This is a genomic window from Paenibacillus sp. J2L1-98 (genome assembly GCF_056269405.1).
Genome location: NZ_JBWDNW010000022.1, coordinates 1 through 100,662, shown reverse-complemented (window position 1 = coordinate 100,662; position 100,662 = coordinate 1). Strand labels below are relative to the sequence as shown.

Genomic DNA, 100,662 nt, shown 5'->3' with positions numbered 1-100,662 from the left:
ATTACCATTGGGATCATCATAAATGACGGTTTCCGTCACGTCCGTGCGATTCTTGATCCGAACCTTGTTATCAGTTCCCTTGTAAAGGATTCGGGTATCGTCGAAATCCAAAATCGTTCCTTCCACGTTATCTACCGGAATTACTGAAGAAGTACTCTCTGCTACCACCGCGGAACCGGCCTCAGCGGCGGCTGCCTGGAAGGACAGTAGCAGCGTCAGCAGCAAAAATCCACAAACTAAAAGCATAAACCATCGTCTCATCCATCTTCACTCCATTATTTTTTACCTTAAATCTACCATATTACCAAAATCTACGAACGTGCTCATTGCACTATTACAAAACAAATCTACCAAAAATATCAACACAACCATCGGTATATTTCGCATTGAATGAACTCAATATTAAAAAATATGGTTTTTAAGTAAAAAATCGGTCATTTAGAGATGATTATTGATGTGAAGAAGCATGCATTTAATTAAAAGAGGTTTGAGGAATTTGGTTGATTTTGGATGAATTGACCTCTTAGAGCGCAATCCATCAGGCAACTTGCACAGAATCAATAATTTACCTGAACAGGTTTGTTGATGTTATGAAGTAATTTGGCGGCGGGGCGTAAAGGTTCTGCCGTCTTTTGTGTTCCTGAAGTAGTTGGCGGAAAGAGGTTTATGTTCTTTTAACAACAATTTTCGGGAGGACATGAGTCGTGGGTAATCAGACAATCCACATTCGTCATAGCGTTATCTGCCCGATCGTTCAGTAGGCTGCCGAACGGTTTTCGGCTGTTCGAAGAGGGGGAGGGACCTCATGAAGGAAAACTTCTGGAGGCCCGAGGATCTGCGTCCGGCCTTATCACCAAATCGCGGGTGCAAAGAAGGCCGCGGAGCGATCCCGCAGCCGATCATTAAGTTTCCGAATACATAGCAATATCTTCAGTGATTGTCGTATTTGATGCTCACATAGACGAAAACTTTCTTATCCGGACTAAAATCATTGCCCGTATGTCCCTTAACTCTCCACTCCGCTTTGTAACCACTGGGCACCTCGGTAGCACTGTACTCGGTACCACCTGTGAGTAACGTCGTATCTTCCGGCAATCGGTTGCCCTCGCCCACGGTCTCCAGACTAAGGTCATAATTTTCCCCTTCCGGGGAACCCATGGAGATCTTAACGACTCCATGGAAACCTTCCGGGGGGCTCCAAGATCCACTCAACTCTTGTCCTGAGAACGAAATGTACCCGTAATATAACGAAAACTCATAATTGGACCCGCCGGCTTGATAAGCTTTGGAATCGGAAAGCTGGAGTTGGTTCGGATGAATCTGATACAATGAACCGTCGTCAATCCGGTACCATACGCCATACCGGGATTGTTCACCTCCAGGACCGCTTATGACATGCTCCCGGTAGTGCAACTCTCCCGGACCGCTGAAGGAATACAAGAGTTTGCTCTCTTGGGCGGAATAAAGGTAAGTTGTGTCTTTAAACGTGTACACCACCGTGCCGTCCGGTGCCAACTGTTTGATGGAGAGAGGCACGTTTGTCCATGACGTCAGATGAGGAGCTGCATAAACTTGTTTTGTCACACCTTCCGGTGACCGGACATACAAGATCCAACGCTCTGTTTCCTTGTTATACTCCTTATAGGCAATCCATCCGTTGTTGATCTGGTACGACTTTCTTGGGTCGTCAAAATAATCTGCTGCTCCTTGAAATGGGTTCAAGGCTATCGTGGTAATCTGGCCATCGGCGCTGCGAACGCGGAGCGACCACTTGAAATATCTTCCGTCATACTCCATGAGTGCGTTGTAGAGTATGTTTTTTCCGTCCGTCAATGGCCCTTTGTATTTATTTGGGTAGTCGGGTGAAGGCGGCAAATACGTCGTCATCGTACCGTCGGGGGGATGGCGGGCGATGCCGTTAAGATACTCATAAACGACCGTACCGTCAGCCGACAGATCGATTTCGTTACTATTAAGAGAATAAGCATTAGGCAATCTATGGGACTTTCCCGTCTTTACATTCACAACGCTGTCCATCAATACCGCAAAATTCCCTTTTACTTCGTTCACATAGTCAGGCCGCCTTCCCCCAACCTGTCGAACCGCACCGTCCTTCCAATAGTACGGCTCGGGACCTCCGTTTGACGAAAATAAGGTATAAACAACGCCTTCAGCGGATAACTTTGCCGGTACCGCTAGCAATGCGTCAGGATCAACGTACGTCTCCTTTCCTTTCGGCCAACCGATGGTATAATCGGACCCGGTGGCATCGTGAACCTTTACTTGGCTTCCATCCGTTCGATTGTACAGCCAGAGCACCTTATCGCCGGTTTGTTTCCACAAAATACGGCTTTCGTCAAAGTCGAGAATGGTTCCGTTAAATCGGTAAAGCAGCGTTTCCTCTTTTGGTACTGGATAATATGCAGCAGTAGTGACCATCAATTCTTTCTTCGCACTTAGGTTGCCATCGGCATCGACAGCGAGCAGTGAAAAGAGATAGTTCGACTTTGGAGAGAGCCCCTTCACTTCATAACTGTTCACGTCCCCGTTCAGGGTAGCCAGCACCGTGTTTTCTTGGTATACCAAGTACTTGTCTACACCCGTTTCATCCGTTGCCGACTGCCAATTCAGCTGTACGCTGTTATAGGTCAGATCGGTAACCGTCAGCACATCGCCCTCAGGCCACTCTGGCGCTTCAGGACTGGAAACTTGCACTGGAGTATAACGGTCTGTCGTGCTTCCATCGCCGAGTTGGCCAGATCGATTATCCCCCCACGCCCAGACGGTTCCGTCGCTTTTCAACGCCAAACTATGCGAAGCATTCGCCGCGATGGCGGATACCGAATCGAGATTGGTTACTTGAACGGGGGAAGAACTGTTGGTCGTAGTTCCATCGCGAGTTGGCCAGAATGATTATGTCCCCACGCCCAGACGGTTCCATCGCTTTTGAGCGCCAAAGCATGCACCCCGCCCCCACCCGCTGCTATGGCTGCCACCGAACCGAGATCCTGCACTTGAACGGGAGTATAACGATCTGTCGTGCTTCCATCGCCCAGTTGACCAGAACCATTCCTTCCCCACGCCCAGACGGCTCCATCGCTTTTGAGTGCCAAGCTATAAGAAGAGCCCGCAGCAACGTCGATCACCGAACTGAGACCCTGTACTTCTTGAACAGGAGTATAACGGTCTGTCGTGCTTCCATCGCCCAGTTGGCCTTCTTCATTACTTCCCCACGCCCAGACGGTTCCGTCGCTCTTTATTGCCAAACTATGGACATCACCCGCAGCAACATCGATCACCGAACCAAGACCCTGTACTTGAACAGGAGTATAACGGTTTGTCGTGCTTCCATCGCCCAGTTGACCGAGATAATTCGCTCCCCACGCCCATACCGTTCCATCGCTTTTTATTGTCAAATTATAATAAGTGCCTGAAGCAATGGCGACCACAGAGCTTAGATTGGTTACCTGAGTGGGAATATAACGATAGGCCACGCTTGAATCGCCCAGTTGACCATTCCAATTCCCTCCCCACGCCCAGACGGTTCCGTCGCTTTTGAGTGCCAAACTATGCTCAATACCCGCAGAGATGGCGACAACCGAATCGAGCCCCCGCACTTGAACCGGAGTATAACGGTCAGTCGCAGTTCCATAGCCCAGTTGGCCATATTCATTGTTTCCCCACGCCCAGACTGTTCCGTCCTGTTTGAGATCGAGAGTATGACCCGATCCTCCTGCAACCATCGGACTCTCTGCTACCACCGTGGAACCGGAGTCCGCGGCAGTTGCCTGAAAGGGTACAAGCAGCGTCAGCAACAGAAAGGTACAAACTAAAAACATAAACCGTCGTCTCATCAATCTCCACCCCATCATTTTTTACCTTAAATCTACCATATTACCGAAATCTACAAATCTGCCCAATGCACTATTACAAAACAAATCTACCAAAAATATCAACACAAACATCGGTATATTTCGCATTGAATGAACTCAATATGAAAAAATATGGTTTTTAAGTAAAATTTGGGTCATTTAGAGATGATTATTGATGTGAAGAAGCATTTAATGGCATTTAATTAAAAGAGGTCTGAGAAAAGTTGGTTGATTTTGGATGAATTGACCTCTTAGAGCGCAATCTATCAGGCAACTTGCACAGAATCAATAATTTACCTGAACAGGTTTGTTAATGTTATGAAGTAACTTGGCTGCGGGGCGTAAAGGCTCTGCCGTCATCCCCGCCCCCGCCGCGCCGGCCGCGAAGGAGCCGCATATGATCGCGAGTGGTTTCGGATCGAGCCAATAGACGAGCGGGTAGACGACTCCGAGTACCGCGGACACGAGCATAACCGGCATCGCCGAATGGCGGTCGATGACGGCTCCCCATATCGGATTGAACAGCAAGGCGGCGGAAGTCATGACGATGCTTAATATCCCGATTTGTTCGAACGAAAGCCCTAGCTTTTCCAGTTGATAGATCGGATATAACGAGGAAGGAAGCAGCTGAAAAAACTCGTACACGAACACGCCGAGCAGCAGCAGCTGGAACGCCCTGTCCAGCTTGAGCGCGGTGAAGGAATCCCTTAAGCCCGAATCGGCCGCTCTCGACTCGGCTGCGGCAAGTGGTTCGCGAATGCGGCTGAATACGGCCATGCCGGCAACGCCCAATCCGAAAGCGATAAGAATCGCCAGGCGGAACCGGTCCTCAAGCCAGCTGCCTCCCGCATAGGTTCCGACAATGACGGCGATTCCGCCGGCTATTCGAACGTAGGCCATGTAGCTCGCCCTTTTGTCATCCGGGTAAATCGTGTTCATCAATCCGACGTAAGACGGCATGGCCACGCTGAGCAGCACGAAGAACATCACCGTCGACAGCACGAGGACGGACGATTCCGTCGTGAACGCCATGACCAGGATGAAGAGGCGCGCCGAACCGTGAAAAATAAACAGCAGCTTGACCCGGTCGGCCTTCTGAGTCAGTCTGCCCCAGAGCAAGGCCAGCAAATTTGCCGCCGCGGGAGCCGCCGCGATGGTTGCCGTATCCCAGGCATTACCCCCGTACTTAAGCGCCATGATGGCCAAGAAAGGCAGGATCATCCCCGACCCAAGGCCTCCTAGCACCGTCGCGGCGATCTCGATTTTCAAGTTGCGTAACGCCAATACCGCCGAAATTCGCTCCAATGTCCGCACCAGCCTTATATCTACGCTCTATAAATTGTATGCGAGCGTAGACGGAGGCTTGTATAATAGAGTGAATGAAGATTTCCTAAATATTTTGGAGGAATATCAATAGATTGGCACGATTCGGACGATCGAGTATCGGGGATAAAATGGAAAGTCCGTCACCTTCCTAAATTAGGAAAATGACGGACTTTTTCTTACTGCTTTCCTTTCATTAGGCTGATACGCGAAGATGGGCCGCTATTCCTCGAAAATGTCCTGCCGATTGATCTAGCGTATTTTGCTTCTCTTGTTTATGTTCGCTTTTATCCAACTCAGAAATTTCATAGAACATTCGTTCGATATGTGAAACCTCCAAAACTTTATTTTGATAATTTTCTGCTTCCTCTTCGCCGATAATATTGCCGATTTTGTTATAATCAGAAACTCAGCGCAACTCGAAATTTAAGGCTCTCCCTTTTCTTTTGTTCTGTTAACTATTAAGTTATTGATGAATGCTGTCCCAACCATTTCCGGTACAGGCGAGACGTTGTCAAGATTGGTAAGTGGTGTGGCAACAGGCCGTCCTGCTGCCCCTTGAAGGCTGGAAACAGTAGTCTGACCGGTTCTTGCATTTGTCACTGATAAGTAACTTTGAGGTGCGGCACCATCAAGATTTCTAAGCATTTTTTGTGCATTGCTGTTTCCGGAATTGGCTGCAGCTGTAAGCCGATCAATATTCCAATCATCCGCGCCTTCAATTAGTCCTCGTATATCTTCCTTTAGTACTCCTGCTTGATTTCTAGCGGATGGTGTACTTAAAATGCCTTTTGCCTCCACTACGACTTCCTCTCCTCGGAAAGGCTTCATGTTTCTGTAGCCTTGGTCCACGCCTTGATTTACTTTCCCTCCATTTGCCGGTACTCGTTTGAGGCTTCCAGCACTTTGGTAACCTGCTGCAACGAACTCCCGCTTCGCGTTAAGTTCTCCAAGTTTCTCAGAAAGTACTACTGCGCGTTGGCCTGTTGCTCCTTGTCGTTGCAACTGTACTATTTTTATCTCATGCTTAAGTAAAGCGACTTGTCCGGTACGAGCAACTTTCGAAGCGTTGCCTGCAGCTCCTAATGAAGCTGATGCAACTTCACCTGCGTCACTTAATATACGTGATGCCCCAATCGCAACATCCCAAGCATCGCCCTTGTCACTAAACCCGCGCTTAATATCTTCTACGCCTTGGGCAGCGCCAGTCCCTACCTGCAGGATACTTAAGAAACCTTTTGCTACGGTTGCTGTTGTCGCGGTAGCTGTATTAAGCAATGAAGTCCCGATATTCTTGTCCTCTACAAGCAGAGCATTTTCAAGTTGATTAAGTTTTGCCTCCAGGCTTTTACCTACGGCGGCTGGGTCATATTTTCCTTCAACATCATAATGAGAAATTGGATTGCCTGACACAAAAGAATACAACGCAGATTGATTGGATAAAAAAATGGGATCACAGCTTATCCACCTGCAAATCCATGGCGAATAATAACGGGCGCCATAATAGTACAGGCCGTTTTCCTCGTCCCGCTCTTTCCCTGAGTACCGATAGCGCTTGGACGTCTCGGTTTGGCTGCGTACCGCCTGATAGGACGTACTGCCGTATGGGTAATACTCCTCGTACGAAATAACATTTGCCTGATGATCCAATTCCAGGCTTGCTGACCCAAGGTGATTGCCAAATTGGTAGCGCAGCAACTGCTCGAGGGAACCATCCATTCCTTTTGTCCGTGTCTCTGCAAGCGCGATTCGCCGTTTGTCGTCCATGATGTGCAGCGTCTCGCGTTCCAACGCGATCGTAATGCCATCGCCGCCGTATTCACGGTAGATTTCGAACCCGCCCAGGTAGATCCGTTCCTTCATCCGTGTCGGCGTATCGCCGGTTAACGCTTGCCCCTCGGTTACTTTACGAATGCGTTGGCCGTTCGCATCGTAGACGTACCAAGTCGTCTCGGGCGTCATGCCTTCTCCGACAGCTTGCTTCGCGGTTGCCTGAAGCTGGTCGCGGAAGTCCCACTTCATGAAGGGAAGGTGCGGCATCGATGTTATATTGCCGTGCATACCCGCAGAACCATCATAACGATAGGTTTGAGTGACTGTACCGCTCGTTGTGCTACTCAACCGGTTATTCGCGATATTGCCGCCATCGATTTGGCTTATTTCTTCGTAAGCATAGGTCCGCGTCCATCCGGGATTCGCGGGATTACTGCCGCGATGCTGAATTTTCATGATGTTTCCTACCCAATCATAAAAATAACCTTCAACATACGTTCCCATCGCACTACCGTCTCCGGGGTGGGAGAGGCGGGAATGAAAGTCGCCGAACGCGTCCGGCGCCGTCGGCGCGTTAGGAACGCCGGCATTTTGCCCCAGATGCTCGCGTCCTTGCGCTTCTATGAGACGATAGACGGCATCGTAAGTGTAGGAGCTGCTCGGTTCGACGCGGCGGTTGCGAAAATAGACGGTCTGCTGGGCGTCATCGCGAATATGGGTGATATTTCCCGTCGGGTCGTACGTATAATGCAGGTTCTGTACCGCGCATCCCGGCCAGCCGGGGTGCGAAACCTCCGGGCAATCATCTGGAAAATCGGCGGTTTTTCGCTTTGTGAGCATTTGAATCAATCGGAATGTCGACTTATCGTATTTGTACTGCGTGCTTACGTAGTTGCCATAATCGATCCGCATGCGTTGTCCCTTGGCATCGTAGTCGATATTGGTTACAAACGGCGTCCACACCGGCAAGCCGTCCTCATCGTTCTTTACGCCGCGCAGGTTCGCATCTACGGCATTTAATAGACCCGCTTCGTTGTAGTCGAGACGGAACGTGCTTGAATCTGGAGAAGTTTGTTCCATCGGGCGGTTGAGCGCGTCGAAGCGAGTGCGGCTAGTAAAGATTTGCGTTTCCATCGGCACTGCGCCCGACCAATCAAGCGTAGACGTATACACCCGGGCAAGCTGGCGATTGCTGCTCAGCAAGTTCCCTTTGAAGTCATATGCATCGTTCGTCATTACGCCGGCCTGATCGTAGGAACGAACCGCTTTCCCCCGCAAGTTGAAGGTTACAGGACTTGTTTCTGACTCACCGTATACAGTGCGTCCAATCAAGGTTACGGGTCCTGTGCCTTCGATCAGATTTGATTCAATCGGACGTTGCAGCGCATCGTAGCGAGTTTGGAACGCACAGTCCCGGCTATTCCAGGAACGGAGCGGTTTGCCTGCGACATTGTTCAGTGCCCAGCGCTCGCCCGCCTCCATGCCGGCTTGGTGAACTCGGTTGCCCAGCATGTCATAACGATAACGCATGACGATCCGGTCCTGGGCGTCCATAACTTCAAGCTGATTGCCTTCAATATCGAAAATGATGCGGGTTCTGTAGATCTCCTCTGTCTGCGAGAGATCATCGCTGCCTTTGAATTTGTTATGGTCAACGGTAAGAAAGGCGCGTCCTAATGAGTCAAAATACGCTGTTGTCGGCGTATCGGCATGAATCGCCGCTTTCTCTGATGCAATTTGTTCCTCTGGACCGAGAGCGCCTCCTCTGCGACGGGCATGCCAGGTGGGCAAATAATCCGCGTCAGGCAGCCTCCGGAAAAAATCGCCTGCATCCGGATCGTCTTTCGGATCGGATATTAATACGGTATCATTCACATCCCAAGTTTTCTGCCGCCATGGATCGAATACGACCTTTTCCCACGTATGATTTGGATGCAAGGTAGCGACTACGCGTCCGACCGGGTCGTAAAAAAGAACGGGACTGACTCCGATCTGGACATCAAACTCGTAGGAATGCGTGTCCGAGAAGAACGGTTCATATTGCCTAACAGGCTTGCCTTTGTTGTTGAATATCGTCCAGCCGCTTCCGACCCAGCGGGGGGTGACATCATCCGGCGTCATCTCCGGATAACCATCAATGATAATAATGCGACCGGTTGCCGGGTTTCGCTTCGGAACCGGCCCCTTTTCCGCCCGGACTTTCTTCTGAATCTCGCGTCCGAATCCATCGGAATAAGAGAAGCAGATCTGAATTTCCGTCGACTCATCCTCATTCAAATCCGCGTCGTGAGTCACCCGGGCCAACGCGCAAACGACGACGGGCTGCGGATTTTCCAGTTCTTTCGTACGATGATAAGCGAATACATCGTAAACCAAGCGCGTGGTAGCTCGACCCAAAATGCCGGGCGAAGCGGAAAGAGGTTTTTGCAGACAGTCGGAAATTACCGCATCCGTCAGATTCGCGGCAAAATCGCTTCCCAACAAATCGCCTTGCCGCGGATTGCCATCCGTCTCAGGCTTGCCCATTACGGCAGTCCCGGCAACCATGCCCAGGGCATCGAAAGCAACGGAAATCCGGTTACGGTTCGGATCCATAACAAGCGCCGGCTGGAGCACGCGATAGTCTATGCCATTGATGACGAGCGGTCGGGAAGGATCGATGTCGCGTTCGCCGGCGGTTGTGCGATTGCCGAGGGCATCGCAAGTTTCCAGCACGAATAAATCATACCAATCGTATTTGACCAACGTCTCCGTGCTGACCGCTTCCGTATGAAACGGATCGCGATATCGGTGCGCGAGAAAAAAATGCGCCTTTGCATGAACGAGCTCCTGAAACGGGGAATCCGTTTTGCTCGATGAGTAGAACACCCGCCCGGATGGTATCCACCATTTGGCGTCGCCTTCGCTATGAACGTAACGTCCCTCGCTCTCGAGCATGTTGCCGTCGACCCGACCGCCATATGTGTCTGTAATCATTCCCGGCGTAAAAGCGAGTTTGTAACTTTCAAAAGGAAGCGCCAGCGGCATCAGTTGCTTCAGCGGAAGAGGAGCGGTCAATTCATCATGGCGGTATAGCGTACGTGTATGCTCGATCAACCTTTTCTGCACGATGCCCGCCGTCGGACTTATCTCATAGCCGATCGAAGTCACGTCATCTCCGGCATCCTGCAACTCCTTGAATGTGAATCGGCTTTTTTCTTTCGGCAATGCAAGTCCGGTTATCGCATAAGTACGGGATTCGCATGGCAGCGGTGCGCGATAGTCGTCGGCAGACTGTATGGCATTCGTAAATACATTTTCCGAATAAGTGACAACGATTTCGCTCTGCTTACCCTGGTCGCGCTGCTCGAGATCGGCATCGGTATTGCGCCTGACATATCCGATAGCGGCGGTTTTCATTACGTTCCCATACTTGTCCGCCTCCAAAGTCACGGTATGCGCAACGCGAGGATCCTCGGAATTCCGCTCGTAATGGTAGACGATCGACTCTCTTGGATGCGTAAAAAAAACGGCATGACGATTACCGGCCTTTTCTTGCAAACGTTCGACGGTAAAGTTTTGTTCGGATACCGTATAAGGATGTTCGGCTTTATCCGTTCTGTCCAAGGCATAAACTTCCTGACGGAGCATCGAGCCTTTCAGGGCCCGGCAAGCTTCGCGTTCTTCCTCCGCCGTCCATTTCGGGTCAAGAACGGTATCGTCGAGCAACAATTGTTTGGCTTGATCGTTCTTATCTTTCAGCGCGGGTTCACGGTAATATTCCCTGGCGAACAAATCGGAAATCCGATCGCGGTTCAAATAAACGCCCGTATGGTACCATGTGCGGGTGCAGACGGGAGGAACGCATGAAGATTGTTCGAAATTCATTCCTGCCGGGAACTGCGCGCCTTCGCTTAATGCGCCGACTTCTTCCGTATCCAACTGCTCCACCATGCCGAAACCGCGAAACTCCCGTTCATCCCCGTCGAAATAACCGTGGTGATATACGTAGCTGGCAACAAAGCGGTTGCGGCTAATATAATCGTAAGTTTCCACTCTATCTACGACATGAACCGGGAATGCCATTTTCGTAATCCACGGTTTTCCCGCCAATCGGTCAGCTAAATAATATTTTGAAGAGGACGCGTAATAAACCCGGGTTTCAGCTCCGAGATTGTTGGCCGAACGAATCATGAGATGCGGCTTCTGCCCGCTCATCATATCGATGAATCGAATTTGCCGGCCCGAATGACTAGGCAATGGTGATGACCAGACCAAGCAAGAAGTGCCGTTGCCGAATAAATCGACCGTCATCACCGAAGAGAGATTGCCCGCAAGGGGAAAGCCGCCCATTCGCCGCATCCCGCTCCATCCGTTTCCGCTCTGGTTAAAATACAGCTGAACGAATTCCCGCCCCAAATAAATAATGTCGGTAACGCCGGATCCGTCGATATCGGCCAAGCGAATGTGCTGCTGGTTGAATTGATCGGCATGATCGAACCAAGGCGCATTGTCCATCGTCACTTTCGCTCCGAAATGCCCATACCCCATGTTCGGCCAATAACAGATCTCGCCATTACGGATGCGCACAAGATCGGATAGTCCGTCGCCGCACATGTCGGCGAGATAGATGGACTGCGTGCCGTCCGCCAGTACCAGTTGGGGACCTTTCTCTTCCTCTTTCGGTTGGCGGACTTGCCTGGCAGAACCGAAGCCTTTTTCCCCCAAGGACGGGTACCAAGTGAAAACTTCATGCTCGGTGACGATAAGATCCGCGTGTCCGTCGCCGTTTAAATCTACAAACCGCATGTTTGGATCGTTCCATTGCGTATTCGGCAGCTGTTCGAACGATCTGAACGCTTCCCAATTCCCGTCTTCCGTACGTTCGAAAAAACCCGGTGCCGGTCCGCTGAAATCCACGATGTCTATCCTACCGTCTCCGGAAAGATCCAAAAGTTGCTGGTTTCCCCCGGACAAATTGGCAGTCGAGGGTACGGCCGCTACTAGCTGAAGCGGACCGAACCGTCCTTCGCCCAAGTTCGGTTTATAGTGCCAAGCGCCGGCCTGTTCCGACAGTATGCCGGATAGACCTTCTCCGTCCAAGTCCACCCACTGATAATGCGATTCGTCCAATCCAACCGGGAGGTTATCCAGACTATCTGCAGCAAGCTCCCGAATGTCTTCTTGGATGATTGCCTTGCTGTACTCGAACTCCAACGGAGGAAGCGTTTTTTGAACATAGGCCAAATATTTGGCCTGATTGCGCTGCAGCATAGGAATGGAATCGTCGCGCACGTAACCCGCCTGAGTAACCGAACAGAGGAACGAGGCATAACGGGTGCTGCCATGGTAAGCAAGCTCCTGTTCGGGCGGATATTGCTGCGAGTAATCAAAGTCCCGATACTCAAACTCGGTCGAACGAACCAGGGAAGGATCGTTTCCCAGTTCGGCAAAACGGTGAAACATCAGCAAACGGCGGCACCGGCGATAATAGCGGACCTCAAACCCGGGCCGATAGGAGGAGTAAGGATCCGGACGCTCAGCCCAAGTGCTCCTCGTCGTCTCCCTTGATATAGTGGCACGAATATACCTGTTCTTCTCGTTCTTGTTCATGGCGGGTTCCGGGTCGAACGCCAAGCAGTGTCCCTCGTCATAGTCAAATACCGCTTCGAACATCCACTCCGCATTTGTCAAATCCGATTGGAGCAGGCGCGAGATTCGGTTGCCATACTTGATGCGCTTCAAATAACGACCGGACGTACGCACCCGATTGCGCTCATGGACACGATTCAAATCGATATTGGCATCGTCTTCCTTTACGTACTCGTATACAATGGCGTTGCCTTTATCGTCGTAGCTTTCGCTTATCAACCATGTAAAAACGCGATTGCGATCGCCGGCATCAAAAATCCGGCTTTCTTCCGTTTTTCCATATATAGAGGTAATATTGTCCCGCGAAATGGAACGCCAATAGATTTCTCCGGAATGACGGTTGGTCCAACGTTCGATGCGCGCGAACAATCCCTCGATCCGGGGGCGGTAACGATGTATCGTAACATCAGGTACCGTATCCGGATCCTCCCAGCGTTCTCCGTTCCCATCGAGAACGGGAACCAGATCTTCCCCGCCGGACAAGAGATATACGTCAGACTCGTCAACATCGCGGTATTGGGGCAGCCCTTTGTCCGTTTTGCGCGAAATAGTCGGGATGGACAGACTCCATCCGAAGCCGAAAGGGCCGTTTCCGTTACCGGAATCATAGGAGAGAGACAATTGCGGCCCGAATCCGGAACGCCCTGGACTGAAGGCAAGAGGCACGGTCATGGATCCGGTACCGGTAACCGGGTTGGCGGAAAACTTCTCGCCGATGCCCCGGATCGCTCCGCCGCCCTTCGGGAGAGAAATGGACGGGGCGGAGAACGCCTTTTGTCCTTCGGCGTTCTCGTTTGATTTTTTTTCATCGAGCATAAGCTGCTTCTCTCCTTTTTCACGCGGTCCGACTTGCCGCTCACATGGCGTACTTGATCAGAACGAACGCTTTAGCGTCTTTGTCCGGAGCAAGCGTAAGATCAAATGCTCCATCGTCATTCAGCTGTTGCGAAAGATCTTCTAAATCAAGGTCCGTAATTGTGAACGTTGCAATCGCACCGTTCTTTATCTCATACAACTGTATCCCGGCGATGGCAATATCTTTGCCCTGCGTGAAGTAAGGAAGAAAGTCCCGCTTCACCTTTGCCGCAAAATCCGCGTTGCCGTTCACGAATCTGTGCCACTCGCTAGGAAACTCGTGCGGCAGACTGAGCAACAAGGTTAACCCTGAGGCAGTCGCCTCGCCGACCAGTTCAGTGATATAGGTTGAGGTGTCGTCACGCAATGGCGTACCTCCGTTCCGTGCCGTATAGCGCATATGGAGGATTACATCCGTGATCGTGTTATAGTCGAATTGCCGGAATTCCGTCGGCAGTTCGAGCCTCCAAGTACTTTCCGCTCCGGCGCCTTCGAAGGGCAGCAACCTGTCATCGCGCAGATTCGATTCGAACAGTCCGCCGTCGTTGTTGCCGCTGCTGGTCACGATCGATTGGACCGAGCCGTAATAGTCGATAAACCGTGAATCCTCGCTGCCTTGCCGCTTGTAATCTTCGCCCGGCAGCGGGGATTTTCTGATAGAGCTCTTCAACAGGGTGAGCGTGCAGTTGACGTTGGTATAAGGCCCGGTTACCGAAGGAATGGACAAGCTGACGTTTTTGATCCGCCTCATGTAATGACCGGGACAATCGAGATCGAACAACCATTCCGGCAACTTTACCTCGCATGAGCAGGAAACTTTCAAGTCCAACAGCGCCTTCGGATCGAGCTGCCGCAGGGAAATGTTCTTGTTCAGCTCGTATTCGCGCTTGTTGTTCTCGTAGTAGGCCATTTCCATCCGCTTCAAATCCAGATGAAGCATCTCGCCGGAGAGCAGCCCCTTGCGTCCTCCGTCCCAATAGTTGAACTTGATATAGCCGGCGGAATCCACTTCCGGACGCATCAGCTCATGCTTCATCGTCTGCTCCGCCCTACGGGCGGTATCGAACGCGAAACGATAGTATTCATAGTAGAGCCGCGAAATTTCGCCTTGCATCCAAGCGTATAACTCCTCGTTCGTAAACTTCTCCCGAAGGAAACGGTCTGTTTCCTGGGCATGCTCGATCTGCTTCTTGGTGTTCGTATATTCGCGGTAAGCGATTTGCTCGGCGATCAGCGCGCCAATGATTTGCTTGCCGATCTGCATCAGCTCGCGGGCTGCAAGATTATGCTGCAATATCCAATCGTCGGCGCGGCGTTCGTAGGAGGCGGTTTGACCGACCAAAGTCGCGGCGCTATCCGCTAATGATGCAAGGGTTCCTTTCGCACGTGAAACCGCTCCGCCGACGTTCGAGAAAATTTGTCCGATCGGGTATTCTATTTCCGCACCAAAACCGAATGGTTCTACATGAACCTTGGGATACGGCAAGACGGAAAGTACTGAAGTGATTAGATCGAATGCAGCGGAATCGACCCTTAAACCGGCGCTGACAAGCGGCAGCACATTTAATGCCAGTGATTCTTTCGCGGAGAGATAGAGCTGTCCCTCAGTCAACCTATCAGCCACGTTTAATATTGAATTCGAATCGGCCAGATTCAAGTTCGGATGGCTTAGCATGGTCAACGTCCGATCGTACTGACCTACAAAAGCACTGTAGGCTTCGTCGAAGTTTTCCTCGGACAGCTCCCGCCGGTCAAGAGGAAACGTATCCGGCGCGGCATTGCCGTCCGGGGTCAAGCCGAGCAAGCGTTGGTTATAGCGATAGCGTTCCAACGCGCTTCCGCGGCTTCGCAGCAAGGAATCGGTGGCTTCCTGAGCCTGCTTCCATTGCAAGAAGCGAACCTCCTGCGCCATTTGCTGAATTTTGATTTCATGGCTCTGCCGAAGCAGCGCCATGCGCTCGCCCTCTCCCTTCTCGATCGCCGACAGCAGTGCGGAGCCGAGCCCGCGCACCTCGCCGCAAAGCTCGAGCGCCTTCTGAATCATCAGCAAAGTCCGCACAGGGCCGACCGGTTGATTCAATCCGCCTGCGATCGTACCGATAGGGATTCCTGCTGCCGCCGCTTTGACCATCATGCCTGGATCGATCTTGGGGTCGAACAGCGCGAGCTGGCGCGCTACCCCTTCGATATTCATGCTGTTACGGATTTTAAAGAGCCGGTCTGCAACCGTGTCCCAATAGCCGATCATCTTCTCGTTCCGCGGAATACTGAAGTAGAGCGTACGCCCGATGCCGTACAAGGGTCCGGCAAGATCCGTATCCGCGCCTCTTAATTGTGGAAGATCGAAGTTGAAAGGGAACTTTCCTTCCAGGTCCACTAACGCGTTGCCCATGGCATCGAGGCCTTGTTTTTTGAGATCGGCGAACGTTTTCGGTCGCGTCGTTCCCCGCTCCGGAATGCGCTGCGGACGTGCGCCGAGCAAATTCGCCGCCATCACGTAGCGCTGCGTCGCTTCGTTGATGGATTCCACCGTATCTTGGCGGAATAAACTGTCGCCCCAAGCGATCAGGTTATCCAAATATTTCATGACGACCGCGTACTGGTAGGCTAGCAGCCTTGTTCGGGCGACGGCATGCGGTTGAAACGGCTTGTTTTTGATCGCCGCATAACCGTTGAGCAAGGATTTTCTTTGCTTCGTCTCGGTAACGTCCGGATCGGACTTGCTGAGCAGCGCCAGCAATTCGTCAATCTGGGTGATGTCGACTTGATCCTTGCGAAAACCGAGAAACTTCCAAAAACGCTTAGGGACCGGAAGCGACGTGTCGTTGCAGGTAGGATCGAAGATGTAATGGAACCAGCGCTGCGCTTCGGCAAAGCGCTGGTTTTTGCTAAGATGTACGGCGATGGTGAACGGAATATGAAAGAGCAGCTCCCAATTGTAGTTCGCATAAGGTCCGCCTTCGAGCAAATCTATTTCCTTATCATGATGATTAATCTTGACTGTAGCGTTCGTCAGCTTGTTATACAGTTGACCGAAAAAATCTTCCTTCTGCTTCTCGAGAAACTTCGGGTCGAGCATCCCGGGAAGCGAATCTTTGTTCAGTTTCTCGATCAGCTCTCCGACGAACGGATGAAAGAAGTTTTCGAACGTATAGGTGAATTCCGTATCGTCCGTGTATGTTCCCCACCCCTTCATTTTGGTGTACACGACATCCTTTTGCGCATGATTTTCTGCCGTAATGTACGTCACAGGGCGATCCCCTCCTTAGAATGTTTGCTTTCCTGGAAATTTCGCACCGGACCAGCCGATCTGCTTGCCTTCATAAGGAACGGTTCCCCCAGTGGCAAGACCCACGCGAATCGTGGCGCTGTTGGCGACGTTTATGAGCATAGAGCTAGAATCAGAGACGCCGAATACTTGCGGGTTAACAATCAAGTCAATCCGATCTTCGACAGGCTCGGGCAACGGTATCCGGACGATTTCGATCCATTTATCCGGAATGACCAATTCCGGGATTATGTAATCGAGCTGCTTCGGAGTTTTAATGGGCATATACCATTTCCATTCCGGAATCTTTACGAGGCGCTTCGTCGTACTGACATAGAAAACATGACGGTTGTCCTCATAGAAGAACGGCGCCGTCCACCGATTATTCAACGGATGTCGAGGCTCGACCGTGCGGTCTTCCATCGGGTTTACCAAAACAGGACGCTTTAATGGCGATGAAAATAACCCTTCTTGGTAAGTAACCGTGAATCTGTTTTCTTTGTCCGATGTATCCAACGTACGGAATAGGCTGTCGAGTGATGACAGGTCAATGTCAAGCAGCGCTTCGTTGAGCACCGGCAAACTGTGCGTATTGTAAAGGGTAAACGATGGATAATTCGGACCGGATATATCTATCCTTAGGGCTTTCCCCTTTTCGGATACCGATAAAAATATGCCGGAGCGGTCAAAGGCATTGCTTCCCGTAAGCTCGTACAGCCCTAATTCGGCCGGCTTGTTGACGTCCGAAGTTTTGACCGGCTGCCACTTTCCGTTATAGTGCTCGCTCCAGCACAGGATCGCCTTTACCGTTATTTTCGGTGCGCCGACGGTTGAGATGTCCGAAACGTTCGGCGGCAGATGGAGCGGCGCTTCTTTGATGATTTTTAGCCAAAACATGAAGAGCCTGCCCTTCCACACGACAGGGGTGACCGGATCGTCTTCGATATCCTGCTTGATCTGTTCCCAAGGCGTCCAATATCCGTATTCGCGGCGCCGGTAGTAATATTTGCGGTTCGCGCCGGAGGTGCGGGCCACGACATGAGCGATGTCGTCGGTCTCCTTCGTGTTAGGGTCGTCTTCCACATAGTGGATGCCGCAAGGCTCTAATTTGGCCACTTCTTCTAGCTTCGACAAATAGTTCAGCAGCGCGGTCGCAGCCGAATATTCCGTAATATCGCTCTGAAGCAATTCGCTCATCGTCTCCTTGAAGAACGGCGACTGATCGTCGCGGAGCTCGGGCTCAAGCCAATTTTCCGGGTACAGGAACACTTTGCGATTGGCTTCCCATACGCGATAACGGCTCATCCACTGCCAATGCTTCGCGTTGATCGACGATGAGGCGACCCGTTTCTCCAGATTCATCAGGCAGCGTTCGATAAAGAGCTGGACGGACGATAGCGCGTGCCGAATTCTTGAAGTTTCCGTATTCGGTTCCATCTGCACGTCCATTAGGAAGTACTCAAACAGCTTTTCCGGCGTATCGATATGTGCCGTGGCCGCCGTTTCGCGCATCTGGTGAAGAATATAGGCAACCAGCGCATTCCGCTGCAGTGCGCGCATTTCGTCGTTGATGGGCTTCAGCACTTTGAGCCAATCGTTATTCGCGTACCGCGAGCGCAATGCGTTCTGTAAATGGCTTACGATGAGGGAATCCGGCTCATTGGCAGCGGCTTTGATCAAGACGGACGCAGGAACGCCCAGCTTCTTCACCCAAGCGTAAGCATCGTAAATCCGGCTGAACGTATCCATATGTTGTAAATCGTTGACAGTCTTGCCGAACCGGACGAGCAGCGCATTCAGCGAGTCCGGTTCCCAGCGGGTCAGCGCAAACAGCAGGCTGTCCTGTCTCTCGACGGACAACGCCGGTTGTTGGAGCACTTGAAGCAGACGCTCATCGCCCGGCGCGAGAGCGGCTTTCATTCGGGCATAGTCGAGCAATCCCGTGAAAGCCTTGAACAATCCGGCGGAGAAGGTACCGTCCGGGCTTCCCGTTGCCGGCAAACGGTTCAGCCAACCCTCGCCATTCATCCGGTAATCGGAATGGGAAGCGAAAAAGGCGGTTTCCGCGCTCGTCAGTTTCAGCGCCGCTGCCAGCATATCGGTCTTCATGAACCGGGTATAGGTGTCGCGCAGACGGCCGATCAAAATCCCCGAATACAAAACCTTCGCAGGGATGATCTCCATTCCTCGGCCAACCGTTTCCCAGCGGACGACCATTTTGTCCGATACTTGCTGAACCTTGAGCGAAAGCGAATAGAGCTTGCCTGCCTCCAGTTTGATTGCCGATCCGTTGCTCCACGCTGCGCCGTCATTTTGAAGCACGAGATCAACCCCGCCAAGGGCAAGCGTCACCGCAGCGCCGGCATCCGCTTCGATATGAAGGTTATAAAATCCGTTTTCCGGCGCTTCCAAATATCCGCTCCATACGGCGGAGGCGAGGTCGGCATTCGGGCTTTCCGGAAGTTTGTTATCGTCGGCGGCCGAATAGGCCAGCTTGGCTTCAACGATGCTTGAAACTTTATGGATCACGCCCGTAGTTTTGTCTTTGAAAAAGAACTCTGCCGAAAGTCCCGGCGATTCCATTGCCGTTAAATCGATTAGCCCCGGGCTGCCAGGATCGGACGCTCCGTGCAAGACATCCGCATTCTCAAGCATGGCTTCAGTGAATGCCGTATCGGTTTTCGCCGCCGCGCTGATGGCTTGAAGAACATACAGGCGCTTATGCTGCCGCTTAAGCTCGGGCAAGAAATTGTCTTGGACAAGCGCTCGCCTTTGCTCCGCAGTATCTCCCGCCGCCAGGAATGCCTCATATAGGGGCTCCAACGCAGGATAACGGTCGAAAAACGCTCTTGTTTTGCGATGCAACTCTTGTACGGCCGATTTGAAATCTTCCGTTGCATCAGCCAAATCGATGAGCGCATCACGGATCGTATCGGACAAGACCCCCGCGCTATAGGAGAGCCGCTTGCTAAGGTTGTCATAGCCGATCCCCGGCGCCGTGTCCAGCATTTCCTGCTTCAGCGAAGCTTGACCGTGCGTGTACGCGACATCCGTCGTAACGCTGCGGTTTAATAAGCCGAAGAACATGTCGGCAGCTTCATTGCCGTAGATGAGCGCCATCTTCGTCCGGGCAGCCTGACTGTCCGCGTCGCCGGATATCGCGAATTCGTCCTCGATCGTGGATATTCCGGATCGGAGGAGACGGGCAAAGCTTGTAATCCCGCCATCATCCGGAGCCGACTCTCCGCTCAAATCCTGATTCCAGATGAGATATAGTGCCTGTGACGGCTTGAAAGATACCTCGCCGAGGCGTTTGCAGAAATTGATGAATCTCAAGATCGGCGAATGCTCAGGAGCTGGTAAAGCGAATGGATCTATGCCCGTGAACCGGGTCAACAGCAGCAATTCGTAAACGCTGAGTTTCAATTTCCTAGCGAGCCAGCCCCGGCGGAATACGGCGGAAACGTTGGCCAAATCGAGCGGAGTTTGGGCGTGGTAACCTAGTGCGGCGGTAATGGCAGCCAGCTCGTTTGCGTTAAGCTTAAACGCCGAGCGCAACGTTTCCGAATGGTCAAGCAAATATTCGGAGCCGTTCAAATATTGACCGTAGCCGTTGTCTGCGAACGCATTATCCTGCTTCGGCAGCGATGGGCTTAGAAACATTTGACGGTACAAGGATCCGGAACCGTACGTATCGATCGGCGCGAAACAAGCCAGCAGCGGCTGCAAATCCGTCTTCGGCTTTAAATTTAGAAGTTCCATCGCGCGTTTGACGACGCCAAGGCGCGGCAGCAAAATCCGAAAGCCCGCTTCAAGCCGCAGCAGGTTTACCGATTCGTTAGCGTCATTCGGCGTCTGACTATCCGGATAGAGCGCCATGATGGCCATATCGGTCTGTTCGATCGTCCATCCGAGCTTCTTCCAGAGCTTGATGAAACGAATCAGACGATGGTACTCGAAAGCGCGAACAGGATTGCCGTCGGCGTAACGGAACCTCAGCTCGTCAAAGCTGCACAGATTATCGGAATTGTTCGGGTCGGCAAGCGTTATCAAGCTCATGATTTTATTGAAATTGGATGGGTTCTTTACCCAAGCTTTGATATCTCCGCCGTACTGCGATACATCCAGATGGGGGGCTATGACGGCGCTGAACTGAGCGTCGCCGATCAAGTTGTTCTTGTACTTTTGCAACGTCGATATCGGTACGCCGAGCCGCTCCAGCTTGGGAATAAGCGCGGCATTCGGATTGATGAAGCGCGTTCGCGCGATTTCGATAATATCTTCATAAGAAATGTCCATCCTGCGCGTGAAATCGCGTACTTTCGAAAGCTCGGCCGGCGCGTCGGCAATAGCGGGGGAATAACCGTAAAGCTGATGCAGCGTCAACGTACTGTCGGTGAGCAGCTTATACTCCGCCCGGGAAAGACGCAGTTCCTCCATCCGAATGTCCCGCCATCCGTATTCGCTGTCGCTTGCCCTCTCCAAATCGTCATTTTTGCGCAAAGTTTCCATTACCTTGGGCAAAGAAGCTTCAAACCGCTCAAAATAACGGCGAAGGTTTTCCAGCGGCCTGTGGAACGGCAGCGATGATGCAGGCGGCAAAGGACCGCCCGCGGCCGATTTGCCTGCAAGCACATCATAGGCGACGTCGTTGACGAATTGCGGATCGGCCATCAGTTGTTCATGCGAAACGGAGTTATCGGTATTGTGGCCTTGATAGTCAGTTAATGACAATGTATGGGATACATAATACTCCAGCGTTTCGTTTACCAAATCGATATAAGGCAACGGCGTATTCGTATTCTCGCACGTGAGCGGAAGATGCTCGATATCCGGACGGCGGCCAAACAGCACTTTTTGTGGGTTTTCGCCTTCTTGGATGTCTGCCGGATCGATGAATTGCAGCAGATCCGTTAAATAAGCCGCAGGACTCAGAATGGAACGGCAGTGTTCGCAAGCGCAATAATCCATCTCGCCGAATAGCCCCTCGAGCGTCGAATAAGCGATCACGTCGGAAGCATGCGCGCCGGGACCGGCTGGCGCCGGATTCACGATTTGCGCCGGGCTGTGCACGCCGATGCCTGGCGCGTTCCTCGCGGTTAGGTACGAGACGGCAATGTTCAGCACGGCGTTATGCACTTGCTGCGACTTGACGTGGATGAGCCGGGCATTCTCCTCGCCGCCTACCTCGTTTTTGAAGCTGCGGACGAAATCGTCCCGGTTGAATCGGCTCACGGCATAAGCGGAATCGATGCCTCTTTTCAACAGTGCGTTCATCGCCCGATCATCGGGCGTAATCTGATAAACCCGCTGGAGCCGGGATATTTCTTTTTTTAAGCCGTCATCGATTTGCAAGTTGTTTTTCACTGCGTACTGCTCGACCGGCTGTATCCCGATTTCGAATTTGCCATGTTGCCCCGTCAGAAAATCGCGAACTTGGCTCTTCAGACCGCTTGTAACCGGCGTCTCGCCGTTCGCGACCATCTGCGCCACGACCGCGGTCGGATAACTGAGTCGGACTTGCGCTGCCAATAATTCGGCATAGCGGCTGCGTTTTTCTTCGTCGGACTCGCCTGTTATTTCCGGTGGAACCGGAACGCCGCCGATGATTTCCTGCCATTTGTTCGCGCTGTAGTAGCCTTTCTCAACCAGATTCAAAGAATCTTCGAGACCTCCGGTTTTATCATGAATCTGATGAATCAACGGGGCATTGTTAAGCGTCAAATAAGCAAGCTGCCCGTCGAGCTTCAGACGTTTCTCGGTCGCTTCCCCGAACGTGTCTTTTACTTCTTTCCAAAAAGGTAGAGGGTCGCCGCGATGTTTCGCGTAGATCCCGGCGAACTGCGCCTGCCGGTCCGCGTCTTCGCCCAAAGAAACAACGGCCATCTCCTTCAGCGACGATACGCCGGCAATCGCCGGGCCATCCAGAACCTGCTGCGCGGCCGCCTCTTGAAACCGTTCGACCGCTCCGCTTAAATCTATTTCCAGCCCGCTTGGAATTACGCCTTGAGTAATGGCTTGTTTCCAAATCCCCTCAACCGTCTTGGGATCTGCTTGATAGAGCGAAGATTCATGGGCAGGCAATCCCGCACGGAAAAGCGCATAGAAATAAGCCGGTTCGATCCCCGCGCTGCCGTCCGAACGATTCGTCCTGGCACTGAACTGATCGGCAAGGGCGGCAAGGGCGACCGCGCGGGCGTCCCAGCCGGTCTTATTAGCGAGATAGGTAATGTCGCTCCGGTCGTCCGTTTCTTTAAGCTCGCCCAACTTGCCTGGATAATGGCCGGATAGTGCGGTGATCAACGTCTCATGCTCCGATCGCAGTACGGAAGACGTCGCCTCATCCAACCGGACATTCAAGTCCTGAAGATTCGAGGCGTTGTATCGGACATCCGAAGCGCCGAGAAGCTTGTCCCCCTTGTACACGTACGCTTGCACGTCGGGGCGCTCCTTACCCCGATTGCGGAGTTCCGTATCCGTGAATGAAATTCGATAGCCGCCGTTGTCGTTCGTGACGGCTTCGGCGAGCAATATGTCACCCCCGACCCCCTTGTCCATAATCCGGATATTTAAACCGCCGATTCCGGCGCTGATGCGGCTGGATATTTTACCTTCGACTTGATAGGTTATTGTCTCATCGTTTTGCCCCGGGGGGGATTCCTCAATTTGACTTAATAACTCGAAACTTTTTTTTTGCGATACGACAACAAGCAGTTGCACCGTCTTCGGATCTGCCTCGCCTGTCGGCTCCAGCCCTCGGCTCTGCTGAAAGTTTTTTACTGCATTGACGGTCGAACTTCCAAAATGCTGTTTTTCCGTTTCTACCGAATCGATCATGAAATCCAACAACTGCAGCATCGCTTGCAGCGAACCGACCAGTTCCCCTTGCGTACTTCCGGATATATGAGGACCCGATGGGCCTTCCGGACCTTGTGGGCCTCTTTCGCCTTGCGTCCCCGGTAAACCTTGAATGCCTTGTATTCCCTGCTGACCCGGCGGCCCCTGCAGCCCGCGTTCTCCCTGAAGTCCTCTCTCCCCCTGAATGCCTTGTATTCCCTGTGGACCTGGTAGCCCCTGCAGCCCGCGTTCTCCCTGAAGTCCTCTCTCCCCTTGAATGCCTTGTATTCCCTGAGGACCCGGAGGGCCCGGAGGGCATTCCTCGCATTTGCTTTTTTGCTCGGTCATCGGTTTCCAGGTTACGAGGACGAGTCTCTGGATCGTCTTGGGATCGGCAATGCCGGTTGCCGGCATCGCTTGTTCTGCTTGAAACCCGAAAACCGCTTCCGTTGTCGATCCCCCGTAATAGTGCGCTTCTAATTCGCTTTGTTCAATCGCATAATCCAACACCAGCAGCATGGCATGCAAAGAAGCGACCTGCTGACCTTCCATGCCTTCTCTTAAAGTTTCTTGATTATTTTTTTGCGAGAGGAAAACAAGCAGTCGGACGGTATCCGGATCCGCTTCTCCGGTTACAGCCATCCCATGCTTTTCTTGAAACTCGTAGATTGCGGCAACGGTCGATCCGCCATAATATTGGTTCCTCGACTCCTCCCTGTCGATCTGCTTCGACAGATCCAGCGACATCAACATGGCTTGCACGGCGCTGACTTGCTCACCTTGGCTTCCTTCAGTTAATAAGACATCAAAATGGGTAAAATCCACCGTCCGACACTCCTATTCAAAAAAATATTTTCTAACTGAACCGGAAATAATCCCTGACTGTGTCCGCGACCACAATCTTTATTATTGATTCTGTTGGTTTATTTTTACAATATATCTTCATGCTCAATTATGATTCGATTTTTTCACTTCAATTCGTCAAATTGCATCATCTATCTATGCAATCATCCGAATAATTGATATTTTTTACATCATCCGACAGCACCCTAAATAGTCGTTTGGGATTATTTATTCGAACGACTGGAAGCGATGCGAAATTATCACATGGAAAAACGCGGATTCGAGAATATAGCGCAACATTTAACCAGTTCCCGGATAGCAAAATCACCTATTCGCTCGGCCGCTCGTTCGATATCGTTCCTGCCGGAACATGGGGCTGACACTCGGGGAGATGGCGTTATTTTCCATAGATCACGGCGCGGTTAACGCGTTGAATCTCGACTTTTTTCATGAGCTGTATTTGCAGTGCAAAGGTTGCAGAGGGAGTAGTTGCTTCTGGAGTCATTCATTAATGGGCAACATGTGACTTTCTTCGGCGGTCGGGTGCGGTGATGGATATTGTGCGCTTATCGCTGTCAGTTGGCTTTAATTCACATAACTGCCCGTTTGCAATAATGGCTGCCTTGCGGCAGCCTTCTCACAAATATGATTTTGTTTAAAAATAAATTGCCAGCTTATGCGTTAAACCGCCCGATACTTCCCTCGGTATTAAGGGATTTTCTCACGTTTACTCGCTCATTCGCAGGATTACACCCGCTTGGTAAATTGGATACAAAGGTATAGTAGTGGTGGTGGCATCCCCGAACGGCCATGAAGGCATACAGAAATAGAGGATAAGACTTAACTTCCTCATAATTCCATTTTCTGCACGCATTCTCCACAATGCCCTCGGAGGTTCATCCTCCCATATCTCAACGGGTCTATGCCCTTACCTTCCTTCGTTACACCTGTCCAAGGGGTGGAGGCCGATCAAGTTCAACATGCGGGTCTGTGCCCTTAAGTAACGGGTAATCGGTACTCCGTGCTTTCTTTGTAATCCTGCGAACGAACCAACCTACGTAATAATAGAGACTTTCTTTAAGCTACACAGTCATGAATAATGGCTTTGTCAGGAGAAAAAGACTCTCCTCGTTGAGCTAGACCAACCAGAATACGTGCTAGTTTACCCACTAATTTAAACAAGGAACGGTACTTTTTCATGTGTCTTACATGTACGTTATGTTCATGCCACTTCCAAAACAACGGGTTGTTTCCAATAAGACGTAAGGTCGCTAAATACAGATACTTTCGCAGCGTTGCATCTCCTCGTTTTGAGAGTACGATCTGCCCTTTCCGTTTCCCCGACATACTCTCAGCCAGATTCATACCTGCTCTTCTCAACAGTTGTCGCCCGTGAGAGTACAGACTTAGATCACCTGCACCCGAAAGGATAGCCGCAGTGAAGATGGGTCCAAGACCTTGAATGGAGCGAAGTTGACGAGCCAAAGGTATCTTATCCAGGAGCACCAGGATTTCTTGTTCAATCATCTCTAGAATATCGACAATGCGACAATACTCATCGAGTAGTCGGCGTAAATCCTGTTTGGCTTCGTGGGTAGCTGTCGTTTCTCCTATGCTTCTAGCTGCAGAAGCGATGAGCTGTGCAGCCTTCTCTAGCCCTGTAATTCCACCAGCTCGTTTCATGAGCTTTCTCCAGCTTGCTATGACTTCTGCTGTAGTCAACCCATGTAAGTCTGCTGGAACAGGGAATTCATAAAGCGACGCCATGGATCGCTTGCAAGTCCAATCCGAAAAAACGGAAGTAAATTCGGGGAAACGGATATCCAACCAGCGAATGATTCGGTTCTGAAGCCGTATGCAATTCGCCACCCAGAACTCTCGATGGCTCATGATAACGCGCAACCTTTGAAAAAAATGCGATTGCTTCGTGTATTCAGAGTAATACCCCCGACTGACAACATCCGCGATAACTAGAGCGTCCTTCGGATCACTTTTGGACGGACAATTATCTCTATTCTCCTTGTTTCTCTTGGTCGTAACAGGATTCACAAGAACAACGCTTAAACCCTGTTCAACTAACCAATTCGCTAGATTAAACCAATAATGCCCCGTCGGCTCCATACCGATAATAATGTTGTTTAAGCGGTGTTTCTGCCGCAACTCATTAATCCAACGTCCAAATTTTTCAAAACCTTCCTTAGTGTTGGTAAACGTAAGATGTCGTTTAGAAAGAACAATTCCGCGAAAGTTAGTTGCCTGTGCGACATGTATATCCTTCGCCATGTCGATTCCAATGACTAAGTGAGATGGAGTAATTCGTTCTATCCGTTGATTTTGTTCGTCTGATTGCTTAAACCTCATAATAAGAGCGCCTCCTTGATGGTGATGGGTTTCAAACCCGTGGACAAACCCATCATACCGAGGCGCTCCTTTTTTGACAAAGCCCATTTCTTAGGCCCTACAGGAAGGTTCAATGAATCAAAAAGAAGGAACTACGGCAAGGCAGCTCCTACACTAAAGTACCCGTTAGCTTAATGAACATGGAGCAGTTTGCCGCTGATATGCTTGATCTATCGATTAACTGAGAAATGAATGCTGAATATGTCTCTAAAGAAACCTTTGTAAGGGTATCGCATATGATTAATAAAATAATCATTCAATCTTGGAGGTTCCTATATGAAGGGCCGAGTTTTTTTACTTATTGGGACATGTCTTTTAATCTATATGATTGCTTTGTTCAAATTTAACCAGCCGTCTATATCGAGCCAGGAAGCAATTCAAATTGCTAAAAAAGCAACTCCTATATCTGATGGATATCACATAAGTCAGATAGGTGTTGGAATCAGTTGGTCATTTACTTTTCTCAATGATCCCGTTTACAATTTTAATGTTTTTACAGTTAAATATGAGCCAGGGTTTCAAGTGCGGGAATATAAAATAAAAGTTAATGCGGAAACCAAAGACGTTATTGAAATCAAGGAAATTGTTCCAAGGAGCTGAACAAAGGGCCGCCTGCGGCAGCTCTTTTTGTGTTTATCGTACCCGTCAGCGTAATAGTAAAGTCAATACAAGCACACTTTATGAAACTTTGATTTCGAAAGGTGTTGATTCGATTTCAAAGTCAAATTCTTTACCATCATGTTTAATTCTGAATTTTGCCTTTGAAACGATTTCATAGCTTCCTGCTTGTAACGTGAGCTCATTATATTTTGGGAAAACATGCTCCTCTCCATCGTAGCTATAAGAGTCATTCGGCTTTAATGTGATCCTAAATCCGATGGCATTAACAGATCGCTCCTTTACATCTTGCAGGACAAGTTTATCCTTCATATCATAAACATCATAAGTGAACATATCTGCACCATGCTCTACTTTCCAAGAACTATTGGAATTATTCACCAAAGAACCATTAACAACAAAAAGCTTATCGGCTTGTAAATCTTTAGGCATATTTACTTTAATACTGAACATCTTAGCTTTTGGTATCGTTTCAGTGTCACTTTGACATCCAACAAGTGTAATAATTATGACTAATAAACTAACTAAAACAGAATGTTTCATAAATGTAACCTCCTCGTATGTGTATAAATTTCGAAGCAAGCTCTTTCATTATCGTTCCCGTTAGCCATCCATGCATCTCTTATACTGCACCACAGAGCATGAAGGTTAATCCGTTCTTTCATGGTAGTTGAATTACTTGCTCATATTAAATGGAATTTCATTTTTATAAGCTGTGGTGTATTTCTCAATTAGTTCTTTTTTTGCTTCTTCATTGGTAATTAGAATGTCGCCGTAAACAGGCACTAGGGTATTCCAATTCTCTTTCTTCAAATGTCTGGTTACAAATAAATATGATTGTCCTTCTTGGAGTAATTGGTCATTTTCAATTAATATCAATTCATTTCCTTTGAATCCACCTTGTTGGTTTACAATTACTGTTCCGTTAAATTCACCTTTGATATTATCAGAAACCTCCACTTTAAACTGAGTTTCAGGAAAACCATCTATTGATTTAGTTCCATCCTGTCCTATCACTTTTCCGATAAATACATTATCTGCCCAACCTACGAGGCGGCGAGTATCTGATACATCAAAGGCAGTACTAATTTTACTAAGCTCTATTATTCTAATACCAGGATTTTCTGGCGGATTGTTTGTAAAGTAGTTAGGTCCGAAAATCGCTAAAGCTAATGACGCTGCCATAACAGATGCTATAACAAAAGTCCATCTACGTTTTGAGTTCCCTATCTCTAATTTTGCTTTTGAAACTCCGATTTCACTTCTTTCACTTAATTCTTTTGGAATTTCAATTTTATTCATTTCTTGTTTAATCTTATTGCTCATATACACCTTCTCCTTTCCATTCTTTACGGAGCTTTTTTAAAGCTCGGTATAAAACTGTTTTAGCTGTACCCAATGGAATCTCAAGCGTTTCTGCAATTTCTTTAATGGTACGGTCGTGATAAAATTTTAAAAGAATAATGTTCTTTTCATCTTCATTCAATAATTCAATTAAATCTTGCAAAGACATTGCAAGCGGAATATCCTCTTCAACGTCATTGGAAATTGCCGTCTCGAATTCAGGTTTCATATGAACAACCTTATTTTGTTTTCGCATAATATCGATAGCACAACTAATCGCAATCCTTATTAACCAAGTTTTCAAGTATTTGGGTTCTTTAAGATTTTTGATCGATTTAAACGAACGATATGCAGTTTCTTGAACAATATCAAGTGCATCTTCTTGATTTTTAACATAGACAAATGCCGTTCTATATATATCCTTTTCGTATTCTTGAAACAGTTTTAAAAATGCTTCATCATTTCCTTTTTGAGCTTTTTTCACTAATCGTATGATTATAACCACCTCCTCAACCTTTCACTTATTAGACGAATAGGATTCTTATTTGGCTTTATTTTTTTTATTTTTTCAAAATAAATAACCGCCCAAATTACAGGCGATTTTCTAGACATATTAAATATATTGTTAAACTAATCTGACCGTTCGTAACGAAGGGCTACCACGTGGTAGCCCTTTCGGTGTTCAACTATCGTACCCGTTAGCTTAACGATCCTTCATTTTAGTATTAGATTCATTTCCAATTATTTTTCACAATGACAAGGACAAGGACTAGCAAGAATAAGCCGGCAATATACCATAAAACTTTTCCCCAATCAAATGTGGAACCGGCATATTCACCCTCATAATTCGCTTTAATGAATGACCCATCTTTTATCTTTATCGCAATTGCCTCATTTTTGTCAACGCCTTTGATATTGTAATATTCAGTGCCCTTCGGATAGTGATTCGAAAAATTACCTGAGTATGTGCCTTCCTTGTCTGAAAATGATGTGACTTTGCCGATTATTGAACCGATTTGTTCCTTTTCCACTCGATTGTCAGAAATGATATAGGATTTACCGTCGTTTACAACAAAATTGTATGCCCAATCCGCATGAATTGGCCATATTGCAAAAAAAGTGCTTGCCAGCCAGAGCGGAATCATCAAAAACAGAGATTTTCTCAAACTATCCCCCCTTGTTTCTTCATTTAATCAGACGAAAATAAAGATTTATTGTTGCACAATCCTGCCCATTACTTCAACGGGAAAAGGAGCAGCTGCCCTTAGCAAACCTGCCCCTGGATCGTTCAGCAATTGTTTTCCTTGAGCTTACGCATCCTGCTTAAGCTCAATTATCTCTGAATCCCCTTTCCACTTAACAAGTAGCTTTATTGTTGAATCTTCAGACGGTGCAGCAGTTACTACAAAGGGTCCAAAAGCATAAATTCCATTCTCGGGCACTTCCTTGACGATTATGCTACTACCTCCAGCAGCCTCGTCCGCAGTATATTCAGTGAAAATTTCACCTGTTGGTTCCGGATCTTTCCCGTTATAAATTAGAAATTTTTTCGTAGTTACCTTATCCGAATTTTTCAGCTTATAAACGAACAACACAGCACCCCAATTATCGCTATGTCCCTTAAACTCATAGGCATATTCGAGGTTCGGATCAATCATTTCGGGAAAATCTGCTTTTTTAATGCCCCCGTAATAATTTGCTCCCTCAGTACAGCCGGTTAGAACGATTACGCATAATACTATCATGCTAATGATCCACTTCAACAACCTGCATTCCCCCTCTCCATGACTTCTTATAGCTTAATACGATGTAATATTATGGGGAGTTACAGGGTTGAGAATTTAATTGAGCTGTCTAATCTATATTGGCACTAAGCTGCCCTTTAGCTTAACGCCGCATCCAGGGTGGCCACGCAGTTGCATCTTTGCTGCCGGCCCACGTCTCTGTCTCGATTTCGTCCTTACTCCCATGGCCGCAGGCAAAGGAATCCGATTCAAGCGTTTTTGTTCTTGAGAACTTGATATAGCTTCGCTTTAGATACTCCGGTCTGCTCAGTTATTTCTTTTATGGTATATTTCCGACTGTCATACAGAAGCAACGCCATTTCAACTTTGCTCTTATCCAATGGCGGTCTTCCTCCTTTTCTACCTCGAGCCCGAGCGGCTTGTAAGCCGGCCTGGGTTCTCTCTCGAATCGTCTCTGCCTCCATTTCAGCCAAGCCAGCCATAATAGCAAAAAAAAGCTTGCCTGCTGGCGTGCTGGTATCTACTCCCAGTGTGATGATCTGCAGACTGATTCCTCTTTCCTTAAGATCATGCGAAAGCTCGATTAACTGCTTAGTCGTCCGACCAAGGCGATCCAATTTCCAGATGACTAATATATCCCCGGAACGCAAGTACTCCAAGCAGCGAACTAACTCCGGTCGATCACTTTTCTTCCCAGAGACCTTTTCCTCGAAAATTCGCTCACATCCGGATGCCTTCAAAGAATCGATTTGTAAATCCATGGACTGCTCGGCCGTCGAAACACGTGCATACCCAATTTTAGTCATTTTCCAATCTCCTTTTGTCTATTAAACCTTCGATTACTATATTTAATATACTTTGAATTTTAGACGATTTAATAGACTGGAACAATGATCATTTTGGGACATTTTAAGCTGATGTTCTCAAAGTCTAAAAAACGATCGTTTTTTAGACTGATACGACAGCTGGAAATGTTATAGAAATAATAAATTGAAAGAGCTTAGTAAATAAACATCTATTTTTTAATGTCCAAATCCGTCTACAATTTTAGGACACAGAAAAACCCAGCCCTCATTGGACTGGGTTGGTGGAGGCGAGGGGATTTGAACCCTTGTCCGAAAATCACGCCACACAGGCTTCTACGGGTGTAGTCACAGTTTTGATGTCACCCGAGCAGCGCCCCGTACTTTATTAACACATGCTTTCTGCAGTTTTTGGTGATCCAGCACTAACCACTGCATACTCGATCGACTTACCCACAACTCTCATATCCTTTTGTTTGACTGCGGATCCTACAGTCTCCAACAAACGATGGAAGGCCAAGGAAAAAGAGACATTTATATTATTCAATGATATTATCTCAATAGCAAATTCATAATTCTAGATCCAGTACAGCTTTAACTTCATCAGGTGCCAAAGAATTAATGCACGCTATTGCACAGGCTGAAAATGGGGATTCACGAGAAATTGCGTCTTTAAGTTGAAGTATGCAATAATCTCTAGTTATTTGTTCATCATCATACGCCTTAATTATCCTTTCAACATTATCCCAAGTCGTTGATATTTGTTTCTTTATGTACGGATCTATTAAATTGTATATTTCTATTGACACATCTACTCGTAGCTTTTCGTAGCTATCTTCGGTAGCATAATGTACTTGTCCACCAAAAAATGTTATGAGTTCAACGTCCTCTTTTTTAAGAGGATCCAAAAGCATTGATAATTCATTTTCATTTCCACCTTCTGTTAAGAACTGACTTTCATTCTTCAGTGGAAAAGCAGTACCTTTCCCACCTTCGCCTGTCTTACGATTCGCATAAATACAACAAGCTCTGTAATTAGATATATCATTCTTTAACCAAAAATAACCTATGCCTTTTAAAGGTTCATTGTGATTATAATCTCTAAACGGTTCCACTTTTGCTTTCGGTCTGAAATGATCAATATGAACATCTTGACCCCACAAAGGGACTTCAGTATACCAGCACTTATTGTAAAACGCATCCCTAAAGTCTTTCTTTAAAGTTTCATTTTTCCAAAGCTCCGCACTGTGCCCCCAGCTTTCTCGTTTCTTATATAACTCTACTGTATCTACATAACGCATTTTAATGCCCCTCAAAAAGCTTATTAATGATTCCTTTAATCTTATTACGTCGTGCAACAACTTCATCAAAAGTGAGGTACTCTTTCGTGTAATATTCTGTATCTCTATATTCTTTTATAAAATCGTCATACAAAAAATCAATTGTATTATTTGAAAAAGGTAGCGATCCTAAATCTTTAGTAAGTAATCGTAATACTTCTTTTTCTTCATTAGTTATATTGTCATTTATAAGTTTAATATATAGTTCTTGTCTTCTAATATATTTATCTGAAGTATCTTTATCATAGGAAGTTTGTAGTCCATAGTACTCACTTTGCAAAAGTCCGTCTATTCCCATTCCTTTTGTATCTTCTGTAGGAATATTTACTTTCGTTCGATAATAGCCATTAACCATATCAATATTAAATATTCTAACAAACTCCTTTTCTACTCCGTTAATCACAAGAGGATCGTGGGTTGCAATCAATGCTTGAGTATTTGTTACACCTTTCAGACATTCATCAATAATATTTTTAAGGTCATACTTCCATTTTGGGTTCATGTGAGCATCAGGCTCGTCCATAATGACAAAGGTATCCTCATGTTTGAATAGACCAAGCATGCCAAAAATTCTAAATAACTGTTGTTGTCCCTCACTCATTTCACTTACCTGTACATCGGACTCACCATATTTGACAGTTACATCAAATTGCGCATCAAAAAGAGATGATAATTTTTCGAAGGTGTTAAAAATGGAAATTCTGTCCATGTTTAAAGCATCTAATTCACTTAAAGCAAAGTGAATTCTATTGTTATCTCTAAATAAAAAGCTACTTCTAAAAAGTTCAACAAAAGAGCCTTCAATGAATTCTAATATTTTCCAAAACAACTCAGGGACGCCTTGTTTGTCATTATCATTTTTAAATATGTGATACAACTTTTTCAGGTTGATCACAATATCAATTCTCTCAATTTTTTCAATATGACAATCTTTCATCAAAATATCTTTTTCATAAGTGTTCTCAGAATTGTCTAGTAAAATTGAAGTAAGGTATATTGGAGTCATGCTTTCATAACAGTAGTTGTATTTTCTATCTGGGAAATAAGGTACTAATATTTCATCAGCTCTCTTAGACGAAATTAAATTAATGTAATTGATTATAGTTTTTCTGCAGTTTTGGACATAGAATTTATCAACATTTCTATATATGGGCAGCAGATTATTTTGTGTTCCAGAATAAAAGATTACCACTCTTTTTGGAAATATATCCTTTTTGTCTTTTTGAAGTGTCTTTTTCAACTTAGCTAATGAACCTGTTATATAATATTTTTCACTTTCAATTGAAAGACTATATTCACTACCTTGTTTGATAATGAAAATGCTTTCTCCTGCATAAAGATATTTTAAATGATAATTAAAGTTTCGTTCCTTAGCAACTGCTGACGAATCAAAAGAAGCTAATATTCTTAATATTACTTCAATCATTGTTGATTTACCTGTTCCATTTTCACCTATTAAAATTGTCGAACTTCCATTTTCACTGACATCAAATTTAATCTCGAAATCCATTAGAAATTTATAACCATCGATTTTACATTCTAATATTTGCATGTTTATCCTCTTTTGCAGGAGTATACTCCATTCCTATTTTCAATTAAATTAATTTTTTCCATTCTATATAATGCTCGAGTGATTTCAAAATGATTATTACTTAAAAATATTAAATCATTTATTTTGGCTTGCTTTTCTCTAAGTAATTGTATATATATTTCCCGCTCTAAATTTGTTTTAAGCTCACTTTCTATTGCTTGATCAATTTTCATACTTGTGCCACGTTTAATACTCTTGGACACTTCTTTTGTATCTTCTTTTGAATTAATAAGTACTTCTATAAGTAAATCCTTTGCATTTTCTTCAAGCGGATCATTTGTGCCTAGTTCACCACGGAAAGCACGAGCGAGGATTGCCTTTTTCATCAGATCAATATTATCAATGACACTACAAAAATCTTTAGCCTTCTGTTCCTTTTCGAACAAGCTATCCAATGTCCGAACAATTTCTTGCTGTTCAGAGAGCGACGGCATTTCAAATTTTATTTGTCGAAGTCCTTTTATCGGAACAGTTAACTGTGCAGTTCCAGTTGCTATCTCTGTAGCTTTTTCAAACATCATATTAGTTTGCAATAGATACCAGAGAAATCTTGTGTCAATTGTATTTGGTTTAAGTAAGGCCATATGTCTTTGAAAGCAAAACTCTCTTTTACTATCAACAACGACTGGTATCCCGTAAGATCCAACAGTTGTATATAACACATCGCCAACCTTAGGTTTTCTTGAATCACCCAACTTATCATAATATTCATGCGGCACAAATCTTGTATTTTCAAAGTTCAAATACCCTTTATTGATATTGGATATCACTAAGAACGGAATTCCAGTCTCACTTTTAGGCGGTGGCATATGATCCCCGTCAAAAATGCTATTACAAACAGATCCCAATGTCTCTTCATGCCAAATATCCATCCCCAGCCCATGTTGCTCCCGCCAATTGGCGGTAAGTTCGCCTGTGAAGGCTTTGTGGAGGATCGCGGCTTTGCGGGTTTCAAAGGTATCAAGGGCATTTTTTGCCAACTCCTTTGCCTGATCAAGCTTTGCAAAGAGACTTTCAATACTGTCCACTATGCGCTGTTGTTCGGCTAATGGGGGAAGGGGTATAGACTGATTAATAACTGTTGAAGTATTAAGTTCGATTTGATTTGTCGTGCCATTTGCTTTGTCTTCAAGCCCATCTTGAATTCTAGGGCTACAAAGATAATAGTAAACATATTTATTATGAATTTTGTTAACACGCACTACAGTAATATGCGAATCCGCTACGACCTTGTCATAATCACATAATTCATTATTATATATATTCAATCTACCGATAGTACCTGTTCCCGTCGAATTCCAGAGAATATCCCCGATTTGAATAAATCTATCATTGCCATAGGAATAAATGCTTTCAGGACTAATAAATTTAATTACACTCGGATCAAATCCACTCCATTGAATACATTTTTGAGAAATAACAGGATACAGTTTAACTTCTGAATATTTAGGACTCTTTCCTCGCTGAATATATTCCGAAACTTTTCCCAACTTAGTCCAAACCCAATTAGCAGGCACTTCATACGGTTGCTCATCCTTAGGTACCCATGCCTGTTCCAACAATTCCTCTACCGACAAGTTCTGCTTCTTCGCCTTAGCCATTAGTTCTTGCCTCCAATGACTTCAGTTCCTTCACGACACTCATGATCAAGTCAACCGCCTCTTCGAGCTGTGCAACGACTTCTTCCCCACTTTCAATCGGGTCTTGCAGATCGTCATAATCCAATACACTGTCATCACGAATAAGGCCCAGGTCAAGGCTATTATTTTTCTCGCGGATTTGCTCGCGTGTGAACAAATTCCAGCGCTCATCCTGTACTTTACTTCGGTCCTCGGCTGTATAGGCATTGATAAACTCGTTAAAATTCTCCACCTTCAAAGGATTGGTCTTGCCGAAGTTTTGCATATTGGTACGAAGGTCATATATCCATACTTCTTTTGTGTTGTCCTTTTCGATTGTACCGCGGGTAAAGAAGAGTACATTTGTCTTTACTCCCTGTGCATAGAAAATTCCAGTGGGCAGACGCAAAATGGTATGCAGATTGCACTTATCCATTAAATCATTACGTATAGATGCGCCATCGCCATCAGCAAACAAAACATTATCGGGAAGCACCACCGCTGCACGAGCTTTCCCATTCGATTTTAAGCTTCGATATATATGTTGTAGAAAGTTTAACTGCTTATTCGATGTAGGATAAGTGAAATCATCACGAGTGACACGCTCCCCGCCTTTTTTCGTACCGAATGGTGGATTGGTTAGCACCACATCGAAGTTTTTCAATGTCTTTCCTTGATTGGAAAGGGTATCAGCAAGCATGATTTGCCCTTCGATGTCATGAAGCATCGCATTCATTAACGCTAGACGATGGGTTTCATGCACCAGTTCACTACCTGAAAAGGCCTTTTTCCTCTGGAATTCCTGTTGTTCGGCAGATAGGTCAAATAAATCGTCGGTTTGTTCTTTCACATAACGGTCAGCAGCTATCATGAAGCCAAATGTACCACAGGCTGGGTCATTACATAGCTCACCAGCTTGAGGAGCTATCAACTTCGTCATGACATCAATCAGCACACGAGGTGTGAAATATTGTCCTGCACCCGATTTCTTCTCGTTCGCATTCTTCTCGAGCAAACCTTCATATAAGTTCCCGAGTCCTTCTTCCTTTGCGGAATACCAGTCAAGAGCGTCGATGGAAGTGATGATTTTTTCGAGGTTTTTCGGCTCTTCAATGTTCGAGGATGCTCCTGCATAAATCTCACGCACCCTGCCTGTGCAGTTTTCGCCTAGGTGGTTAAGCAGTTCCTTATAAAAGCGTTTTAGCTCCACACCTTTGGGCTTCATCAGCTTGTCCCAACGATAATCCTCTGGGATTTGTCCTTCTGTGTCTGTTTCTTTGGCCATCTTCAGAAAAAGAATATAGGTTAGCTCGGTCACATACTGATGGTAGGTTATACCGTCATCCCGAAGCACGTTGCATAAGTTCCAAAGCTTGGATACGATTTCTTGATTGTTCATGCTGTTTTGCCTCCGTCATCATACAGATACTCGTTTAGTTCGGATATGATGTTTTCTAGTTGGTTTTTGAATATCTTATCGATGCGTGTATAACCACCAAAATTCTTAAATGCCCCGCTGTCAAAGGCTTCCTTATCCAGAACGGTTTCGTGAAGCAAATAGGTCTCAATGCGGTTTAACCAATCCAGCTCCATTTTACTAAAGGAATGATTTTGTCTCAGTTTCTGCACCGCGTTTATGATACGCTGTTCGTGGCTAATAAGAACAGAACCAATGGCTTCTTTGCGGATAAAGCTGATAATGTCAGCTGCAATATCCTGATCTTTGAGTTCTTTCCATGCCGTATTAAGCTGTTTCTCAGTAAAGCCTTCACGGTCAAGCTCCAGTCTGAGGCTCTTGAGGCTCTCTCTCGTCAATTCCTTCGGTCGGGTACAAACGACATTGAGTGCAGCAATATTATTCATATTATTTGTAACAAAGGATTTAAACCCATCTAAGTAGTCTTCAGGTTTCATCCCCTTGCCGTATCCTCGGGTATGACTTATCAATTCATCTTCTTTGTCTGAGATGACGACAGCACGTCCAGGATTCATCCCGCCTTCATTCAGCATTTCAAACAGCTTACGGTTTCTAAGAAGCAGTTCTTTGGCTTCTTCTACAGACATGGACTTAACTTTCTCAATAAACTGCGTTGGATTCTGACCGCCTGATAGGTCCACAAAATGAGTCAATGATTTTTCACTCATATTACGTTTCTTCCGCTGAAGCTTAGCCATAATTAAATCGATCTGATTTTCTGTTTGACCCTCTGTAGGAAGAGTCTCCAGTCCATTCAAGAGGTCATCAAATGTCGCAGACGGGTTAGCAACGACTGGCTTCATCGTATTTAAATCCTCTAAAGTCTCATAAACACCAACAGGGTCATAAATCTCAAAATGCGCTTTGCCGATTTCAGGACAAAGACGGGTTGCCCGCCCCAGCATCTGCTCAAACAAAATACGCGATTTTACACGGCGCATAAACACTAGTGTTGTGATTTCGGGAACATCAATACCTGTAGTCAACAAATCAACTGTAACGGCAATATTAGGATGCTTCTCGTTCTTAAACCGCTTAATGGCTGCCAGCACCTTCTTCTTATTCCCACCGCCGACGCTTCCCGTGATTTTCATGATAGCATCATTATCCACACCATAAGGCTCGTAAATCTCTTTTAAGATTTTGACGATTAGGTCTGCGTGACTATCATCCACTGCATAAATCAACGTTTTACCCTCAGCTTCAGGGTTAAGGTCTTTAGCGATTTCTTCTAGAACAGTGCGATTGAAATTTTCGGTGATGACCTTCCGATTGAATTTCTCAACATCAAATTTCAGTTCGTCTTCCAATTCGCTGCTATTGGTGATTTCGCCAGTGATCGGGTCATAGATGGCTACTGTCTCACCCTTTTCGTAATTAATGCCCTCTTTACTTAGCTTAGTAACAATGCTATGGGGAGCGTCATGGTCAACTAGAAACCCTTCAATGACTGCTTTCCGATACGTATAGTTGAACACGGGTTTCCCAAAAATTTCAGAAGTGTGCAAAGCGGGTGTCGCTGTTAAAGCAATCTTTACCGCATTGAAGTATTCAATGACTGTGCGATATTTGCTGACATAATCATCCTGATTACGGTAAAGAAGCTCGTCGTCCCCCATTTCTTTATCAAGGATATATCCTCGATGCGCTTCGTCAACTACAATGAGGTCATAATCGGAAACCGATGGCATAGTTCCAGCTTCATTATATAGAATCCGTTTAACAAGACTCTGGACCGTTGCTACATGGATTTTTGTTTCTTTGTCAATCTCTTTATCATCAAGGTTTTTGATGTTATAGATTTCATTTAAGGTCATTAGGTCTTCGATTTTGACTTCTTTAAACACATCCTGCGCTTGTTCGCCCAGTGCCGTACGGTCAACAAGGAATAAGACACGCAGAAAACGTCCTGAATTCACAAAGCGATAGATCATGCCTAGTATGGTTCTTGTTTTACCTGTACCTGTTGCCATTGAAAGAAGGGCTGTTTGTTTGCCTTCGATGATTGCGTTTTCGGCAGCTTCAATCGCCTCTATTTGATATTCGCGAAGATTTAACCCATCCTTATCCCGCAAAAGATCATAAGGCGCTTTTTCCAAAGACTTGTTGGCAGACGCAATATCCTTTTCCAATAGTTCCATCATGCCGTCAGGACTCATCCAGCCCTGCAGTGCTTTAGGTATATTAGAACTTTGTCGGGCATCTAAAAACCAGATGCCTGACTTAGTTTCAAGCTGCTTTAAGTATTTTCTTCCGTTTGTCGCGAATAGGAATGGGGCCTTATATTCGTTCCAGGTTCCTATCTGGTACTTTGCGTGTTCCATCTTAACCTTTTTCGCATAATCCTTGCACTGGTAATCAATAACAGACGGAATATCTTTAAAGGCTCGTTTTGCTTCAACAATGCCAACAAGTTGCAATCCGACAAAAAGGGCATAATCTGCATAACCCCTGTTACCGACTATAGAATCAGTAGGCCATTCAGCAATAGCTATATTTCTACCTTTCTGCGGTCTCGTACCTTTGGAATAACGTAAATTTATAGTACCTGCTTCCCAGCCCACTTTGCGAAGCTGTTCGTCTATGAGATAACGCGTCTCTTGTTCTGAAAGATTGATTTGATCAGCCGCTGTATTGGCTTGTTTTGCTCTTTCTTCCACAGGTATCGCTTTGCTAATCGTCACTTTTTCTGCCTGTTCGGTCAGTTTCTTAATAAGCTCTTCTTTCTCTTTTATGATGGCTTCATAATCCACTTGCTTGCTATTATCTTCTGGTAATACAAAGCCTGTAGGCTGGTATTCCCAATCACCATACGTCTGCATAAACCAAACTGCTAGATTATATGTCATTTCAATTAGAATTTTGCAATCTTCAAAGGAATCGTAATTTGCATGAACCGCCTTATTACGTGTCATTCTTAACGAGTAAAGGATATCGTCAATATCTTTTGGAAGCAAGCCATTTTTCTTTAACAGCTTTATTCGGTTTGCATGGGTATTGTCGTACGATGGTGGATCGATCTTGTCCAACTGTAGCATAAAATTGACTACCGTTTCCCCCAATAACCCCAGCTTAATCAAACAGGAATTTGTGTCGGAATATAGATACTCTTCAGCAGTGCTGCCTATTTGCGCCAAGATAGGGAAGAAATTTTCTAAAAATATAAAATTTGATTTCATCGTTACCCCCTGCAGCAATATAAGACATTAGCAAAGTTTTACGGGTTTATCATTAGCAAACAATATACCTTGGTTCCTTAAATGATATAACACCACATTATCTCCCTGACTTTTGAACCACATGACTATACATAATTCAGCAGAAATCTTGCTTTTCCTTCTTCTTACGTATCAAATTATTAGAGAAATAAAAGTACTCATCTGAGTCTGAATCCGTAGTATGTTTCGTAACAAAAGAGGCAAGTCGGAAGGGGTTTTATATGAGGTTAAAGGGTCGGTAGTGATTTTCTCACGATACACCATCTACGAAGTATTCCCCCTTATTGAAATAACGATCGAGGAATATCCACTCATTTATCATTTCAATATATTTCTCTTCACCTATGTATTTGTTATATTCTTTCTCAGTAAATTCATAGCACCAGCAGGATACGAGAAAATCACCCCTACTTATGTGCTCAATATGTTTAATAAAAAGTGTTAAATACTCCTCACTAAAGGTAATAGAATTTCCTCTCGCAAATCGTTTATTTAATAGCTCTTCCGCTGAATTATGCACTACCCAATTCCTTGAATTTCTTGCTCTATCTACGATGTTCATTTCTTCATCCGTAATTCCAAAGAGTTCTTTCTTTCCATCCATACTTTTTAAGGCCTTACCAACGAGCATTCTGTTTAATCTATCTACATAAGACATATATTCTGGGCTTAGAAAGCCATACTCATTCTTATCAAGAGAATAGACAATGTTAAACATCTTTATGATATCTCTACAAGTTGCCTCGTACTTTTGGCATAAAATTAATGACTTCCCGTAAATTGTTCCGTATTCATTAAACTTATTTAAATCTTGAGATCTCAGCCACATTTTTATCTCCTTTTGATTAAGGCTTTTTCGCATAACCGTGTGATCTGCGACTCCGCAATATGCTATATTCAGCTGTTAGACGAAACTAAAGCATTCAAAATAGTTATGTATTGAAAATACCCGCCACTTAAACGGACTGGATTAAGCTATGTTCACTAATATTTTTATCATCCATTAAACCAGCATCCGATTTCCTTGCACGGCTTTGCTACTTATGGATTCCCTTTCGTTCAGCAAGACCTAAATAGAAATAAAATACGCAAGTAAGCACGAAGCAAGAGGCTCTGTTACAACTATATTCCCATAAGAAGAGAAATTTGTCACACTAAAATGGAATAAAATATATTTAATTTTTAGCTTATTCAAACTAATTCATATAATCGTTCCTCCTGAAGAGCTTGATATGTGAGCAAAAGCCCATGGTTGTCTCTACAATCTACCGACGAGGGCCCTCTCAAACTTTCGAACGTGTGTCAGAAATTATGCTTTTGGGAACGTTGAAAATCTCCCTGTTATTCCGTTTCAAAATGCCCTAATATTGTTTTAGGAACGTTTCACTATAATAAACGGTATTTTGATACGGATTTAGGGGAGGTTGAAGGATTTTGAAGATAGGGTACGGCCGGGTTTCGACTAAAGATCAAAATCCGAAACGGCAACTCGTTAAATTTAGGGAGTTGGGTATTGAGGATCGATTTATTTTTGTCGATTGGCAAAGATTTTGATTGACCACGCTATCAGGCGATGCGTCTAATGATCCGGGAAGGCGAATTGGTTTATATCGATGCGCTGGATCGACTTGGTCGAGACTATGACGGAATCATAACAGAGTGGAAGTATATTACGCGGGAGATCGGTGCAGACATCGTATGTCTATGTCTTGATAATGAAACGTTGTTCGATTCTCAGAAGTTTAAACCAATGGTCGATTTCGGCAAAGTCATGGAAGATCAATTCCTAAGCCTGCTGGCATATGTGGCTGAGCAAGAGAGGAAAAAGAATCGGCAGCGTCAGGCAGAAGGGATAGAGGCTGCCAAGGTGGATGGAGTAACGTTCGGCCGACCCAAGCAGGAGATTGATGACAAGGTTATCCGGATCTATGGGGAATGGAAATCAGGCCAAATAACAGCGACGGAGGCTATGCGTCAGATCAATATGAAAAAGCCCACCTTTTACCGGCGCGTAAAAGAGTATGAAGGTATGAAGCTTCACAATTGTAACGTTCTAAACAGGAGGATGGAAGTCATGGATGTATGCCTTTGTGGAAGTGAAAAATCGCCAGATCAATGCTGTATACCATCTGTACCGCCGATTCATTCTGAAATTCCGCGGTTTGTCAGCTCTTCAAAATTCTACACGCCTGATGTTCCGTTTTTTATCAATCGAATTCAGGTGAGTTATGGAGTACAAAAAGGTCCAGCTATTCTTTCGCAAATTGATCCATTGATTGCAGAGGCCCTTGGTTTTGATTTAACCCAAGTACATTTGTATAATCCCACGGCACGCAATAAGCTTATTTTTCCACTTCATGCTGTTCGTTATCATTTACAACAATTTCTGTATCGCTTGCGATTTTTACAAAAAGAGGTCGTTCAATCAGTACGGCAGGCGGCGAGTGATCCACGTTTGGAAATTATACAATGTGAAGATGTTCCGCTACGTAGTGAGCTGGAAGCGTTTATTTCTCGACTCGCGGCTTACCAGGACGCATTAGCGCACTATGTAGCCGATTCCCTCAAATATTCTGTGAAAAACGCTTCTTATAATAAAGTGAAAAATCGACTTTCAGAAGAAACCGGGTTGAAGCGAAAAGAACACACGGCTATACGAGAAGCATACGAAACTCACGAAGGATGGATTCGAAAATTACTTAATATTCGGCATGAAGTGATGCACGAAGGCATCAGCATGGACATGTCGATTCCTAATGATTTTTTTGAAACAAGAACATTTATTCCTCGTCTGAATGGCGAATCCGTAGAGGAATTGATTATCACTTTTTGGTCCGAAACGCTGGTGTTTACCAAGAGTCTTATCAGCTTAACGTCGTGTCTAACCAAAAACTAATGAGCATCTTCATGTTGTAAATATGCTTGAATTTATAATCCGTCCCTAAAGGGTTTCTACCTTGGCCTACTATATTAGGGGTAGTACCACATGCCAATCAAGTTAAGAATATATCGCACCTCAAAAGAAGGACTGTCAATTTGTTGAAAATGTTAAGTTATTGTGCTAACCTGCCAATCGTATTATGAGATCACCAGAACTTACTGGTCGACCTCATCTTTGTTTGGTCGTAAGATAGCGGTAGTCGGGGATCGAACGTTTCTGCCCGTTGGAGCTGGATCCCGAGAGCTATTCCGTTTATTGTTAAACAATGATTAGGCTAGTTGGGACCATGATCCCGGATCACATGCGATAATGTGGACGACAAGAAGTTTTTGGGGGTTCAGCGAATACCAGATCAAGGAGTGGTTGAATGAACCATGTCATTGGTTTGGATGCATCTAAAGGGGAAAGTCATGCACAGGCATTTTCAGATCGAAGAACGCCCTATGTTCTGATCATCGACGAATGACAAAAACTCATCTCATAAAATCAAAGAGGCCGCGATTTACGCGACCTTTAATGGGACAATTTTTTTGCCTCCCGTACCCTGTACCCTGCCCGATAATTCCATCACACGAGCCGGCGGATTGACCAGCCGACTCGTGTGATGGTTATGCATATGTTGCCCGTTTATTTTCTGTATACATTTAATGATCAGTGTTTCAATTTGTATTCTCCCAACTACCTTGTTTCGCAACAACTTGCACATCTTTGGCGTCTACCTTCCCATCGTTATTCACATCGTACATCGGATCAAATCCGGGCTGTCCGGGCAGCATGCCGCTGTGCTTGGAGATCAGTACGATCATGGATTATCATCGATTCACTGAATGAAGTGGATTTTAAAGTCAGACCAGCCCAAAGCCACACGGGTTGAGAACATTTTCCCGAATGATACAAAACTGACTTATGTATCATTCATAAATTAATCAGACGTGAATATTATTATCCTGATAGAGTAGAAGGAAAACCCTCGAAAAGATGCATTGTTATAGAAACAAGCTATCTTCAAATAAAAAAAGAAGAGGCAAATGGATTACTCCTCTGCCCCTCCTGTTTCTCAATCCCCCGTAGTAGCCTTAACTGTCGCCGCTCGCTCCGCATGCACCGTATTAGGAAACATAACTCACAAAAATTTCGCCCTACTTATGATACGGTTCACCGCGCGGATCTTAACGGCAAGTTTTCTATTTTATGATGGCCGAACCTAGTGAATATGCCGTTACTCTTTTTTGAAATCTTCATATGTTGATAGTGGTAGTTTTCAAAGCAGGTCTCCTCTAAGGAGTTCCGTTCAAGGGGGTCGGTACAATTGGCGCAACAATGGAAGGGCATTTCTATCATTACCTGTACTAAACGTCAAGACTTTATCATGAATTTATTAACCAATTACCATAGACAACGATATCCGAGGAAGGAACTTGTTATTATACTTAACAACGACAAAATGAATATAGGTCTTTATAAAGAAATGGCCAAAAAATATAAAAATGTGCAGTTCCACCAACTTCCGGGGAAACTGTCTCTTGGAACATGTTTGAATTACGCGGTAAAGAAAACTAAATACAGCTATATTGCAAAATTTGACGATGATGACTATTATGCTCCCTATTATCTGACCGACAGCATGCGGGCGTTTAATAGAACAAATGCGGATATTGTAGGGAAACGCGCCCATTTTATGTATTTGCGGGACTCAAAGATGCTTATCCTTCGTTTTCATAAAGATGAGAATCGTTATGTTTCCGATCTTCCTGGTGCTACTCTAGTTTTTAAACGAACAGTATTTCGCAAGGTCCGATTTCCTAACCGAAGTATTGGGGAAGATACTCATTTTTGTTTGAACGGTAAAGCTAAGGGTTACAAAATCTATTCTGCCGGAAAATATAATTTTGCCGCTGTACGCAGGGAAAACTCAAAAGATCATACATGGATTATCAGCGATAAAGAATTATTGGAGTACAATCTCAATATCAAATATCCTCATGTTCGAGACTATAAAAAATTCGTTCAAAAACATCCAACTGTTCGAGACTATAAAAAATTCGTTCAAAAACATCCGAGGGATTTCAACTTATTAAAAAACTTGCCGTTACTTATGATACGGTTCCCCGTAACATCTGTAAAGCGAATTCAAAAGGCATCCCATAGGGATGCCTTAAAATAATTTATTAATATTGAACAAAGTCATTAGTATTCCCAAATAATTTGGTCCAAATCCTCTATTAACTTTAAGCCTAACTCTTTATTTATCATTTTAATATAATATGCTTTTCCATACAAATGTTCTTTATAGTTTGAGTTTCTAATGCCCCTTTTTCGCAGATGTCCATTTACTCCATGCTTTTTACAATAGTATATTTCCTGACGTAGTGATTTAACTTCTTTTTTAGGTACATTAACTTTTTCGTTTACAACGAGCCCTGTCACCAATTGCTGTTGGTTTTGCAACTGAATACGCGTTTTTTTGGAATTAACTTGAAAACCTTCATCTTTTAGTATTTTTATTGCGGTTCTTATGAGGCCTTGAATGTGTGTTGGTCCGGATAAAGTTATATCATCTGCGTACCGACTATATTTGGCACCAATAGCACTCGCAAGTTTACTCATTCGTTTATCTAGCTTCTTACATACGATGTTTGATAAGTAAGGACTTGTAGGGGCACCTTGAGGTAAACAATCATCTTTGGTGCATAGTGTAGTTAATATGGAAGAAACCTGTTTTGTATAACCTAAGTATCGATACGCTTTATATATTCTGATGCCTTTAATAGCAGTGAAAAAATTAATAATATCAATATTTATTACGCATGCTTGTTCTTCATGAATCTTTGCATTATCCAAAATAGATTTTTTCTTCCTAAAACCATAAGCGTGATCGGAAATCGGCACATTATATAAAATATTATCTAACAACCACCTTTGAACAATTTTTAAAGATGGTGTTGGTGCTTCTAATCGTCTCATATCTCCACTCTTTTTAGGAATTTCAAAAGAGCGGTAGTGATCATCATTATACAGATACGATCTTAGCTCCTCGGAGGAGCACTCAAGCAAATAACACAAATGATTAAAATCAAAAATTACTGCTACAGAATTTGAAATTAGTCTCTCAGCATATGTCTTTACTAACTTTATATACTCAACAGAATATTGCTCTTGTACCATCCGCTCTTCAAGCAAAGTTAGATATTTATCATTATAATAATCCATAATTATATACCTTTCAAAATAAGAGACCATCTACCCATTTTCAGACCTAGGACATAGACATACTTTAATTAATAAGAACAATAAGTGCACTTCTTATTGTTCAGTGGGGGAAGTCGGAGTGCACTTTACGAAGAGTTTCCCCACTGAACAATAGTACCCTTAGCATCATTGGGAAACGACTGCGTTACCCTGTTCTAGATGGTCTCTAATATTAATAATAACATTATTCAAATCTCTTTTGGAAGTTTCTCGGTATAATTATATGTAATTTTCTTTTTGAATCTGGTACTCGTATAGATACCTTTAAATCATCAATCATGATATTATTCAGGCATTGGCTATGTAAAAAATCTTTGCCCTTTATAGCAAATCTATATACTTTAAGTTTTTTGTCAATATCTATATAACCGTCCCTAACTAATTCAGTTATAAATTCTCTGACAATACTGTAGTTCATTCCAGTTAAATCTAATAAATCATTGATATCATCAACAATATCGTATGTTTGAAAATAAATTAAAATCAGTACTTTACGGAAATCCATTTCGCGATTCTGCATCTAATCTCTATTCCTTTTTTCTTCTTCCATTTTTATTGCAAGTTGATATTTCATATTGCGCCTCTGCTCTTTTCGTCTCCTAATTTCATACAACGTGCTTGAATCTTTGACTATCAATTCATCGCCATTCTTCTTTCTAGGAAATACCGGATTCCAAGGCAAACTATCATTCTTTTCGTGAAAAGTGGCAAGAGTATTATTCGGGGTATTGAAATAAAATGCTGCTAATGTTTCTGATCGTTTATATCCCCAAGTGTACACAGGTTTTGAAGCAACATTTTCTTCATACTGCTTAATAGCTTTTTTCGCTTCTTTTCCATGTTCCGGATTTGGATATATGATAGCGTTTGAGAAGATTTTGTTAATTCTTTCTGATTCGAGAAATTTGATGTTTAGCCCAACTTCTTTGGAATATTCCAAAACATTCTCTTTGCCTTTATCTAGGCAAATAATGGGTAATATATAGATGCTTTTATCTGAAAAGAAATCGGGGCAAGTAATCTGCGTTCTTTCAATAAAATCTATCAGTGTATCTCCACTGCCTACTATGTCATCTATAAGCACTATATTTCGAAAACTACTTAAAATATTCTCATCGTAAAAATCCCTTGGCTGAGCTGCCATTCTATTTTTTGATAAATTCACTTCTGCTTCATTCATGCAGTCAAATAGACTTATTGCTCCATTCATGACACCACCAAAAGAGCAAACTGGAACAAACAAAGTATCATTGCTTTGTGATACTGTATTAATATACTTATTATATGCTTCTTCGAACCATTCAATAATTTTCCCTCTATCAAAATACTGGAAATATCTAAATAGATGCAAAAAATAGAGTCGGTCTTTTGAGGGGATAGGCTCTAACCAGTTCGCAAGCTTCTCTTCAAGGTTTTTAAGTTTTCTATCAGTAACAAGTAGCTCTGGTATTAATTGATTGTATGAGATGAATTGCTCTATTGTTTTTTGAATCTCTTTTTGCTCATCTTCTGAAAGCAACCAAATCACCCTTGTTGAAAGATTCATCAATAAACTTCTATTATAATCTATATCACTTAGTAGTGTGAAATTTCGACATTCTAAGTAAAATTCCTTCAGAATAATCAGAAACTAGATCTTCTATATGTCTATACTTAACATTTATGTTACCACTCAAATACTAATATAAATTGATCCTTTATTCAAAAGTGGCAATTTGTTATAAATACTTTTCGCCCTACTTATGATAAGGCTCTAAATATGTACCACATGTATATCGCCCTTATTTTATATTCTTTTAAATCTTATTTTTACAAAGAGAAGCTTTGCATAGCTTGGTCAATCATAATGTCGTCTGTAATTCCAATGTAACGCATGGTCACGGATTGGGATGAATGTCCAAAGATTTGTTGGAGTATCGCCAGATCCTTGTATTTTTGATAAAAGTGATAACCAAATGTCTTTCTCATGCTATGTGTCCCAATCGAGTCCTGAATGCCGGCATCCCGCGCAGCAGCATTGATAATATTCCACGCTTGCACGCGGCTAAGCGGCTTATCCCCATTCCGGGAAGGAAACAAATAATCCGAATCCCCCAGTGTACGGCAATACTTTTGGATTTCGTTTTTGAGTGCATCCGTCATCAAAATTCGCCGGGTGTTACCGGTCTTTTTCTCCCTTACCTTAAGATGTGTGGCCGACTTCACATCCCACACACGCAGCGGCAAAATATCGCTGATCCTAAGGCCTGAATTAATCCCCATAAAAAACAAAAAATAATCCCGGTAAGATCGATGTATGAGCAGTTCTTTTATCTGACGGATCTTCTCCAGGTCACGGATTGGTTGAACGATATTTGCACCTTGAGATGGTCTCAGGGGTAACACTCCTCCCACCCGAAATGTTTAGCTAAATGATACAATAGAATCAAAATGTTAAGTACAAGTTTTTAATGGAACCGAAAATAACTAAAAAAAAGCTTACTGGAAGCCGCCTTTCCGGCTACTCGTAAGCATTTCTCTAATTTAACAGATTGGTCATTTTGTTAAGGTAGGGTTACTTCCGTTCCCCCTGTTTCTACCGTTTTCTCTAAAATGGATTTGCCGTTTTTGAGAATTTGAGTGCAGATGAGAAGTACGTTGTTTTATATTCCGGCTTGTGAACATGCGCTTCAAAACGCTGAAATACTTTGAATGGCAGTTAAACGCCCTGGGTAGGGCGTTTTTTTATTTTCTCGTTTCTTAAAGGGCGTACGGATACATTGGAATCGGCCTGCGGCACTCCCCCGTTGTACAGTTCGAAAACTATTCATGAGCATTAGAAACCCAAAATACACTAATAATATCTAGGTAATATGGGAACTGCTGGATGAGCAGTGCGAAGGAGTGCAGATTCATTGAAAATATGGGTGGCGCGCAGCAACGACACGCTTCGAACGATCGCGGATGAGCATCACATGCCACTCGGGGAGCTTCAATCGGTCAATCTGCACATCGGACATCCCGACCAGAATATAGCCGGCAAACCGGTCTATTTTCCTCCCGTCAATGCATCAATCGAGAGTCGGGCTCCCGATCTCCCGACTTGCTCCATACCATCAGATGTTATTGAACATTGGATGCCCCTCACGCCGTTGGAACAAATGGCCGATACCGAATATGACGTCCTCATTGTGGGCACAGGTGCGGGGGGAGGAACCGCGCTTTGGAGATTATGCGAACAGTGGCAGAATAGTGATAAACGGATTGGCATCATCGAAAAAGGGAATCTGGTCATACCCACACATGGCCGTAACCTTCCGATGATGAACCGTTCTCGTCTCGATCAGTATTACCGATATATATCAGAAACCTTACCAGGCTCCTATCCAGAATTTATAGGGGCAAGAGAAGTGATTGGTTTCGGGGGAAGAACGATCTTCTGGGATTTGGTCAGTTCTCGTTTTAATTTATCACTGATGCCGGATTGGCCGATCCCGGCCATTGAGATGGATACCTACTATGACATTGCAGAGCGGATCATGAATGTTTCTTCCCAATATGCCAAAGGATCTGCGTTGTCGGAGATCTTGCTGAATCGTTTGCAGCTAGGCGGTTTTCCCGAATCCAGATACATGCCGCTCGCCGCTGATCTGAAACCCACCGATTTTGGCATGGTTCATGCGGATGTTTTTTTCAGTTCAATTTCGCTTCTTTCAAAAGCTTCGTTTATCAGACCCTTCGATTTGGCTGTAAACGCCTGTGCCGTCCAAATTCTGGTCGACCAGGGGAAAGTCACCGGCGTTAAGGTCATGTCACCGGATCAGCGCTCCTATTTGCTGAAAGCAAAAACGGTTGTTTCGTCGGCGAGTACGTATGAAACGCCACGCCTGCTGCTTCATTCGGGCATCCAAGGAAAAGCGATTGGTCGTTATATGACAAATCAAGTGTTTATGATGGCTCCCGGAAAAGTAAATCGCGGAGATTTTCCGGAAGTTCTGGGAACGCTCGCCATTTTGATCCCACCAACGAAGGAAAGGCCATTTCAGGTCCGCTTAAGCGGGCCCGCCGGTTATGATTGGTACTCGCCTCACCAAATCAGACCGCTCGTGGAAGATACGACTTCGGACATATCGATCCTTTGTTTTGGCCACGTTAACCCACGGTTTGAAAACGGGATCACCCTCAATCCGCACAAAAAAGATAAATACGGCGTTCCGGAAAACCAAATTCTCTTTTCATTTACGGAAACAGAACGAGCTAACATTCGACAGATGGAGGAAGCGGTTAAGCAGATTGCTTCTGCCATTGGTGTGCAGTTGGTGCAAGATAAAATCTGCCTTATGCCTACCGGAGATTTGCATCACACTTCAGGAACGTGCCGGATGGGTAACGATCCTTCTACCTCGGTCACGAACAGGTACGGTCAAGTTCACGGCGTTTCTGGACTGTATATAGCCGACAACAGTATTTTCCCTTCCCTTGGATCCGAAAACCCGACACTCACTACCGTCGCTCTTTCCCTTCGAACAGCGGATCACATTAGTCGGATGCATTAGAAATCGAAGTGGCACGTTAAGCGGCTCCACCGGCGAAGACACTGGAGTTGTTCGGCGATTCAGCATTCAGCCGGGTCTGGAAAAATCTCTTCGGCAGCTCTAAGGAAGCTAATAAGGACGGAAAGCCGATCAGCCGCATCTCAGCTACCCACTTGCGTTTATACAAACTTAACAATTTGTGCAATTTGTTAATCGAGGCTGATCCTTACGTTTACGTTTGTCCGGGAGAGGCTGCCGATTTGTATCGGTGGCCTTTCGCCGTTTCATGCGCAAATTTCGCCCTCGAACGTGAGTCGAGTAATTAAAATTAGGCATACTATAATAAATCCCGATAACGCGAGCGGTGGTTTTAGGGATATAGTCGTATTGGCCGCTCTTTTGTCGTATATATATAGATATAGGAGCCTCCAGATCTAACGGTCTGGAGGTGTTTTTTTTTATCCGGGAGGGGTTGCCGAATCGGTGAACTTTCGCCGTTTCATGGGTGGGATCGCCTCGTTGGTGTCACAACTTAAAATAATTGACACCGATCAAACAGTGTCATAACTTAGTGTCAAATTTGAGAGGGAAAATACATATGATTTACGGCTATGCTCGCGTCTCAACCGTTAGCCAAGATTTAGAAGCACAGCTGCAGCAGCTAAAAGCGAACGGAGCCCAGAACCGTCCGAAAAGTTTTGGGAACACGCCATCAAAAACGAATTTACAGACGTACCGACCGAGATCCTAGAGCAGGCTCGCCGTTCCTTTGATTCCGGACTAGCTAAGATCGAGACGGTTCCGCAGTATCTTTGTCCGTTCACTGGTAGGCGTTACAACCACGTCAATAAACTGGTCCAGAACGCAATTTCGCATCTTATCCAATCGACCATAAATTCAGACAAGCAGCGGCAGGAGCTGGCTCGTATTCGTGAACGTGAAGGAATTCCGCGCTATCTTGATCAAATATGATTTAAGTTACTTTTTTCTATTACAAAACAAAAAAGCCGCCCGGCGTTGGACGACTCTAGCGACCAGCTTTAACGAACTACAAATGCCCTACCGTCCTTATTCATCCAAATTCGGTTCTCATCACGAATTAATAGCCTTGTTCCGCACCCCTCTGTCTTACAGCAGTACATAGTCACATCGTCCGGATCTTCCAATACAATTTCCATAGATGGTTCCTTGCAACTCTCACATTTTATCACTTCGTACTCCCCCTAATTAAAATCAAAAAGCACTAAATAGTCCTCAAGCTCGGGATTAGCTCCTATTTGAAACAAATTATTGCGTATTCCCCCAAACTTGGATATAGCGAATATGTGCCCGCTAATGCTTAGCGTATAGAACCGTCAAATGGTTGGCGCTACCCTTTATTCCAGTGAGCCAAACAACTCACGAAGATAATCCCGACGTCCATGCAAAATACGGTGAATGATTACCGTTTTATTATCCATTATCCTGTAAAAAACCAGATATGGATGCACAATAATAAATCGATATGCACGCTGTATAAGCGTATATTCCTCATCTGACAATACCGAGCCCTTATTTGGAAAATCAGCTAGCCCTGCGATTTGATTATCTAACTTTACCAACATGTTCTCCGCACTTAGAACATTATCCTCCGATATAAATGAGAAAATCTCATCCATATCATCAACTGCTGCAGGAGAATATTTGATCCTATTCTTTTGCGGCATTGATCTTCCTCCGCATACGCGCTATGACTTGATCATGTTCTATTAATTCCGCGCCTTCGGCAACTTGCTTTTCTGCAATCAGCAACTTGGATTGTAATTTGATACGGGCTTCCATACGTCGAAATGCTTCATGACTCATGACAACCAGATCGGCTTCCCCATTACGTGTAATCACAACCGGTTCGTCAAGCTCATGGCAGTATTTTGAAAACCCATTATAATCCTGTCGAATTGTAGTAGACGGCTTTATATTCATTATTCGTATCTCCTTTTACATGACATTATTCTGACTATATTATATCATCAAGTGAACAGTTGTTGCCACTCTCCGCTTTACCGCTAATTATAATACGGTTCAGCGTATCGCTATTCAACAAAACTCCCGTTAGCATAGAAGACTGCTGCTTTTATCAACACACTAATGAGTCACATAATTGGGGTCAAGGTTACAAGAAACATTGTCTTTTACATGACGCAAGACTGATCGTCAAACCAGCAAACTAACACTTATAAAAGAAAGTAATAACTGAATTTTGGGCTATGGTTCCAATTTAACAGTTCGGTCATTTTGTTTATTTCATTCTTCACTCGGTATTTTCGATCTGCAAAAGCTGTCTGGGGCTCCTTCTGAACACAAAAAAAAGTCCCGAGGATGTCCCTTAGCGTACGAACGCGGAAAATATACGCAAAGCCTTCGGATGTGACCTGCTTAGCTTTTTTTCTTACTTTAAGCCCAATAGTCCGGATTGTATGGAGGAACCTTACTATGTTTCAATCATTCTAAACGCAACCTTTTCACCCACCCTTTCGTCTTTATTTATGTAAATCATCCAATATTTTCTATTCGAGGTGAATACATTGCGGAAAACGATCTCTCTTATCGCCCTCTTTGTATCGATAACATCTCTGGCCTTAATCCCCTTGGGAGGATCGGTGGTTTCAGCCGGAGCTAAGACGACCATTGTCACTGCCTTATCTCTCACCGGGATCATCGATATCTATGACCGAAGCCATTCCGATAACTTCTACGCTCTTCACAGCGACGGTACCATTTGGATTGGGAATGGCAGCAAACCAGCGATAAGAGGTCCCCAAGTGGCCGGCGCCATCACAATCTCCGGCAACCTTGTGCTCACCTCCACAGGCGAGGTATGGACATGGGACAACGCAGGCGATACGCCTATGCGAATCATCGAATTGTCAGGCATTCAACGCATAAGCTCCAGTGGCGCTATTAATTTGGCAATGGACGACAAAGGAGAGGTGTACGCGTGGGGCGATACTTGCTTAACTTCTCTCATAAGACCCGACTTCCAAGGAAGTGGAGGACTATGTCAATCCGCCTTCCATAACAGTCCGACGCCGGCAGATGATGAACAGGCAAGCATGCCTAAGCTAGCCCTTGAAGGAGCGAAAGATATTAGAACATCCCTACAATATATATTGATTCTAATGGCTGATGGCAAAACGATTAAAGCATACGGAAACACCTCGAGTATGAATTACGGCATGTTTGAACATGTTTTCGACGAACCGATCATTGATTTCGCAGGTTACGATAAAGATTACACGGGCTACTCGACCTATTTCACTTCGATTGTAGATGAAAACAAGATTCGGCCGAGCCCGTATATTCAAGTGAGCCAAGGCTTTGGGGGGAGCTACAAGTTGCTCTTGCATAAAGACGGTTCGGTATGGGGAAACACGATTTGGCAAGACGATCCTATACGACGCATTACCCCGCTCAAAGATATCGTCGAAGTCATAGCAGTGGCATTGAATAGCGGTACGGCCTTAGATAAATACGGCAAAGTATGGACGTGGGGCGACCGGAGTAACATTCCGTATCAAGAAACGACGGAGAAGGTGCTGGCCAAAATAAATGTGAAGCCAGTGCAGAAGCAAATCTCCCTCCGGATTAACGGAAAATTCATCGCATCCGTCCCCGCATCGATTCAAATGAACGGAACTACCTTCGTGCCTGTACGCTCTTTATTCGAATCCATCGGAGCGAAGATCGGCTACAACAATGATTATGTTACCGTCGCTTACGGCAAGCAACTGCTCGCCTTTAAGGTTTACAACACGAATGTGACGCTTGATGGCAAGACCATTCAAATGCCGGCCACGCCACTCTCTTACCAAGGCAGGACGTATGTGCCCCTCCGCTTCCTGGCGCAAGCGTTCGGTGCGAAGGTAGCCTGGGACAATGCAATTGACGGTGTCACTGTCCAATTCCCGGCAGCGAACTAGCATATAAACAAAGGCGCGGCTGCTCAGCCGCGCCTTATTCGTTATGGCTCCACCTTCAGGGCGACGATAACCTTGAACAAATCCCCATCCGTCTCGATAGACATGCGACCGTCATGTAGATCCACAATATCGATTTCGCGATGGCGAGACCAAGGCCGGAGCCCTCCGTATGCCTTGACGTATTGCCGCGCTTGAACCGTTCAAGCAGCTCCTCACCATTCTCGCTATATTCGTATTTCTATATGTTCGACAAGCAGAAGCACCGAAAGATCGTTGTCTGAGACCCCTTACGGGAAAAGTCCGGTCCTATCACCAAATCGCGGGTGCAAAGAAGGCCGCGGGGAGACCCCGCGGCCGATCATTAAGTTTTCGTAAACATAGCAATATATCTTCAGTGATTGTCATATTTGATGCTCACATAGACGTAAACCTTTTTATCCGGACTATAATCATTGCTCGTATGTCCCTTAACCCTCCACTCTGCTCTGTAACCTCCGGGCACCTCGGCAGTACTGTACTCGGTACCACCTGTAAGTAACGTCGTATCTTCCGGCAATCGGTTACCCTCGCCCACGGTCTCCAGACTAAGGTCATAATCTTCTCCTTCCGGGGAAATCATGGAGACCTTAACGACTCCATGGAAACCTTCAGGGGGGCTCCAAGATCCACTCAATACTTGGCCTGGAGACGAAATGTACCCGTAATATAACGAAAACCTATAATTGTACCAGCCGTCTGAATAAGTTTTGGAATCGGAAAGCTGAAAAGGGCCGGGAGCCGTATATGCTGCAGTAGTGACCGTCACGTTCACGTTTCTATTCCAGCTCCGGTTGCCAGCGGCATCGATGGCGACCAGCGAATAGTTGTAGGTCGATTTCGGACTCAGTCCCTTCACTTCGTAGCTGTTCACGTCCCCGTTCAGTGTATCTATCAGTCTATCGCCTCGGTACACCCAGTATTTGTCTACGCCCGTATCATCCGTAGCCGGCTGCCAATTAAGCTTTGCGCTGTTATAGGTCACATCGGTAACCGTCAGTACGTCGCCGCCAGGCCACTCTGGCGCTTTGGTATCAAATGGCCCTTCTTTCACTGCAAAGATCGAGTCACCCAATAGATACTGGAGCTGTCCATCAATCCATTTCACAACGCCTGCTTTACCGCCGATCAGTGACGGTTCGTCCATCCCTTGACGGTACTGGTACAACCTCTCAAACCCGAGAATCAAGGTGCCAGATCCATCCAAAGAATGAATCGGCGCATTAAAGGAAGCTGCACGCGTCACCGTACCTGTAGGGGATTGCATGTAGAGTTCTCCTGTATTATTCGTGTTCCGCTTTTGGTAGGCTAACCAGCCATCATTTACTTCATAGTCGACATGCGGCACCAGACGTTGCGCACCCGTCGTTCCTTGAACCACTTCGCTCACCTTTCCATCCAGGTACTTCATCAGACGGCCGTCATTCAAGGTGAACAGAATCGCCTGACCGTCGGTCACCGGACCGCGAGGTGCCCCAGCATATTCAAATGCGGTTACCGTGCTACCTGTTACCGGATCATAGCGGAGAATGCGGTCGCTCTGCGCGTCATCTGGTTCCAGCAGCAGGCTGCCGTTTGGTTCCAGTTCAAAATTGCGCTCCTGTGGTGCGTAAGGAATGATGCGCGTTGCCCCGGTTACCGTATCAATCCAGTGAAGATTCTCGCCATCCGAAAATACGATATAGTTCCCCCGCACCTGCCAAGAAGCGAGCGATACATTCGGCATGCCACCGCCGTTCTCACCGTTCCAATAAGAAAGTTCGGTCTCATAATAACTATAGCCGTAGACTTGCGTGTTGAGGAGGGATACGACCCCAGCCGGCGTAAGCTTATACTGATTAAAAAAGCGACCTGAGAAATCAATTTTTGCTAACTCAGTCTCGGATCCGTCACTTCGATTCTTCAAGATCAAAGCATCCCCCCGTGTGAGTAGCAATCGAGACTCGTCCGCATCCACGATCTGCACGCCAGGTTCACGCTGTGTCTCCACCAGCGCAGGGCTGGACTCGACATGAACCGTACGGTATCTATACACCCGGTTTTTGGCGTCCGAGATGGTATAACGTATTACCCGTGTTTTACCGTTATACTGTTCGACATCGTATATACGGTCGAACCGGCCTTCACCCTGGTCACTATCGAAGGTATCCGGATATCGCATACTTGAATCGGAGTCCATTTCTACAAAAAATTCCGGCTGCGTGAGATCGTCTTCGGCCTCAGCGATGATGTGCAGGCTGCTATTACGGATCACAGAGTGATCCTCGGCAGGTTCAATTCGCGTCACGACGGGAGGCATATCAGCCGTCCCCGTACTATTGATGCCTTCCTGCGCATGTGCATAAGCTGGTAGAAACAGTACCAATAATGAACTGAACAGCAGACCCATCCACCATGATTTGCGTCTTTGCATTGTCTCTCATCCACCCATCTTTGAATGATAATGCAGCTGCCCTCTCTGTCAATACTATCAAATCTACCGCATTTCATCTGTTATTTCGGTGTCTCTTGTCATATTTCCTTCTGAATTAGAAAAAAATTCCACAACCACGCGACATTTTTTGCAAATGAATATATAAAGCTATTCTGTTTTCATGAAGAAATTTGAGAGTAATGGTATGTGGGAAAGCAACCGTATGATGTTTCTAGAGCATATTAACGTTTAGGCCAACCTTATGCAGCTCTTCAAGAGCCATTCAGTCTTGATTTGAGAGTGAATGGAACGGAGTTACTCTAAAAACGAAATAGACTCCGGATTCCAAATCTCCAGAGCCCATCGAGCTGGCTAAGGTTCAGGTGGCGTAGATATAGAACATTACCTGTATGCCTGTACATATGTACAGGTGTCTTTCCGCACTTGTGTTGAAATCTTTTTGAATCCATGGCAAAAGAGACGTTTATAGTTTCGAAGTCTTGTCTATACTTAGGCTATACAGTGATTCGTGATTCGCGGAAGGATGAGAACAATGTTTGGAAAGGAACGCAGTCGATTTGGTGAATTCATAGACCGGCATGGGATAAAACAAGAGAAAATACGGGAAATATCAAAAGTTAGCCGGGAGACCGTTTCGAGGGTTTGCAAAAATAGAGATTATATTCCTGCCGGTAAAACGATGAAGGCATTAGTGACTGCGGTACGTATGCTTACCGGAAAACAGGTCAAATCAGATGACTTTTGGATGTAGATCGTCCTATATGTAAGATTTGTGAGTGTAACCGAGAAACGTCGGCGAATCGCTGTACGCTACCGGGGTCCCTTCACCGGCAGCGAGCGTAGGGTTAAATCTGAACTAAGACCTGTACATACAGCTGTACATATGTACAGCTGTATGTACAGCTGTATGTACAGGTCTTTCAACTGACTTCTCCCCTATCGTTACTTCCTTAAAGATTTTGATGCCCTGCATCTCCCTGAGTCTTAGAGGTGGTAATCCCATGAAAGAGTTACTAATCTTACTCACTGCATCAGATGTATACACAGCTGTCAGGGCTCAACGGCTTACGAAATCATCAAGGAGTCGCAAGACTGGTATGGAGGACGAATGCAAAATCAGAACCGGGTCTATCCTTCGAGCTGCTGGCAGTCTTGCTTTGAGAGTGAATGGAACGGAGTTACTCTAAAAACGAAATAGACTCCTTATTTCAAATCTCCTGAGCCCATCGAGCTGGCTAAGGTTCAGGTAGCGTAGATACAGAACTACACCTGTATACCTGTACATATGTACAGGTAGCTTTCCGCACTTGTGTTGAAATCTTTTTGAATCCATGACAAAAGAGACGTTTATAGTTTCGAAGTCTTGTCTATACTGGGTCTATACAGTGATTCGTGATTCGTGGAAGGATGAGAACAATGTTTGGAAAGGAACGCAGTCGATTTGGTGAATTCATAGACCGGTATGGGATAAAACAAGAGAAAATACGGGAAATATCAAAAGTTAGCCGGGAGACCGTTTCGAGAGTTTGTAAAAATAGAGATTATATTCCTGCCGGTAAAACGATGAAGGCATTAGTTGCTGCGGTACGTATGCTTACCGGAAAACAGGTCAAATCAGATGACTTTTGGATGTAGATCATCCTATATTTCAGGTGTAAGGTTTGGTGTTACCGAGCAATGTCGCAGACGCGCCGTCAGCAGCAGGATAAGCGGTTCCAACTGCGGCCGAAGGGTTAAACCGAACTATGACCTGTACATACAGCTGTACATATGTACAGGTATTCTACTCGCCTTCTCCCCTACCGTTACTTCCTTGTAGACTTTGCTGCCCTGCATCACTCAGGGTCTTGGAGGTAGAAATCTCATGAAAGAAAACTTATCTTACTTTCTGCATTAGACGTATCCCAGATACGCAACTGGCAGAAGAATCACTCCCGCAAAAATGGAGTAATGAATTAAAATTAACCTAAACAATAACTAATGTTCGCAAATAATGGAGTCACTAAAGAGATAGGTGGTGCTTACATGACGATCAAACAACCTAAGAAACTTGAGGGTAATGGCATATGGGAAAGCAGCCGGATGATGCTTCCAGCGCATGCCAACGTTCAACCTTATGCCCCTCTTCAAGAGCCATTCAGTCATGCTCTGATAATGAATGAAACGGAGTTACCCTAGCAACGAAAAAGACTCCGGATTCCAAATCACCAGAGCCCATCGAGCTGACAGTTGCGAAAATATAAAACTTCAACTGTATACCTGTACATATGTACATACATATGTACAGGTATCTTTCCACACTTATGATGAAATATTTTTGAATAGATGACAAAAGAGACGTTTATCGTTTCGTAGGCTTGGCCATACTAAGACTATACAGTGATTCGTGATTCGCGGAAGAATGAGTAAAATGTTTGGAAATGAACATTGACCGGCATGAGATAAAACAAGAGAAAATACGGGAATTATCCAAAGTTAGTCGAGAGACCCTTTCAAAGGTTTGCAAATATAGAGATTATACTTCTGCCGGTAAGACGATGAAGGCATTAGTGGCTGCGGTTCGTAAGCTTACCGGAAATCAGGTCAAATCAGATGACTTTTGGATGTAGAACAACCTATATGTAAGATTTGTGGGTATAACCGAGAAACGTCGGCGAATCGCTGTACGCTACCGGGGTCCCTTCACCGGCAGCGAGTGTAGGGTTAAATCTGACCTGTACATATGTACAGCTGTATGTACAGGTATTTCAACCGACTTCTCCCCCTACCGTTACTTTCTTAAAGATTTTGATGCCCTGCATCTCCCTGAGTCTTAGAGGTGGTAATTCCATGATAGAGTATCTAATTAATCTTACTAACTGCATCAGATCTATACGCAGTCGCCAGGGCTCAACGGCTTATAAAATCATGAAGGAGTCGCAAGACCGGTATTGGAGGAGCGAATGCAAAATCAGAACCGGGTCTGTTCTTCGAGCTGTTGGCAGTCTTGCTCTGATAATTAATGGAACGAAGTTACCCTAAAAACGAAAAAGACTCCTGATTTCAAATCTCCTGACCCCACCGACCTGGCTATGGCTCAGGTTAAGTAGATACAGTTCTTCACCTGTATACCTGTACATTTGTACATATGTACAGGTATCTTTCCGCACTTGTGTTGAAATATTTTTGAATCCATGACAAAAGATACGTTTATTGTTTCGTTGGCTTGTCCATAATGAAATTATACAGTGATCCGTGATTCGCGGAAGGAAAAAAAATTATGGGGAACCGGGAGATCGTTTCGAGTGTTTGAGATTATATTCCTGCCGGTAAGACGATGAAGGCATTAGTGGGTTCGGTACGTAAGCTTACTGGAGATCAGGTTAAATCAGATGACTTTTGGATGTAGAACATCCTATTTGTGTAAGGTTTGTTTTCACCAAGTAACATCAGCTTAACACGGCCCGTAGCCGGGAAAGCAGCCCGAACTGCGGACGTAGGACTAAATCCGACTCAACCTGTACATATGTACAGCTGTATGTACAGGTATCTTAATATCAGCTTCTCCCCTACCGTTACTTCTTTAAAGATTTTGGCCTAGCATCTCCCTGAGTCTTAGAGGTGGTAATTCCATGATAGAGTATCTAATTAATCTTACTAACTGCATCAGATCTATACGCAGTCGCCAGGGCTCAACGGCTTATAAAATCATGAAGGAGTCGCAAGACCGGTATTGGAGGAGCGAATGCAAAATCAGAACCGGGTCTGTTCTTCGAGCTGCTGGCAGTCTTGCTCTGATAATTAATGGAACGAAGTTACCCTAAAAACGAAAAATTCTCCTGATTTCAAATCTCCTGACCCCACCGACCTGGCTATGGCTCAGGTTAAGTAGATACAGTTCTTCACCTGTATACCTGTACATTTGTACATATGTACAGGTATCTTTCCGCACTTGTGTTGAAATATTTTTGAATCCATGACAAAAGATACGTTTATTGTTTCGTTGGCTTGTCCATAATGAAATTATACAGTGATCCGTGATTCGCGGAAGGAAAAAAAATTATGGGGAACCGGGAGATCGTTTCGAGTGTTTGAGATTATATTCCTGCCGGTAAGACGATGAAGGCATTAGTGGGTTCGGTACGTAAGCTTACTGGAGATCAGGTTAAATCAGATGACTTTTGGATGTAGAACATCCTATTTGTGTAAGGTTTGTTTTCACCAAGTAACATCAGCTTAGCACGGCCCGTAGCCGGGAAAGCAGCCCGAACTGCGGACGTAGGACTAAATCTGACTCAACCTGTACATATGTACAGCTGTATGTACAGGTATTTCAACCGACTTCTCCCCCTACCGTTACTTCTTTAAAGATTTTGGCCTAGCATCTCCCTGAGTCTTAGAGGTGGTAATTCCATGATAGAGTATCTAATTAATCTTACTAACTGCATCAGATCTATACGCAGTCGCCAGGGCTCAACGGCTTATAAAATCATGAAGGAGTCGCAAGACCGGTATTGGAGGAGCGAATGCAAAATCAGAACCGGGTCTGTTCTTCGAGCTGCTGGCAGTCTTGCTCTGATAATTAATGGAACGAAGTTACCCTAAAAACGAAAAAGACTCCTGATTTCAAATCTCCTGACCCCACCGACCTGGCTATGGCTCAGGTTAAGTAGATACAGTTCTTCACCTGTATACCTGTACATTTGCACATATGTACAGGTATCTTTCCGCACTTGTGTTGAAATATTTTTGAATCCATGACAAAAGATACGTTTATTGTTTCGTTGGCTTGTCCATAATGAAATTATACAGTGATCCGTGATTCACGGAAGGAAAAAAAATTATGGGGAACCGGGAGACCGTTTCGAGTGTTTGAGATTATATTCCTGCCGGTAAGACGATGAAGGCATTAGTGGGTTCGGTACGTAAGCTTACTGGAGAGCAGGTTAAATCAGATGACTTTTGGATGTAGAACATCCTATATGTGTAAGGTTTGGTTTCACCAAGTAACATCAGCTTAGCACGGCCCGTAGCCGGGAAAGCAGCCCGAACTGCTGACGTAGGACTAAATCTGACTCAACCTGTACATATGTACAGCTGTATGTACAGGTATTTCAACCGACTTCTCCCCCTACCGTTACTTTCTTAAAGATTTTGATGCCCTGCATCTCCCTGAGTCTTAGAGGTGGTAATTCCATGATAGAGTAACTAATTAATCTTACTAACTGCATCAGATCTATACGCAGTCGCCAGGGCTCAACGGCTTATAAAATCATGAAGGAGTCGCAAGACCGGTATTGGAGGAGCGGATGCAAAATCAGAACCGGGATCTGTTCTTCGAGCTGCTGGCAATAGAAAGTAATGGCTTAAAATTCATGATCGAAACAAAAACTAATATTGCATATAATGGAGGCGACGGTGCTTACATGATAATCAAACAACGTAAGAAATTTGAGAGTAATGGTATGTGGGGAAGCAACCGTATGATGTTTCTAAAGCATATTAACGTTTAGGCCAACCTCATGCACCTCTTCAAGAGCGATTCAGTCTTGCTTTGAGAGTGAATGGTACGGAGTTACTCTAAAAACGAAATAGACTCCGGATTTTAAATCTCCTGAGCCCATCGAGCTGGCTAAGGTTCAGGTGACGCAGATATAGAACATCACCTGTACATATGTACATACATTTGTACAGGTGTATTTCCGCACTTGTGTTGAAATTTTTTTGAATCCATGACAAAAGAGTCGTTTATTGTTTCGAAGTCTTGTCTATACTGAGGCTATACAGTGATTCGTGATTCGCGGAAGGATGAGGACAATGTTTGGAAAGGAACGCAGTCGATTTGGTGAATTCATAGACCGGCATGGGATAAAACAAGAGAAAATACGGGAAATATCAAAAGTTAGCCGGGAGACCGTTTCGAGGGTTTGCAAAAATAGAGATTATATTCCTGCCGGTAAAACGATGAAGGCATTAGTGGCTGCGGTACGTATGCTTACCGGAAAACATGTCAAATCAGAAGACTTTTGGATGTAGAACATCCTATATTTCGGTGTAAGGTTTGGTGTTACCGAGCAATGTCGCAGAAGCGCCGTCAGCAGCAGGATAAGCCGTTCCAACTGCGGACGAAGGGTCAAACTGAACTATGACCTGTTCCTCGAGCAGCTGGCAGAAGAATCACTCCCGCAAAAATGGAGTAATGAATTAAAATTAACCTAAACAATAACTAATGTTCGCAAATAATACTAAAGAGATAGGTGGTGATTACATGACGATCAAACAACCTAAGAAACTTGAGGGTAATGACATGTGGGAAAGCAGCCGGATGATGCTTCTAGCGCATGCCAACGTTTAGGCCAACCTTATGCCCCTCTTCAATAGCCATTCAGTCATGCTCTGATAATGAATGGAACGGAGTTACCCTAACAACGAAAAAGACTCCGGATTCCAAATCTCCTGATCCCACCGAGCTGGCTAAGACTCAGGTGCCGCAGATATAGAAATAAACCTGTACACCTGTACATATGTACATACATATGTACAGGTTATCATTCCACACTTGTGATGAAATATTTTTAAATAGATGACAAAAGAGACGTTTATCGTTTCATAGTCTTGTCTATACTGCGCTATATAGTGAGTTCGTGATTCGCGGAAGGATGAGAAAAATGTTTGGAAAGGAACGTAGTCGATTTGATGAATTCATTGACCAGCATGGGATAAAACTACGGGAGACCATTTCGAGGGTCTACAAAATAGAGATTATATGCCTGCCGGTAAGACAATGAAATCATTAGTGATTGCGGCACGCTAGCTTACCGGATAAAAGTCAACTCAGATGACTTTTGGATGTAGAACAACCTATATTTTAGGAGTAAGATTTGTGGGTTCTACCGACGGCGAAGTACTACCGCAACCGGGGCCCCTTCGCCGGCTGTAAGCGTAGGGATAAATCTAAACTATCACCTGTACATATGTACAGCTGTATGTACAGGTGTATTCAACCGGCATCCCCTTACCGTTACATCCTTAAAGATTTTGGCCCAGCATCTCCAGAGTCTTGGAGTAGAAATCTCATGAAAGAGTACTAATCTTACTCTCTGCATCAGACGTATCCCAGGAAAAGCAGCGATGCTTCTAGAGCGCCAACGTATAGGTTAACCTTATGCCTCTCTTCAAGAGCAATTCAGTCTTTCTCTGATAATGAATGGAACGGAGTTCCCCTATCAACGAAAAAGACTCCGGATTCCAAATCTTCTGATCCCACAGAGCTGGCTAAGGTTCAGGTTCCGCAGAAATAGAAGTTCACCTGTGTAACTGTACATATGTACAGGGCATCTATATCCACACTTGTGATGAAATATATTCGAATAGATGACAAAAGAGACGTTTATCGTTTCATAATCTTGACCATACTGAGACTATACAGTGATTCATGATTCACGGAAGGATGAGAAAGATGTTTGGAAAGGAACGCAGTCGATTTGGTGAATTCATTGATTGGCATGGGATCAAACAAGAGAAAATAAGAGAAATATCGAAAGTTAGCCGGGAGACCATTTCGAGGGTCTGCAAAAATAGAGATTATATGCCTGCCGGTAAGACGATGAAGGCGTTAGTTGATGCGGTACGTAAGCTTACCGGAAAACAAGTCAAATCGGATGATTTTTGGATGTAGAGCATCCAATATTTTAGGTGTAATGTTGGGTGTTACCGAGTAATGTTGGCGAAGCGCGGACGCAACCGTGTAAGCGGCCGAACTGAGGGATTCGAACTGTACCTGTACATACAGCTGTACATATGTACAGCTGTATGTACAGGTATTTCAACCGACTTCTTCCCTACCGTTAATTCCTTGAAGATTTTGACCCTACACCACCCAGAATCTTCGAGGTAGAATAACCTCATGAGAGTACGCACTTGTTCTCTCTGCATCAGACGTAGCCGAGATACGCAGCTGCCATCGCGCAATGATGGCATAGGAAATTATGAAGTAGCAACATCAACCGTTAGAAGCAAATGTCACTTCTTAACTCTTGAATATAGAACAATTGTTCGCATATAATAAGAACATCAAATTTATGAGGACGGTGTTCTAATGGCGACAAAACCACGCAAGAAACTCGAAGGCAACGGAATGTGGGAAAGCAGCCGAATGATGCTGCCTGAGCATAAAGTGGCTTTGAATGAGTGGGATCGTGAAAGACAAAAGCGGCAGAGGATCGAGCTCGATGAGCAAGAATGGGAAGACGTTTCACGTGCCGTGGGGCATTCACTGCAGCAGCGGCAGCAGATTAAGCTACGAATGTTTCATGAATTCGAGGATCTGGAGATCGTTGGCATCATCGAACGGGTCGATCAACATAGCGGCCGTTTTATGGTAGATGGCGAATGGTTTGCTATCCGGGATATAGAGGGTGCCCAGCTTGAGCATTGATCGTCAGAAATTAATCCAGCATCTTGAAGAGACTGCCGAGCAGCTGCGCTTGAAAATTGAAGGTTATGACGAAACCAAGGGCATTGATAGCGGAATGATTTTGATGTGGGTTGCAAAGAAGATCATGCTCACTCATCTGTTGGATGATTTGTATCAAGGGAAGTTTGATGAAATAAAAAAGCCGCTTAGCGAACCTTGAATTCGCAAGCGGACTTCATGTAATGCATGTTGTTTATAGACACGGTATGCTCATCTTGCTTTTCAATCACACCACCATTGTCGATCATCTCACCGTCTTGCCATGCCCTAACCGGTGTTTTGTTAAACATAGCAGCTGATAAATGCGCATCGGTAGCTAAGATAAATCCGGATTTAAACATCATGATTCCCCCTTTTTCTGTCAATTTCGACAACGAGTGAGAAATTTCCTGCTTATATCAAAGTATATTTTTGTAAATAAAGAGTAACCTATCTGAAAACAAAGGATGGGACCATGGCGCCGATCACCTCTCCAGATAATCCTTCAGGGAAGGCTCTGCCATTTAATCTTTTAATTCAATTCTATTTCCTTCGGGATCAATAACTACTCCTATCGTTCCCCATTCAAAGCTCTTCACTTCAACATTTACTCCACGTGCTGCAATCTCCGATACAGCTGAATCAAAATTATTAACGTTGAGTCGAATCACCGTTGGATTTTGCGATCTTGTTTTTTCTTTATCTGAAGCTACACCATTTTCCTCAAGCATGAGGTAACTGCCGCCGAAATCCAAAATTGATAAGTCCTTACCACGTTGACGGATTTTCATGCCAAGTTGTTCGGAATAAAACTTTAATACTAATTCGTAATCCTCGCAGAAAAGAATAATGCCTGTTTCTCTAATATCCATTCGTTATCACCTCAAATCGTTTATTTGTTTATCATAAAGGATTCTCTTCAAAAGATCATCAGTAAAAGGCAGTAGTCAACTTTTACATCATTAGTCTCAAGATCACATGGATTCAGTTAGGTTTACTCAATTAATTGCCTGTTTGTGTAATGACGCATCGTCAGTCTATAACTTTATTTCTTACTCCAATGAAGGAGAATACCGGAGAATGCCCCTGAATCACTCCTTCTGCACCTGGTGGGAGAAACATGCCGTTTTGTTGTAGGAGAAGATGTAAGACAATGCAAATTATTTCAAGTAGGGCTCGCATTTCTTAAAGATGCGGCTATCGTGGAAATTTAACTCTCTCCTGATTTGCCAATTCGCGATTGGAACCCCGCAGGCGGAGACCCTCCCCCGAATTCGAATTAGATATCTAAAATCGGAAACAAAGCCTGTACATACAGCTGTACATATGTACAGCTGTATGTACAATCGAAGTGTGTGAAGGATATATCTCAGTGTGTTTGAAAATCGATGATCATAATCTTTAAATAAAAGAGAAAAAAATATGGATATTGCCTTCGTTAATATATCTAACAGAAAGACAAAGCTATTACGACTCTGATTGAATATCACCAGGAAGGCCAAATATTTGCTTTTATTTTTCGATAAGGTGAAAGATACATCTTCTTGAATCTGGCTACGCACAACCGGGAAAGGGGGGGGGGGGGAGCATAACTGCTATTTATCTTACGCATCAGCATACAGCTGTATGTACAGTTCTGTAAAAGTTTTTGTTGCTGTTCAGATTTCTTCTCGTATGATAGCTCTAGCATGTGCCGATACCGGGATGCTTAACCGTTCTAAATGAATTGGATATGTAGTTGGATAATGATGTGCGCAGCAATGAGATACTCGTTTCAAGCCCAAACTGTCGAGCACTTGAGCAAATCAATATCGAGAATGTATTAAATCAACACGCCATGAAATGCGACAAGGCTGATTTAAAGATCAAGCTGACTGAAGGCGAAACATTGGTCAGCGAAATTGATACAGCTTCTGATCGGTTGTGTTATAGGTAGGTTTATGTATGGCAACATGGATCCGGAAGAAGCATCGAATGGCTCGAGCATGAGGCTGGTGAAATTGTAATTACGTTAAATAAAGTCCGGGAATATATCGAAGGAAGACGCGAAGGACTGATAGGGATTCTTCCCTTATGAATGTGGTCACATCCCGTTTTATTGAAGACGAACAAGCTAACACAAATCATTTTAGGAACGCTCAAGGAATTGAGGATTCGTAAAGCACGACTGCCGCGGAAAAATCATTTTGTTGCTTTTTTCCAGTTCCCGGAAAGATGCTGTATCCCGGGCTCTACCCTGGATACGAGCATCATATCTCAAGTCGAATACACAACCTGTACATACAGCTGTACATATGTACAGGTGACAAGGTATAAACGGTGTGTTTGAAAATCGAGGATCCTGTAAATCCAAACTAAAGAGAAAAAAATATAGATTTTTCCTCTTAGAATTAAACCACTATGGAAACGAAGGCTTTACCACTCTAATTGAAGATCGTTAAGAAGGACAATTATAGAAACTCAACTGAAAGGAACGCTTTGCGTGTTTTTACGGCAAGGGGGGATGATTCAACTTTTTCGAATCTTGTTAACCACAACCGGAAAGGGTATTCGGCCTTGGGGTTGATTTAGTGCTTGCTCTTCACATGAATAGTCGCCAAGTATACTACTAAGCTCCATTATATAGGAACCTCAGATGCCGAACATTCTGCCGTCAGGAAGTCGTAGTTTAGCTTCGTACGTTTCAATTGTATAGGGTTCAAATACATCCGAGTCGTATAATGTGGCTGTACCGGACAGACCGCATTGGTGCGCCGATCGTGCTGTACGATTACCGTCCGACACGAGGGGCCGAGAACCCGCGTAATTTCTTGACGGGCTTCAGCGGCTATCTGCATGTAGATGGATACAACGGCTAACATAAGGTGAAGTGTGTCACACTTGTGGTCTGCTGGGTATTTTCACGCCGGAAGTTCGATGAGGCATTAAAAGTGCTGCCTGCATCAGAGAGCTCAAGCGAAACGGCCGCTCATCAAGGACTCGCGTTTTGTAACCAGCTATTTGCCATTGAGCGTGATCTGAGAGAGCCAGAAGAAGGCCATACCACAAGCCAGGTGCGAAGTCGCGCTGTATTGGAGGCTTTTTCAGTATGGCTGCGTCAGCAGCGAGGTCGTGTGTTACCCAACGGCATTTGCTCGGAGTTCGAAGGGACCTTCAGGAGGAGGAGGAGCGACAGAATATAGATATAGCGGAGAATATGTTAAGTATCAACAATAACATACAATGTGTTGTATTAAAGAGTATATTGTGATTGTATTTTTTATTTACAGTAAGTTTAGTCTAAAAAAAAATCCGTAAGCGTCAACGAGCCACCACCATGCTTTCATAATTAGGACAGTTTGACGCATACCAATGTGCAATTAAACATATCCCCTTTATAAAGCTTAAGCATTTTTTTCTGGTGGACCATCAAACATTTCTTCTGGAAATTATATCCCAGTGGTGTTAAAGATGATTTTTGTTCATTAAATAACTTTCCTTACGGTTCCGCGCAGCTCGCCTCGGAGTGGGGACAACAAAGAACACGTTGCCCCCAAACCTCGACTCACTTCACGGCTATACTCACCACCGATTAAATCATCTTTATAATCCTCTCATAAAGATACTAAGGTTACGATCCTTTCTCCAATCTTGACCATCTGTCCATTTCCTTGCAGATTTAATAAAAAGAATTTTCAATTCAAAAGGTAACAAGCATTCGCTTGTACTTGATTAAATCAGCCTCCCCACGCCCGCCCCTGCATTATCGGTGAACTGTTTACATTTAATGATTTTTAGCTTCATAATGCTTGACGCATGGCGAAGCCGAAATCAGAATGGATCGTGCGGGGTGGACACAGTTCACCTTATCCCGATAGGCTGAATAAAAAAAATAAAACAGCCTAAATGGGATAAGATGTACAGAATGGCTCGGCCGTCACGCATTGGGGAACGGCTCCCAGGAGTTGTTTCTGCCACGCCGTATTTCTACGGCCCGCTTACTTATGGGTACTTGCCCCGGATTGGTTACGGTTCCTATTGACCAATCTGCCACCACAGCTTTTTCAGCGACTTCTCAAACCGTGGTCTACTCTCCCTTGAACAGTTTCCAGCAAGGTTCATTCGAGTCTGTACCACGTACTTTTCGGAACGGTCGCAGCCCACGATAGAGTCATATCGCATACGGGCTGCACTTCGTTTTTTGCCGGATTGTCTGCCCCCGGTTAGGTAGGCAGACTACGAGAGTAAAGCTTCACTGCACGCCCGGTTTTCCGGCGCAAGTGGTCACGGCCAATACGTGACAACCCCCGACAATCACCAATCCACTAGCCTCCGGCTCGCCACATAAATTGGGCAGGTCTTTTACCGTGGTCTCCTGATCCCACCGAGCTGGCGAAGGCTCATCCAGGCTCAGAATCCTAAAAAAGACAATAGGAAACTAAGCCTTCGAAGTCCAATTTTTAAAAATTGGAAACGAACGCCGGTTATTTAGTTTTTTCATCGCTTTTTATGTAACAATCTCTCTAGTTAGTTGATATTTAACCGAACGAAGATACCCTAACAACGAAAAAGACTCCCGATTCCAATAGGGAATCAGGAGCCTTCGACATGTCTATAGAAACCTATACTAAGCCCTTGATTTTTTAGAAATAATCAGGGTATAATAAGGTATCAAAAGTCATTGTGATGCGCCTGTTTCACCGATCTCGTAATCGGATGAAGCAGCTTCGGTGTTTCCAGCACCGAGCCGCCGAAACAATGGCTTATTTTGTTGTATTTTGGTTGTGCCCTCATTCTATCATACCAATTAATAGAATGGAATGGCATTTGAAAACTGTATAGCTGTACTCACATACACATGTACACATGTACATATGGCTGTACATACACATGTACATGTGTATGTACTCCTGTACAGCTGTACATATGTACAGTGGACTGTATTGACTTTTTAGTTCTGCTTCTGAGCAAGTCCCGTTAAGAATGCCAATGGAACCCGGATGATTTTTCCGGTGTCGCTTGGCATTTAGGGACGATACGCTGGGGGAATAGACCAATTCTTGTTGGTGGTCTTGAGACAACTTCATCAAGTAACTAAAGCTCAAGCATCGATCTTCTTCCGAAAGCTTTTCATGCTCATTGCATAAAGCAAAGAAGAGATATTTTTGATGACATGACAAGCTCATCACAGATTCAGAAAATTCGATATGAAATAACAAGCGGTAGGATTATCATACAGGGGGCAGGCCTATGAGGGGAGGGTTAAAAATTTAACCCTTCACAATCAAAGATAAACAAGATAAAATAATCGATTAGTCTAATCTAGTCGTATGATCGATATGATGCTTTATCCTGCATATACCTGTACATATGTACAGGTATACAGGTGAAACAAAGAGGGCTATTACCTCTCTGTTTCAGAACGATACTTTCGTAATACCTCTTCTAGAACCTGGACCATGTCTTTATTGATCGTAAGTGCGTGAACCTTAAGCCATCTATGCAATTCAGCATCAAGTTCAAAGGTAGCTTTCTTTTTCCCGCTGATTTGCACCAATTCATGAGCAGGACTTTTCGTAATTTCACTCGGGAAAATAATTTCTTCTTTAGTCTCTTGGTTCCCAGAAGGGGAACGCATAAGTGATTTAAATTTATCAGCCTTATTGGTTGACACGCTGCTTCAACTCCTCAACAAACCCTATATATGACTCCAATACGTTTTGATCAAACTTTGTACTATCCTGAATGCCTTCCAGAACATACTCTTTAATACGGCTGCGCCGTTTGATTATACTGTTAAACACCATCGGACCATATTCATCTTTTGCCTTTTCAACAATGGAATTGTCTATACCGGCTCGTCCATCACTCATAGCAATTAGTATACCAGCCAAAGCAAGTCGTTCATTCGTTCGTTGCTGTACGACAGTAAGGGTTTCAAGATAACGTTCTAGAGCTGAATAGCAAAATGGCTCAGACTGTAAGATCACGACTGCAAAATCACTCGCAGTCAAACCATTAATCGTCTGATCCCCAAGGTTTGGCGGTAAATCAATCAGTATGTAATCATACCGGTCTTTGACCATATCGATGGTTTTTCTCAGCGCCTGAGTAGCATCACCTTTGTAGTCTCGATATAACCACCGGCTGAACGTCGATAGAATATCTTCTGCAGGTATTAAATCAAGATTATCTGTGATACGTACAATATATGGCGTTGGATTCTTCTCCTGAATCGCTTCAAGAATCGTTTGTTTGGTAAAGTCGTAAATATCCCTTCGTGTGAGAAACTCAGTTAAGTTACCTTGGCTATCAAAGTCAATGGCTAGCACGCGAGCTTCTTTAGACAAAAGATGCGCAGAAATCGCACAAGCCGTCGTTTTACCGACTCCACCTTTTTGAATACCAAAACTAATAACAATCCCCATTGTTACCTCCTTAAAACTGTATACCTGTATTCACAACATAAACTGTATAACTGTATTCTACCACAATGAATACGAACAGCAACTACTTTTTTTCAGACCTGTATATACAGCTGTGCATATGAACAGCTGTATGGTAAAGTTTAGGCTGCTAGATTAGATAAAAAGCATCTAAAGGGGCGATTGTTTGATCGTCATGTAAGCACCGCCGCCTCCATTAGTATGCAATATTAGTTCTTGTTTCGATCATGAATTTTAAGCCATTACTTTCTTTTGCCAGCAGCTCGAAACAGATCCCGGTTCTGATTTTGCATTCGTTCCTCCATACCGGTTTGGCGACTCCTTCATGATTTCGTAAGCCAATTAGCCCTGGTAGCTACGTATACATCTGATGCAGTTAGAAAAATTAGTTACTCTTTCATGGGATTACCACCTATATGATTCAGGGAGATGCAAGGCATCAAGATCTTTAAGGAAATAACGATAGGGGAGTTAATACCTGTACAGCTGTATGTACAGGTCATGGTTCAAGTTTAATCTCTACGCTCGCAGCCGGCGAAGGGGTCAGGGATAGGGGACGCGCTTTACCGACATTACTCGGTAACGCCTAGTATTACACCTAAAATTTAGAATGCTCTACATCCAAAAATCATCCGATTTGACTTGTTTACCGGTAAGCTTACGTACCGCGTCCACTAATGCTTTCATCGTCTTACCGGCAGGCATATCATCTCTATTTTTGCAGACCCTCGAAACGGTCTCTCGACTAACTTTTGATATTTCTCTTATTTTCTCTTGTTTTATCCCATGGCGATCAATGAATATACCAAATCGATTGCGTTCCTTTCCAAGCATTTTACTCATCCTTCCGCGAATCACGAACTCACTGTATAGCATCAGTTTAGACAAGATTCTGAAACGATAAACGTCTCTTTTGTCATGTAATCAAAAATATTTCATCACAAGTGTGGAAAGATGGACAAGCGGTGCTGCATAACATCAAACATACGTAAAACGTAAGGGGCACTGAGGTCATCTACGTTTTACCTACGTTTGAAGGAGGGTTTATATGGAACACCATTACATTGGACTTGATATCGGAAGAAATGGGGTTAAGGCGTACACAGGAGGGAATACCTTGTATATTCCGTCAATCGTGGGGGAGTGGCGAGAACGCAGGCTTCTCTCCCGGCGTGATGACGACATAGAAGCGGTATTTCAGGGCGAGCGCTATTTTATCGGAAACTTGGCAGCTAATGAATCCGAATTTGGACGTTACATGATGACCGATGATAAAACTCATAACGATACATTGCTTCTTGCCTTGGTATCGATCCACCTTGCCGGTTGTTCAAATGTATCCATCATAACAGGTTTACCTGTAGAACATCATCGTCCAGACTCGAAAGAGGCTATGCGTAATCTTTTGAAGGGACAATGGGATATCGAAGTAAATGGTAATCGTCGTATGATCCGGGTTACTGACGTTAAAGTGGCAGTGGAAGGAGGAGGAGCGTTCTGGTCGGATCCTCAAGATGGCCTAGTACGTGTCATTGATGCGGGAAGTAAGACCGTTAATTACGTGACCATGCGGGATAAGCGATACGTAGACCGGGATTCTGGCACATTGCCTTTTGGGTTTAATACGAATAAGACCGATAATCCCAGGCAAATGGCGGCTCGAATCGCGGGTGAACTCGGTAAGAAATGGTCTTCCACTGATCACGTTTTGATAAGCGGGGGCCGCGCAGAAGAGCTCGCAGAACTGCTTAGGCCATATTTTTCGAAAGCGCAGCCTTTGCCAAATCCTTTGTTTGCGAACGCCATCGGTTTCTATCGTGCAGGAGGTGGTGTATGAGCTTCGCACGAAAAGCCATCAGCTTCAACATTGAAAATAATCACCAACGGGATCTGTTTGAGTGGGTTATTGCACAAAGCGGCAAAAACTTTAGCGGTTTTGTAAAGTCCGTACTATACGCTCATATGGTGGCTGGAAAAGGCGGAGTAAGCACTACATACAGTCAGGAGGTTTCCGATTTCAGGGCTTCTGAGAAAGAAGAAAACGATGCAGAGGTAATGAATGATATTTTCTAGGCCAGAGAAGGAAGGAGGCTGGGATATTTCCTCAATCAGCCTCCCTCCAACCTATAAATCCGCTGTCATGACGTCATGACAGCGAAGATAATCAACTTAAGTGGAGGATGATCGGCAATGGAGAAGAGGGCAGATCGGATTGATAAAAAGCACCGGGTGACACTCAGGATAGATGAAGTGACCCATAGTGAAATCGATGCGCTTAGTTTCCGTCATAACATCTCGTTGAATTTATTTTATACCGAAGCCATTGAGTATGCCCTGGACAGCGAAGAATTCATGAAACGGATAAACAATAAATACAAACGAGATATGCGCCGGGGGCACTTTACGTACCAACAGGATATGCATACCTTAAGACGCGGGAGGTTGGTTTAGTATGTCATGGCTTGGGGATGCCTTATTTGGTAAACGTGAAAAGCAGCCAATACTTGTCCATCTCTCACCGAAAGTGGTCGCCGGCATGGAAACGCTGGTGTACCTTCATAACGCTCGGACAGCTGAGATCGATCACATCACCCTCGACGATGTAATGGAATACGCAGCCGGGGCCGTGGTAAGAAAAACGCTAAAGATTGCCCACCGCGAAGAGACAAAAAAGCCTGCCGATCCACCAGATGTCGTAGACTACGTAACGCATCGGATCGGCAGTGGAAGAAGACAGGTAAAATAGCAGATAAGCCCCTAGGCTAGTCAGTCAGTCTAGGGGCTTATCCTTCTATACGGAATAATATTGGAAAGAACCAAATAAAAAAAGCTCCAAAAGGAGCCTTATCATTACTCATCTAGTTCACCAAGTTTTAATACCATGTTATAAAGATCGCCATTTCCTCGTTGCCTCGAACTAACTTTAAAGCCATATTTCTCATAAAATGAAAGAGCGCTTGGCAATGCTTCGATCGTGATGAAGTTACATCCGCTATTTTTTGCTATATCCTCTACAAGATCCACAACTTCACCAAGTAAATACTCTCCATACCGATGAAGTTCACGATCCCGATGACGGATGTCGACGCCAATATAGTGCAATTTCACAGCTGGGAACATGTCTAGCTCAGGAAGTTTCCATCCGTGTCTTGCCTTTTGACTAGGAAATAGATGAACATGATCGTTATACAAAGTAAAAAACCCGACTAGGTTTTGACTTTCATCAAAATACAGACGGGTAACCGCTGATCGAAGTAAATGTAATTTTAAAGCTTGTTCTTTTAAAAAGAGTTCAACACTGATTTCATCAGAACAATTAAATCCGTCAATAGCCTCTTTGTGTTCGAATGATATATGTTTGTACGTTAGCATTGTTCCAGAAGTTATTTCCTTTCCGGTGCACGTTTATGAGTTTTCTTCAATTGACGCAAGCGATCTAAACCAGGATCAGATGTCTTTTTCGTACTGGTCGCATAATTGATGAACTTATTCATTTCTTCTTCCGATTCGAACTCCAAGTGTGTTGGACGAATAGGTTTTATTTCAGTCTTCATTTTATGCCGACCTCCTTCCGAGTTACCCTGCTTTGGCATACACACTCCTCCTGGTACAAGCTTGTCCGTTAAAGGATACAGCTAAACCAAAAAAGTATGTCTCCTTAGCTAAGGTTACAGCATCGGTTAAAAATCAGAATACTGTATATATAGCATAACATCAATGACTAGGACTGTAAACGATTGAGCCCTTGGTTAAGTTACTCTCCAAAAACCATCCCGAACGTTATATCAGCGAAATTCCAAAATTGATGGAGAATGTTTACAAGCTTTACCACTCGTCCTCCGCATCACAAAGCATAAAGGATAAGTCTGGATTTGCTTTATAATACAATTCCAAGAATTCAAGCATGTTGAAATCTGGATGATCAGAGTTCATGGATATTAATTCATAGATGCGATGCTGTTCCTCTAAAGTCAGCTTCATAATTGGAGCATGTTGGGATTCTAATTTTTTCATACCACATAATAGGCTCATTATTGGGCTCCTCTTTAGTTAATTTAAATGCTTTCACTGTTCCACCTTATCCATGCTATTCCTTAATTGGTCAATGAGCTCCTTTCTTTTATGTTCTCGTCAGACCTCTTATCGATATATGGTCCAATATCGGCTTCACCAAATGATTGCTGCAGAGTATCCTTTATATATTCAGTTTTAGCGTTTATAATTCCAATGCTTGATCCTTATAGAGTACAGAATTACTTTGAATTTCGATTAAGTAATTGTCATCTATCTCAAATGAGGACTTCTATTTGGTAAAAAGGAGTCCTCACGCCCTATTTGTATAATCATTAATACTAACGATCACGATCACGATAATGTTAATTGTCATTAACAAAGGTTGCGCTTTTTTGAAGGACTCTTGCTGCTTGTTCACGCACCTTAAAAGCTGTACATACAGCTGTACATATGTACAGCTGTATGTACAGTTTAGTGTTACGCTAACGCGAAAAGCGCTGTTTTTCACAGAAAATAAAGCCTTAAACTGACAAAACGTCATTAAGCTACCATGGAAGAACGCAATTACTTCTATAAACTGTGGTGTCGCGTGAGCGGCATGGATGGACGGGTACGATAGTTTAATCAGATCAGGGAGCAGATTGCCGTAGCAGCTACTCCCTGTTTTGGTGAAATTACGGGTAGAATAATGGAAGTCGTAGCTCCCTTGGTTCATTTCCTAATAAATTTTCTTTTGATTTCCTCGAATCTTTGTCTTACTTTTTTAGATTTTTCTTCAAGCAATAATGAATATCCTGAAGTAGAATCAGTTGGTAGTGCGTTTTCGAGCATGTACAATTTATAACGTCTTCTATTAGGTGGAAAGGTAATAAGTGCTGAATGTTCAGAAATGGGGGTGAGCCCCATTTTTTTCAACGTTGCTTTTGTGAAACATATCTGCAGGGACATTATCAGACGTATACTGTTTCATAAAACCTACCTTTCTTGTACTTATTACACAGATTATTTTATGAAATAGCTGTTGATCTAGCTGAATGATGACGCAAAGGCAGCCGTACGTTCTGATATTTAGGTGGTGGCAGAATAAAAAAATTCGTTTTGATTCTTTTTCTAATTATAACCGTTATTGGGATGCGGGTCGAATATGCAATCAGCATCTGGCGAACTGGAGTCTCAGTTTAAAGACTAACAAAATATAACGAAAAATGGTATTCTTTATTAAGAACTTTTGTGTTCTTAATAAATAATTACTGATGAAAGCGGGGAGGCAACGAAATGAAAGAGACGGCACGATCGAGTAAAAAAGTCTTAGCAATTCTTATGTTTTTTCTGATTTTTAGTGTGACGACAAATGTAGGAGTCACGAGTGCAGAAGATAGCAATGAAGTGATTAGATCCTTACATGGAACAATAACAGATGAGAACGGTAACCCCGTTAATGGCGCATCCATTCAAGTTGGAGCATATACGCCAGGATACGGCTTCCGAATTGTCGCATCTGCTACAACGAACGCTGACGGCGTATACTCCATTCCTAGTTATACACGGATTTTAGGCGATGACGTATCCACGATATTATCTGCGAATGGCTTCATCGTGGTAAACACATTGATGTCTGAAACGTTTGATTATCAGTTCCCAGTGCAAAGAGCAACCGTCACAGGAAAGGTTACCTATGGAGATACGTATGAAACACCTGCAGCTAATTATCCAGTAGCTATAGGTGTGCATTTAGGGGCAGGCGGTCGGATGATTAATGTAGCAGTACCTACATTAACGGATGAAGAAGGTATTTATTCTTTCACCATCATCCCTGGCATTTTTAATTCCGCAATAGGCGAGAATCAGTTTAGAATAATTTTCGACCAAAGTTACGAGAAACATGTTGAACTGCATCTTGGGGATTACAAAAACGTGGAAGCAATCTATGTTCCTAATACTCAAGGTGTTAAATTAAATGGGCGTGTATCAGGTCAAGTAACGGACGAGAATGATTTACCAATTGATAATGTTACAGTTAAACTGGTTGGCTCCAATACGTCATTTTACCTATCTTCAGGCGTTTATTTTAGCGAAGTTATTAAAGGTGGAACTTATACGCTTAGATTCGCTGCTTCAGGATACTATCCACTGGAACAGGCGATTGAAATGAATGGAGGAGACGCCTACTTACCGATTCAGCTTACCAAGAATAATCCACCTGTTGTCACGGCTAGTGCGGACCGAATGCCAGACCATAACGGTTGGTACAATGATGATGTATCGGTTTCCTTTCAAGCTGCCGACGACGATGGCATTTTATCAGTCGATCCTCCAGTGGTTGTTTCTACCGAAGGAATAGATCAAGTCATTAAGGGGAAGGCAACGGATTCCACAGGAGCAACAGGAATTGGCTCGATCAAAATTAACGTAGACAAAACCTCGCCAATTACCAATGCGAATGTATCGGAAAATCCAAATGAAAACGGTTGGTATAACAACGATGCCCTTGTTACGCTGTCGGCAAGCGATAACCTTCCTGGTGTGGTAAATACGGAATACAGTATCGATAATGGAAATACATGGACAGTGTATAACGGAGCGATCACCCTTTCTAAGGAAGGGAAGAATACCCTTCATTATCGAAGCGTAGACAGTGCAGGAAATACGGAACAGCCGAAGTCAATAGTAGTGAATATCGACAAGACACCACCAATTTTAAAGATTACACTTAATAAAAGCGTGCTGTTTCCAGCTAACAATAAGATGGTCAGCATAAAAGTAACAATTGAAACAATCGAATCGCTTTCTGGATTAGACTCCATCGTATTAACATCGATTACAAGCAATGAGAAAGGTTCCGACAAGGATATTAAAAATGCTGCATTTAGCACATACGATACTACCTTTGACCTTCGCGCGGAAAGATCGGGTAAAGGTGATCGTGTGTATACGATAACTTATACCGCAATAGATAAGGCAGGCAATATTGCGATAGGCACTGCAACTGTCACTGTCCCTAAGAAACACAAACATTAAAGCAGCTCACAACAGAACCGACAGTACCATGTAAATAGCCGATAATGCAGCAGGGTAAGGGTCAAAAGCCGCTCTAAATATGGAGACCGCTGCAAAAGTCCATTTTTTTCAGAACACCAAATGAGTTTAAAAAAAACGAGCCTCTAGAATCGCTTCTAAGGCTCGTTTCGCGTTTAGGGAGACATATTTGACCCTCTAAATTCTTTCGTTTTTCCAAAAACACTACTTTTGCAGCGGCCTCAAATATGGGGCGGCTTTTTAAATATCTGTGTTATTAATGGTGCTGCAACCAAGTGTTTGGATCCTTAACTGGTGATAGCCCCATTATTGTTAAGTCTTTTTTCACTGCTGCTACATCTGCTCATTTTTGAATAAAGCTAACGTGCTTTTTCTAAGGAATTATGTGGTAAAATTAGTTGATGAATATCTAATTATAGGGGGTTTTTGATTGAGAGACAATAAACACTTGGTCATTTTACCTCTCTCTTATTTGCCTTACATTATTTCTTTTGGTTACTTTTTCAAGAATATTCGACCTTTTAGCCCTGCTAGGGACACATCCTATGAATATCGTATTGGGTTTTACATTATTTACTTTGATAATTGGCTTATTTGGTATCTCTGGTATCGAAAATTGGAAAGCGATGTTAAGGAGTGCAGTCACAATAGTAATAACACTCGGGCTATCAGGTATTATGTCCTTCGTTTTTTTTTTGGTAAGGCATTAAGCTAACCGGGCAGTTATACGCAATGAGAATTATGCTAATATGGAGATACTGGGAACCGGAATAATAAGGTAAGGAACTCGTTAGGAGATATAATAATGTTAAAATTTGTGCTTAAAAAACCCTCGGATATAGCTCCTTGGGGGAATGAAAATAATCTTATACTACACTGGTTTGGATTAACTGACTCTTATTATTGATTAGACCTTGGAGAAGGAGAGTTATTGCGTTACAGTGTTCAGCGATTTTGATGAACTTGAAATCAATAAAAAGTAAAAGTTAAAATAGCCCTCCTTGTCTCTTTATGAGATTGAGGAGGGCATTTTATAATTTTAATTTAGAATCTTCTTGCTCCAGAGCCAAGGGATTGTTCTGCAATTTGAATTAAAGCTCTTGTGATGTTTCCACCAATAGTACCTGCATCACGAGTAGTCATATTCCCATTGTAACCATCTGCAGACCATTGAATTCCAAACTGTTGTGCTACCTCATATTTCATTTGGTCAAGTGCTGCTTGTGCTTGTGGAACGACTAAACTTTTTCTGCTCATGTATGTTCACTCCTTAACTGGATGTGGAGTTATTTTGTGGATTGTTTTGCTTTTTATACATCAATTTTTGGAAGTAATACATACGTTCATTTGGCATCAACGTCATCCGAGCTCTCCCAAAGAGCCGGTGACGCGAAATCTTATTTAAGCTCCATTGAACGAGGGCTTCAACAAAATCCTTCGATTCAGTTTTTTGAAAAGGTAAGCGCTGGTTTTCAAAGAACAAAAATCACTCGTTATACCGTAGCCGTCGCAGATTTAGGATCGTATCGGTTCTCGTAGATCAAGGTTGCCCGAAAGGACGATAAAAAGTTTTTTAAGCGATTTTCTCATAAAATTTTTTTCACCTTGAACGGAGAGGTTCTATATGATCACATGCGACCAGATGGCTACGGTATGACGAGTGTCTTCTTTAAAAAACGGAATACGATAAGTCTATACACAGGAAGGCCTGCGAAATAAACCTTCCGCTACTTCGATTCGGGCGTGCAAAGGTTTTGCTCCCCTGAAATAGCCAGATTCTTTTAGGAACGATGATGGAACGAAGCGATAGCGAAAGTGGAGTCATGGTTTGGTTCCTCTTCCTTCGCAGAACATAATGGTTTGCGGAGATGGAGTGATAACGAAAGCGGAGAAAGCCATTATGTTTAAGCAATATCCGGGTGATCCTTTGCTTTCTTGTAGGCGCGTAAAGAAACCAAATGGAACCTGGAAGCTCTTTCCGGGGTCACTTGGGATTTAGCGTCGTTTAACTGCGGATTAAAACACCTGTTTGTGTTTACATTTTCCGCCCTGGCGCGCAGCTACTGCCTTCAAACGTATTCACAAAGTGTGTAGCCTGTGGATCCGATATCCGGTCTAAAACTATCTAGATGAAGGCATAAGCTTTTGATCATAGGACGAATTTTTACTTTTATATTTTTTTCGAAAAAAATCAATCAAGTGTGAAACAATTTCGCCTTAAGTTACGTTTTATAAAATGTGTGCAATGGCTAGATGGCAGGTAAACTTTATTTAAAAATTTCGGCTAAGCCTATTCATTTTTATGAGAATAAAACCGATATAATTCATGGACCCAATTTAGCAGGAAAAATAAAGCTTAGGCCAGTGTGTTTATGGTGCCTCTCACACCGCGGAGTAAAAAAGGTTATGAAATGAATCGATGTTCTTCAGGAATTCGTTCATGATTGAAAATAACGCTAGGCTAAGCCTTCATTTTTGTTAATACCCAGAAAAAGAGAACCCCAGCTCGTAAAGCTGGGGCCAAGGTTCCTCTGGTGACTCTCAAACACCGGAGGAGTAACAAAGGTTATGAAATGAACTTGATGTTTCAGCATCTCGTTCACAGTTCATAATATAAAGGATGTCAGCTTATTTGTCATTGATAAGAATCTGGATATAAATACAGGGACCGTCAGCATTATTACTTCTATTCAGTTTATACAGTATATATAAAGATTTGAGAAATAGATTCTAAACGTTTTAATATATTCCTAATCATTATGTAATAAAACCCTCTATACCCAAATATATAATTTTTAAATTAATATTAATGTTAAATTGGCTTTAAAACAGGAAAACTAAAAAATTGAAAATGTGCATAATAAAATAATTAAATGGCTGATTCTTCAATTGTTGTTTATCCGAAGGTGTAGGCCACGTTGATACATTAAAATTTTCTCACCTGCATTACGCTAACGGAGAACGATAGTGCAATGACAACAGGCAGATTTATTGGTGATAATATCCAATTGTGGTAGGGGTATAATGAGTGATTACATGAACAGTGTATAAAAGCTGCCATGGAGTATGGAGTTGCGGCATTCGAAGTAATATCAATTTCAAAAAGGACGAATAAGTTATACGATTTAAAAAGAAAGCTCTTCGTTGTACTAAAAAGACAGCCTGATGGAATTCAGTGATTATATGGAATGCTTAATTATGAGCATCCCTATGTTAAGTATGTTGCAGCTATTTACTTGCTTTCAGTTGATGAACAACTCGGAGAAAACTGTCATGGTATCGAGTGTGAATCGCGGGAAGCATGATAAAGCATCTTACAAGAAACATTCGAAATAATAGTCCCTAAATTAAACAATGACTCGTAAGAACGGACACTTCGCGAATAAAGCGGCCATCTTACGGGTCTGTTTGCGTTTAAGATGATGGATTTTGTGCGAGTTGTCATGAGTAAATAAAGTATTAGACCGTGAAAATAAAGTTGTAGACTGGCATTAGTCGTTAAGCTAACGGGCAGTTTAATGGAATTAAAAAGGAAAAAACAGGTAATGCAGCGAAGTTTATTTTAAAAGGAGTGATTAATATGGAGAGTGGAAAAATTATGGGGATTGCATATAATGTAGTTCCTGTATCGAATGTCAAAAAATCAGGGGAATGGTTTGTAAAACATTTTGGTTTTAATATAAGAAATGATAGAGGTACTGATTTAAGTATATTCAAGGGAAACCGCCCAATACTTGTTTTAATTGAATCCGATAATGACACAAGAGCGGTTTTTGAAGTAAACGGGCGAACTAGATGGGTTATTACTTTCTTTACTGATGACATTGAATCATTACATAAGAGATTATCTTCCGAAGGAGTCACTGTTAGAAATATCAGTGATGAAGGTATCTATGGAAAATTTTTTGTCTTTGTGGACATAGATGGAAACTTATATGATGTATGGGAAAATAGAGATAGTGAGTTAATTTTTTAAAGAGGTTGTATTAAACTATCGGGTACGATAGTCCAATGATGACAGCGGCGAACCAGTCCTTTGAGGGGCTGGTTTTTTCAATACATAAGATAAGTTATGTATTGAAAGTGTCGTTAAGCTAACGGGCAGGTTAATGGGGAAAAGTTCTTTATGAATCTAAGCAGTCTAACTCTGGCATATTAGGGGATATACTCATTAAAGTAAAACGATACTTGCCTACGGAGGTTACTTTAATATGCGGAAAAAATTAGTGGTATATATGTGTGTATTATTAATTTTAATAACCGGTTGTGTTAACACCCATTCAACACAGGTTGAAGTGACATCATTTAATGAAGCAAAAGCGGTGGACATGGTTTTAAAGGATCATCCTGATTTCCCGAAACCGGGAAAAGTCAAAAAAATTAAAACACAAACTGGTGGTCCTTATCCGGGTACAATCGTGAATGGTGAACTTCGCACAATAGTTGAGCAATCATCGGGAAAAGATACGTATATTATCACACTAACAAAAGCATGGAGGGCTTTTGTTAATGACATCGAAGCGAAAAGTGTTTGGAAATATAAAGTAACTCCGGATCGTGTGGAACTCATCTCAAGCGAAGAAAATGATGAATTAATCCATATGATCGGTTGAACTAACGGGCAGGTTAGTACAATAAGGGTCATGATATAATAATGATAAACTCTTGTTTTTGGAGATGAATTTGTGGAAATAAAATATCCGTTTAAACCTACGACTAATAAGTATTTAACTCCTGGTCAGTTCTGGGCAATTCCTCTTCAAAACGAGAAATTTGCTTGTGGTAGAGTTATACAAGTAACTAAATCATACATGGCAAGCCCAACAAAAACATTCCTTGCTGGATTAATGGATTGGGTAGGAGATGCACCTCCAAAGGCTGAAGATATTGCAGAAAAAAAGACCTTAATACAAGGCGTGGCACATGTTAAATCCATCCACGAGACAGGTTTGCAAGAAATGATAATCGGTTATCGTCCATTAGAAATAGACTTCATTGAACCTAATTTCTTTCGCTCTCAAACTGGTTATCAGCCAGAATATTGTAAGTTGATGAAAGGGTTAGTTGAATTAAGACCAATTACTAAAAGTGAATGGGAGTTATATCCTACATTGGGTGCTTGGGGGACAGATTTCATTAGACAATATGCGGAAAATAAGTTATTACGCTAACGGATACGATAGTTGAACACCAAAAGGGCTGCCGCGTGGTAGCCCTTCGTTACGCTAACAGACAGTTATACTTAATGTGATTTGTAGGTGTGGTATAATTTTTACAATAAAATACAAATCGGAACGGAGATAATCATGAGAATTGAGTTTAATGTATTCTTTGTTTTTCTTATCATGGTTTGGTGTATGTACAAGACTGTTCTTTTATGGAATCAGAAAAAAATAGGGAAACAAATTGAATTCTCAAATGAAGTAACAGGTACATTATTCTTCTTATACATATTAGTTTTAATTGATATAACTATTTTTCCAATTGAGATAGGATATACAGGTAAACGATATATAAGCTATAATTTTGTTCCATTTAAAAGTATCTATGGGCTAACATCACTCTTGGTATGTGGTGCCGTTGAGGAATTTGGTAGGTAATATTCTATTATTTGCTCCTTTGGGTTTGTTTGTTCCAATAAAATGGAGGAAAATAAATAAGCTAAGAAAAATGATATTAATAGGCTTTTTTATTTCTCTGTTTATTGAAACTTTACAGCTATCTGCATTACATCGAAGTGCTGATATTGATGATATTATTTTGAATACGATAGGCACGGTAATAGGCTATTTTGCATTTCACTTTGTAAAAAAACTACTGATGAGAAACAAAAGAAATGAAAAAGCTTTGTTAAGCTAACGGGTAACGATAGTTGAAACGCCCCAGGGAGCAATTTGCCGCTGCTCCTTGTTTTATTATGCGATTAGGCAGGATACTTCCAATAAAACACCGAATATTTTTTTCTAAATAGCTTACTAGGTGGAGATAACATTGTTGACATTGTTCGGTTGCTTCTGCTTGAGCAACTAATATCAGAGAACTATTAGGAGGAGCAAGTTGAATACAAATAATAAAGCTATCGAACATCTCGAAAATAATGATTATGACGTTGCCTTGGCATTGTTCAAGCAAGCTGTTACTGAATCCAGAAATATTCAGTCTTTAACAAACCTTGCTTGGATATATAGTCATGAGGAATGCGACCAAGAAACGGCTCTTGTATTAATTCAAGAAGCTGTTGCATTAAATCCTTCTTCTTACTTCCCCTATAACCTTTTAGGTGAAATATACATTCAAATGGAAAAGTGGCAGGACGCCTCTCATGTTTTATCGCAATCCATAGCAATTGAGCCATCCATTGCAGCATTTAATAATTTAGGCATAGCCAAATATCATCTTGGAGAATTGAAAGAAGCTTCAGTTTATTTTCTAAAAAGTGCCGAACCTTCTAATTACTCAATGTACAGTCACATTAAATGTTTGATTGAACTCGGTAAAAAAACAGAAGCAAAATGTAAATTGGATGTTTTTTCGCAAAATGACGATGAATTCGTTGGGGAAGTTCAGGTTGCTGAATTGTATGTTGAATTGCAGTGTTTTAATGAGGCTGTCCATTGGTTCGAAAAAGAGTGGGAATTTTATTACAAGACTCCAGATTGGGTTAGTAGATATATTTACTCACTTAAAAGAACAAATTCTCTGAATCGCGCTTTCGAAATAGTAAACGAATGTATACAAGAGAAAATAAACGATATACATAATGCTCGCGCCGAAGAATGCAATGAAGATTGGACAGTAAGTGATAAAGAGGAGTATATTAAACAATTAGAATCAGATAAATACGAATATGAAAACATAATAAATCAAATTTCTTTAGGTTATGTTCCTCCATTTAAATTCACAACTTCATTGAGTACACGTTGCTATCTGTTTGGATGTAGAAGGCATAACCATCCAGAATACCAATGCTAAACCGAACAGAATTCATAATTTGTTACAAATTAACAGTGCACTTTCAAACATGAATGATCAAGTCGAAAAAGTATTAAAAAGAGACGGTGTGAGAAGAGAACGAGGAAAAAGTATATGAATTACAAATACATTTGATCAACGAAATCGGAGACATTAGACTGACAACGTAGAGTATTCAAGCTTTGGAATTCGGCATGATTCATTACGCTAACGGGTACAATAGCTGAACGAACAAGGAGCAGTTTGCCAGCGGCAGCTGCTCCTTGTTTTATTAAAGTAACGGGCACAGGATAGTTTAATCATTTTCGCGAATAACTTCAATTAGTGGGTTCATAAATATGTCCGTATCTCGGATCAAATTTGAAGGAGGAACAAATAAGCCGTATGGCTTATTCTTTATAAATAACTTGTTGGCTCCAACAAAGGAATCAATACATTTTTATTGTAAAACGATAAATTAAGTGATAAAATCAAAAATGAGGTGAAATAGATGAAAAAAGAGACGCTCTTTTTAAAAGTTGTTCTGGTTGTTATGGCAATTCCTGCATTAGTGATGTGTTTTTATGGACTCCCAGCGATGGCGCATAGTATGATGCCGGATTTCCCGGATATTAAAGTTTATCTTTCCGCTTTGGCTGCGTATGTGGCGTCTATTGCGTATTCATTTACGCTACTTCAGGCATTTAAGCTTCTCAGGTACATCGATATAAATACCGCTTTTTCGCATACCTCTGTTTTAGCGCTTAAGAAAATAAAGCGAGCGGCGGTTGTCGTATCACTCATGTTTGCATGTAATCTCCCGCTTTTCTACTTTGTAGCTGACGGCGCAGACGCACCAGGCGTCATGGTCATCGGGCTATTTATAACCTGTGCGCCAGTCGTAATCGCAGTATTTGCCGCAGTTCTTGAGAAACTGCTCAAAAACGCGATCGAGATCAAAGAAGAACAGGAGTTAACCGTATGATAGTGGTTAACATTGACGTCATGCTTGCAAAGCGGAAAATGAGCGTTACTGAGCTATCGGAGAAAGTCGGCATTACAATGGCGAACCTGTCGATACTTAAAAACGGAAAAGCGAAAGCCATTCGAATCTCAACACTCGAAGCGATCTGCAAAGCACTCGATTGCCAGCCTGGAGATATTCTCGAGTATCGGCAGGATTGAATAAAATAAAAAAACCCGCCGTACGTCGCAGATGTAAGTAATGATGAAGAGTTCGAAAGCTATATCAATCCTAACGACTACATAGCCTTCGCCTTTGAGGCTAACGGCAATATGACACTATACCATAAGAATAACTCATCAATAATAATGCTTGCTCATGACCATTGTTTTGAGCACATTACACCCCTCGATGGTTATCCAGAATATACAATATACAGAATTAATGATTGTCCAAACTTGTTGCTTGGGTTGAAGAAGTTGCTAAGCAAGAACTAAGTAGATTGATAACACAATGAATGATTAAGCTCCCTTGGTACGATATGATTTTCTCACGAATGCTCGCTTATTCGCAGGATTTCGCCCGGTTGGTAAGGGCTGAAAGACAAGAAGGGGAACGCCGTGTTAGACTTCGGCAACATGAAGGCGCACGGGAATAAAGGGGGATTATTGTCTCCCCATATACTTCCATTTACTGCACGCATTCTCCACGCCGCCCTTGGAGGTTTTCACTCCCATGTCTTAACGGGTCAGTGCCCTCTCATTCCTTCGTTACGCTTATCCAAGGGGTGGAGGCCGGTCTTGCTAACGGTACGGGTCGGTGCCCTTTGGTTTAATGAATCCGGTACTCCGTGCTTTCTTTGAAATCCTGCGAATAAGCCAAAACTCGTACAACGAAACGGGTGGTATAGTTAAGCTGCTTGCAAGAGTGGTAACGTTTTATGTGGCATGTAGGCTTTACCGCTGCGCGCTATCCCGACTAGTATTCTAGCCAATTTACCGCATAGTTTCATAATGGATCTCATTTTCTTCATCTTCTTGAATTGCACATTGTATGCATGCATCGCTTGAAACTCCGAATTGTTCATGACCAAACTCATAGTAGCCATGAAGAGGAAGCGGCGAAGGCGTGATCGTCCGCGTTTGCTAATCTTCATTTGCCCTGTCCATTTGCCTGAGCTCGCTTCTGCAAGGTTAAGTCCTGCATGGCGCAGCAAAGCATTTCCGTGAACAAATCCGCTTAAGTCCCCAGCCTCACCAAGAATACCAGCTAGTGAAATGACACTAATTCCCTTAATCGCGAGGATAGATTTTGCAAAGGTAATGCGTTCTAATACGGATGAAATCTCCTTCTCCACAACCTCCAGCTGTCCGCAAGCAAGGTCATACTCGGCGAGCAATTGTTTCAAGTGGAGCTTGTAGTAATGCGAAGCTGACTGAGATCCTACAGAATGGTTGGCCAGCTCGATCAGTGCTTTTGCTTTTCTAGCACCGCTGTGCCGTTTCATAATCGTTTTCCATCCCTGAATTAGGTTCTGGGGCTGCAGCTTACTGAGCTCTGCTGGAGTAGGGAAGAGGCGAAGCGTTGCCAAGGATCCGATACAGGTGATGTCCTTGAATACGTGACGTAGTTCAGGGAAAACAACGTCAACCCATCGGTGGATCTGGTTTTTGGCACTGACAAGCCGTTTGACGACGAAGTCGCGGTTAGAGAGAAGTACACGTAGATCCTCGAAGGCTTCGGGGGTCGTGCGTGTTACCGAGTAGTAGCCGTTCTTGACCATGTCGGCGATAACGAGTGCATCCTTCCTATCACTCTTTGAGGGCGTATTGTCGCGATTCTCTTTGTTCTTTTTCACGAGATGCGGATTCACTAAAACGACTTCAAAATGGCGTTCTGTGAGCCATCGAGATACGTTGAGCCAGTAGTGCCCGGTTGGTTCCATCCCGACGATAGCTGTACTTAAACGATGGGTGGTTTGAATCTTTTGAATCCATAGCAAGAGACTGTGAAACCCCTCCTCATCATTAGAAAAGGATAAGTAGTCTCCGATGATGATGCCACGAAAATTAACAGCGCGGGCAACATGCATCTGCTGGGCAATGTCGATCCCGACAACTAAATGCTGAGCAGTAATTTTTTCAATGAGTTGATTTTGTCTGTCCTGCGATTTAAACTTCATAGTAGAGCGTCCTCCTGGATGATGGAATTTTTAGGGCTATGACCCGTTGCGTACTTCCATCGTACCGAGGCGCTCGTTTTTATGCAAAGCGGAAATTTAACGCTCTACAGGAATGCTAACGGGTAAAGATAGCTCAATAAAGTCGCAGCGGCAGAGCCGGTTAGCACGATCGGCTGTCTTTGTTGAATGGGCAGGATAGTTGAAATAGAAATGGCAACAATGGAAGTGAGGTGAGGTTAAGGATGACTTCAACGAGGTTGATTAGCAAAGATTTGGGGATTGAATTTGCTAGAAAATGGTTTGATATACCGCAGTCGAATAAAATCAAAAAAGCTGTTTATCGCAGAAATCATGACGATACCACGCCTTTTTACACATTAGATTTGCATTGGGGCAAGGGTATAGAGGTTATTTTGGATGCTTTAACTGGTCAGGTTGTAGAGTTTAGGCGCAAGGAACCTATCATTGATACAGTCAGACCATCAGAAATGGATCAGGAGGTATTTGAGCGACTCCATTCAACAGTATTAGACTGGCTTGTTAAGTTGGAACTGCCAATAGATGTTTCGGAACTGCTAATTTTGAAGAAGCTCGTGGAGGGGAACAACGAGCGCTTTGAACTGGAGTATATCCGCCAGAGGGACGGGGTTAAGGTTCGGGCCTATCAGGTGTTATATTTCGCCTTCAATAAAAAGTACGATATCGTTGGTCTCCGCGTACGTTGGGACAAAGTTGAATTTGTGCCCATAGACAAATACTTATCCGTCGATGAAATTAAACAGAAGTTATCACCTGAGCAATTGACGTTGGTGTATTTCCCTTTTCGTAGCAACCCTGTTTACGCTTGTAAAGATGAATGGTTTGACGCAGCAACAGGGGAAAGAACCATGTCAGAAGAGCTAAGTGTGGTTCAGGTTATATATTGGGACCAACAAATAAACATAAAAAAGAAAAAAATAAAAGCACCGAGCAAACCCCTTATCTCCAACAAGCTATTTGACTCTTTGATATTGGATAACGGAATAACGGAAGTAGACTTATCCGATCCGCACCCTTTTAAAGGTGAGAGTACCGAGGAAGAAAAGAAAAGAGCAATTGAGGTCGCTATTACCAGCTTAAAGGAGCAATATCCTGATAAAAGCGGACTTTTTGCATTGGTAAAACGGTCAGATAAACCAATGGTGGAATTAGAGTTCGGTAACATCGTTGTACGTTTTCATCGTGTAATTAACGGCATCCCCTCCCTCGGAAACGTGGTGCAGATTTGGGTTGACCGCAATAAAGAGAAAGTGTTAATGGTGCAAGATCCCCAGGAGATGTGGGATGAAAAGGTCGTTAACGAAATCGATACGAGTCGAGATGTAATATCCGTTGAACCCGCATGGTTGCAATTAAAAGATAAAATTGCCCTTCCACTCGGGTATCGACTTCATCCGTATGACCTGCGTTCCGAATCACCTTTAAAACGTTTAGCGACTTTAGAGTATGAGCTGCAGTGTGATTGGGTATACGATGCCATCACTAAACAGCTGCTCAAGTAATAGCTTTAAGGTGTTATTAAGCTAACAGGTACAAGATCTTAATAAAACAGGCTTAAAGAGGCTGCCGACACGATCGGAATCCTCTTTAAGCTAATTCGAAGAAAAGCAAAATGATCGAACCTGAATGTATAACGCCTGGCTGTCTATCCTTGTGTCGCAACTCACCCCGAGGTCCTAATCAGATGATCCGCTGTCCGAACGGCAAGGGCAACGGTCGTGAGCGTCGGATTATCGGCCCCGATATAAGGCAGGACGCTATTATCGGCCACATACAGGCCGGCAATCCCGTGTACTTGCCCATACGGGTCGGTGACGGAAGAAGAAGGATCGGCCCCCATACGGCAGGTTCCTGAATCATGATGCAGCTCACCGGGTGGCCTAAGGCTGACTGCCTGCCCGTCCTTATGATTTATCAGATGCATTCCGCAGGCGGCGGCAATCCGCTTTGCGCCTTGCTCCATCTGTCGGATGACGACTTGGTCGTCTTCGTGAAACGAAAAATGAACCTTCAATTCAGGCATCCCGTATTCATCCTTTTTGTCCGGCAGCAAGGCAATCCTGTTTTCATAACGAGGTTCCGTCTTTCCGAATAAATGGAGATTGAAGTGCAGTTCATCCCTGAGGGGCTGGACTGCATGATCCGGATGCGAAAAATCTCCAGGACCCGTTAGACGAACTTGGTAAGGTCTGTCATTCGTGGGAGGGATGAAAAGGGCAAGCATCCCCATCCGTTCCGGAAATTCTCGCCGCTTCAATCTCCCTGTAGCCAGCATAAAAGGTTGATTCGAGAGATATCGGCCGAGCGCGAGGTTTTGGATCCCTGAATGAAGCAGCAGGCGAGGCGTCTCAAAGGTGCTCGCGGCTAGCACGACATTTTTCGCTCTCAGAATAAATGGACGCTTATCCGGAGACATCACCTTTACGCCGCGGACTTTCCCGCTGTCGGTCAACACTTGCACGGCACAAGTCCGAGTGGTCAAATCAAACGGACAGGCATGAAGTGCTTTCGCCAGCAAGGAGATTGAACTGAAACATACGTCGGCGCGAATAGCTCCAAGCTCGCTCTGAAAAACCCCGATGGCAAGCGGCAATCTCGCCGCTTCGGGAAACCCGCCTTGATGCAGCCGATCCAGAACTGTATCCTGCAACGTAGCTCCATCCGGATATTGTCTCGTCACCTTCATGATCCGTTCGGCGATCTCGTAATACCTTTCCATCTCTTTCCTCGGAACGGGCCATTCCGGAAGCAGGGATAAATCCATCCGGGAGCCGACTAAATCCCAAAATAGCGTTCTTCCTCCCAAGGCGAAAATTTGTCTGGCTCCAGAGAAATGTGGAGCAGAACCCGATACGGATTTCGAAACGTAATGAAAATAATCCAGCAGCCGTGTATGATGCATCGTTGGTAGATTGTGGACTTGTGTGGGCAGGAGAAGTCCTCCTTTTTCCACGACGGCGATGCGTTTACCCTCGTCACGCCAACGCTCGCATAACCGCCAGACGACAGCCGCTCCCCCGGCTCCGGTGCCGACGATCACGACATCGTATTCGTTCTCCGCCATCTGTTCGAGTGGTGCAATGGGAATCCAATCCGGCACGTATTTTATTTTATTCGAACGCGCAGCAAGGGCTATCGTGTTGTCGTTCCCAGCGGTCTGATGCGGCGAGGACAGCCTCACCTGCGTTCCGCCAATGTTTGTGTCCGGATCGGAAATATGCGGATTCAAGGCAAACAGCGCGGACACATCCACGTTGTGGGTCCGAGTAATCGAGCGGAGGGTATCTCCGATGTCGGCGATGCGGATTCTCAAGGATTCTCACAACCTCACTCCAAATATTGGTACTAATTATATGCGATTCCTTTTCAATTAATTTGATCCAGAAGAACTAACACGTGACAATAAATTGGATCCGGCAGAAAAAGGGGTCTTCATTCCGATTCTTGGTGCGAGAACATTCGAGCAGATTCAGGACAATTTGGCGTCAACCGAATTTGATCTGATCGAAGAGCAGTTGCAGTGCCTCGATGATGTGAGCCGGATCGGCCTTGGGTTTCCACATGATTTTATAGGCTCAGATGTGTGAAAGAACTTATCAGCAGGGATTCTACCTCTCGAATTAACAATCATAGACAATGTTAACGGGCAGTTTTGCTCAATGTGATTTTGATAAAATGAAAAAGTAGTGATTCCATTAATCCTTTAAGGAGAAGTTATGCGTATAGGGATTTTAATTGTATTAATACTGTTGACTGGTTGTTCAGGTAATTACAACAGTATGCAAAAGACGAGTGAGGACAAGGTATCACTCGAACAATATTTTTACTCACAAAGCGAAGAACAGCTCAAAAAGCTACATGAAAAGCTTGCAACAGAAGGTTTTCAAGTTAGGGAGCAGATTTCTTATGAGCATAATGGCAAAACAGAGTGGTCATTTTATTCAACAATAGAAGTAAATAGAAACGAGATATCACAGGAAGATGTGAAAGCTGAAAATCACGCAAAGCAATTTGAAGTTAATTACGACGGCCATGGTTTTTCATTGGAGGATTAATAAGCCTTGTTGAACTAATGGGTACGTTAGTTAAATGAAGGACTCTATACAAACGAAGAAGGAGCTGCTGCGGCAGCTCCTTCTTACATCTTCACAAAATGTAGGTTTTTGTACAGGTGTCTAGCCCATTACTCTCTTTTCAGTGGCTTAAATTTGCGGGGTCCGAATCGCTGTGGCGGTTCGGAAGGCTGCGGATAAGAAATCGATATCCATTAACCAAAGTACCTTCTCGCTCGACTTTACAGTATTATGAAGATAATGCATGGCATTCTTGGACCAGTTCAGCAGATTTTTATGTAACCGATCCATATGCATCAGGATTTACTGGATCGTTCTCAAATTCAGACCACACTGCAGCAAGTTTCTCAGATAACTTTAAATAAGGAGGGTTACATATGAAAAAATCATGGGTGATCACTGCATCAGCTGTAGTCGCTATCGTTGGTGGCATCACACTTTTTAACAATGTATCTAGCGCGGACAAGGAATTAATTACACCGCTACAATCAACAAGTAAGGATATCCCAGCGCCTCCTTCAAAGCCAGCTAATGAAAAAGTGAAGTATCTCAAAAATAGTGACAAACACTTTAAGTCTGCAGATGAATTTTTAGCTGATAAAAAAGATAACATTCATAATAAGAAAGAGGCCCAGAAGGTATTACGGGAAAAAGTATTATATAAAGATATACGTAAAGTCGTACCAGAATCACAAGATGTAATGCATTGGGTCGATCCAGATAGGCAGATATACGTCATTTCGGATAAATTTGACAGTCTAGAAACTTTACAAGGAACATGGACAAACGCCACAATACTCACTTATTATGATGCAGAAACCGGTGATGAGTTAGGTTATAACTTAACAGGCTATCCGCCAAAAAATGCAACAATGCATGGTGGGGAATTAAATAAAGAATAAAAAAAGTGAGCTTCGAAATCCCCTCGAAGCTCACTTTTTTATTCCACTAGAGATCAAGGTGAAGAACATGCATCGCTCCGGCCCCGTCCGGCTTTCTATTTAAGAAGCATCGGTAAACTCCCGGCGGAAGTGCGTACCGCTCGCTCGCGGCTGAGCTCTCCACCGCTGATCGCCCCCCAAATGGCTTCTCTCTGTTCTCAATTTTTCACTTGACCCTTCCCCCTCCCGTTCCCAACGTTGGATTGGTTGGGTTCAGGCTTAAGAGCATAGAAGAAGCGGATGGCAGTACTGGTTATGGGTTGATAAACGAATTGAGAATAAAGTGCCTGCAGATACTTTAATCGAAATAGCCAATTCAATTGTATTAGAAACTAAGTACAAAGAGAAGGTGTTAAAATAAGTTTACTTTCTCGTTCAACTAACGGGTACAATAGTGTAAACCTGGAGAGGAATGAAATTGCCTGAAGAACATAGAGGAATTATTACGACAAATAGCTATCTTACCAAATTGCAGAGTCAGTCCGCCAACTGGTTTGCCGCGCACAGATGAAGGATATAGCCTTCCTCCAGATCTTAAACGTTTTTATGAGCTTTGTGGAGGCGTGATGCTTTTTGAAAACAAAGATTATAATTGCCAAATCGTTCCGCCTAACGAGTTCGCCTTATCCAATCCAGTCATCGTAGGAGAACATGTTGATGGGGACATATCTTCCCATTGGTTTATAGTTGTCCATGACGGAAATGGCGACTACATTTCTATTGATTTACATCAGAAGCGACTAGGGAAGTGTTACGATAGTTTTTGGGATAGACACGGAGTTGTGGGAGAATGTCCCGTAATAGCTAGATCGTTTACTGAGTTACTGAATCAATTGGTTCAAAATAACGGTGAACGATGGTACTGGCTGAAAGAGGATTTTGAATCACTTGGAGATGCTTATGATGATATTGATGATGGATCGTTGCGCTAACGGGTACGTTAGTTCCATATACACCAGAACGAGGCTGCCAGCATAGTGAACTGCACCCCGTCAAGTAGACAGTACAAATAATAAAAATGAGTTAAGCGGCCTTAGCCCTGAATTCTATCGGACTAAGGCCGTTTAATTTCGCCTGTAATCGTTCGTTATTGTAAAAGTGGATGTAGGCCTTAATGTCCCTTTCGAGCTCCTCAAAGGTACGGTAAGTATGCAAATAATACTTCTCGCATTTTAGGGTTCCCCAGAATGATTCCATGGGGCTGTTATCGATACATCTACCCACTCGAGACATGCTCTGCACGATCTTACCTTTCTTCAAGATCTTTTTGAATTTAAATGAAGTATATTGAAAGCCTCGGTCACTATGCAGCATCGGTCTGCTGCCCCGTGCGGCTTTTATCGCCTTTTTGACGGTTTTAAACACGAGGCTGTTGTTGTTGGAGTGCCCGACCACATAGGACACAATGGTATTATCATAGAGGTCTAAAACGGCGCTTAAATATGCCTTTTGACTAGGGCCATATTTGAATTCCGATACATCCGTTACCCATTTCTCGTTCGGCTTTTCCGCAGAGAACTCGCGATTTAACAGGTTCTCAGCCACGTGCTGAGGAGTTGACGGTGCATATTTCTTTCGCTTTCTGCGGCGTATCACAGATTGAATACCTTGCTGCTGCATGAGGCGCTGGATACGTTTGTGGTTAATCTGCTGCTGCTTTTCTCTGCATAAGTGAAGGGTTAATCGACGATACCCATAGATACCGCCTACCTTCTCATAGAGCGAGATCATGGCTTCTGTGAGTGTATGGTTCTCCAGTTCGCGTACACTGGGCTTGCGGTTCAGCCATTTGTAATAGCTTGATCGCGGAATCTCTGCAATTTCACACAGCGCCTTTATGCTGAATTGCCCGTCTTGCACAACTGCTTGGATGGCGAGGTAGATATTTTCCTGACGTACTTGACTTAGCGTCGCCTTCTTTCGAGTTCCTCTAACTTTTTTAAGAACGCATTTTCTGCCCGTAGACGCTCAATTTCAGCCTCCAGCTTCTTCATCGCAAGCTTTTGGCGGTCTGCGTCGGTTAATTCCTCTTCTGCCTTTTTACGTCCTCGGCCATCCTGCAGCGCTTCTTGCCCGCCGTCCTGGTATTTCTTCACCCACTGATACACCTGTTGGTAGGAGACCTGATGCTGCTCCGCTGTCTTCCTGTAATCCTGGTTATGTGTCAGACAATATTGAACAATCTCCAGCCGTTCCTGCCAGGTTGTTGAACGTCTCTTCGTCATAGCCTTTGCTCCCCCTTTATAGGCCTTTAAGCTGCTATGACTATTATACTTCTTCACCCAGTTGGAAAGCTGCGTTCTGCTCGCAATCTTGTATTTATCAATGATCTGGTATTGGGATAATTCCCCCTCAAGATAGTCCAACACCGCCTGATGCTTAAGTTCTGCGGAATAGCTGCGGTTTTCCGTTTGGACCTCTAATCCTTCGAAGCCATAGACTTCAAACCGACGTCGCCATTTAACCAAGGTTGTTTTCGAAATCCCATATTTATACGCAGTGGCCATGATGCCAAGTTCACCACATTCGATCTCTTCAATAATGGCGAGCTTCTCCGTCGCATGATATTTAACTTTAGGCATGAAAATGCTCCCCTCATAGTAACAGGTTTTTATTATTTAACCTGTCTACTATTTGGGGAGCATATCATAGAACGGTAGCCTCGTTGAGCTAACGGGCAGGTTTGCTTAAAAATCCTTACTGGTCACATGGTATTTAGGTTAAATTTGATTGACCGCTATTATTAACAAAGTTATTAGGTGTTGATGGTAGAAATTGTTTGTTTAAATTTTTTTCTTATCTTGGTACGGTTATTCTGTTACTTGTATAATTTGTGCATGGCGAATTATAAAAATAGTGCGGGAATGTCCCGATACAAGTACGGACACATAAGGAAGGAGGCTATCATGAACTGGCCAGAGATAGATGAAATTTATACTGAACCAACACTTCCTATGTCTAAAGGGATTATTATTAACCTCTCAGCGGATGTTGAGGGTGACTTTGATGAATTTGAGTCGTGTCCTCTTGGAATTAAGGCGATTATCATGGGTTGGAGTTATGAAAACCACAAGGAACGTGTCAAGCCCTTTCAATTGCTGGAGTATTCAAGAACGGATAAGTCCTATTTGGCTGTTATAAAAGTACTCAGAAAGTCCAAACACGTTGATGAACTGAAGTTGTTATGTGTAGATATAAACGATGTGTGTGGCCTAGAGGGCATAGTAATTAAAAAGTGGACGGCGAGCTTAAAGGAATAAAGACGCATATACAAAGCATTTGATGGTTATATTAACGCCTCTTTGCGGGAAAGAATCCCTCGGCTTGTTCAACTAACGGGTACAAGAGTTCAATAAACGGAGGTTGATGTAAATAAATAAGAATATCAAAAAGATTATGTCTAAAGAGTACAAAAGGGATTTCCTAGAGCTTAGGATAATTGTTAATGAATTTGACCCGCTTGGTTTAATCCGTATGGGGGCTCCCGATAATGAACATGACAATGTGACACAAAAGCTAATTCGATGTTTGTATGGCCATAATTTAGAGAGTGTGAAAGATCTATTGATTGATTGTTACGAAGAGTACGGTTCCAATGGAAGAGGCATTAAAGAAGAATTTAGGGACAGTTTCGACAGAAAGATTGAAGCTGCATACAAACAAATTGAAGCTTGGTACCTCAATAAAAATCAGACCAGTTGATTTCGGAGAACTAGAGTGCAGGAGTTGTGCGTGAGCAGCTCCTCTTTTTCATTGAAGTAACGGGCAGATTTGTTCAAGACACCTTCAAGGAGGAACCGATGATAATTTACTACTTTCTGTTTGAAGTAATGCCATATGCAGATAATCCTGAACGTAAAGAATTGGCAGGTGCATTTGTTAAATGTTGGGTTAACTCAACTGACATTAATCTTGCTTTGGAAAGTGCAACTTCTTACGTTAATGATCAAGGTTGGGAAATCATAGATGTAAATGAACAGAAAATTGTGAACCGTGAGCTATATGAGGAAGACGATGAACAGGATGAATCTCTCGACTGTTTTGATCAAGCCGTAAATTTAGGTATTTCAGCTATATTTTATACTTGGACTTTTGATGATTGACTCAACTAACGGGAAACGATAGCTTAATAAAGACACTGAGGCAGCCGGCCCGAATGACGAATGAACGGCTGCCTTTTGCACGCTAACGGGCAGGTTACGCTAATGCCACTTAATCAAAACGAAGGAGACAGTATAAAAACGTTTACAAAAAGGACGCTTCTTTTGAAGTGTTCTTTTTTGTGGGAAAGGCCCGCAGTCCTTACAGGCGGCAGGTTCTACAAAACTTAGAACTGCTCAGCAGATGAACTTTCGGTTACACTTGAAGCAAGAAGAATTTGAGGAGGGAGACATCATGGTGATGCCAAGATGGTCTCAGGTTGGCACCTATGCGGCTTCAAAACTAGCGGCTGCAGGGCTTGTATTTTTCGGTTTCCTGGTTATAGTCGGAGGATTTGAACTTTATGAGATGTCGGAGCTAACCCGGCAACTCCCGCTGTGCGTGTATATTTACGGCTATGCCGTTCTGTTTTCTGTCGTGATAGATGCTGTGCTCTACAAGTGCAAGGCCGGCCCCTCCAAAATGGTACTTACCGTCCTGCTTTATATGCTCGGAGGGTATGTCCCTTTTCTGGTCTGGTTTCCTTCGGGCCAATGGAGCTTGAGTCTGTTTGCCGGCGGCTATGGCGTGGCCTGCGCACTGACGTTTCTCGCCGCGACCCATCTGTTTCGTGGGTGGTGGCCCTACAGCGCAGTCGCAGCAATGCTACTGCTTGCCGGGGCAGTCTACGTCACCATGGCCGATTTCACTGTGACTAAGCAGTGGACGGAGACAAGAACTGCCGATGGCTATCGCGCGGAATTTGCTTATTTTAACGGTCAGAAACAGATTCCGGTCGAGCTGGGAATGGGTCAGACGTTGTCATATCACATCGACTGGCAGGTCACCAACGGCGGCTACGGCACATACTTGAAGGCCGAAGGAGGGACGTACACGAACGTTATGCGGGGTGGCGAAGCGTGGATCGCATATCGGGTGAAGGCACCGTCCACTATACGAATCGTCGTCACCGGCGATCGGGCACAGGGAGCGTTAACGATAGAGTGGGAGATAACCGGATGAGAAAGGATGGTTTCAGCTCATGCAAACGAGCTAACTGGGAACGACGGATTGGGCTGGCAAAGTTGCAGCCCTTCGTTCAGCTAACGGGGGGAGTTTAATGAAAAACATTATTGGTTTACCTAAATATGTTTTTGTTTTTGTATCCTTAGTTATCCTATTTATGGGCTTTATCTTTCTAATAGTTACAATAAATAAAAATCCACTTCATATATATTTATTACCCGAAAATTTCATAGGAGAGGTTGAAATTACTTTTGCACAGGCGGATTACCCACCTCTTGAAAAAGAAAAAAATACTTATATCTATAATGTACCTATGTCGGGTAAGTTAAAAACTTCAACTAATCTGAAAGGTGGACCTGTTGAGGTATACTATGTTGACAATCAAGGTCACCGTAAGAAAGTAAGTCATGAGGAATTTCATGGAGTTTCCACTGGTAGCGGTGGCAAAGATAACTTAACAGTTGCACATTTTTATATAGGTACTAAAGACCAATACGATAACTATGTGAAACAGCAATAGTGTGGCTAGGAATAGGAGATGTTCTATGGACTTTTAGCATTATTTCCATTTATTGCAGTAAATGTTGTTAGGACTGACATCATTACGCTAACGGGTACGATAGTGGAATGAAGCAGATTGCAGCGACAGTCTGCTTTTTTCATGAAGTAACGGGAGAGTTAAATAAATGGTAAGGAGTGGAGGTATGATTGACAGGAGGGTATTAAAGATCTATGACCATGAAATTG

Annotated in this window: 76 protein-coding genes and 4 pseudogenes; 40 read left to right on the top strand and 40 right to left on the bottom strand. The window is 43.9% G+C overall.

The window, feature by feature from the left end; genetic code table 11:
• The 8 genes from AC0YNZ_RS25935 to AC0YNZ_RS25900 all read right to left on the bottom strand — a co-directional run.
• Positions 1-261: hypothetical protein (locus tag AC0YNZ_RS25935; RefSeq protein WP_475829355.1), on the bottom strand; the 261-nt coding region annotated here is incomplete at its 3' end.
• Between the two features lie 669 nt (positions 262-930).
• Positions 931-2,808, bottom strand: a complete 1,878-nt coding sequence (locus AC0YNZ_RS25930; RefSeq protein WP_475829354.1) for a fibronectin type III domain-containing protein — start codon at positions 2,806-2,808, stop codon at positions 931-933.
• A 47-nt stretch (positions 2,809-2,855) separates the two neighbouring features.
• Positions 2,856-3,854, bottom strand: coding sequence for an RCC1 domain-containing protein (locus AC0YNZ_RS25925; RefSeq protein ID WP_475829353.1), 999 nt, complete (start codon positions 3,852-3,854; stop codon positions 2,856-2,858).
• A gap of 303 nt (positions 3,855-4,157) precedes the next feature.
• Positions 4,158-5,177 carry an MFS transporter gene (locus AC0YNZ_RS25920; RefSeq protein WP_475829352.1) on the bottom strand — a complete coding sequence of 340 codons (1,020 nt, stop codon included), beginning with the start codon at positions 5,175-5,177 and terminating at the stop codon, positions 4,158-4,160.
• 444 nt (positions 5,178-5,621) lie between these two features.
• A complete protein-coding gene (locus tag AC0YNZ_RS25915) occupies positions 5,622-13,415 on the bottom strand; it encodes a SpvB/TcaC N-terminal domain-containing protein (protein WP_475829351.1) in 7,794 nt (2,597 codons plus the stop codon).
• 40 nt (positions 13,416-13,455) lie between these two features.
• Positions 13,456-16,704, bottom strand: coding sequence for a Tc toxin subunit A-related protein (locus AC0YNZ_RS25910; RefSeq protein WP_475829350.1), 3,249 nt, complete (start codon positions 16,702-16,704; stop codon positions 13,456-13,458).
• A gap of 15 nt (positions 16,705-16,719) precedes the next feature.
• Positions 16,720-24,384 (bottom strand): neuraminidase-like domain-containing protein, encoded by a 7,665-nt coding sequence (locus AC0YNZ_RS25905; protein WP_475829349.1) that lies wholly within the window; start codon positions 24,382-24,384, stop codon positions 16,720-16,722.
• 1,095 nt (positions 24,385-25,479) lie between these two features.
• Positions 25,480-26,763, bottom strand: coding sequence for an IS110 family RNA-guided transposase (locus AC0YNZ_RS25900; RefSeq protein WP_475829348.1), 1,284 nt, complete (start codon positions 26,761-26,763; stop codon positions 25,480-25,482).
• Between the two features lie 315 nt (positions 26,764-27,078).
• Between AC0YNZ_RS25900 and AC0YNZ_RS25895 the strand changes: the two genes are divergently transcribed.
• A complete protein-coding gene (locus tag AC0YNZ_RS25895) occupies positions 27,079-27,402 on the top strand; it encodes a PepSY domain-containing protein (RefSeq protein ID WP_475829347.1) in 324 nt (107 codons plus the stop codon).
• A gap of 78 nt (positions 27,403-27,480) precedes the next feature.
• Here AC0YNZ_RS25895 and AC0YNZ_RS25890 read toward each other — a convergent pair whose 3' ends face one another.
• The 12 genes from AC0YNZ_RS25890 to AC0YNZ_RS25835 all read right to left on the bottom strand — a co-directional run bounded on the left by AC0YNZ_RS25890 (position 27,481) and on the right by AC0YNZ_RS25835 (position 41,386).
• Positions 27,481-27,963 (bottom strand): hypothetical protein, encoded by a 483-nt coding sequence (locus tag AC0YNZ_RS25890; protein ID WP_475829346.1) that lies wholly within the window; start codon positions 27,961-27,963, stop codon positions 27,481-27,483.
• Positions 27,964-28,095: 132 nt separating this feature from the next.
• Entirely contained in the window at positions 28,096-28,746 is a 651-nt protein-coding gene (locus AC0YNZ_RS25885; protein ID WP_475829345.1) for a hypothetical protein, read from the bottom strand.
• Positions 28,736-29,269 carry a sigma-70 family RNA polymerase sigma factor gene (locus tag AC0YNZ_RS25880; RefSeq protein ID WP_475829344.1) on the bottom strand — a complete coding sequence of 178 codons (534 nt, stop codon included), beginning with the start codon at positions 29,267-29,269 and terminating at the stop codon, positions 28,736-28,738. The genes AC0YNZ_RS25885 and AC0YNZ_RS25880 overlap by 11 nt, the downstream gene beginning before the upstream one ends.
• A 226-nt stretch (positions 29,270-29,495) precedes the next feature.
• Positions 29,496-29,930, bottom strand: coding sequence for a hypothetical protein (locus tag AC0YNZ_RS25875; protein WP_475829343.1), 435 nt, complete (start codon positions 29,928-29,930; stop codon positions 29,496-29,498).
• A 144-nt stretch (positions 29,931-30,074) separates the two neighbouring features.
• Positions 30,075-30,530 carry a hypothetical protein gene (locus AC0YNZ_RS25870; protein WP_475829342.1) on the bottom strand — a complete coding sequence of 152 codons (456 nt, stop codon included), beginning with the start codon at positions 30,528-30,530 and terminating at the stop codon, positions 30,075-30,077.
• Between the two features lie 227 nt (positions 30,531-30,757).
• Complete coding sequence (locus AC0YNZ_RS25865; RefSeq protein ID WP_475829341.1) at positions 30,758-31,315, bottom strand: recombinase family protein; 558 nt, start codon at positions 31,313-31,315, stop codon at positions 30,758-30,760.
• 566 nt (positions 31,316-31,881) lie between these two features.
• Positions 31,882-32,613 carry an HNH endonuclease family protein gene (locus tag AC0YNZ_RS25860; RefSeq protein ID WP_475829340.1) on the bottom strand — a complete coding sequence of 244 codons (732 nt, stop codon included), beginning with the start codon at positions 32,611-32,613 and terminating at the stop codon, positions 31,882-31,884.
• Between the two features lies 1 nt (position 32,614).
• Positions 32,615-34,204: an AAA family ATPase gene (locus AC0YNZ_RS25855; RefSeq protein WP_475829339.1), complete on the bottom strand. Its 1,590-nt coding sequence runs from the start codon at positions 34,202-34,204 to the stop codon at positions 32,615-32,617.
• A 2-nt stretch (positions 34,205-34,206) separates the two neighbouring features.
• Positions 34,207-35,844 carry a restriction endonuclease subunit S gene (locus AC0YNZ_RS25850; protein WP_475829338.1) on the bottom strand — a complete coding sequence of 546 codons (1,638 nt, stop codon included), beginning with the start codon at positions 35,842-35,844 and terminating at the stop codon, positions 34,207-34,209.
• On the bottom strand, positions 35,837-37,261 hold the full coding sequence (locus AC0YNZ_RS25845; protein ID WP_475829337.1) for a class I SAM-dependent DNA methyltransferase: 1,425 nt from the start codon (positions 37,259-37,261) through the stop codon (positions 35,837-35,839). Before AC0YNZ_RS25845 ends, AC0YNZ_RS25850 begins: the two co-directional genes overlap by 8 nt.
• On the bottom strand, positions 37,258-40,518 hold the full coding sequence (hsdR, locus tag AC0YNZ_RS25840; RefSeq protein ID WP_475829336.1) for a type I restriction-modification system endonuclease: 3,261 nt from the start codon (positions 40,516-40,518) through the stop codon (positions 37,258-37,260). Before hsdR ends, AC0YNZ_RS25845 begins: the two co-directional genes overlap by 4 nt.
• Before the next feature lie 289 nt (positions 40,519-40,807).
• On the bottom strand, positions 40,808-41,386 hold the full coding sequence (locus AC0YNZ_RS25835) for a hypothetical protein (RefSeq protein ID WP_475829335.1): 579 nt from the start codon (positions 41,384-41,386) through the stop codon (positions 40,808-40,810).
• A 605-nt stretch (positions 41,387-41,991) separates the two neighbouring features.
• Here AC0YNZ_RS25835 and AC0YNZ_RS25830 point away from each other — a divergent pair.
• Positions 41,992-42,583, top strand: a pseudogene (locus AC0YNZ_RS25830) (recombinase family protein); the annotation flags it as partial.
• 1,574 nt (positions 42,584-44,157) lie between these two features.
• On the opposite strand, the gene AC0YNZ_RS25825 reads toward AC0YNZ_RS25830, so the two are convergent.
• Positions 44,158-44,304, bottom strand: coding sequence for a dockerin type I domain-containing protein (locus tag AC0YNZ_RS25825; protein ID WP_475829334.1), 147 nt, complete (start codon positions 44,302-44,304; stop codon positions 44,158-44,160).
• Positions 44,305-44,807: 503 nt separating this feature from the next.
• Here AC0YNZ_RS25825 and AC0YNZ_RS25820 point away from each other — a divergent pair.
• The gene (locus AC0YNZ_RS25820) at positions 44,808-45,662 is read left to right on the top strand and encodes a glycosyltransferase family 2 protein (protein WP_475829333.1); all 855 of its coding nucleotides are present in this window, start codon (positions 44,808-44,810) and stop codon (positions 45,660-45,662) included.
• Between the two features lie 23 nt (positions 45,663-45,685).
• On the opposite strand, the gene AC0YNZ_RS25815 is transcribed toward AC0YNZ_RS25820, so the two are convergent.
• From AC0YNZ_RS25815 to AC0YNZ_RS25800, 4 genes are all read right to left on the bottom strand, one after another.
• Positions 45,686-46,708, bottom strand: a complete 1,023-nt coding sequence (locus AC0YNZ_RS25815; protein WP_475829332.1) for a reverse transcriptase family protein — start codon at positions 46,706-46,708, stop codon at positions 45,686-45,688.
• A gap of 223 nt (positions 46,709-46,931) precedes the next feature.
• Entirely contained in the window at positions 46,932-47,267 is a 336-nt protein-coding gene (locus AC0YNZ_RS25810) for a hypothetical protein (protein WP_475829331.1), read from the bottom strand.
• The gene (locus tag AC0YNZ_RS25805; protein ID WP_475829330.1) at positions 47,268-48,293 is read right to left on the bottom strand and encodes a phosphoribosyltransferase-like protein; all 1,026 of its coding nucleotides are present in this window, start codon (positions 48,291-48,293) and stop codon (positions 47,268-47,270) included. It abuts the gene before it with no gap.
• 263 nt (positions 48,294-48,556) lie between these two features.
• The gene (locus AC0YNZ_RS25800; RefSeq protein WP_475829357.1) at positions 48,557-49,123 is read right to left on the bottom strand and encodes a site-specific integrase; all 567 of its coding nucleotides are present in this window, start codon (positions 49,121-49,123) and stop codon (positions 48,557-48,559) included.
• A 518-nt stretch (positions 49,124-49,641) separates the two neighbouring features.
• Between AC0YNZ_RS25800 and AC0YNZ_RS25795 the strand changes: the two genes are divergently transcribed.
• Both AC0YNZ_RS25795 and AC0YNZ_RS25790 read left to right on the top strand, forming a co-directional pair.
• Entirely contained in the window at positions 49,642-51,282 is a 1,641-nt protein-coding gene (locus tag AC0YNZ_RS25795; protein ID WP_475829329.1) for a GMC oxidoreductase, read from the top strand.
• 577 nt (positions 51,283-51,859) lie between these two features.
• Positions 51,860-52,012 carry a recombinase family protein gene (locus tag AC0YNZ_RS25790; protein WP_475829328.1) on the top strand — a complete coding sequence of 51 codons (153 nt, stop codon included), beginning with the start codon at positions 51,860-51,862 and terminating at the stop codon, positions 52,010-52,012.
• Between the two features lie 625 nt (positions 52,013-52,637).
• Here AC0YNZ_RS25790 and AC0YNZ_RS25785 read toward each other — a convergent pair.
• Both AC0YNZ_RS25785 and AC0YNZ_RS25780 read right to left on the bottom strand, forming a co-directional pair.
• Complete coding sequence (locus AC0YNZ_RS25785) at positions 52,638-52,967, bottom strand: type II toxin-antitoxin system RelE/ParE family toxin (protein ID WP_475829327.1); 330 nt, start codon at positions 52,965-52,967, stop codon at positions 52,638-52,640.
• Complete coding sequence (locus AC0YNZ_RS25780) at positions 52,951-53,223, bottom strand: type II toxin-antitoxin system prevent-host-death family antitoxin (protein ID WP_475829326.1); 273 nt, start codon at positions 53,221-53,223, stop codon at positions 52,951-52,953. Before AC0YNZ_RS25780 ends, AC0YNZ_RS25785 begins: the two co-directional genes overlap by 17 nt.
• Positions 53,224-53,900: 677 nt before the next feature.
• Here AC0YNZ_RS25780 and AC0YNZ_RS25775 point away from each other — a divergent pair.
• Positions 53,901-55,220, top strand: a complete 1,320-nt coding sequence (locus tag AC0YNZ_RS25775; protein WP_475829325.1) for a stalk domain-containing protein — start codon at positions 53,901-53,903, stop codon at positions 55,218-55,220.
• A gap of 41 nt (positions 55,221-55,261) precedes the next feature.
• Here the strand turns inward: AC0YNZ_RS25775 and AC0YNZ_RS25770 are convergent.
• Positions 55,262-55,458, bottom strand: a pseudogene (locus AC0YNZ_RS25770) (ATP-binding protein); the annotation flags it as partial.
• 153 nt (positions 55,459-55,611) lie between these two features.
• On the bottom strand, positions 55,612-57,669 hold the full coding sequence (locus AC0YNZ_RS25765; RefSeq protein WP_475829324.1) for a fibronectin type III domain-containing protein: 2,058 nt from the start codon (positions 57,667-57,669) through the stop codon (positions 55,612-55,614).
• A 553-nt stretch (positions 57,670-58,222) separates the two neighbouring features.
• Between AC0YNZ_RS25765 and AC0YNZ_RS25760 the strand changes: the two genes are divergently transcribed.
• From AC0YNZ_RS25760 to AC0YNZ_RS25725, 8 genes are all read left to right on the top strand, one after another.
• Complete coding sequence (locus AC0YNZ_RS25760; RefSeq protein WP_475829323.1) at positions 58,223-58,441, top strand: transcriptional regulator; 219 nt, start codon at positions 58,223-58,225, stop codon at positions 58,439-58,441.
• 665 nt (positions 58,442-59,106) lie between these two features.
• Positions 59,107-59,325 (top strand): transcriptional regulator, encoded by a 219-nt coding sequence (locus AC0YNZ_RS25755; RefSeq protein ID WP_475829322.1) that lies wholly within the window; start codon positions 59,107-59,109, stop codon positions 59,323-59,325.
• A 390-nt stretch (positions 59,326-59,715) separates the two neighbouring features.
• Positions 59,716-59,868: a hypothetical protein gene (locus tag AC0YNZ_RS25750; RefSeq protein WP_475829321.1), complete on the top strand. Its 153-nt coding sequence runs from the start codon at positions 59,716-59,718 to the stop codon at positions 59,866-59,868.
• 3,110 nt (positions 59,869-62,978) lie between these two features.
• On the top strand, positions 62,979-63,182 hold the full coding sequence (locus AC0YNZ_RS25745; protein ID WP_475829320.1) for a hypothetical protein: 204 nt from the start codon (positions 62,979-62,981) through the stop codon (positions 63,180-63,182).
• Positions 63,183-63,486: 304 nt separating this feature from the next.
• On the top strand, positions 63,487-63,705 hold the full coding sequence (locus tag AC0YNZ_RS25740; RefSeq protein WP_475829319.1) for a transcriptional regulator: 219 nt from the start codon (positions 63,487-63,489) through the stop codon (positions 63,703-63,705).
• A gap of 1,423 nt (positions 63,706-65,128) precedes the next feature.
• Entirely contained in the window at positions 65,129-65,347 is a 219-nt protein-coding gene (locus AC0YNZ_RS25735; protein ID WP_056628898.1) for a hypothetical protein, read from the top strand.
• Positions 65,348-65,767: 420 nt separating this feature from the next.
• Positions 65,768-66,106, top strand: a complete 339-nt coding sequence (locus tag AC0YNZ_RS25730) for a YolD-like family protein (protein WP_475829318.1) — start codon at positions 65,768-65,770, stop codon at positions 66,104-66,106.
• Positions 66,096-66,305: a hypothetical protein gene (locus tag AC0YNZ_RS25725; RefSeq protein ID WP_475829317.1), complete on the top strand. Its 210-nt coding sequence runs from the start codon at positions 66,096-66,098 to the stop codon at positions 66,303-66,305. Before AC0YNZ_RS25730 ends, AC0YNZ_RS25725 begins: the two co-directional genes overlap by 11 nt.
• Here the strand turns inward: AC0YNZ_RS25725 and AC0YNZ_RS25720 are convergent.
• Positions 66,292-66,489 carry a hypothetical protein gene (locus tag AC0YNZ_RS25720; protein WP_475829316.1) on the bottom strand — a complete coding sequence of 66 codons (198 nt, stop codon included), beginning with the start codon at positions 66,487-66,489 and terminating at the stop codon, positions 66,292-66,294. The genes AC0YNZ_RS25725 and AC0YNZ_RS25720 overlap by 14 nt on opposite strands.
• 159 nt (positions 66,490-66,648) lie before the next feature.
• Positions 66,649-66,996, bottom strand: a complete 348-nt coding sequence (locus AC0YNZ_RS25715) for a VOC family protein (protein WP_475829315.1) — start codon at positions 66,994-66,996, stop codon at positions 66,649-66,651.
• 1,848 nt (positions 66,997-68,844) lie between these two features.
• Between AC0YNZ_RS25715 and AC0YNZ_RS25710 the strand changes: the two are divergent.
• Positions 68,845-69,264 (top strand): annotated as a pseudogene (locus AC0YNZ_RS25710) (IS66 family transposase); the annotation flags it as partial.
• A 2,243-nt stretch (positions 69,265-71,507) separates the two neighbouring features.
• Here the strand turns inward: AC0YNZ_RS25710 and AC0YNZ_RS25705 are convergent.
• From AC0YNZ_RS25705 to AC0YNZ_RS25695, 3 genes are all read right to left on the bottom strand, one after another.
• The gene (locus AC0YNZ_RS25705) at positions 71,508-71,777 is read right to left on the bottom strand and encodes a hypothetical protein (protein ID WP_475829314.1); all 270 of its coding nucleotides are present in this window, start codon (positions 71,775-71,777) and stop codon (positions 71,508-71,510) included.
• The gene (locus AC0YNZ_RS25700) at positions 71,764-72,531 is read right to left on the bottom strand and encodes a ParA family protein (protein WP_475829313.1); all 768 of its coding nucleotides are present in this window, start codon (positions 72,529-72,531) and stop codon (positions 71,764-71,766) included. The genes AC0YNZ_RS25705 and AC0YNZ_RS25700 overlap by 14 nt, the downstream gene beginning before the upstream one ends.
• A 633-nt stretch (positions 72,532-73,164) precedes the next feature.
• On the bottom strand, positions 73,165-73,383 hold the full coding sequence (locus AC0YNZ_RS25695; RefSeq protein ID WP_475829312.1) for a transcriptional regulator: 219 nt from the start codon (positions 73,381-73,383) through the stop codon (positions 73,165-73,167).
• Between the two features lie 214 nt (positions 73,384-73,597).
• On the opposite strand from AC0YNZ_RS25695, the gene AC0YNZ_RS25690 reads away from it, so the two are divergent.
• From AC0YNZ_RS25690 to AC0YNZ_RS25675, 4 genes are all read left to right on the top strand, one after another.
• Positions 73,598-74,386 carry a ParM/StbA family protein gene (locus AC0YNZ_RS25690; protein WP_475829311.1) on the top strand — a complete coding sequence of 263 codons (789 nt, stop codon included), beginning with the start codon at positions 73,598-73,600 and terminating at the stop codon, positions 74,384-74,386.
• Positions 74,383-74,622 (top strand): hypothetical protein, encoded by a 240-nt coding sequence (locus AC0YNZ_RS25685; protein ID WP_475829310.1) that lies wholly within the window; start codon positions 74,383-74,385, stop codon positions 74,620-74,622. Before AC0YNZ_RS25690 ends, AC0YNZ_RS25685 begins: the two co-directional genes overlap by 4 nt.
• 117 nt (positions 74,623-74,739) lie before the next feature.
• Positions 74,740-75,000: a hypothetical protein gene (locus AC0YNZ_RS25680; RefSeq protein ID WP_475829309.1), complete on the top strand. Its 261-nt coding sequence runs from the start codon at positions 74,740-74,742 to the stop codon at positions 74,998-75,000.
• A gap of 1 nt (position 75,001) precedes the next feature.
• On the top strand, positions 75,002-75,295 hold the full coding sequence (locus AC0YNZ_RS25675; RefSeq protein ID WP_475829308.1) for a hypothetical protein: 294 nt from the start codon (positions 75,002-75,004) through the stop codon (positions 75,293-75,295).
• A gap of 104 nt (positions 75,296-75,399) precedes the next feature.
• Here the strand turns inward: AC0YNZ_RS25675 and AC0YNZ_RS25670 are convergent, their stop codons facing one another.
• Positions 75,400-75,921, bottom strand: a complete 522-nt coding sequence (locus AC0YNZ_RS25670; protein ID WP_475829307.1) for an N-acetyltransferase — start codon at positions 75,919-75,921, stop codon at positions 75,400-75,402.
• Positions 75,922-75,932: 11 nt separating this feature from the next.
• Positions 75,933-76,142, bottom strand: a complete 210-nt coding sequence (locus tag AC0YNZ_RS25665; RefSeq protein ID WP_475829306.1) for a hypothetical protein — start codon at positions 76,140-76,142, stop codon at positions 75,933-75,935.
• Positions 76,143-77,838: 1,696 nt separating this feature from the next.
• On the opposite strand from AC0YNZ_RS25665, the gene AC0YNZ_RS25660 reads away from it, so the two are divergent.
• Both AC0YNZ_RS25660 and AC0YNZ_RS25655 read left to right on the top strand, forming a co-directional pair.
• Positions 77,839-79,581: an OmpL47-type beta-barrel domain-containing protein gene (locus AC0YNZ_RS25660; protein ID WP_475829305.1), complete on the top strand. Its 1,743-nt coding sequence runs from the start codon at positions 77,839-77,841 to the stop codon at positions 79,579-79,581.
• Between the two features lie 823 nt (positions 79,582-80,404).
• Positions 80,405-80,506 carry a DUF5984 family protein gene (locus AC0YNZ_RS25655; RefSeq protein WP_475829304.1) on the top strand — a complete coding sequence of 34 codons (102 nt, stop codon included), beginning with the start codon at positions 80,405-80,407 and terminating at the stop codon, positions 80,504-80,506.
• Positions 80,507-80,643: 137 nt separating this feature from the next.
• On the opposite strand, the gene AC0YNZ_RS25650 is transcribed toward AC0YNZ_RS25655, so the two are convergent.
• On the bottom strand, positions 80,644-80,856 hold the full coding sequence (locus tag AC0YNZ_RS25650) for a small, acid-soluble spore protein, alpha/beta type (protein ID WP_475829221.1): 213 nt from the start codon (positions 80,854-80,856) through the stop codon (positions 80,644-80,646).
• A gap of 63 nt (positions 80,857-80,919) precedes the next feature.
• Between AC0YNZ_RS25650 and AC0YNZ_RS25645 the strand changes: the two are divergent.
• The 9 genes and pseudogenes from AC0YNZ_RS25645 to AC0YNZ_RS25605 form a co-directional block, all read left to right on the top strand.
• Positions 80,920-81,066: pseudogene (locus AC0YNZ_RS25645) on the top strand (hypothetical protein); the annotation flags it as partial.
• A gap of 2,113 nt (positions 81,067-83,179) precedes the next feature.
• Complete coding sequence (locus AC0YNZ_RS25640; protein ID WP_475829303.1) at positions 83,180-83,575, top strand: VOC family protein; 396 nt, start codon at positions 83,180-83,182, stop codon at positions 83,573-83,575.
• Positions 83,576-83,810: 235 nt separating this feature from the next.
• Entirely contained in the window at positions 83,811-84,212 is a 402-nt protein-coding gene (locus AC0YNZ_RS25635; RefSeq protein ID WP_475829302.1) for a hypothetical protein, read from the top strand.
• 72 nt (positions 84,213-84,284) lie between these two features.
• Positions 84,285-84,770: an Imm26 family immunity protein gene (locus tag AC0YNZ_RS25630; protein WP_475829301.1), complete on the top strand. Its 486-nt coding sequence runs from the start codon at positions 84,285-84,287 to the stop codon at positions 84,768-84,770.
• 135 nt (positions 84,771-84,905) lie between these two features.
• Positions 84,906-85,199: a hypothetical protein gene (locus tag AC0YNZ_RS25625; RefSeq protein WP_475829358.1), complete on the top strand. Its 294-nt coding sequence runs from the start codon at positions 84,906-84,908 to the stop codon at positions 85,197-85,199.
• Positions 85,171-85,458 carry a VanZ family protein gene (locus AC0YNZ_RS25620; RefSeq protein WP_475829300.1) on the top strand — a complete coding sequence of 96 codons (288 nt, stop codon included), beginning with the start codon at positions 85,171-85,173 and terminating at the stop codon, positions 85,456-85,458. The genes AC0YNZ_RS25625 and AC0YNZ_RS25620 overlap by 29 nt, the downstream gene beginning before the upstream one ends.
• A 198-nt stretch (positions 85,459-85,656) precedes the next feature.
• Positions 85,657-86,571 carry a tetratricopeptide repeat protein gene (locus tag AC0YNZ_RS25615; protein WP_475829299.1) on the top strand — a complete coding sequence of 305 codons (915 nt, stop codon included), beginning with the start codon at positions 85,657-85,659 and terminating at the stop codon, positions 86,569-86,571.
• Positions 86,572-87,061: 490 nt separating this feature from the next.
• The gene (locus AC0YNZ_RS25610; RefSeq protein ID WP_475829298.1) at positions 87,062-87,535 is read left to right on the top strand and encodes a DUF2975 domain-containing protein; all 474 of its coding nucleotides are present in this window, start codon (positions 87,062-87,064) and stop codon (positions 87,533-87,535) included.
• Positions 87,532-87,735 carry a helix-turn-helix domain-containing protein gene (locus tag AC0YNZ_RS25605; RefSeq protein ID WP_113035934.1) on the top strand — a complete coding sequence of 68 codons (204 nt, stop codon included), beginning with the start codon at positions 87,532-87,534 and terminating at the stop codon, positions 87,733-87,735. Before AC0YNZ_RS25610 ends, AC0YNZ_RS25605 begins: the two co-directional genes overlap by 4 nt.
• Positions 87,736-88,424: 689 nt before the next feature.
• On the opposite strand, the gene AC0YNZ_RS25600 is transcribed toward AC0YNZ_RS25605, so the two are convergent.
• Complete coding sequence (locus AC0YNZ_RS25600) at positions 88,425-89,696, bottom strand: IS110 family RNA-guided transposase (RefSeq protein WP_475829297.1); 1,272 nt, start codon at positions 89,694-89,696, stop codon at positions 88,425-88,427.
• A gap of 242 nt (positions 89,697-89,938) precedes the next feature.
• Between AC0YNZ_RS25600 and AC0YNZ_RS25595 the strand changes: the two genes are divergently transcribed.
• Complete coding sequence (locus tag AC0YNZ_RS25595; RefSeq protein WP_475829296.1) at positions 89,939-91,237, top strand: hypothetical protein; 1,299 nt, start codon at positions 89,939-89,941, stop codon at positions 91,235-91,237.
• A 161-nt stretch (positions 91,238-91,398) separates the two neighbouring features.
• On the opposite strand, the gene AC0YNZ_RS25590 is transcribed toward AC0YNZ_RS25595, so the two are convergent.
• Entirely contained in the window at positions 91,399-93,048 is a 1,650-nt protein-coding gene (locus AC0YNZ_RS25590) for a GMC oxidoreductase (RefSeq protein WP_475829295.1), read from the bottom strand.
• Positions 93,049-93,142: 94 nt separating this feature from the next.
• On the opposite strand from AC0YNZ_RS25590, the gene AC0YNZ_RS25585 reads away from it, so the two are divergent.
• The 4 genes from AC0YNZ_RS25585 to AC0YNZ_RS25570 all read left to right on the top strand — a co-directional run bounded on the left by AC0YNZ_RS25585 (position 93,143) and on the right by AC0YNZ_RS25570 (position 95,681).
• Complete coding sequence (locus AC0YNZ_RS25585; protein WP_475829294.1) at positions 93,143-93,322, top strand: hypothetical protein; 180 nt, start codon at positions 93,143-93,145, stop codon at positions 93,320-93,322.
• Between the two features lie 129 nt (positions 93,323-93,451).
• Positions 93,452-93,790: a ribonuclease E inhibitor RraB gene (locus tag AC0YNZ_RS25580; protein ID WP_475829293.1), complete on the top strand. Its 339-nt coding sequence runs from the start codon at positions 93,452-93,454 to the stop codon at positions 93,788-93,790.
• A gap of 395 nt (positions 93,791-94,185) precedes the next feature.
• Entirely contained in the window at positions 94,186-94,710 is a 525-nt protein-coding gene (locus AC0YNZ_RS25575) for a hypothetical protein (protein WP_475829292.1), read from the top strand.
• Between the two features lie 461 nt (positions 94,711-95,171).
• Entirely contained in the window at positions 95,172-95,681 is a 510-nt protein-coding gene (locus AC0YNZ_RS25570) for an SMI1/KNR4 family protein (protein ID WP_475829356.1), read from the top strand.
• Between the two features lie 91 nt (positions 95,682-95,772).
• Here the strand turns inward: AC0YNZ_RS25570 and AC0YNZ_RS25565 are convergent.
• Positions 95,773-97,331, bottom strand: a protein-coding gene (locus AC0YNZ_RS25565) for an IS3 family transposase (protein ID WP_475829291.1) whose coding sequence is annotated in 2 segments (ribosomal slippage) — positions 95,773-96,701 and positions 96,701-97,331 — 1,560 coding nt in all. Because the reading frame shifts where the segments join, the coding sequence is not laid out codon by codon here.
• Between the two features lie 324 nt (positions 97,332-97,655).
• Between AC0YNZ_RS25565 and AC0YNZ_RS25560 the strand changes: the two genes are divergently transcribed.
• The 5 genes from AC0YNZ_RS25560 (at position 97,656) to AC0YNZ_RS25540 (ending at position 100,435) form a co-directional block, all read left to right on the top strand.
• Positions 97,656-98,009: a hypothetical protein gene (locus AC0YNZ_RS25560; protein ID WP_475829290.1), complete on the top strand. Its 354-nt coding sequence runs from the start codon at positions 97,656-97,658 to the stop codon at positions 98,007-98,009.
• 136 nt (positions 98,010-98,145) lie between these two features.
• Complete coding sequence (locus tag AC0YNZ_RS25555) at positions 98,146-98,451, top strand: hypothetical protein (RefSeq protein ID WP_475829289.1); 306 nt, start codon at positions 98,146-98,148, stop codon at positions 98,449-98,451.
• A gap of 98 nt (positions 98,452-98,549) precedes the next feature.
• A complete protein-coding gene (locus AC0YNZ_RS25550) occupies positions 98,550-98,852 on the top strand; it encodes a hypothetical protein (protein WP_475829288.1) in 303 nt (100 codons plus the stop codon).
• 298 nt (positions 98,853-99,150) lie between these two features.
• A complete protein-coding gene (locus AC0YNZ_RS25545) occupies positions 99,151-99,912 on the top strand; it encodes a hypothetical protein (protein ID WP_475829287.1) in 762 nt (253 codons plus the stop codon).
• A gap of 97 nt (positions 99,913-100,009) precedes the next feature.
• Positions 100,010-100,435, top strand: coding sequence for a DUF6843 domain-containing protein (locus tag AC0YNZ_RS25540; protein WP_475829286.1), 426 nt, complete (start codon positions 100,010-100,012; stop codon positions 100,433-100,435).
• The last annotated feature ends 227 nt before the right edge of the window (positions 100,436-100,662 follow it).

What these genes read in the sequence shown, in the direction of transcription:
- AC0YNZ_RS25605 (WP_113035934.1), top strand. Translation starts at nt 87,532, where the DNA reads ATGATAGTGGTTAACATTGACGTCATGCTTGCAAAGCGGAAAATGAGC.
- AC0YNZ_RS25885 (WP_475829345.1), bottom strand. Translation starts at nt 28,746, where the DNA reads ATGAGCAATAAGATTAAACAAGAAATGAATAAAATTGAAATTCCAAAA.
- AC0YNZ_RS25740 (WP_475829319.1), top strand. Translation starts at nt 63,487, where the DNA reads ATGTTTGGAAAGGAACGCAGTCGATTTGGTGAATTCATAGACCGGCAT.
- AC0YNZ_RS25900 (WP_475829348.1), bottom strand. Translation starts at nt 26,763, where the DNA reads ATGAGGTTTAAGCAATCAGACGAACAAAATCAACGGATAGAACGAATT.
- AC0YNZ_RS25610 (WP_475829298.1), top strand. Translation starts at nt 87,062, where the DNA reads ATGAAAAAAGAGACGCTCTTTTTAAAAGTTGTTCTGGTTGTTATGGCA.
- AC0YNZ_RS25545 (WP_475829287.1), top strand. Translation starts at nt 99,151, where the DNA reads ATGCCAAGATGGTCTCAGGTTGGCACCTATGCGGCTTCAAAACTAGCG.
- AC0YNZ_RS25785 (WP_475829327.1), bottom strand. Translation starts at nt 52,967, where the DNA reads ATGCCGCAAAAGAATAGGATCAAATATTCTCCTGCAGCAGTTGATGAT.
- AC0YNZ_RS25580 (WP_475829293.1), top strand. Translation starts at nt 93,452, where the DNA reads ATGCGTATAGGGATTTTAATTGTATTAATACTGTTGACTGGTTGTTCA.
- AC0YNZ_RS25675 (WP_475829308.1), top strand. Translation starts at nt 75,002, where the DNA reads ATGTCATGGCTTGGGGATGCCTTATTTGGTAAACGTGAAAAGCAGCCA.
- AC0YNZ_RS25695 (WP_475829312.1), bottom strand. Translation starts at nt 73,383, where the DNA reads ATGCTTGGAAAGGAACGCAATCGATTTGGTATATTCATTGATCGCCAT.
- AC0YNZ_RS25600 (WP_475829297.1), bottom strand. Translation starts at nt 89,696, where the DNA reads ATGAAGTTTAAATCGCAGGACAGACAAAATCAACTCATTGAAAAAATT.
- AC0YNZ_RS25755 (WP_475829322.1), top strand. Translation starts at nt 59,107, where the DNA reads ATGTTTGGAAAGGAACGCAGTCGATTTGGTGAATTCATAGACCGGTAT.
- AC0YNZ_RS25625 (WP_475829358.1), top strand. Translation starts at nt 84,906, where the DNA reads ATGAGAATTGAGTTTAATGTATTCTTTGTTTTTCTTATCATGGTTTGG.
- AC0YNZ_RS25850 (WP_475829338.1), bottom strand. Translation starts at nt 35,844, where the DNA reads ATGGCTAAGGCGAAGAAGCAGAACTTGTCGGTAGAGGAATTGTTGGAA.
- AC0YNZ_RS25700 (WP_475829313.1), bottom strand. Translation starts at nt 72,531, where the DNA reads ATGGGGATTGTTATTAGTTTTGGTATTCAAAAAGGTGGAGTCGGTAAA.
- AC0YNZ_RS25735 (WP_056628898.1), top strand. Translation starts at nt 65,129, where the DNA reads ATGTTTGGAAAGGAACGCAGTCGATTTGGTGAATTCATTGATTGGCAT.
- AC0YNZ_RS25915 (WP_475829351.1), bottom strand. Translation starts at nt 13,415, where the DNA reads ATGCTCGATGAAAAAAAATCAAACGAGAACGCCGAAGGACAAAAGGCG.
- AC0YNZ_RS25855 (WP_475829339.1), bottom strand. Translation starts at nt 34,204, where the DNA reads ATGCAAATATTAGAATGTAAAATCGATGGTTATAAATTTCTAATGGAT.
- AC0YNZ_RS25895 (WP_475829347.1), top strand. Translation starts at nt 27,079, where the DNA reads ATGAAGGGCCGAGTTTTTTTACTTATTGGGACATGTCTTTTAATCTAT.
- AC0YNZ_RS25865 (WP_475829341.1), bottom strand. Translation starts at nt 31,315, where the DNA reads ATGACTAAAATTGGGTATGCACGTGTTTCGACGGCCGAGCAGTCCATG.
- AC0YNZ_RS25805 (WP_475829330.1), bottom strand. Translation starts at nt 48,293, where the DNA reads ATGAATCTTTCAACAAGGGTGATTTGGTTGCTTTCAGAAGATGAGCAA.
- AC0YNZ_RS25815 (WP_475829332.1), bottom strand. Translation starts at nt 46,708, where the DNA reads ATGGATTATTATAATGATAAATATCTAACTTTGCTTGAAGAGCGGATG.
- AC0YNZ_RS25680 (WP_475829309.1), top strand. Translation starts at nt 74,740, where the DNA reads ATGGAGAAGAGGGCAGATCGGATTGATAAAAAGCACCGGGTGACACTC.
- AC0YNZ_RS25745 (WP_475829320.1), top strand. Translation starts at nt 62,979, where the DNA reads ATGCAAAATCAGAACCGGGATCTGTTCTTCGAGCTGCTGGCAATAGAA.
- hsdR (WP_475829336.1), bottom strand. Translation starts at nt 40,518, where the DNA reads ATGAAATCAAATTTTATATTTTTAGAAAATTTCTTCCCTATCTTGGCG.
- AC0YNZ_RS25650 (WP_475829221.1), bottom strand. Translation starts at nt 80,856, where the DNA reads ATGAGCAGAAAAAGTTTAGTCGTTCCACAAGCACAAGCAGCACTTGAC.
- AC0YNZ_RS25660 (WP_475829305.1), top strand. Translation starts at nt 77,839, where the DNA reads ATGAAAGAGACGGCACGATCGAGTAAAAAAGTCTTAGCAATTCTTATG.
- AC0YNZ_RS25655 (WP_475829304.1), top strand. Translation starts at nt 80,405, where the DNA reads ATGTTAAAATTTGTGCTTAAAAAACCCTCGGATATAGCTCCTTGGGGG.
- AC0YNZ_RS25540 (WP_475829286.1), top strand. Translation starts at nt 100,010, where the DNA reads ATGAAAAACATTATTGGTTTACCTAAATATGTTTTTGTTTTTGTATCC.
- AC0YNZ_RS25665 (WP_475829306.1), bottom strand. Translation starts at nt 76,142, where the DNA reads ATGCCAAAGCAGGGTAACTCGGAAGGAGGTCGGCATAAAATGAAGACT.
- AC0YNZ_RS25845 (WP_475829337.1), bottom strand. Translation starts at nt 37,261, where the DNA reads ATGAACAATCAAGAAATCGTATCCAAGCTTTGGAACTTATGCAACGTG.
- AC0YNZ_RS25730 (WP_475829318.1), top strand. Translation starts at nt 65,768, where the DNA reads ATGGCGACAAAACCACGCAAGAAACTCGAAGGCAACGGAATGTGGGAA.
- AC0YNZ_RS25595 (WP_475829296.1), top strand. Translation starts at nt 89,939, where the DNA reads ATGACTTCAACGAGGTTGATTAGCAAAGATTTGGGGATTGAATTTGCT.
- AC0YNZ_RS25780 (WP_475829326.1), bottom strand. Translation starts at nt 53,223, where the DNA reads ATGAATATAAAGCCGTCTACTACAATTCGACAGGATTATAATGGGTTT.
- AC0YNZ_RS25640 (WP_475829303.1), top strand. Translation starts at nt 83,180, where the DNA reads ATGGAGAGTGGAAAAATTATGGGGATTGCATATAATGTAGTTCCTGTA.
- AC0YNZ_RS25555 (WP_475829289.1), top strand. Translation starts at nt 98,146, where the DNA reads ATGTCTAAAGAGTACAAAAGGGATTTCCTAGAGCTTAGGATAATTGTT.
- AC0YNZ_RS25835 (WP_475829335.1), bottom strand. Translation starts at nt 41,386, where the DNA reads ATGTGGCTGAGATCTCAAGATTTAAATAAGTTTAATGAATACGGAACA.
- AC0YNZ_RS25575 (WP_475829292.1), top strand. Translation starts at nt 94,186, where the DNA reads ATGAAAAAATCATGGGTGATCACTGCATCAGCTGTAGTCGCTATCGTT.
- AC0YNZ_RS25765 (WP_475829324.1), bottom strand. Translation starts at nt 57,669, where the DNA reads ATGCAAAGACGCAAATCATGGTGGATGGGTCTGCTGTTCAGTTCATTA.
- AC0YNZ_RS25690 (WP_475829311.1), top strand. Translation starts at nt 73,598, where the DNA reads ATGGAACACCATTACATTGGACTTGATATCGGAAGAAATGGGGTTAAG.
- AC0YNZ_RS25925 (WP_475829353.1), bottom strand. Translation starts at nt 3,854, where the DNA reads ATGAGACGACGGTTTATGTTTTTAGTTTGTACCTTTCTGTTGCTGACG.
- AC0YNZ_RS25860 (WP_475829340.1), bottom strand. Translation starts at nt 32,613, where the DNA reads ATGCGTTATGTAGATACAGTAGAGTTATATAAGAAACGAGAAAGCTGG.
- AC0YNZ_RS25720 (WP_475829316.1), bottom strand. Translation starts at nt 66,489, where the DNA reads ATGATGTTTAAATCCGGATTTATCTTAGCTACCGATGCGCATTTATCA.
- AC0YNZ_RS25670 (WP_475829307.1), bottom strand. Translation starts at nt 75,921, where the DNA reads ATGCTAACGTACAAACATATATCATTCGAACACAAAGAGGCTATTGAC.
- AC0YNZ_RS25825 (WP_475829334.1), bottom strand. Translation starts at nt 44,304, where the DNA reads ATGATCGTACTGATCTCCAAGCACAGCGGCATGCTGCCCGGACAGCCC.
- AC0YNZ_RS25685 (WP_475829310.1), top strand. Translation starts at nt 74,383, where the DNA reads ATGAGCTTCGCACGAAAAGCCATCAGCTTCAACATTGAAAATAATCAC.
- AC0YNZ_RS25550 (WP_475829288.1), top strand. Translation starts at nt 98,550, where the DNA reads ATGATAATTTACTACTTTCTGTTTGAAGTAATGCCATATGCAGATAAT.
- AC0YNZ_RS25790 (WP_475829328.1), top strand. Translation starts at nt 51,860, where the DNA reads ATGATTTACGGCTATGCTCGCGTCTCAACCGTTAGCCAAGATTTAGAA.
- AC0YNZ_RS25750 (WP_475829321.1), top strand. Translation starts at nt 59,716, where the DNA reads ATGACGATCAAACAACCTAAGAAACTTGAGGGTAATGGCATATGGGAA.
- AC0YNZ_RS25715 (WP_475829315.1), bottom strand. Translation starts at nt 66,996, where the DNA reads ATGGATATTAGAGAAACAGGCATTATTCTTTTCTGCGAGGATTACGAA.
- AC0YNZ_RS25760 (WP_475829323.1), top strand. Translation starts at nt 58,223, where the DNA reads ATGTTTGGAAAGGAACGCAGTCGATTTGGTGAATTCATAGACCGGCAT.
- AC0YNZ_RS25890 (WP_475829346.1), bottom strand. Translation starts at nt 27,963, where the DNA reads ATGAAACATTCTGTTTTAGTTAGTTTATTAGTCATAATTATTACACTT.
- AC0YNZ_RS25635 (WP_475829302.1), top strand. Translation starts at nt 83,811, where the DNA reads ATGCGGAAAAAATTAGTGGTATATATGTGTGTATTATTAATTTTAATA.
- AC0YNZ_RS25560 (WP_475829290.1), top strand. Translation starts at nt 97,656, where the DNA reads ATGAACTGGCCAGAGATAGATGAAATTTATACTGAACCAACACTTCCT.
- AC0YNZ_RS25810 (WP_475829331.1), bottom strand. Translation starts at nt 47,267, where the DNA reads ATGCAGAATCGCGAAATGGATTTCCGTAAAGTACTGATTTTAATTTAT.